The organism is Rhodanobacteraceae bacterium (assembly GCA_016713135.1).
In the GTDB taxonomy this organism is placed as follows: Bacteria; Pseudomonadota; Gammaproteobacteria; order Xanthomonadales; family SZUA-5; genus JADKFD01.
Genome location: JADJPR010000020.1, coordinates 115344 through 230686, shown reverse-complemented (window position 1 = coordinate 230686; position 115343 = coordinate 115344). Strand labels below are relative to the sequence as shown.

Sequence of the window (115343 nt, the reverse complement as noted above, 5' to 3'; positions counted from 1 at the left end):
CATCACCTGGTGCGGTTGGATCACGCCGGTGTAAATGCCGAGCGCAATCAGGCCGAACAGCAGGATCGACAGGCCGATGCGCCAGGACAGCGCTCGCACCACGCGATCGGATTTACCCTGATCGGTGAGCATGTAGTAGCAACCCGCTCCCAGGTTGTAGACGATGAATCCCAGGAACAGCACGATTCCCAGCTTGACCATGGCAATGCGCCTCGACGGGCGTTTGACGACGAAGCGATGAGTCTACGCCGCCCTCCGCTGGCGCACGGTGAACGAGCATGAACCCGGCCGCTGATCCCCGCTCGCCCCTGACTCGCAGGCTGCTTGGGTTCGCGCTGCTCGCGCTGCTGGTGGCCGGCGGTCTCGCTCAGCTCGGACACTGGCAGCTGCAGCGGGCGCGGGAGAAGGAGGCGCTGCTGGCCGGCATCGAGCGCGGCCAGGCCTCGGAGCTGGTCGAGCTGAAGCGCCTGCCGCCGGGGAGTGGATGGCGCTTCCGCGCGGTCGAGGTGAGCGGACGGTTCCTGCCCGAGCACCAGGTGCTGCTCGACAACCAGCTGCAGCAGGGCCGCCCCGGCGTGCGCGCATATGTCCCGTTCCTGCTGGCGACCGAACAGCGGCTGTTGCTGGTCGATCGCGGCTGGCTGGCGCGCCCGGATCGCACCCAGGCATTGCCCCAGGCCGATGCTCCCGCGGGCGATATCGTGCTGAAGGGCGTTTTGCTCGACCCGCCCGGGGCCGGGATGGCACTCGGCGCTGCGCAGGAAACCGGCTGGCCACTGCTGGTCACGCGCATCGACCTCGCAGAGCTGCAGTCCCGCCTCGGCCTGCCGCTGCTAGACTTCGTGCTCGAGGATCTGGACACGCCGCGCGCCGCAAGCATCCGCGCCGGCATGTTGCCGCCCGAGCGCCACCGCGGCTATGCGGTGCAGTGGTTCGGCCTCTCCCTGACCATCCTGATCATCTATGCCGTGCTTGCGCTGCGCGCCTGGCGCGGCCGGACCCGCAAGCCACAGCCATGAACAAACGCCGCCTGCAACTTGTATTGATCATCGTCGCTTTCGCGCTGCCGGCGCTGCTGGCCACGTTGATGCAGACCCGCTGGTTCCACTGGGAGCCGGAAAGCACGCGCAATCGCGGTGATTTGATCAAACCCGTCATCGCGTTGCCGGCGCTGGGCGATGCCAGCGCCGTGGCCGACGGCCATCGCTGGACGGTGCTGGTGCGGGTGCCCGCGCAGTGCGATGCTGGATGCACCCGGCGCATCCAGTTGATCGGCCGCATCCGCGAGGCCCAGGGCAAGGAGATGGATCGCGTGCAGATGCTGGCCTGGCCCGCGCCGGGCGGCGCAGTGGAAGCGCCGTACGCACCGTGGCAACCCGCCGATGCGATCGCCGCCGCGCTGTCGCTGCCGGAGGGCGCGGTGGCGCTGATCGATCCGCTCGGCAACGCGATGATGCGCTATCGCATGGACGCCGATCCGACCGACGTGCGCAAAGACGTCGCCCACCTGCTGCGCTGGAGCAAGGTCGGTACATGAACGCACTGGCCGAATCCCTGGCGGATTTCTGGGCGCTGACCAAGCCGCGCGTGGTCATGCTGATCGTGTTCACTGCGGTGGTCGGGATGTTCCTGGCGACGCCGGAGCTGCCCGGTTGGCGCGTGCTGCTGATCGGCAGTATCGGCATCTGGCTGGCGGCCGCCGGTGCCGCCGCCATCAACCAGATCCTGGATGCGCGCATCGATGCGCAGATGGCGCGCACGATGTACCGCCCGCTGCCGCGCGGGCGCCTGACGGAGAAGCAGGCGCTGGCCTTTGCGCTGGTGCTCGCGGGGATCAGCATGGCGATGCTGTCGCTGTGGGTGAATGTGCTGACCGCGGTGCTGACCTTCGCCTCGCTGATCGGCTACGCGGTGGTCTACACCCTGTTCCTCAAGCGCGCCACGCCACAGAACATCGTGATCGGCGGTGCGGCGGGCGCGGCGCCGCCGGTGCTTGGTTGGACCGCGGTCACCGGCACGCTCGATCCGCACGCCCTGCTGCTGTTCCTGATCATCTTCATCTGGACCCCACCGCACTTCTGGGCGCTCGCGATTTTTCGCCGAGCCGACTACGAGAAAGTGTCGATTCCGATGCTGCCGATCACCCACGGCGTCACGGTCACGCGCTGGCACATCCTTGCCTACACCGTGATCCTGGTGATCGTCACCCTGCTTCCCTACCTCACTGGGATGGCCAGCTTCTTCTACCTCGGCGGCGCGCTGGTGCTGGGTGCGGGCTTCCTCTACTACGCGATCCGCCTGATGGACCCCCCGGACGAGTTGTTCGCGCTGAAGACCTTCAACTACTCGATCCTCTACCTCGCGGCGCTATTTGCCTTCCTGCTGATCGACCACTACCTGCCGCAGCCGCGCTTCGGACCGGTGCCGATGGTGCTGGAGAAGCAGTGAGTAGTGAGTAAGCAGTGGTGAGTAGCACCCGTTTTTTCTGGTCGGCTCCCCGCAAGCACCGCGGGAAACTCCGGGTTTTACTCACCACTCACTACTCACCGCTTCCAAGGCTTCCAGGTGAACACCAGCGGCACGGGATCGTTGCCGCCCTCGCAGCCGGGATGGCAGCGCCCGACGCGACATATCGTCATGTAGCTGCCGCGCAGCGCGCCATGGCGGGCGATGGCTTCTGCGGCGTAGTGCGAGCAACTCGGGTAGAAGCGGCAGCGTTGTCCGAGCAGCGGGCTGATGAACCGCTGGTAGAAGCGCAACAGCAGCAGCAACAGCGTACGCATCGGCGGCTCCGGGAATTCGAGGCGCGCAATCTACGGCATGCACGGCGAGCGAGGTATCGAATGGAGCCGCGCCGGGCCGACTTGGGTGTAGCGTAGCGGGATCGGAAGAGGAACATCACGCCCATGACACCGCTGCCCTGGTACTTCGATGTGATCTCGCCTTTCGCCTACCTGCAGCTAGAGGCGCTGCGGCGCGACCACCCGGAGATTGCGCTGCAGCCGCGGCCGGTGGTGCTCGGCGCGGTGCTCGCGCACCGCGGGCAACTGGGCCCCGCCGAGATTCCCGGGAAGCGCGAGTTCACCTACCGCTACGTGCTCTGGCGCGCGCAGGAACTGGGCGTGCCGCTGCGATTCCCGCCACGGCACCCCTTCAACCCGCTCGCGGCGCTGCGGCTGATCGTGGCGGCGGGATCGGGCGTGGACGCGGTGCAGGCGGTGTTTCGCCACATCTGGCGCGACGGACACGCGGCCGAGGCGATCGAGGATCTGGCGCCCCTGTTGGCGGAACTCGGTGTCGACGCGTCCCGCCTGGGAGAACCAGCGGTCAAGGATGCGCTGCGAGCGAGCACCGAGGCAGCGCTGGCTGCCGGTGTGTTCGGGGTGCCTACGCTGATGGTTGCCGGCGAGCCCTTCTTCGGCCAGGACGCGACGCCCCTCGCCCTCGCGGTGTTGGCCCGGCCGCAAATGTTGCTCGAAGGCGAGTACGCACGGGTTGCCGCCATACCCGTCGGGGTCCAGCGGCGTTGACACACCACCGCTTTGCGCGCTGACGGGCCCGTGGCAGTCTGCAAGGATTCGAGCAAGCGAGTGCTGCCATGAGCTACCCCTGGATCAAGACTTTCCACATCCTGTTCGTGATCGCCTGGATGGCCTCGGTGTTCTACCTGCCGCGCATCCTGGTCAACATCGCCGAGGTCGGGGACAACGCGCTGCTGCGCGAGCGCCTGGTGCTGATGGGCCGCCGCCTGTACGGCTTCGGCCACATGATGTTCGGCATCATGGTGCTGTTCGGCGCCACCCTTTGGCTGCACTTCAAGATCGGCGGCTCGTGGATGCACGTGAAGCTGAGCCTGGTCGCAATCCTGCTGTTTTACTACATCGCGACCGGCCGCTACCTCAAGCGCGCGGCGGCGGGCGGCAAGCTGCCCTCGTCGGTGTTCTTTCGCTGGTACAACGAGATCCCGCTGCTGCTGGCGATCCCGGCGATATACCTCGCGGTGGCGAAAACCCTGGGATGAAGCCGCGGACCCACGCCGATCCTGCTCCCTGGCTGGGCCGCGCGCTCAACCTGGACAGTGAGAGCGTGGATGCCCTGTACGGTCTGGAGCCGGTGTTCGAGCCAGGGCGCGATCCGCGCCAGCGGCCCTTGGATGCGGCTATCGAATTCGAGTGCCCGCACTGCTGGCAGGTGCACCGGAGTCAGGTCGACCTGACCCTGGGCGACCAGCAGTGGATCGAAGACTGCCAGCACTGCTGCAGTGCGATCCTGGTGAGCGCCGCGGTCATCGACGACGGCCGCGGCGTGCAGGTGGAAGCGGGCAGGGCAGACGGCTGAGCGCGGGTCCGGACTTACCCGGACCCGCGCGTCGCGCCCTATTCGAAGCCGTTGGCGAAGATCCCTTCGCTCGGTGTGACGGTCCCCGAAGGCGCCGATGCCGGGCTGTTGCCGATGCCATTGGTCGCGATGACCGTGCAGGTGACCGGCACGCCGTTGGTCAATCCGGAGACCACGATGGGCGAACCCGCGCCCGATTGGCTCTGCGCGCCGCAGGTGGCGGTGTAGCCGGTGATCGCGCTGCCGCCATTGCTGGCCGGTGGCGAGAACGCCACGGTGACCTGGCCGCTGCCCGCGCTCGCGACCACGGCCGTCGGCGCGCCCGGCACGGTGGCCGGGGTCACCGTGTTGGACGGCGCCGATGCTGTGCCGTTGCCGACGCCATTGGTGGCGAACACGGTGCAGGTCACTGGCGTGCCGTTGGCCAGGCCGGTGACCACGATGGGCGAACTCGGGCCGGTGAAGGTGGCGCTGCCGGTGCACTGGGCGGTGTAGCTCGTGATCGGGCTGCCGTTGGCGTTCGGGAAGCTGAAGGCAACACTGACCTGCGCATTGCCGGCGGTGGCGATCACATTGGTCGGTGCCCCGGGAGCGCCGGCCGGCGTGACCGTGTTGGAAGCGGTCGACGGCAAGCTGGGGCCGAAGCCGTTGGTGGCGACCACCGTGCAGCTGACCGGCACCCCGTTGGTCAGGCCGAGGACTACCACCGGCGAAGTGACGCCCATGCCGCTCTGCGCGCCGCAGGTCGCGGTGTAGTTGAGGATCGCGCTGCCCCCGTCATTCTGCGGCGCTGCGAATGCGACGACCACCTGGCCATCGCCACGCGTCGCGACCACGGCAGTGGGCGCATCCGGCACCGTCGGTGCCGGCGTCACCGGGTTCGATGCGGTCGACGGCACGCTGTTGCCAACCGCGTTGGTCGCGATCACCGTGCAGCTCACCTGCACGCCATTGGTCAGGCCGGTCACCGTGATCGGCGAAGCCGGGCCGCTCTGGCTCTGGCCGCCGCAGGTGGCGGTGTAGCTGGTGATCGTGCTGCCACCGTTGTTGACCGGCGGCGTGAAGCTCACGGTCACACGCTGGTGGCCGGCAACCGCCACCGGGCCGGTCGGCGCGTCGGGAACGGTCGCCGGGGCGCAGTTGTTCTGCCACAGGCAGGCCGCCCATTCGGGGTGGTCGATGAAGGGGTTACGGTTGCCCTGGAAGTTCTGCACCAGCGAATTGCGCAGGATTTCGCCTTCGTCTGGCGGATCGGCAAAATGCCACTGCAGCAGGGTGTCGAGGATGCCCATGTAGCCCTGCGCCGCCACCAAGCCGCTCGCGGTGATTTGGATTTGCGAACGATTGTTCGTGACGATCAGGTCGGGCTCTGGCTGGCCATTTGCATGACTGCCGCCCTCGTAGCGAACATCCATATAGAGAATTGCTCGGGCCATATCGCCTTTCCGATGGCCCCACACCTCGTAGGTGCCAGTGTTGCCATCCGGCGACTGGACCCAATTGGAGTTGCCGGGGTAGACGCCTGTGCCGCCGCCGAAGCCGTTGTTGTCGTCCGTGGGGTTTTCGCCACAACCGGCGTTGCAATTGTCAAAGGGCTTGTTACCGCGGTTCTGGTTGTAGTCGGAGGCCGAGGCATAGAGCATGTGGCCGTCCACATAGGGAGAGTACGGATTATTGTTGCCATCGACGCCCTGCAAGTCATTGAAACCGAGCGAGTTTGGCCAAGTGTGTTCGCGGTTGTAGGTCGTTGCTCCAGTATTACCGGAACGGTCGGTGATTTTGGCGTAGCTGCGATTGCGATAAACGTCGAGGATGCGTGCTGAGTTGTTTGGATCCTGCTCCGCGGCTTCGAGGATGTCCCAGACATCGCATTCGGCGGTGCTCGGGCTCGAGAGGTTGCAGTTGTTCGTGCCTATCGAGTAGCGATACGCCACGTGGTCATCTATCAGCGCATGCAGCGTGGTGCGCAGCGTGGCCGCCGTGCTGGCGTCGATGCTGGCGTAGTAGTCGCCCGCGCCTTCAGCAGTGGTGAAGGTCCACACGTAGTTCGAGGTCAGCGGATCGGGCGTGCCGTCCTGATCCAGGACCAGCGCGGCCGTCAGCGTCACGCTGCAGGACTCGAGCGCGTCGAAGTCCGGGGCCGGGTTGATGGTGTAGGTGGTCGGGCCGCCGCTGACCACGCCGGTGTGCGCGCAGGAGACCGCGCAATTGATCGAGTACCAGCTGCCACTGACGCTGACCGGTTCGCTGAAGTTGACGATCAGGTTGGCACCGATCGGCACGCTCGCGGCGCTGTTCGCCGGCGAGGTGCTGGCCACCGTGGGCGGGTTGTCGACTGCCACGGTGAAGGTCCATTGGTAATTGACCGCCATGGGCGTCGGCGTGCCGTCCAGGTCGACCACGCTCGCGGCAGTGATGCTCGCGGTGCACAGTTCTCCCGATGCAAGATTGTCATCCGGATTCAGAGTGCGGCTCGCGCCGCTGCCAGACTCGGTCACGGTGACGCTGCCGCTGGTCGCGCAGTTCAGTGCGAACCAGCCGCCGCCCGTGGTGACCGGCTCGCTGAAGTCGACCGAAAGGTTGCTGGTCGGACTCACGCCGCTGGCGCCGTTCGCCGGTGAATTGCCGGTGACCGTCGGCGCGACATCCGGTGCCACGGTGAAGGTCCATTGGTAGTTGGCCGCCATCGCATCCGGCGTGCCGTCCTCGTCGAGGACCTGGGTGCCGGTGATCGTCGCCGTGCACAGCTCACTCGGCGTCAGCAGGGGCGCGGGATCCAGCGTGCGCGCATTGCCGCTGCCGGACTCGGACACGCTCACCGTGCCGCTGGTGGCGCAGTTGAGCGTGAACCAGCTGGCGTTGGTGGTCACCGCCTCGCTGAACTGCACGCTCAAGTTGGCGCCGGCAGCGATGCCGGTGGCGCCATTCGTGGGGACGGTGGACGCGACGGTGGGCGGGTTGTCCGCGCAGTTTCCGGTGACCTGGATGTCGTCGATGCCGATCATGGCGTCGGAGCCGGTCGCATCGGTCGTGATCCACCGCAACTGCACCTGGGCTTCGTTTTCGAGACCTGCAGCGAGGGTCGCGGAGCCTGCGGTCGTCGCCCCATTATTGGCGTTCGCGACGAACGTGCCGACCACCACTGCGAAATTGCCGCTCTCGCCGACGCGCGACTGGAGGACAACAGGCTGGATGGCGGTGGAAACCGTGTCGATATCGCGAAGCGTGTAACTGACGCCGATGTTGCTGCACCCGGAGGTGTTCACTCGCAACAGCAGGAAGGGAGCATCTGCGGTTCCGCTTCCTTGAAATGCGACGGTGGGATTCCCGGCGATCACCGCGCCCCCGTCCACCTCATATACGCCGCCAGAAGAGGCATTGGATGGATCGCTGTTGTTTGCGTTGACATCCAGAGTGCCAGTCCCAAACGCCAGAACAGTGCTGGGGTCGGTTCCGACGGGACGCGAGAAGCCGTCGCCAAGATGGCCTTCGAGACTGGTGACGCCGCTCCAGTCGTCATTGGTAACGATCAGGCCCGTGTTCGTCCAGTTCTGCTGGAAACTGCCGTTGGCGAGCGGGTGATAGGTTGCATCGGCGCGCACGCCGGACGCGGCCAGCGCCAGTGCGGCGGCCAGGATCAATCGGGAAACGGTCATTTGGGACGCCATCGGCCACGCAACGGGGGCGGGGATTCTAGGTGTTTTCATGTTTCATTCATCTCCGCCAACTGTGACGGAATGATTTGCCCGCCGCCGGACCCAGCACTCGAGGGATCAAGCACATCCCCCGTCCGTGGAGAGAAGGATTCGGTGGCGACAGAGCCACCGTCCAACGCGGAGACGCGCAGGCCGCGGAGAAACACATCGCTTCTCTCTGCGTTCCTTTGCGCCCTTTGCGTCTTTGCGTTGAACGGATCTTTCGGCGCCCGGACGTCAATGCCGCGCGCGCAGGCGGAAGCGTTCGCGGTAGTCGGCCGGGGTCAGAGTGGTGGCGCGCTTGAACAGTTTGCGGAAGCTCGACACATCCGAATAGCCGCAGCGTTCGACCACCTCGTCGAAACTGAGGTGGGTGGTTTCCAGCAGCGCCTTGGCCCGCTCCACGCGCAGGCGCTGGATGTGTTCCAGCGGGCTGACGCCGTAGTGTTCCTTGAAGTGGCGCAGCAGGCTGCGCTCGCTGGTGCCGCAGTGCTCGGCCAGCGCGGCCACGCTGACCTCGCTGTCGATGGCGGTGCGCAGGTATTTCTCGGCCTTCTCGGCGAGCGAGGTGCGTGGTCGTTCCATCAGTGCCAGGCTGATGTAGGGCGCCTGGCTCTGGCGCTCGGCGTCGAAGGCGAGCATGTGGCCGACCTGCTGCGCGAGGTCCTCGCCGGCGACTTCCGCGACCAGCCGCATCACCAGGTTGAGCACCGCGGTGGCGGCGCCAGTGGTGATCACGCCGCCGTCGTCTACGATCATCTGGTCGGTGTCGAGTTGCACCCGCGGAAAGGCTTTGCGGAAGGTCGCGCCGAGCCACCAGCTGGTGGTCGCGCGGCGCCCATCGAGCAAGCCGCTCTTGGCCAGCAACAAGGTGCCGCTGCACGAGCCCGCCACGCGCACGCCGGCCGCATGCAGCCGGCGCAGGTATTCCGCCTCGACATCGAACTCGCCCGCTCGCGCACAGAGCCCGGAAGCATCGTCGGCGAGGATGCCGGGCGCCAGCACCACGTCGAAGTTCATCGACGCCGGCCGGATCCCGTCCAGGACCAGCCCGGTGCTGGTGCGGATCTGGGTCTGCCCGCGCGCGCTGACCACCTCGGTGACGAAACGCGGCGACAGGCTGGGCTTGCGCAGCTGCGCCACCTTCTCGGCGACGCGCAGCGCATCGATCGGGCTGGCAACGCTCGACAGCATGCAGCCGTCGAGCGCCAGGATGCCGAGGCGGAGCAGGGGGGATTCGGTGGCGGGCATTTGGGGCTCCCGATGTCGGAACAGCAAAAGCGGGGCAGGGGTCAGGGGGCAGGGGGACTTGCTTGGGGCGCAGGCGTTGCCTGAGGCGGGGCGGGGCGGGGCTCTGGAACAACAAACCCGGCGCACTGTCCGACTGTGCCCCAGGGCAGGTCCCCCGCCCCCTGCCCCTTCCCCCGCTCTCAAGCCCTCAGCGATCCACCATCACCGCGCCAGTATGCTCTGCCAGCCAGTCGACCAGCTGGGACGGTGCGCGCAGTGCATTGGGCTGGGCGCCGGCGGCTTCGCAGGCGACGAGCTGCACGCGGCCCTTGTGGCCAGGGGGCAGCGCGGTGCCGGACGGCGCCTGCAGCTCCAGGTTGCCGTGGCGGTCGCGGTTGAGCAGCCACACACCCTGCGGCAGGTAGACCTGCTGGCGGCAGCGGCTCAGCACCTCGCTGTCGGCAGCGTCGAGCGGCGACAGTTGCCAGCGCCCGGCGGTCTGGTTCAGCTTGGCCGAGTACTGGCTGCCAGCGATGAACTGCGGGCCGGCATCCTCAATGTCCTGGGCGATCGCCTGCGAGCCAAAGGCGATCAGCGTGGCGGCAATGATCGTACGGACGTTCATGGTGTTGCTCCTTTGCTGTGCAACCGGACGATTGCCCGGGGTGGGTGCAGATTGCACCGCTGACCGATCGGTCGGGAGTGGCGGAAACGAAGCATTTGGGGCGAAATCAGACAGGCTATTGGTGAGTAGTGAGTGGTGAGTGGTGAGTAAGGGCCGCAGGAAGGTGACTCCAACGCAACTCCGGCTTCTACTCACCACTCACCACTCACCACTCACCACTCACCACTCACCACTCACCCCGCCATGCTGACCATCCTTCGCCTCGGCACCCCGCGCCTTCCGTGCGAAGGCCTGCGCATCGGCACCGTGCGGCGACCGCCGCGGGGCGTGCCCAAGAGCGAATTCGCCAGGCAGGACTGGTACGACGTCTGGTACCCGAACCTCGCGCCGAGCGTCGAGACCATGAAGCTGGGACAGGAGGCCGAAACGCCAGCCAAGTGGGCGGCCTTCGAGCGCGCCTTCCGCCGCGAGATGGCGCAGCCGGACGCGGCGCGCACGCTGGACTTGCTTGCGGCGCTGTCCCACCAGGCCAGCTTCTCGCTCGGGTGCTATTGCGAGGACGAAGCGCGCTGCCATCGCTCGCTGCTGCGCGCGCTACTGGCAGAGCGCGGTGCGTTGATCGCCGGCACGTCCTGAATCGGCGTAGCCCGGAGTGCCGCGCAGCGGTTCTCCGGGTACTTGCGGCAAGCACCCGGTGAGCCCGTGGTTCGCGCACACCTGGCTACGCGGCGCGCCTCAGCCCCCCAGCTTGCGCTGCTGCTCGCGCAGTCCGCCCAGTGTCGTCGAAAATTCGGCGATGCGCTGCTTCTCCTGCTCGACCACCGCTGCCGGCGCATTGGCGACGAAGCTGGCGTTGCCGAGCTTGGCCTCGCACTTCCTGATCTCACCCTCCAGCCGGGCGATTTCCTTGGCCAGGCGCTTGAGCTCGGCTTCGACATCGATCAGGCCGAGCAGCGGGATCAGCAGCTTCAGCTCGCCGACGACCGCCGCGGCCGCGGCCGGCGCGTCCTCGCCGGGCGCCAACCAGCGCATGGCTGCCGGATCGATGCGCGCGAGGAAGGCGATCTGCGAGGCGAAGCGTGCGTGGCGCTCACGGTCCTGCGCGTCGCCGCCTTCCAGCACCAGCGGCACCAGCCTTGCCGGGTTGATGTTCATCTCGCTGCGGATGCGGCGGATGCCGGAGAGCACCGCCTTCAGCCACTCGATGTCCGCCGCCGCGGCCTCGTCGCAGGCGAAATCCGTCGCCTGCGGCAGGGCCTGCGTCGCGATCGATCCGCGCTTGCCGAGCATCGGCGCCAGCTGCTGCCAGATCTCCTCGGTGATGAACGGGATGATCGGGTGCAGCAGGCGCAGCACCGCGTCCAGCACCGTCAGCAGGGTGCGCTGGGTCGCGGCCTTCGCGGCCACGTCATCGCCCAGCATCGCCGGCTTGGACAGCTCCAGGTACCAGTCGCAGTACTCGTTCCAGACGAAATCGTAAAGCGCCTGCGCGGCCAGGTCGAATCGGTAGGCCGCGATCTGCGCGTGGTACTCCGCGGTCGCCCGCGAGAGCGCAGTCAGGATCCAGCGGTCGGCGGCCGAGGCCGGCAGCGCGGCCGCACCGACCGCAGGGCCGATGAGCCCGGCGTCCGCTGCACGCTGTTCGATCGCCTGGATATGGGACTCCAGTTTCGCAAGTGGTTCTTCGATCGCCGGGATCGCGTTCTCCGTTTCAACTTTTGCTTTTTCCTGCTGCTGGAGCAGCACGAATCGCGCCGCGTTCCACAGCTTGTTGCAGAAGTTCTTGTAGCCCTCGCAGCGCTTCAGGTCGAAGTTGATGGTGCGCCCGTGGGTGGCCAGCGCCGCGAAAGTGAAGCGCAGCGCGTCGGCGCCCACCGCGGTGATCCCGGCCGGGTACTCCTTGCGGATGCGCTTCTCGACCTTCTCGCGGACCTGTGGGATCAGCAGGCTCGCGGTCGACTTCTTCACCAGGTCTTCCAGTTCGATGCCGTCGATCAGGTCCAGCGGGTCGATGGTGTTGCCCTTGGACTTGCTCATCTTCTGGCCTTCGGCATCGCGCACGATGGCATTGATGTAGACCGTGCGGAAGGGCACCCGATCCTTCAGTTCCACGAAGCGCGGCTCATAGCTGCCATCCGCGCGGCGGCCGACGAAATAGGTCGTCGCCATCACCATCCGCGCGACCCAGAAGAAGATGATGTCGAAGCCGGTGACGAGGACGGAGGAGGGGAGGAAGCGTTGGTCGGTGGGCCAGGAGGCCTGGGGAACAGCAGCGGGGCATGGGGCAGGGGGCAGGGGGCCAGCCCTGTCGCACGAGTTGACCGCAACGTCGTTCGTCACTCCGCGAAGAGGCTCCGGTTGGGCGGCAGGGCAGTCCCCCTGCCCCTTGCCCCCTTCCCCCGCCTCTCCCGGCCACCCCAGCGTCGAAAACGGCCACAGCGCCGACGAGAACCACGTATCCAGCACGTCCTCGTCCTGCCGCAGGGCGCCGACCGGCGGCGTGCTGGCGTGCGCGCGCGCGTCGGCTTCGTCTTCGCCGACGAAGATGTTGCCGGCCTCGTCGAACCAGGCCGGGATGCGGTGGCCCCACCACAGCTGGCGCGAGACGCACCAGTCCTGGATGTTGGTCAGCCATTGCACATAGGTGGTCTTCCAGTTTTCGGGGACGAACTGGATGTGGCCCTCGGTCACCGCGGCCAGCGCCGGGTCGGTGATCGCGCGCTTGCCGCCGGGGCGGCCGTCGGGCAGTTCGTCGCGGGTCAGGTCGAGGAACCACTGGTCGGTCAGCATCGGCTCGATCACCGCCTCGGAGCGCTGGCTGATCGGCAGCGACAGCTTGTGCGGCTTGGTGTCGACCAGCAGGCCCTGTGCTTCCAGGTCGGCCAGCACCTGCTTGCGCGCGGCGAAGCGGTCCATGCCCTGGTAGGCGGCCGGCGCGTTGTCGTTGACCTTGGCGTCCAGGGTGAAGATGTTGATTGGCGCCAGGCCATGCCGCTGGCCCATCTGCCAGTCGTTGAAATCGTGCGCCGGGGTGATCTTGACGCAGCCGGTGCCGAACTCGCGGTCGACGTATTCGTCGGCGATCACCGGGATCAGCCGGTCGGTCAGCGGGAGTTTCAGCGCCTGGCCGATCAGCGCCTGGTACCGCTCATCTTCCGGATGCACCGCGACGGCGACGTCGCCGAGCAGGGTCTCCGGGCGCGTGGTGGCCACCACCACGCCTTCGCCACCATCGGCCGCCGGATAGCGGATCGACCACAGGTGGCCGTCCTTGTCGACGTTCTCCACTTCCAGGTCCGACACCGCGGTGCCGAGCACCGGATCCCAGTGCACCAGGCGCTTGCCGCGGTACAACAGGCCGTCGCGATACCACTGCACGAACACCCGGCGCACCGCGGCGGACAGGCCTTCGTCCATCGTGAAGCGCTCGCGGGTCCAGTCGCAGGAGGCGCCGAGGCGGCGCATCTGGCGCGTGATCGTGGAGCCGGATTCCTCCTTCCACGCCCACACTTTCTCGATGAAGCCCTCGCGCCCGAGGTCGTGCTTGCTCTTGCCCTGCGCCGCGAGCTGGTTCTCGACGATCTTCTGGGTGGCGATGCCGGCGTGGTCGGTGCCGCACTGCCACAGCGTGTCCTTGCCACCCATGCGCTGGTAGCGGATCAAGAGGTCCATGATGGTCTGCTGGAAGGCATGGCCCATGTGCAGCGTGCCGGTGACATTCGGCGGCGGCAGCTGGATGCAGTAGGGCTCGCCCTGGCCGGATGGCGCGAAGTAACCGGAGGCTTCCCACTGCGGATACCAGCGGGCCTCGATGGCCTTGGGGTCGAAGCTCTTGTCCATGACAGTCACACGCGATCGAAAGTGAACGCGGGAGGATACGGCGCCCGACTCGAGCTAGACAGTCGCCTTCAGCACGCGCGCCTGGCCGGCGCTGGCTGCGTCCGCTTTTCCCGCCCGGAAGCGTTGTATCCGCGGCACGACCCAGGAACGACCCGATGATCCCCGCCAGCCGACGATTGCTCGCCTCCCTGATGGGGTCCAGCATTTACCTCACAACCAGCGCCCTGTGCCTTGCCTGCGTGTTCGATGGCGACGTGCTCGACCGCGATGCCTCGCTGGGGGTGATCGGCCTGACCGTGGCACAGCTGCCGATCGCCGTCCTCCAGTACTTCTACGCCCAGAGCCTGCGCGCGGGCCGCACCCCGCGCGAGCGGGTGCGCCACTTCGGCCGCCAGGGCGCCCTGATCCTGATCCTCGTGGCCATGACCGGTGGGCCGTACCTGACCATCCCGGACGCCGCACTCGGGGTGCTGTGGGCGCTTTTCGGTGTGGTGACCAGCCTGTTCGCAGCGGGCGGCGACGTCGAACTGGAAGCGCACAGGGCGTCCGCGCTGGCGGAGGATGCTTTCACCCTGTTCTGGATGGTGGCGCGCCTGGGCGTGGGCATCGGCATCGCTATCGTGTTCGTTGCGGCATACAACAAGGTGCAGGAGATGCCGCCGCTACGCCTGTTCGCGCTGGCGCCGGCGGTCTACTTCGGCCTGCTGGCGGCCAGCGTCTTCAACGCCCACAGCGAGCGCTTCGCGCAGCAGCCCCTGCCCTTGTGCCAGCGGCCGGGAATGCGCTGGCTGGTGAACCTGGGGACCCGCAAGCCGCGCGAACCCGGCCGGCGAAAGCGCGGCCGGATCCGGTTCTGAGCCCTCAGGCCGCCCGCTCGGGCTTGGCCGGGATCAGCAGCGAGGCGACCATGGAGCCCGCCACCAGCACGAACACCGCGCCCAGCGAGACCACGATCGGGATCTTGTAGAAGTCCATGATCAGCATCTTGATGCCGATGAAAGACAGCACGGCGGCCAGGCCATAGTTGAGGAAATGGAAGCGGTCGGCCATGTCGGCGAGCATGAAGTACATCGCGCGCAGGCCGAGGATCGCGAACACATTGCTGGTCAGCACGATGAACGGGTCGCTGGTGATCGCGAAGATCGCCGGGATCGAATCGACCGCGAAGATCACGTCGGTGACGCCGATCATCAGGATCACCAGCAGCAGCGGGGTGGCGTAGCGTACGCCGTCGCGCAGAGTCAGCAGCTTCTCGCCATCGAACTCGGTGGTGATCTTCATGTGCTTGCGCACCCAGCGGATCACCGGGTTCTGTTCCAGGTCCGGCTTCTCGTCCGCGACCAGCGCCATCTTGACGCCGGTGATCAGCAGGAAGGCGCCGAAGACGTAGAAGATCCAGTGGAACTTGGCGATCAGGAAGGCGCCGAGCAGGATCATCAGCGCGCGCAGCACGATGGCGCAGATCACGCCGAAGATCAGCGCGCGCTTCTGGTACTCGAGCGGCACCGCGAAGAAGTTGAAGATCATCAGGAACACGAAGATGTTGTCGACCGCCAGCGATTTCTCGACCAGATAACCGGTCAGGAATTCCAGGCCCTTCGTGTTGGCCAACTCACGCCCGCCGACCGAATCGACATACCACCAGAGCGCCGCATTGAAGGCCAGCGCCAGGCCGATCCAGACCAGCGACCACTGCAGCGCCTCGCGGAAAGAGACCTTGTGCGCGCCCTGCTGGCGCATGACCAGCAGGTCGATGATGAGTGCGACGATCACCAGGACGGTGAAGCCCGCCCACATCCACCAGGTACCGATCGTTTCCATGCAGCCCCGCCCGTGCATTGATGCATCCGCACCCGGACGAGGACCCCCCTCGACCTGCAACGGCGAATGGGCCGGTCAGCAGCCGGCCCATGCGCACGCGGTGCGGTCGAGGTCTTGCTTGCGCATCTGGCGATGCGCCGAGTGGCCGGCGTGCGGTTGCACGCGTGATGACGACCAGTTCGCGAAAAGCTACTCCCCTCTACATCACGAAGTGTGGCGGTCGGGCCGCGCGGATGCAAGCGGGCGTATGTCAAGGGCATGTCGTCATCGCGGCTGCCATTGTGCCTTGTGGCCAAACGAAACGACGAATGCGGGACGCGGCTGCGCTGCTCAGCCGCCAGGCGGCCCAACGATCATATGCCAGATCCACATCATGGCAGCGAAGCTCGCGACCACCAGCACCGCCAGCAGCGGGAACAGCACCACGGTCAGGAACAGGAAGGAGCGCAGTTCGCGCCGCTGGCGGCTCTGCTCGGTGTCGCTGGCGTCGGACATGGGCAACTCCGCGGACCGGGCGATGCGTCGCGGCCGGACGAATCGTGTGGCCGGGATGGTAGACGGCGCGCAATGCACCAGCAACGCACGCTTGCGGCGCCGATGGACGGCGCGGGCACCCGGGGAACTCAGGCGGAGCCGCGCACCTGCGCGATCGCCGCGACGCGCTCCTGCCGCAGCGCCTCACCGAGCGCGGGACCGCTGAGCCCGCGCTCGACCAACGCCGCGGCATTGACCGAACGAGCGGCGGCGAGCGCAGCGAGCAAGGCCTGACCCTGCGGATACGGGCGATCCGACAGCCCCAGGCGGCCGCGGTGGTCGGCCTCGCAGGCGAGCGCGAAGCGGCGCACGCGCTCGGGTTTGCGCAAGCCGTCGAGGCGCTCGATCAGCTTCATCAGGGTGGTCGGCCGCAGTTCGTCCAATCGGTGCATCGCCAGGTGGTGTTCGCACACCAGCAGGCCCAGGTCGCGGTGCTCGGCGGGCACCTTCAGGCGTGTCGCCAGTTCCTGCGCAGGCGCCAGGCCGCGGTGTTCGTGGGCAACATGTCGCGGCCATTCCTCGCGCGGCGTCAGCGCCTTGCCGAGGTCGTGCACCAAGGCTGCCCAGGCGACAAGGTCGTCGCCCGGCGCCACCCGTGGGCACTGGTCGAGGACCATTTCGAGGTGGATCCCGGTGTCGATCTCCGGGTGGAACTCGGCGCGCTGCGGCACGCCGTACAGCGCATCGATCTCCGGGAACAGCCGTGCGAGCGCGCCGCACTCGCGCAGCGTGGCCAGGAAGGCGCTCGGCTGCGCCTCGGTGAGCCCGTGGCGCAGTTCCTGCCAGACGCGCTCGGGCACCAGGTGGTCGATCTCGCCATTGACCACCATCGCGCGCATCAGTTCGCGGGTCTCCGGCGCCAGGCGGAATCCGAGCGGGGTTAAGCGCGCGAGAAAGCGCGCCGCGCGCAGCACCCGCACCGGGTCCTCGACGAAGGCGTCCGAGACATGCCGCAGCAGCCGCCGCTCCAGGTCGCCGCGACCGTCGAAAGGATCAACCAGGCGTCCGTCGGCGTCCTGCGCGATCGCATTGATCGTGAAGTCGCGCCGGCGCAGGTCGTCTTCCAGCGTCACCTCGGCGCCGGTGTGGAAGGTGAAGCCCGCATAGCCGCGCCCGCTCTTGCGCTCGGTGCGTGCCAGCGCGTACTCCTCCTGCGTGACCGGGTGCAGGAACACCGGGAAATCCGCGCCGACCGGGCGGAAACCGGCTGCGACCATGGCCTCCGGCGTGCTGCCGACGACCACATGGTCGCGATCGCCCGCGGCGCGCCCGAGCAGGCGGTCGCGCACCGCGCCGCCGACCAGGTACACCTGCATGCCGTGGGTATGGGGGTCGCTCAAGGCCTTCGTCCGCCGGCTACAATCCAGCCGGGACTCTACGCGAGTGGATGACGGATGCGACTTCGCTGGTGCTGCGCATGCCTGCTGCTGGCGCTGGATGCCAGCGCCGCCGATGGCCGCTTGCGCGGCAGCGGCGGCCTCGTGTCGCTGGAGGGCGCGGCGGGCGGCGGTCTGGTGCCGTGGGCGACGATCGCCGGCCACAGCGAGGGGCGCGAGTGGGACCTGTCGGCCGCCGGCAGCGTCATCGATACCGGCGATTTCGACGTGCGCGCGGCCGCGGTTGCACTCGGCTGGCGCAACCGGCTGGAGCTGTCGTTCGCGCGGATGTCGCTGGGCCTCGATGGCCTGGTCGAACGTGGGCTGTGGCCGGATGCGCGGCTGGATACCGATGTGATCGGCGCGAAGCTCCGTCTCGCGGGCGACCTGGTCTACGGGAATGCGCCGCAGCTGGCTCTGGGCGTGCAATGGAAGCGCTCGCGGGACGCCGACCTGGTCGATCTCGCCTCGGCCGAGGACGACCGCGGGCTGGATGTGTACCTTGCGGCGAGCAAGTTGTGGATCGATGGCATCGGCAGCCGGCGCACGCTTGCCAGCCTGACGCTGCGCTCGACCGAAGCGCACCAGCTGGGCCTGGCCGGCTTCAGCGATGAGCGGAGTTGGACGCTCGAGGGCAGCCTTGCGGTGTTCCTGAGCGCCGATTGGCTGGTCGGCGCCGAGTACCGCGCCAAGCCCGATCGCCTGGAGTTCGCGCGCGAGGACGACTGGCGCGATGTGTTCGTCGCCTGGATTCCGTCGAAACACTTCCAGTTGGCGCTCGCGCACGTCGACCTGGGCTCGGTCGGCGGCCTGCCCGGGCAGCGCGGCTACTACCTCAGCCTGCAGGGATCCGCGCCATGAGGCGCTGGCTGGCGGGTCTGCTCGCATTGCTGCTGGCCGCCTGCGCGAGCATGCCGAAGACTTCGCTCTACGACGCCCTCGGTGGCCAGGACGGCGTCACCACGCTGGTCGACGCGATCATCGTCGAGGTCAAGGCCGATCCGCGCATCGGCGAGCTGTTCGCGCAGACCGAGACCGAGTACTTCCGCGAGCGCCTGATCGAGCAGGTCTGCATGGTCGCCGACGGACCCTGCGAGTACACCGGATTGCCGATGGAAGATGCGCACAGCGGGATGGACATCAGCGAGCGCGAGTTCAACTGGTTCGTCGAGGACGTGGAGCGCGCGATGCAGCGCGCCGGGATCGCGCTGCCGGTGCAGAACCGGCTGCTTGCGCGGCTGGCGCAGATGCGCGCCGAGGTCATCCGCCAGTAGCTAGCCCCAGCCAACGAGACATCGCGTCCAGTGCGGCGTCCAGGCCGTTGGCCAGCCCGAGCGCGCTGGCGCGCCGGCGCAGCCGCGCCCGCTCCGCCGCATCCCGCCACAGCCGCGATGCAGCGTCGGCGAGCGCGGTCACGGTCGCATCGCTGGCAACGACGGCTTCGCGCGCCGCCAGCAGTCGCAGTCGCTTGCCCTGGTCGCCCGCGAGCGGCACGGCGATGCACGGTGCGCCGCAGGACAGCGCCTGGAGCAGCAGGCTGCCGGCCGCGAGCACGGCCATCTCGCAGCCCTGGAGCAAGGCCATCAGCGCGGCATTGTCCAGCGGGCCTAGCGTCAGGGTCGATCCGTCGATCTCTGCCGAACCGGGCGCGTGATCGGCGCGCACGCAGACCGCGCGCAAGCCGCTGCGTATGGCTGCCTGGGTGTAGGCCGCCGGCGATGCCAGGCCATCGACCTGGCCGCCGCCACCGCCCGGGCAGAACACGGCGTATGGACCCGTAGTGACGAAATCGCGCACGGCCGGTGGCAGTCGCGTGGCATCCGCGGTCTCGTGCAGGCTGCCGAAGGCGCGCCAACGCAGTGCCGGGCGCAGTCGCAGCATCAGCTGCTGCAGCAGGTTCGGCAGGCGCCCGTCCGGATCGAATTCGACCGACCAGTGCTCGTCGATGCGCGCGAACGCGCCCGGCCGGAATCCGCGCCGGCGTGCCGACGGCCGCGAACTGAGGTAAACCACACCGGCGCCGACCGCGGTTGCGGCGGCCAGCTGTGCCGGCCGTGCGGTGCTGTCGAACAGCGTCAGTGCCGGGCGCCGGGCGGCGATCAGCGCGGCGACCTCGCGTGTGCATCGAGTGGGCGAAGCGGGCAGCGGCAGGTATTCGATGTCGTGGTCGCGGCAGCCCGCCAGCGAACTGGCAGCCGCAGCGATGGCAATCGGCATGCGCGGCCAGCGGATGCGCGCGCTGCGTGCCAGCAGTCGCGCGCGTTGCAACTCGCCGCTGCCGTCGCCGCCGGACACCGGAACCAGCAGGAGTCCGCCGCTCGCCGGTTCAGCCGGCCTCATCGGCCAGGCGCAGGAAGACGTCGATCACGTCCTGACCCGTGAGTCCCGGCGCCGGTCCGCCGGGGAAGCGTTCGCGCATGCGCTCGCTCTGCCAGCGTACTTTCGGTGCATTGTTGCTCTTGCCGCTGCCGAACACTTCCAGGCCCAGCGGCGAAACGAAGCGGTGCAACTCGAAGAAATAGCGTTCCTGGCCGGAGGTCAGGAAATCGAACACCGGCAGCGCCGACTCGGTGGCGTCCAGCGCACGCCCGGCGCGCTTCTCGCGCTCCTGAACCAGGCGCACGGCGCTGCCGGCGAAGGAGGCGAAAGGCTCGCCGACATTCGCGGTGTCGAGATCCGCCGCGATCAGCATCAGGCGTGCGCGCCTGGCGGTCTGTGCGTCGAATGCCTCCGCGGAGCGTCCCTCGGCCAGCTCGGTCACCAGTTTGGGCGCAAGCGAGCCGCCCGAGGAGGCGACCTCCGCGGTATTGAAAGGATTCGGCGCCGCCGGGCGCGCATCGAAGGTGGACCCGGCGATCATCAGGCCGAGCCGCAGGTAGAACTCGGCGTCGCGATCGCGCGAGAAACCCACCTGGTCGAGCAGGCGAAAGGTCTCCGCGATGCTGGCGCGCTCATTGGCGCCGATGTCGTGCCAGAAATCCGCGGCTTCGCGCTGGCGTAGGTCATGGCAGGTAGAGAACAGCGCCAGCAGCAGCCAGTCGTCGTATTCGAGCGCGTGCCAGCCCAATTGCAGGCGGACTCGCGCAAGCCGTCCGTTGAGCAGCTCGAGCGAGTGCATCTCGTTGTGGTACTCGTGGAGATCGTTGCCCCAGCTGCCGTGGCGCGTCGCCATCCGCGCAAAGCTCACCGCCAGCGCATCCTGCACGCGCTGCAGCAGCGGCTGGTGTTCCGCGCCGAAGGCATCGAGGTAGCCCTGGCCGATCTCGGACATGATCGCGAACAGGTCCGGCCGGCGTACGCGCAGCAAGGATGCCGCGTGCGAAACCGTGCGCACGCGCGACTCGCTGGCGTCCGCCGGAAACTTCCGGTCCAGATCGAGCAGGGCGGTGACCAGTTCCACGGGCATGCGGCAGCGGTCGGCATCGGTGGTGGCGACGTGGTGAGTATACGGGTGCTGGCACGAGGGCACGAGGGCACGAGGGAACGTCAGGACACGAAGCAGCATCAGACTGCGCTTCTGATCGATGGAACAAGGTTGAAGATCGACACGATAACTTGCGTTGCATCGCCGGAATGCGAGCCTTCTCGTGCCCTCCTGCCCTCCTGCCCTCCTGCCCTCCTGCCCTCCTGCCCTCCTGCCCTCCTGCCCTCCTGCCCTCCTGCCCTCCTGCCCTCCTGCCCTCGTTCCCTCGTGCCCTCGTCACAACCACCCACGCTCCGCAAACGACAAGCTGTCCGCATCGCCGACGATCACATGGTCGAGCAGGCGGATCTCCACCAGGGCCAGCGCCTGACGCAAACGCTCGGTGAGTTCGCGGTCGGCGTGGCTGGGCTCGGCGATTCCCGACGGATGATTGTGCGCGACCACCAGGGCCGCGGCGCCCAGTTTGAGCGCGCGCTTGACCACCACGCCGACGTAGACCGCCGCGCCGGTCAGGCTGCCGTGGAACAGGTCCTCGACGCCGATCACCTGGTGGCGCGCATCGAGGAACATCGCGCAGAAGACCTCGTGCTCGGCGTCGCGCAGGCGGGCGCGGAAGGCACGCTGCACGTCCGCGGGTTCGGCGATGGCGGCCCCGCGGCGCAGGGTGGCAGCCTGTGCGCGTCGCCCGAGCTCCGCGCTGGCCTGCAGCACGGCCCAGCGCGCCGCGCCGATGCCAAGCCCCTGCGGCAGGTCGTCGCGGTTGCGATCGAGCACGCCGCGCAAGTCGCCGCAGGCAACCAGCAGCAGCCGTGCCACCTCCACCGCGCTGCGGCCGCGGGTGCCGCTGCCGATCAGCAGGGCCAGCAGCTCAGCGTCGCTCAGGCGCGCCGCGCCGTGCTCCAGCAGCCGCTCGCGCGGGCGCTCCGCCTCCGGCCACTGATGGATCGGGTGGTGCTCGCTCATGCTTCAGGCGCTCCGGGATGGATGCGCCGCAGCATCCGGCCGACCCCGGTCCCGGCCCAATCGGATGGAGCGGATTTTCCGGTAGTCTTTTGACGTCAGTTGCGTGCGAATTTTCCTACCGTGTCCGATCTTTCCTCGATGCGCCTGCTGCTCGGCGTCGGTGCCGGCATCGCCGCCTACAAGTCGGCCGAACTGGTCCGGCGCGCGCGCGAACGCGGGGCCGACGTGCAGGTGGTGATGACCGAGTCAGCGCAGCATTTCGTCGGCGCCGCCACCTTCCAGGCGCTGTCCGGCCGCCCGGTCAGAACCACCTTGTGGGATCCGGCCGCGGAAGCAGCGATGGGCCATATCGAACTGGCGCGCTGGGCGACCCAGATCCTGATCGCGCCGGCCACCGCCGACCTGATCGCAAGGCTGCGAGGCGGTGTTGCGGACGACCTGCTGACCACGCTTTGCCTGGCCAGCGCGGCGCCGCTGGCGCTGGCCCCGGCGATGAATGCGCAAATGTGGGCGCATCCGGCGCTGCAGGAGAATGTGTCCGTGCTCGCGGCCCGCGGTGTGCGCATGCTGGGGCCGGCCAGCGGTAGTCAGGCCTGCGGCGAGGTCGGTGCGGGGCGCATGTGGGAACCCGGCGACATCCTCGACGCGCTGGCACTGCCGGCGAGCCGGTTGCTGGCCGGGCGTCGCGTGGTGGTCAGCGCCGGGCCGACCTTTGAGGACCTCGATCCGGTGCGATTCATCGGCAACCGCAGCTCCGGCAAGATGGGATTTGCCATTGCCGCGGCCGCCGCCGCAGCGGGGGCGGCGGTGCAGCTGATCGCCGGGCCGGTCCAGCTCGGCACCCCGCCGGGCTGCCAGCGCACCGATGTGCGCAGCGCACTGCAGATGCGCGAGGCCGTGCTGGCCCAGGCGGCGGGCGCCGACGCCTACATCGGCGCCGCCGCGGTGGCCGACTACCGCCCGGCGCAGGCCGCAGAGCACAAGATCAAGAAGGGCGCTGACACCGTGTGCCTGGAACTGGTGCGCAATCCGGACATCATCGCCGAGCTGGCCGCCGGGCCGCGCCCGCGCCTGGTGGTCGGTTTCGCCGCCGAGACCCGCGATGTACTGGCCTATGCGCAGGCAAAACTGAAGGCCAAGGGGCTCGACCTGATTGTCGCCAACCGGGTCGGCCCGGATGCCGCCTTCGACCGCGACGACAATGCCCTGACGCTGATCTCGGCGGACGGCGCCAGCGAGCTGGGCCGCGGCAGCAAGCGGGCGCTCGCTGCGCGTCTGGTGGAACTGATCGCCGCGCGCCTGGCAGGTGCGGCGTGAGCCGCCCGCACGTGCTCGATCTGGACGTGCGCATCCTGGATGCGCGCATCGGCTCGGTGTGGCCGCTGCCCGAGTACGCCACGCCGGGTTCCGCCGGTCTCGATTTGCGCGCTTGCATCGATGCGCCGCTCGAGCTTTCGCCGGGCCAGGAGCAGCTGATCTCCAGCGGCCTTGCGATTCACATCGCGGATCCGAACGTCGCCGCGCTGGTGCTGCCGCGCTCGGGCCTGGGTGCGCGTCACGGCATCGTCCTCGGCAACCTGGTCGGGTTGATCGACTCCGACTACCAGGGCCCGTTGATGGTCAGTTGCTGGAACCGCTCGGCCAAGGCATACACGATCCAGCCGGGCGACCGTATTGCGCAGCTGATCCTGGTGCCTGTGCTGCATGCGCGCCTGCAAGTGGTGGACAGCTTCGAAGCGAGCGAGCGTGGCAGCGGCGGCTTTGGACATAGCGGCCGTGCCTAGGCGAGACTAGACGCCTCGCCGCCGACGGCCTTGGGCCAGCGGAGGCTGGATGCCCGTCCGGTGATCTCCGGTCGGGGCCGGTGGAATGATCCGACTGCAGACGGGTACAGGCGTGCAATCTTTACGTGATCTGTTGTCCAGGGGAAAGCCGGGTGCCGGGCAGGGCAAGCGCGGCGGTCCGGGGGCTGGCCCGGGCAAGGGCGGCAATTCGGGAGCCGAGCGCGCAATGGGCGCGGTTCTGTTTGCGTTGCTTCTGGCAGCATCGGCCTTGTTTGCCTTCCAGGCATGGGAGGCGGGGCGCGCCGAGTCGATCCGCGAGAATGCCGCGCGTACGGCAGCCCAGGCGCGCCAGGGTCTGGCCGGCTTCATCAGCGAAGTCCAGCGGGAGCTCGGTGAAGCCCTGCTGCATCCGGAAGTGGCGTTGTACTTCAGGGCCGGTGGGCAGGGCGACTCCCAACGTGCGCTGGCGGCCATTCGCGAGCGCATGCCCGAGGTCCTCGATGGCCGCTTCCTGGTCGGTGATGCGTTGACCGCCATCGGCTCCGACGTAGCCAGCTTCGGGTATGCCAACGCGGAAATGCTCCTTGCTGCCGCGCGCTCCGGTGCGCCGGCGCCCGCGCAGGTCCATGGTTCGGCCGGTGGCAAGCAGGAGCTCGTGCTGGTCAATCCGGTGACCACCGATGGGCAGATCGTCGGCTTCGTGCTGGCCAAGATCGCATACGAGGCGCTGCGCGTCGCATTCAGTGAACTCGCTGCCGGGGGAGTCGAGCTGGCGCTCATTCAAGGTGCGACGGGCAGTGGTCAGGCGCTCGAGGGCTCGCAGGTTGACGTGGTCAGCATGCTGCCGATTCCAGGAGCCATGTTGCGCATTGGTTATCGCGTCCCCGAGCCATTCATTCTCGTCGGGCCGGGGTCGTCGTTTGCGAACGGTCTGGTTGCATTGTTGACGTTTGCGGCCGCATTGGCGCTGCTCTTCGTGCGTCTGAAGCCGGAACTCTCGCAGCGGATGCGCCTAACGTTGCGCAAGCCGCCGCCCGCAGAACCTACGCTTGCCGAACAGGCAGCTGCCAGCCCGCGCGAAGCGGCTTCGCCACCCGCCGCAGCCGAGCCCGCATCGCCGGTGGAAGCGCCGCCCGTTGCCGCCCAGGCCGTGAGTCCTCCTGCCGCGCCGGTGCCGAAGCCTGCGGCCATCGACCGCAGCATATTCCGCGCCTACGACATCCGTGGGGTCGTCGGGCAGACCCTGACGGTCCAAGTGGCGCAGTTGATCGGCCAGGCGGTTGGATCCGAGGTTCGCGCGAAGGGGCTGCAGACGGTCCTTGTCGGTCGCGACGGGCGTCGGAGCGGTCCGGAACTGGCCGAAGCCGTGATCAAGGGGCTGTTGGCAGCCGGCTGCGACGTGATCGACATCGGCGCGGTGCCGACGCCGCTGCTGTATTTCGCCACGCACGATCTGAATGCCGGCTCCGGTGTGATGGTTACCGGCAGCCACAATCCGCCCGAGTACAACGGGTTCAAGATCATGGTCGGCGGAGACACCTTCGCCGAGCAGGACATCCAGCGCTTGTACGCGCGCATCGTCGAGGACCGGATGGAGCGCGGCCGCGGCGCGCTGACCCAGATGGACCTGATCGAAAACTACATCGAGCGGATCTCGGGCGACATCCAGCTGGAGCAGCCGCTGAAAGTAGTCATCGATTGCGGCAATGGCATCGCCGGGGCGATCGCACCGCGCCTGTTCGAAGCGATCGGCTGTGAAGTGGTGCCCTTGTACTGCGATGTGGACGGGAGTTTCCCGAACCACCACCCAGATCCCAGCGACCCGCGAAACCTGCAGGACCTGATCGTCACGGTCAAGCAGATGAAGGCGGATCTCGGTCTGGCTTTTGACGGCGACGGCGATCGTCTCGGCGTGGTCACGCGGAGCGGGCAGGTGATTTACCCGGATCGTCTGCTGATGCTGTTCGCGCGCGACGTCCTGGTGCGTGCGCCGGGCGCGACGATCATCTACGACGTCAAGTGCACTGGCCATCTGTCCGGCGTGATCCTTGGTCACGGTGGCAGTCCGATCATGTGGAAGACCGGGCACTCCCTGATCAAGCGCAAGATGAAGGAGACCGGGGCGGAACTCGCCGGCGAAATGAGCGGTCACTTCTTCTTCCAGGAGCGCTGGTATGGATTCGACGACGGTTTGTACGCAGGCTGCCGCCTGCTCGAGATCGTCGCCGCCGACGGCCGCGATCCGGATGAGATCTTCGAGGAACTGCCGCAAGGCGTCGGCACGCCGGAATTGAAGGTGACGATGGCCGAGGGTGAACACTATCGCTTCATCGAGAAGTTCCGCGACCGCGCTCGGTTCGATGGCGCACGCATCACCACCATCGACGGTGTCCGTGCCGATTGGTCGGACGGCTGGGGGCTGGTGCGCTGTTCCAACACCACGCCCAGCCTGGTCTTGCGATTCGACGCGGCCGACGGCGATTCCCTTGCGCGAATCCAGGGGGTGTTCCGGGCCCAGTTGCTGGCGGTCGACAGCAAACTGTCGTTGCCCTTCTGATTCCCGGTCCCATTGCGCTCGGTTACGGTCTCTCTGCGGAGCGAGCCCTATTTAAATCAGCAACTTGCCGCATTTTTCTGGTTCGACGAGCGCCTTGCGGGCGGCTTGCGGCGTTCAGTCATGGTTGATCATTGGTTCAGAATGCAGTAGCTTTCGTGTGCTGTTACGAGTGTCGGGGCCGTAGAGCCCCTCATGCGCCTTGTGGGCTGGACGGCGGAACGCCGAGGGAAAAAGAATCATGAAACTGGGAATTGCGAAGGTCTCATGCATCGCGCTCGCGATGATGACGGCCGGTCTGGCCCACGCGGCCAAGGGGAATCCTTCAGTCCTGCTGAGCCAGGGTGACCGTCAGGTGCGCTCACTGTCGGGCGTGCCTGTGGCGCCGAAAGGCTCGGTGGCTGGCGTGTCCGTCGCCGGAATCCGGAGCGTCGATGGACTCGACGAAGCGACCAACGATGTGCTCGAGTTCAACATCGGCGCGGGCAACGCGGTGACCGGCATCAGCTGGGACGTAGGCGTCGCGTCGGTAGGCCTGAGCTGGCTCTCGGAAGCCGTCGTACAGTTCTCCAGTTCCACTGGTAGTGCCGATCCGAACGCGATCAACCTGACCGTCGGAATCGGCCAGAATGCCCCCGGCGACATGGAATTCAGCAGCGGTGGCGTGATTGCGTTGTCCAGCATCCCGTTGAACGACATCACCGTCGGCGCGGACGGCATCCTGCGCCTGCAGTTCTTCGAATCTTACGATGACGGCGCGGGCGTGGACGCCAACTGGCGCGACGCCGTCATGCCGGCCGTCATCGCCGGCATTGGCCTCACCTGCACCAATCAGGCTGCCTGCGACGCCGCCGTCGGTGGCACCCCGGTGCTCGACATCGGCACGGTCACCGGCACCGATGCGTGCTTGTCCGTCCCGGCCAACAACAACGGCATTCCGGAGCCGGGCGAGACGCTGACCTTCAACATCCCGTTGAATGCGGCCGGCGGTGCCTTCACCAACGTGGTCGGCACGCTGTCGACTGCGAGTGCGGGTGTCATGATCGTCAACGGCGTGGGCAACTACGGCGCCATCGCCGACGGCGGTTCCGGGACCGCGGCCTATACCGTGCGCCTCGATCAGAGCGTTGCCTGCTTCTCCGCGCTGGACTTCACTCTCAACGTGGCCAGCACCGAAGGCAATTTCAGCTTCCCGGTGACCGATACCGTCGGCTCGGCCGCGATCACTTACGCCGGGCTGCCCGGGACCATTCCGGACAACAACCCGGCCGGCGTGTCCAGCACTGCAACCGTCGCCAACATGGCCGGCCCGATCACCTCGGCGCAGGTGCGCGTGAACGCCACCCACACCTGGGTGGGCGACATCGTCATCACGCTGACCAGCCCGGGCGGCACCACGCTGACCCTGCTTGATCGTCCGGGCGTGCCGGCGGGCACCTTCGGCTGCGCCAATGACAACATCAACGTCACCTTCCAGGACGGCGCGGCTGATCCGGAAGCGGTCTGCGCCGCGTCCGGCGCATGGCCGGTGACCACGGCTGCTCCGGTGAATGCGCTGTCCGGGCTGAACGGCCAGTCCGGCAACGGCAACTGGACGTTGACGATCAGCGACAATGCCGGCGGCGACACCGGCAGCCTGGTCGATTGGGAACTGATCCTGACGCCGGCGCCGACCGGCACCTGCACCGTGTGCCCGCTCGCAGCCGACCTGTCGGTCACGCTGGCCGATGCTCCGGATCCGGTTACCGCAGGCACCAACCTGACCTACACCGCGGTTGTCAGCAACGCGGGTCCGGACGCTGCGCAGAATGTCACCGTGACGCTGCCGGTCCCGGCCAGCACCACCTTCGTCTCCGGCACGGTCTCCTCCGGTGGCAGCTGCGCCGGCAGCCCGGTTGTCTGCACCCTGAGCGGCCCGCTGGCCAATGGTGGTTCGAGCACGATCACGGCGACCTTCGCGGTCTCCGCCTCGGCGGTCAGTGGCAGCACGATCAATGGTTCTGCGACGGTGGCGACGACCACGGTCGACCTGAACCCGGGCAACAACACGGCGTCCGCGACGACTGCGGTCTCCACGCAGGCGGATCTGTCGGTGGCGATCACCGCCTCCGCCACGCAGGTCTTGGTGAACGAGCCGGTCACCTTCACGGCAACGGCCACCAACCTCGGTCCGAGTGACGCGCAGAACGTGGCGGTGTCGATCACGCTCTCGCCTGATTTCCGTTACACCGGCCACACCGCTGCGGGCGCGAGCTGCACCGTGCCGCAGGTGGGCAACTCCGGCGTGATCACCTGCACCTGGGCGGGCGCCACGGCCCCGGCCGCGCAGCGTGTGATGTCGGTGGTCGCTTACAGCAACAACGTCAACCTGAACTCGGTCCGCGCTTCGGTCGCAGCGGGTACGGCCGATCCGGTCGATCCGAACAACTCGGCGGGCGTGACGGTGCAGGTGGGTGAACTCATCGAGGAAATCCCGACGATGGGCCGCACCGCGCTGCTGCTGCTCGGTCTGATGCTGGCGCTGGGCGGCATCGTCGCCATCCGTCGTCAAAGCTGATACCTGAGTCACTGTTGTAGATGAAGGAGGGGCGGCCGCGAGGCCGCCCCTTCTGCTTTATGCGACCACGCTCGGAATCCGCAAAGCGAGCGATCTCCTCCGCGTCGTCGCGCGCTGCCACCAGCCGCTATGATCTGCCCCATGAGCGAACAAACTCCCCCCCTGCCGCTGGTGCGGCTGAAGACCGAGCGCCGATCCAACCATCCCTGGATCTTTCAGAAGATGGTCGAGAAGCCGGATCCGAAACCGCGTCCTGGCAGCGTGGTCGACATTGAAGACCGTACCGGCGAATGGGTGGGCCGCGGCTTTTACAACGGACACTCACGCATTGCCCTGCGGGTCCTCACCGAGCGCCATGACGAAGCCGTCGACGCCGACTTCTTTCGTGCCCGCATCGCGCGAGCGCTGGAATTGCGTCGCGACATTCTGAAGCTCGACGAGGTCACCGATGCCTATCGCGTGGTGCATTCCGAAGGCGACGACCTGAGCGGGCTGATCGTTGATCGCTTCGCGGATACTCTGGTGATCGAGTACTTCTCGGCCGGCATGTGGAAGCAGCGCGACGTGATCCGTCGCGCGCTGGCGGAGCATTTCCCGCAGCATCAGTTCTACTGGTTCGCCGAGGAGCATGTCGCGAAGCAAGAGAGCTTCGACTGCTCGGTGCCGGCGCCGCCGCCACCCACCACGATCCGCGAGCATGGCCTGAGCTTCAAGGTAGCGCCCGGGCTGAAGCACAAGACCGGCTTCTTTGCCGATCAGCGCGACAACCGCAAACGCCTCGGCGAGTTCTCGTCCGGCAAGCGCGTGCTCGACCTGTGCTGCAATTCCGGCGGCTTCGCCGTCTACGCGCGTGCGGCGGGCGCTAGCGAAGTGGTGGCAGTCGACCTCGACGAGGAAGTGCTGGAGATCGCCAAGCAGAACGCGCGCTTGAACAAGGCACCGGTGCGCTTCGTGCACGCCGACATCTTTCCCTGGCTGCGCGATGCGGCGAACAACGGCGAGCGCTTCGACACCGTAATCCTCGATCCGGCCAAGATGACGCGCGATCGCGAGCAGGTGATTCCGGCGTTGAAGAAGTACCTGGACATGAACAAGCTGGCGCTCGGTGTGGTCAAGCCGGGCGGCATCCTGCTGACCTGTTCCTGCACTGGCCTGGTCAGCGAGGAGCAGTTCCTTGACATGATCCGTCGCGCGGCCTTCTACGCGAACCGCACGGTGCAGATCCTCGAAGTGCGTGGCGCCGGCGCCGACCATCCCTGGCTGGCGCATGTGCCGGAATCGCGCTACCTGAAGTCGGTGTTCTGTCGCGTGTACTGAGGGCCAGTCGCTGCGGAATGGCTCAATCAAACGTGGAGACTCCGAGAGCGCGGAACAGCCACGGGGACCCCGGTCGTGATACGGCGTCAGACGCAGTTTGCCAGCCTGTCCGACGTCAGTCCCACAGCAATCTTGCGGCGCGCCAGAGCAGCCCGAACAGCGGCAGGGTCGACAGCAGGAACAGCGCGAAGCGCACCTTGATCACGTTGCTCATCGCCTGCCACAGGCTGTGGACCACACGCAGAAAGACGTAGGCCCATGCCAGGAGCAGGCTGGTCTGCGACGTATCCCCAGCCAGCACCAGCGCCAGCACGAGCGGATAGAAAAGCGTCGGCTGCTCCATCAGGTGGTTGTAGTTGTCGGCCTTCCAGCGCACCCGCGGGGGCAGAGTGGCCATCTGCTCGCCACGTGGCGCGTTGGGGTCCAGGCGCATGCGCGCCTTGAGGATCGCCGGGATTCGCGTGGCGTACATCCACAGCCACATCACCAGGGTCCAGGCGACCAGCGCAACCACGGGGCCGAGCAGCGGATTCGGGGTCATGGTCATCGCTCCTGTTGGTTCATTCGATACTGCGAAAACCGCGGTGCGCCCGGTAGAGCCAGAACCGCCATCAGCGGGCGTCCGTCGCCCGCAGCACATGCACCTCAAGGCTGCTCGGCTGCTGCGGTCCACGGTGCAGTCGGTGGGTGGCGCGCACATAGTCTTCGGCCTTGGCCGCATGGATGCTGGGCACGTAGCGCTGCGGATTGCGATCGATGAACGGGAACCAGCTCGACTGCAGTTGCACCATCACGCGGTGGCCGCGCTTGAAGGTGTGGAACACGTCGTTGATTGCGAAGGAGACCTCCGTGGGCTGGTCCGGCGTGAACGGCAGCGGGGTCTCCCAGGATTCGCGATACCGCCCGCGCATCGGCTCGCCGCGCACCAGCGTCTGCTGCCCGCCGCGGTTGCGGCGACCCGATTCGTGGTCGCTATCGTCCCAGCCCTGCGGCTCGCCGGGCGCCACGTCGATCAGCTTGACCACGACGTCGGCGTCGGTCTGGCTGGTGCTGAACCACAAGTCCGCGTGTAGCGGCCCGGCGAAGCTCAGGTCTTCGGCCAGTGGCTCGGTCTGGTAGACCAGCACATCGGGACGGCGCGCGGCAAAGCGGAGCCACCAAGGCCGCCGATCTGACCGGCTTCCCCAACTTGTCGACTGAATGGTTGGCGTTCACTAGCTACTTCGGCACACGCACCCTGCTCGCGTTCACCCACGGCCGCGGGGTCTTCCGTGTCGCTCTGGCGCTGTCCGCCCCGCCGAAGATCTTCGCCGGCTACTTCGAACCGTGAGTGTGACTCAATACTCCCTGCGTTTCAGGGTGAGAGGTTTGGCGCTCCCGCGAGACTACTGCTAACTTCCTCACTCTCCCTTGGCTCCCGATCTTGATGGACTGCGTTCGTTCCGTGACTGTGCGCCGCCTGGCGCAGTGCATTCCTCTTGTGTGGTTGCTGGCCAGTGGAGTGGCGTCTGCAGACGCGTGGTTCGAGGCGCAGTTTCCGCCGCCGCAGGTGGCCGCAGTCGTGCCGATTCCTGCGGAAATTCTTGCCGATCAATCTCTGATTTTCGTCAGCGAGGAGCACGCCAAGCTGATCGATCAACGCCGGAACCTGGCGGCGCTGGGTCCGGATCTGATGGGGGAGCAGGTCAACCTGCAAACCGGCGCCTTGTCGTTTGTGCATACGGATATCGATCTGCCGGGCAACAGTGGATTGCCGGTGCGTTTGCTTCGGCGTTTCACGGTCGAGCCGAAACGCGGGAATGACAATCTCCGTTTGGCGGCGTTTGCGGATTGGGAGATGGATGTGCCCTATTTGTCGGGCACGTTCGCTGCGTCCACAGGTTGGGTCGTGTCGGCTCCCGGTGGGCACACGATGCAGCGCTGTGCAGTGCCGCTGGCGATACAAGCGGTGCCGCCGCAGGTTCCCCCGAGCGATTATCACGGCGATCCGACCGCCAGTTTTCAGGCGCATGAGTACTGGCATGGCTTTCAATTGCATGCACCGGACGACGGTGGCGAGTTGCTGTGGGTCGATCCGGCGAGCACGCAGCCCAAGCCGAGCACTGGCGGTCCGTATTACTGGGCGACAAACGGCCGCTGGTTCTTCAGTTGCGCGGGGAATGGCGAGCAGTTTGTTGGCCACGCGCCGGATGGCCTGCGTTATTACTTTACGCACTTGGTATCGCGGCCCACCACGCCGGTGATCGCGGATCGCTCACCCGCCGAGCTGGCTCGGGTTGAGGTACGGTTGATGCTCACCCGTGTCGAGGACCGCTTCGACAATGCAGTGACCTATACTTGGGTCGGCGACCGGTTACAGAGCATCAGCGCCACCGATGGCCGCGCCATCACGCTGAGTTACAACAACAATGGCCATGTACAAAGTGCGAGCGACGGCGTTTCGAGCTGGATCTACGACTACACTGGCAGCGGCAGCGGGCCGACCTCAAACCACTCGCTTGGCAGTGTCGCACTGCCGGATGGCAGTCGTTGGGACCTGCAATTGGCGGCTCTCGCCAGTGCGCGCCTGTTGTATGAACGCGGCGATGAGAGCCCGGCCAATTGCTACGGGCGTGGCGAGCCCATCAGCGGCAGCTACAGCGGCAGTTTGACGCACCCCAGCGGGGCCACCGCGAGTTTTACCGTGGCCCCGCAGATGCATGGGCGTACGCAGGTGCCGCGAGTCTGTATCAACGAGGGGCCGGCCGGGCCGACCTCCGATGACTACTCGTGGTACACGCTCAGCTACGATGTCCTGAGCTTGCAGCAGAAGACCCTTACGGGCGCGGGCCTGGGCAGCCTGCAATGGACCTATCGCTACCACCCGAGCTTCTGTTTCGTGGTGGATTGCGGAGCCGCGCCGGACTATTCGCAAACGACAATCCAGGGCCCCGACGGCGAGGTGCTGCGCTATCGCTTCGGCACCCGCTTTCAAGGCAACGAGGGCAAGTTGCTGCAGGTCGAGCAGGCCAGCGGCCTGTTGGGAGACACGCTGCAGGGCGTGCTCCGGACAGAGACATCCAGCTATCGGCTGAGCGAGGGCGGACAGGCGTATCCCACACCGATCGGACTATCGCCGCAATATCGCGGCGATGCCTTTCCTGCCGAGCGCTATCTGCCGCTGGAGAGCAAGGTGATCGCCCAGGATGGCGCGACCTTCAGCTGGCAGGCCACGACCTTCGATGCCTACGCGTTTCCACTGAGCGTGATTCGCAGTTCCAGTCTCGGCCACGGCAAGACCGAACTGACCAGCTATGCGCACCACACCGGGCACTGGCTGCTGGGGCAAGTTCTGCAGATCGACGTCAACGGCAGCGAAGTCGCCCGTGCGGTCTACGACCCGGTGACCGCGCAAATGCGCGAGGTTTATCACTTTGGTCAACGGCAGCAGACCCTCACCTACCATCCCGAGGGCATGGCGCATACCCTCACCGATGCTGTCGATCAGACCCTGATCCTCAGCAACTGGCAGCGCGGTATTCCGCAGCAGATCGATTATCCCGATGGCAGCACGGCGACCGCCGTCGTCGACAGTCGCGGCCGGATCACCTCACGCACCGACGAGGAGGGACACGTGCATGTTTACGGCTACGATCCGCTGGGTCGACTCACTTCGATCAGCTACCCGAGCGCCGACACAGTAGCGTGGTCGCCCACAGAAATCGCCTACACGCGCCATACCAGCGCCGACTACGGCCTAAGCGGATTGCACTGGCGACGCACCGAAAGCACCGGCAGCCGTGTGCATACCACGTACTACGACGCTCGCTGGCATCCCCTGCTCGAGCGCCGGGTGACGCTGACTGCCTACCCGGTTGGGTCGGTCAGCGACTACCTGCTCGTACTGCAAGGTGTGCGAACGCTCTATGACGTGCTGGGCCGCGTCACCGAAACCCACACCGATTCGGAGCTGGGAGAGCTGACCACCCAAACGGACTACCTCAGCCCGTTCCGGATGCGCTTCACCGATGCGGACCACTATGTCACCACGACCACCTATCAGGCCTTCGACCGCCCTGAGACCGATGCCCCGCTGCAGATCGACAGCCCCGAGGGGGTGACCACCACCTGGGCGAGAAACCTCTACGGCAACCCAATCAGCCTAACCCGTAGCGGCACCTGGCTGAACCCCGACATCCAGCAGAACGAAAGCCTCAGTCAAACGCGCCGATTCGTGTACGACGCCCAGCAACGCCTGTGCAAAATCATCGAGCCGGATGCAGGCGTCAGCATTTTCCAGTACGACGCCAAAGGCCGTCTGAACTGGCACGCGCTGGGACAGAACAGCCTGGACTCGACCAGCGACTGCCAGCAGGGGAATGTCCCGGTCGGTGAGCGTACCACCCAGCACTATGACGCGCGGGATCGCACGTTAGCGATCGACTACCCAAGCCCGACCGACGATGTGGGCTTCACTTGGGCCGCAGACGGAACTCAACTCACCGCCACCGTCGGACAACTATCCGGCACCGCACCGGTGTCTTGGGCAAGTCAGCACAACCAATGGACCTACAGCTACAACCACCGTCATCTGCTGGAGAGCGAAGCCCTCGCGGTCGATGGTAAGAGTTTCGCGATCGACTGGACCTACAACCCGCATGGCGACATCAGCCATCTGCGCTATCCCGGCGGCCTGAGCGTGGCTTACACCCCTAATGCCTACGGCGAAGCCCGCCAAGTAGGCAGTTACGCCAGCAACATCCACTACCACCCGAGCGGCCACCTGGCCGGGTTGAGCTACGGCCACGGCGGCACTCGCAGCGTGCTGCTCAACGCCCGCCAACTGCCCGAGCGCATCACCGACCAGCACAACAGTGGTGTCCACCTCGACCACCAACTGATCTACGACGCCCGTGGCAACCTCAGTCAACAGATCGACGGCGTGGTCGGCGCATCAGAAAGCCGCCAGATGGGATATGACGGTCTGAACCGCCTGACGGCCGTGCATGCCACCCCGAGCAGCGGCAGCAGCACTGAAAGCTATGCCTACGACCCGCTCGATCGCCTGCGGCGCACTGTGCAGCGCGGCGTGGACCGCCGCTACGACATCGAATCCGGCACTGGTCGCCTGAGCCGCATCCGCACCATTGGCAGCCCTCATGACATCAGCTTCGGCTGGAACACCAAAGGCGAGCTGAGCAGTCGCACGCGTTGGCGCACCAGCCCGGGAGATGGCGCACCCGATCGCATATTCAGCAACGGCTTTGAAGAGACCCTGATCTCCAGCACCGAAACCTTTGTATTCGACCACGCGCACCGCCTGAACAGCCCGCTACCCAGCATCCAACACCGCTACGACGCCCACGGCCACCGCGTCAGCACCACCGAGGCGATGTGGGGCACCCGCTGGCAGGTCTACAGCCGCGCCGGACAACTACTGAGCACCGAAGACAGCGGCAACCAGACCCGCATCGACTACTTCCATCTCAACGGCCAACTGATCGCCGAACGCCGACTCCCAATGAGCGGCGGCGGCGAAACCCTCAGCTACCTGCACACTGACCATCGCAGCAGCCCGAGCGTCAAAACAAGCAGCACCGGCATCGTCATCCAGCGCAGCATCGCCGATGCCTACGGTGCCCCGCAGGACGGCATCTACCGCGAAGGCCCCGGCTTCACCGGCCACGATACCGACCCCGACCCCCAACTCATCTACATGCAACAGCGCTATTATGACCCGGTGGCAATGCGCTTCATCAGCCCAGACCCCGTCCCCGCCAATGCGCTGAGCTTTAATCGATACTGGTATGCCAATAACAACCCGATAACGAATGTCGATCCTGACGGACGGGATGCCGGCAGTTTTTATACAAATGCCAGGTACCAGATGGCGCAACCGAAACTGTCTCCGACTGAGGCAAAAGTTGCGATTGCCGTACAAGTTGCAGTCTTTGCCCTTCCGCTCGCGATCGATGCAGCTGTAACGGCGTGGTTGGGGAATGCAGCGACGGCGAACACGATCGCTGCCACCGCATTGGAAGCAGGTGCGGGCGAGGCATTGGGAACCACGTCGCTCGTTGTTGCGACCACGGTTGGTGCAAAGGCAGTTGGGGAAACGTTTGAAATAATTGACGGTGTTCGTCGCGCCAAAGCAGCGGATTTAGTCGGGAACGCTACAATTCCCGGGACGGTCGCGGGAGGGGGCGCGCAGGATATTCCTGTAGCCGCGCTACTCTCTCCTAATAAGTCATCTATCGACGTTTCGACTCCCGTTGCAATGGATCGGTATATGCGAGTTCAGGAGGCTACGCAAAATGGTGTCGTCCTCCCGCCAATTCAAGTTCAACCGGGAAGTCGGGGTACGCCAATCAAAGACGTGGATTTCGATCTTGATCCGCAGTGAAAGGGAGCGTCAGCAGGGGGTTTCTGTGAAAAGTAGTGATATCCTGGTGTTGCACGATCTTATTGTCTGGGCGCGCTGGATGGTGGAATCGAACATGTCAAACAAGGAAATTGGACGCTTCCTAGATTTGGCAGACTATGTTGGCGGTTTGCTCAATGAAGACGTGAGGGATAGAGCGAGGATCGTCGGTGTGCTGGAAGAAATATCGGCGAAGTTCGGATGTTCAGCGCCGATGAATCATTTGTCAGAGTAGGCGCGCGCAAGCCGGGGTGACTAGGACGGGGCGGCCAGCCCTCGTCGGTCAAACTCACGAAGCTCAGGACAACCCGGACTAACACCGAGGCCTGCATCCGCGGGCCTCGCTGCATTTGAGCCGGTGCGGTCTGCTTAGCGCGCTGGCTGAGCGAGCAGCGAGTCGAGCACCTCGCTGACGACGCGTTGGCGCGCCTTGGGAAGTGCGCTGATGCGCTCGAGTTGCAGTTGCAGCTTGGGCACGGGCCCGCGCTTGCCGGTGCCCGTCTTCACCGTGACCGGCGATCCGATGAGTTCTTCCACGCTGACAGCAAGCTGCTCGGCCAGGGTCGGCAGCGCGCCGGCGAGCAGACGCAGCCGCCCGGCCTCGTAGTGCGCGAGGGTCTGCTGGGCGACGCCGAGATGTTCGGCAAGCTGGGTCTGCGTGAGGCCGCGCGCCTTGCGCAGCGCGGCGATGCGCTGGCCCAGTTCGACGTAGAAGCGGCGCTCGGCGGCGGAGACGGCCATGTCGGTGGCACGGAATGGCGATGGAGCCACGATAGGGTTCCTTTGCGGAGTGACGGGGCTTGATACTCTCTTGCAGAATACTCCGTGAGCGAGTTATTTTCTTCGCAAACCCCTTGACAGGTTTTTCGGCCTGGAGCCCCTCGATGCCCACCTCCGCGAAGTCACGCGTGCCATCTTCGGCCCCTGCCGATCCCGCACTTTCCGCGCCGTTGCTGGCTTCCGGGGTCGCCGAGGTGGTGTCCGAAGACGACATCCGCTTCTCCCGTGCCGGCCGCGCGTACCGGGTGCGCGGTCTGGCGCGCAACCTGTCGGCGGAGTCGCTGAAGGTGACGCTGCGGGTGTCTTCTGGTGATCGGCTGTACCTGGACACGCTGGACCTCTATCAGGCCCGTGGCCGGCACAGCTTCGCCAAGGGTGCTGCGGTTGAGCTGGGCGTGGCGGAGGAAGCGATCGCGGGCGACCTGTCGGCGCTGGTGCTGGCGCTGGAGCCCTTGCAGGAGGCGGCGATCCGCGGTGCGCTGGCGCCGGAGGCTGCGCCTGCGCCGACCTTGTCGCCAGCCGATGAAGCGGCCGGGCTTGCGCTGTTGTCCGATCCGGCGCTTTGTTCGCGGATCGTGCGCGATGTGGAAGCCGTCGGCGTGGTCGGCGAAGGCGACAACGCGCTGGTGGCCTACCTTGCGATGGTGTCGCGGCTGCTGGACAAGCCGCTGGCGGTGCTGATCCAGTCGACCTCGGCGGCCGGCAAGTCGACGCTGATGGAGGCGTTGCTGGGTCTGATGCCGGCCTCGCAGCGGGTGCATTACTCGGCGATGACCGGGCAATCGCTGTTCTACCTCGGCGAAGGGGATCTGAAGCACAAGATCCTGGCGATTGCCGAGGAGGAAGGCGTGCGCCAGGCGGCGTATGCGCTGAAGCTGCTGCAGTCGCAAGGCGAACTGACCATCGCGAGCACTAGCAAGGATCCGACCACCGGGCGGCTGGTGACGGCGGAGTACCGGGTGCAGGGGCCGGTGATGCTGTGCCTGACGAGCACGGCGATCGACATCGACGAGGAGTTGTTGAATCGCTGCGTGGTGCTGACCATCGACGAGACGCCGGCGCAGACGGCGGCGATCCAGCAGCGCCAGCGGCAGGCGCGCACGCTGGCGGGGCTGCAGGCGAAGGTGCGCGGCGATGCGGTGATATCGGCGCACCGGGCGGCACAGACGCTGCTCCGACCATTGGCGGTGGTGAACCCGTATGCGGAGCAACTGTCGTTTGCCTCGGACCGGGTGCGGCTGCGACGCGATCACGCGAAGTACCTGGCGTTGATCGATGCGATCGCGCTGCTGCACCAGCACCAGCGGCCGGTGAAGCGCGTGGCCGGCGGCGTCGAGTACATCGAAGTCCAGCCGGCAGATATCGAGCTCGCCAACCGGCTGGCGCATGCGGTGTTGGGGCGCAGCCTCGATGAGTTGCCACCGCAGACGCGGCGGGTGCTGACGGCGCTGGATGGCTGGGTGGCGGCGCAGTCGCAAGCACAGAGCCTCGCGCGCGGAGCGCTGCAGTTCACGCGCCGGCAGGTACGCACGCTGCTGGGGCTGTCGGACACGCAGTTGCGGGTGCACCTGGATCGTCTCGTGACGCTCGATTACGTGCTGCAGCACGGCGGCCGGCCGGGCCAGCGGATGAGCTACAGCCTGCTGTTCGATGGCGATGCGGGCAGCGATGCGCCGCAACTGATGGGCCTGAGCGAGGACTTCGAGCGCGCGGATGCCAAAACCTCGCGGGGTCAAAGCGCAACCTCGCGGGGTGAACTCCCAACCTCGCGGGGTCCGGAGCCCCACCTCGCGGGGGGATCGCGGCCCGTTCGCGGTGGGGTTGCGGGGGGCTTGCGGGGTGGCCAAAAACCGCTGCGAGCCAGCACTGACGCGGCTTTCTGCGGTTCGGCATCGGTTCCACCGCAAAAACCGCATCGCGGGAACGGTGCGGCGCCATGATCGCGGTCCGCCAGCCGGGCCAGAGCACCGCGCGCTCGCGGCTGCTGGACACGCCGCGCACGCCGGACAGCGTGGCGGCCTGGCTGCTGCGGCATCTCGATGCGCTGGAAGTGCGCCAGATCAGCCGCCAGAGCCTGACCGTGCGTCGCTCCCATCTGGCGCACTTCAACGCCTGGTGCGTGGAGCACGGCCTCGAGCGGCCGCGGGACGTCACGCACGCGCACGTGGAAGCCTTCCAGGGCCATCTGTACCGCTATCGTCGGCGGGACGGCCAGCCGCTGGCGGCGAGCGGCCAGGTCAACATCGTGGCGGCGGTGAACGCGTTCTTCAGTTGGCTGGTCAAGCATCGCCACCTGCCCTCGAACCCGGCGGCCGACGTCGAGTTGCCGCGGGTGCCGAAAGGTCTGCGCGATCCGCTGACGCTCGCCGAGGTCGAGGCGGTGCTGGCCTTGCCGGACATCGGTTACGCGCAGGGCCTGCGCGACCGGGCGATGCTGGAACTCTTGTACGGCACCGGCATCCGGCGCATGGAACTGGCGGCCCTGAACGTCAACGACATCGAGCGCGAGCGCGGCACGCTGCATGTGCGCCGCGGCAAGGGCGGCAAGGGCCGGTTCGTGCCGATCGGCGAGCGTGCGCTGGCGTGGGTGACCAAGTACGAGCAGGACGCACGGCCGATGCTCATCGGCGTGGTGCACGATCCGGCGCTGTTCCTGAACATCGACGGCAAACGCCTGTCGATGAACGCGCTGAGCTGGCGGGTGCGCAGTTATCTCGACAAGGCCGGCGTGCACAAGGCCGGCGCCTGCCACCTGTTCCGGCACACCATGGCCACCGCGATGCTGGACAACGGCGCCGACGTACGCCACGTGCAGGAAATGCTCGGCCACGCCGACATCGGCACCACGCAGCACTACACCAAGGTGTCGATCAGCAAGCTGAAAGCGGTGCATGCGGCGACCCACCCGGCGGCGCGGTTGTTGCGGGAAGGCTCGGCGGAGGATGGCGAGTAGACCGGGCCATGCAAGCGAGAACAGAGATCCATCCTGGTTCATTGGGAGGACAACGCGTGTCCGTGATCGGCAGCGACAGCGCACAGAGGTCGGGGGCTGTCCACGCGTTGTCCACGGCCTGCGCGCAGCGCAGCCCGGTGAAGGGGATGCTTCAACACATCCCCGTAACCGGGGTAGCGGTGGGCAACGGGTGGGCAGGCCGGCGCGGCGGCGATCGCAGCGGCTGTGCTTCGACTGCGGCCCCGCGGGCGCGGCTGAACTGCGTTGCAGCCGACGCCGAACAGGCCCTTCGGCCAGCCCGAGGGAAAGCCAAAGCGCGCTCCGACCGCGGCTCGATCGCCGACGGCCGCGCCGACCCCAGCAGCCCCCATCCCCGTGTCGCCGCGGACGTCCGCGCTTCGCAGGAAGCCCACGGCGGCGGCTCACGGGGCTATCGGCGGCCCTCAGACATAGCGCGTTGTTAGCCGCAGGCGTCCTGCCTGTTCGGCGCGGCGCGCGGCATCCATGCCGCGCTCACAGCGCCGCGCCCGTCCAACCCGCGCTATGTCAACGGGCCGCCAGCGCATCCATGCGCTTGCTGATGCGCGCCGCTCCTGCGGCGCAGTTGGCCAGCGTCCTGCGGCAACAGCCTGCGCGCCATCCATGGCTTGCTGCTCGGCTTCGTGCGGGCTCGCCAGTTGCGCGCGGGCGGGCTGCACGGCTTCGGCCAGCGCCGGTGCCGCGCGCCCGGCAATACCGAGGCCGCCGGCAAGACGTACCGCAAAGCTCGCTCACCGGAAGTCCTTCGTAAGTTGCTCGCTGTTGTCGTCGCAGCGTAGCACCGTGCTCGCCGCGTCAATGCCGAGCCCGCTGCGCGGGTCGCTGCGCGAGCATTGACACGACTGCGCGCGGTGCTGGCGAGGGGACGCCAACAGCGATCAAGCCGATCGCCGGGCATGCCTGGAGAATCGCCATGAAACCCACCCCGCGCCGCGTCACGCTACAGTTGCCGCAAGAGTTCATCGATCTGTGCAAGGCCGACGGTGTCGAACCCGAGTTCGTGCTGCGCGGCTTTATCGCTGACCTGTGTGGCCTCGGTAGCCCGGGCACGGAGCCGCGCACGGACGGTTACCAGACCAACGGTTCGGACGAACGCATGTACGCCCGGCAGTACTACCGGCGCGTGGGCTATCCGTGGTGGAACGCGCCACCGGAGTGAACGGCGCACAGCGCCAGGCGCCTGGCGGCGCCTGGCCCCGCGCTGGCCGGCCTGCGCGCACTGCGCGCGGGAGTCGCCCGCGCTCCGCAAGACCACCCCGGCCCGCGCGCCGCCACCGGCCGCACGACGCGGGACGCGCCGCACGACCGGCGGCCCGATCGGAGCGCCGGCCAGAAAGTGCTTGACGAAGGGGCCGCCTGCGAGCGAAAAACCGCCTCAAGGGCAAAACGCGGTTCGAGGGAGGTGCATCAAGGGTCGAAAGCGGCGAAAACCCGCAGCCCATCAAGGGGTTGGCGCATCGGTGAGGCGAGTGCACGTCGGCTCACAATGAATATGCCAATAACAATCCGATGACTAATGTCGACCCAGACGGGCGCATGAGTGAAATGGCGGCCGACCGTTGGGCCGATACGGTTGGGGCAAATCCTGAGGTTTATGCGCCGGCTGCTCCTTATGCAGCGGCGGCTGCGTTATTGATTGGTGGCGGACCGGTTTTGGCGGCGTTGGGATCGGAGGCCTTGGCGGCAATCCGGGTCGGCGCCGGAGTTGCACAGAATGCGAGAAGAGTCGAAGAGATCCATAAACGTCTCGATCCTATTGCACAGCGACAGCGAACGACTGCGCGATTAGAAGTTAAGGAAGGCAAGGCCGTGGTTGCTGGAGGAAAGCGCGACCTTACGCCTGCGCAACGCGATTCCCTCACTAAGAACGAAATCGCAGCTAGGGACCCCAAGCTTCATGCGGAACGAACGGCATTGAAAGAAGCAAAAGAACAGGGGTTATCTCCTTCGCGGATGAACGCGACTCGTGATTTTTGTGCGGAATGCAGGCGGGAGATCGAGAACAGCGGTGGCAAAATCACGGGGTCGCGATCGGCCGAATGGGATTAGTATGCGAAAGTTCGTCGAAGAAGAAGTGCGCACCAGGCTGCAAGGGATGGCGCCGCTTGCGCGAGGCACCGTTGCGCTTTGTGCAGCCTTGCGGCTATTGCCCGCCATCCGGTTCGGTGATCCTGTTCGAGCGGGGAGCATTCCGCGAGTTGTGGCGGAACTTTCATCTCGATTAGTGACGGCGATTACTTCCACCGAGGTTGATACAGGGGAGCTACGAACTGTTTCGGATTTGGCCGGGCGGCTGGTAGGTGAATTGCCTACTGCGGACAGTGCACTATGCGATGAAGATGCCTATCTTGATGACGCTTGCATTTGCTTTATATACGCGGCTCAATCGATGGTGAGTCCAGAATCAGATGATGCGCTCAATGCTCTAACTACTGCCTATAACGCTGTAGATCAGTGGGCGATCCGAGAAATCGGAGGTAACGTGATTGACGAAGGCGCTATTTTATCAAGCCCCGTTGTGCAATCCGAGTTGGATCGCCAATCGCAAGACATCAGCCTGCTTGAAGCAGGTGCCAGTACAGAGCGGCGGCAGCTGGTCATTAGCCGTGCACGGGAACATCTTGCCATTCCGGTGCAAGTGAAGCGCGTTCAATAAATAGAGTGTGTTAGGCGAGGATTCGGACGCTTAGAAAACACCGAGGCCCGGTCTGATTGGCGCAAGAATCAGCGCTCATCCCACGAGGGCTCAACGCAAGGGTGGTCTCCGGCACTCAATGGGCGGAAAATGTATTGTGGCGTCCACGGGAATGTGGGAGTTGAGATCAAGAGCTCATTCAATGGACTTGTCGGACCACATTCACAGTATTCTTTCGCAAATGGGTGATCAGAATACATATCTGCCATCCATCGAGGGCGTTGAGGAAGTGCATCTAGACGTTTACGTAGCCAAAATGGTGTTGGGCGACGGATATAAACGCCTCGACATCGAGCTTTCGGCAGACGATATTCAACGCCTCTTTGTCCTTGGCGCCGGTGTCCGCGTATCGATCGTGGATTGAGAAGAGAGAGGACATGCACAAGAGCGCGCGCACGCTTTTTAATGGCGATGTGGGCATCGCTCTTGACAGGGGCTATTAACGCGGCAATCAAATATATTACTCGTCGAGCATAGTGAACCGACGCATTCGGGCGCAACTTCCCGCGCTACTCCGGCCGATAGTGCTTGCGCGTGAACTCGCGCGCGAAGGCCAGCAGGTCCGGCATGTTGGCGACGGCGGACACCAGCCAGCCCTGTTCCTTGCGCGCACGCTGGATCCAGCGATAGGCGTTGGCGTAGTAGCTGGAGTTTTGCTTCTGGCGGTCCCAGTTGGCCGGGATGTTCAGCGCCAGGGTGCCGCCGCCGCCGGCATGGGCGAGTGCCTGCGAGCACACCTCGATTCCGGGCGTGCCCTTCTCGTCCGCGGTGTCGAACATGGTCGAGGCGCCGTCGTCCGAGACCACCAGGATGTGCGTCGGGCGCTTGAGCTTGACCCGCCCGGCGTGGGTCTCGCGCAGCGTCGGCAGCGGGAACTGGGTGCCGCCGCCGTAGTAGCCGGTGAGGATCTTCAGGCACTCGTCGGCGGAGCGTACGAAGCCCGGGGTGCTCATCACCTGCTGGCGGCTGGCCCACAGGGTCACCTGCACCGCCGCGCCGGCGCGCAGCGCCGACAGGCAGATCACCGCACCGGCGAGTGCCGGCCAGGACAGTAGCGTGGTCGGGTTGGGCATCGAGCCGGAGCTGTCGACATACAGGTCCAGGTCCAGCGGACGACGTTGCGGCTCGCTGCCAGGTTGTACCCCGTAACGACGCTGCACGGTGGTCAGGCCAGGAATCGGCCGCGGACTCAGCGTCAGGCTCTCGCGCCAGTCGATAAGTTCCAGCGGATCGCCCGCTTCCCACGGGTCCAGGCCCTCCGGCAGCGGGTCCGCACTCTGGCTGGCCGGCAGGCTGGGGAAGGGCACCAGGTAAGGCCGCGCGCGCTCCGCGTAGTAGCGCATCGCCGCCTGCTGGCGATCCAGCTTGAGCCCGGCCAGGCGCAGCAACTCTCCATACTGGTAGGGATCGCGTGCCTGACCCTGGCCGCCCTGGCCCTGGGTGGGCTTGCCCGGGGCGGGCGACTTGCCATCTTCCCCGTCCTCGGCTTCGGGCGCCTCGCCCAGGTCGTCGTCCAGCGCGGGATGATGGATCGGACCGCTCTCCTCAGGATCCATCCCGGTCAGGCCCTCGGGCTGGCCGCCCTGACCGGCATCCTTGGTGTCCATCAGCTGCTGCAGTTTCTCGCCGGCCTGCGCGTCTTCGATCAGGTAGGGCAGGACCAGCAAGGCGAAGCGCCCGGCGCCATCCAGCCAGTGCCGCGCATGGTGGCGCACCAGCCGCGCGGCGAGGCGGGCGTCGAGGTCGATCGCCTCGTCGGTGATCGCGGTGTCGGCCTTGTACGCGGCCGGCATCACGACGTCGTCGGTGCCCGATGTGGCATCGGTGGCCGGCTTTGCCTGCGCGCCCTTGCGCGGTTTCGCCTCCATTGGCGCCGGGACTGCGCCGGGCGCGGCCGGCACCAACTCGCGCCCGCACAGGCTGCCGCGCTCCATTCCCCACAGCAGTTCGTAGATCCGCAGGTACAGCGTCCACAGCTTGCTCGCCTTGCCCTGCTGACTGCCGCGCACCACTGCCTGCATCAGTTCAGGCAGGCGCAGCCCGGCGCTGCGTGTCAGGCGGTCGTTGATCAGCAGGTCCGTGTACAGGTTGGCGATCATCGGCGCGTGCTGGGTCATCGACGGCAGCGCCGGGAACATGCGTGCGAGCGAGCGGGTGTGCTCGCTGATCGAGGCCGGCGCGTAGACGTGATGGCCGATCTCGTGCGCCAGCACTTCCACCGCGTAATCCTCGATGCCGAGCTTGCGCACGCCTTCGAGGTCGATCACCACGGTCTGGTCGACCAGCCGGATCATCGCGAAACTGCCGGTCAGGCCCTGCGCCGCGGCTGCCTTGCTGCTGTCCAGCAGCAGCGGCGCCTTGAGCCGGGTGTACGGGCTCCACGCCGCCAGTGCGTCGGGCCAGGCCGCCGCCCAGCGCTCGGCCAGCGTGGGCTGTGCGGCCTGCTTCACGGCGCGGGCAGCGCCAGCAGGGTGGCGGCGTGCGACCAGGCGTGGGTGAGCAACAGCAGGTCGCGAGTGGCCACGGTGCTGGTGATCGCCCCCTGGTCGGCGAAGGACTGGCGCAGGCCGGGGCCGGTCAGTTGCACGCCCTCGATACGCCAGCCGGGCGGCAAAGTGGTCGCCGCCGGCAACGCGCCCTCGCCATGCGGCTGCAGGCTGTGGCCATAGGCATCGGCATACAGCGCGAAGCGTTGGCCGCCCGCGTGCAGGATCACCTCGCCGCCATCGAGCGCCGCCAGCGGCGGTTCGGCGAAGCGTCCGCCGAAGCCGACGAAGGCGCCGACTTTCGCCACCACGCGCGCACCGCGCACCGGCGGCTGGTCCGGGCGATACCAGCGGTCCGCGCGCAACTGGTCGAGCATCGCGTCCTGCCAGTCGCCGATGGGCACGCCGAAGGCGATCGCCAGCAGCTCGCGCTCCAGCTTTCGCGCGCGTTCCAGCGCGCTGTCGCGGTAGTGCGCCAGGCCGTGGCGCCAGGCGGCCACCTGGCCGGCGCGCAGCAGTTCCTCGGGCGAGCGCGCGCGCGGTGCCAGCGCGGCCAGGGTGGCCAGCCAATCTCCGCCGCCACCGTGCGCGCTCCAATGGACGAGGGCATTGGCCACCGCGGTCAGCAGCGCCGCCGGCTGCAGCGCCAGCAGCGCCGGCGCCTGGCGCGCCAGCACGCTCCACGCGTGCACGATGGCGCTGGCGCGTCCGCCGGGTCCGATCCAGCGCTGCCCGAGCAGCGACAGCGTGGCGTCGTAGAGCGCGTCCACCGTGGCCGGCAGCGCCGAGGGCTGCGCCTTCGCCACGGCCGCGCAGATCTGGTCGACCGGCCCGGCGAGCAGCTCGGAAAACGCGGCCGGGTCCAGCCCCGGCCAGCGCTGCTGCGCCAGCACGAAGCGCCGGTTGAACTCGGCGCGACCGCCGCGCAGGACCTCGCCGAGTGCGCTGCCGACGGCCATCATTGCGTCAGCCAGCGCAGGTAGTTGGTGTAGCGCTGGTGCAAGGATTTCAGCAGCAGCAGATCGTCATGCAGCGGCCCGTAAATCTTGCCGCCCTTGCCGATGTGCGCGATCTGCCGCTCGATGCGCGCCAGCCGCTTGCGCACCTCCGCTTCCTCCACCCCGTCCAGACCGCTCTGCAGCTCCGCGGCAAGTTCCGCGGTGACGTCCTTGCTGTCCAGTTCCAGCCGGTCGTACTCCTTGCAGCTGGTGTCGAACAGATGGCGCAGCCAGCCGATGCGGTCGCTGCGGAAGCCGGTGTGCGCCGGCGCCTGGAAGAAGGGCGAGTCCAGGTCCGGCTTGAGCTTGTCGTTGAGCACGAAGGGCAGCACCTGGCGCAAATCCTCCAGCGACACCTCGGCCGAGCCGCGGAACCAGGCCAGCGCCTTGGCGTAACTGATCAGGGTCATCAGGTTGCGCACCGACAGGCCGTTCCTGGTGTGGCAGCCGAGGTCCTTCAATCGGTCGCGACCATCGTCCTGCGCGGTCAGCCAGGTCCAGTCGGTGCCGGCCAGCCGCGCGGTGTCCTTGCTCTTGTACTCGAACTGCTCGCCGGCCACGTCCATGTATTCGAACTGGCTGGCGAAGAACTCCAGGCGCCGGCGTACCGGTGCGGGCATCGGCACGCCGCGCACCTCCTTCGCCATGCGCCGCATCTCCTCCTCGCTGAAGATGATCTCGCGCGGGACGAATTCCTCCGGGCGCGCGTCTTCCTCGATGCGCGTCAAGAGCTCGCCGAGGAAGCGGGGATTGAAGGCGAGCGCCTGGACGATGACGTCGATGCGGTCGCGCAAGGCCTCGATCACCTGGTAGGTGCCGCCGCCCTGGTCGTCGTTGGCGGTCAGGTACCAGGCCGCCGGCGGGCATTCGTAGATCTGGTCGAACTGCTCGGCGTAGTTGTCGCCCATCAGCGTCAGCAGCGCCGACTGGGTGCGCGTCGGGATGCGGTTGTATTCGTCGATGATCTTGACCCGCATCGACAGCCAGGAGCGCCAGGCCACGCGCACCTTGGCCACGCTGTCGGCGTTGATCAAATCCGATGGCAGCGGCTGGCCGAGCAGGTCCGACACGGTCATCTGCGGCTGCCCGCGCTGCATGCCGCGGCGCACCTCGCGCACGGGGTAGCCGGCGATCACGCCCATCAGCACCGCGCTGGCGGTCTTGCCGCGCCCGGGGCCGCCGATGAACAGGCATTTGCGCTGGGTGGCGAAGGTCAGCAGCGGCAGCAGCACGAAACTGGAATAGCTCTGCGCGCTGGGCAGTGTCAGGCGCGCCTTGCGGTCCCCCAGCAGGAACTCCTGCGGCGGGCCGTCCAGGTACTCGATGTCGTAGTGCGGCGAAATGATCGCGGTGTTGACGATCCAGAAGTAGGCCTGGCGCAGTTTCTCGTCCAGCGGCAGCGCCGCGGCGGCCTCGCCGCCCGCCACCACATCCGCCGGCCCGCGGTAGAGGTCCGCCACGTCGAAGCGCTTGGGCGCCTGGGTGGGCTTGGGGTTGGTCGGCGCCGCCGACAGGCGCTGGAACAGCTTGAGCATGGGCGCGTACCCGATGGGACTGCGGAGCAATATGCCACGCAGGGGCGGCCCGCGGCGGGCCGCGTGGTGGCCCTTCCGGCCGCCGCGCCGGTATCTGCAGTCGCGCGTCAGCTGCCTTCGAAACCATCCGCAAAGACCGGATCGAAGGGCTCGCAGCCGACATCTGCGCGGCCTTGCTTCAGCGCGTAGCGCCCGTCGGTCGAGACCGACTGCGAGGCGCGCGCGAGCGTGGCGACAAGGCCGTAGCGCCCGTCTTCGCTTGTGGCCTGGGGGCGGATCTCAGCGTCCAGGCGATAGCGGCCGACCTCGTCAGCATCGGCCGCGGGTGCGCCCGCGATGCAGGCGATGATCGCCAGCGCCCGCATCCAGGGCGCTCGTGCCCGTAGCGCCGCCAACATGCGCTCAGTGGCGGCCATGGCGCAGTGCCTCCAGGTCGGCACGCAACGCACGCAGTTCCTCGCGCAGCGCGTGCGAGTCGCCCTCCAGTCGTTCGATGGCCTGCTGCTGCAGCGAGGCCTGCGCGGCGAGTTGCTGCGCCGCGCCCGCGAGCAATGCGCTCAGGCGTTCGTACTTGACGCCCTCGACTTGTCCCTGCGCGTTGCGTGTCACCAGGCGTTCGTCGATGCGCGCCACCTCTTCGGCGACAAAACCCACATCGGCCATCCCGCCTTCCTTCCACACATAGCTGACCGGGCGCAGGCGCAGCACGGCATCCAGGCCCAGCGGCAGGTCCTGGATGTCGCGTTTGTAGCGAGCGCTGGACGAGCAGGTGGACAACTGGCTGGAAGCGTTGCGGCAGACCGCCGTGGACCCGGCGGCGCCCAGGGTGTTCAGGGTCAGCGTGCCGTCCGCGCCCAGGGTCATGCGCGTGACATTGCCGTTGGTGCGGAACTGCAGGGTGTTGGCCGGCGAGTAGACGATGGCGCCGTCCGACAGCCCGCCGCCCGGTTCGCCGAAAGCGATGCCGCGCTCCTCGGCATCCGGGGTCAGCACGCGGATGAAGGCATCGGTATCGCTCTCGAAGCTGGCCACGGTATTGGCCGACGGCGACGCCGGCTGGGCGATGCCCGAGTCCCCGGCGACCGCGTTGAAATAGCCGCGCGGGCGGCGGGTGTCGGTTTCCCCGGCGATGACATCCTGAAACACCACGCCGCCACGGCTGCGCGCGAGGAACTGGTTGCTGCCGGCCGAAACAATGGTCTCGATGCCGCCAGCGGTGCCGCGGTCAGCCCACAGGAAGGTGCCGCTGTCGCCGAAGGTGCCCACCGCCGGGATCGCCCCACAACTCGCGCCGGAGCCCGAGCCCGCGCGCACGATCGCGCCGGCTCCGGCGGCGAAGCTGAACGCGCCACCGGCGCAGTTGCCGACCCCGCCGGGGACCGTCGCAGCCGAACCGCTGGCGATGTTGTTGGTGCCGCCGCCGACGACCGGCTGGAAGCCACTGGCGATGTTGCTGACGCCGCCCGCCACCGTCGCCTGGTTGCCCTCGGCGGTGTTGCCATTGCCGCCGGCGATGGTGGCGGCATTGCCGCTGGCGAGATTGCCGAATCCACCCCCGATCGTCGCGGCAAAGCCGCTGGCCTGGTTGGTGGAACCGCCGCCGACCGTGGCGAAGTGCGCGAACTCACCCCCGGCGGCGTTGCCGGCGCCGCCGCCGATCGTGGCGTAGCTCCCCGAAGCCACCTGCGGGCCCTCGCCGGGTACATTGGGGTCCGGGTCGCCCATGGGCGTGCCGCCGCCGCTGATGGTGACGCCGCGCCGGCCGGCGACGATGCTGTTGGCGTGCGATCCGCCGAGCACGTTGTGGGTGATCGGCAGGCCGCCGGTGAAGATGTTGGCCGGGTCCAGGCGCAGGCTGCGGGCATTGGCAGCGCGCAGCACCAGCGGCTGCAGGTCGATGGTGCCGAGGAAGTTGAAGTTCGGGTTGGTCAGGGTGTCGCCGGTGGCGGACCAGCACTGGCCGATGGTGGGTGCCGCCACCGCCTTGGTGCGTTGCGCGATGCGGCTGAATCCGGTGCTGCCCGGGCCGCGCACCGACAGTTCCACCCAGGCCTCCGGCGGGCTGCCGTCCGGCAACTCGAACGCAACCTCAAAGCGGCCCTCGCGCACCTCGACGGCGGGAAACTCGAGCGCCTGCGCCAGCGCCGCGCCGGCTTTCTCGGCCGGGAACACGCGCAGCTGCAGGTCGTAGCGACCTTGCGCGGCTTGTGCGCCGTCGGTCAGCCATCCGTCGTAGCGGAAGGTGTCAGCCGCCGCAGCGGCCGGTGCGAGCAGCAGGAGGGTGGCAAGGCGACGCATGGGCGGCTCCGGGATGGATGGTCCCCGGCAATACCCGGTCTGGCGCGAACCTCCGCCAAGGCTCAGGCCCGCAGGATCTTCTCCATCGCGCGGCCCTTGGCCAATTCGTCCACCAGCTTGTCCAGCCAGCGGATCTGCTGCATCAACGGGTCCGCGATAGCCTCGACGCGCACGCCGCAGACCACGCCCTGGATCAGGGACGCGTTCGGATTCATCGCTGGCGCCTGCGCGAAGAAGGTGCGGAAGTCCTTGCCCGCGTCGATCTGCTCGCGCAAAGCCTCGGCGCTGTAGCCGGTGAGCCAGCAGATCACCTGGTCCACCTCAGCCTGGGTACGGCCCTTTTTCACCGCCTTCTGCACGTACAGCGGATAGACGCTGGCGAAGCGCATGGCGTAGATGCGGTGCGATGGCGACAAGGGCGGGCTCGCAGTGGGCGCTGGTGGAGTCTGCCTCAGGCGGGCGGGGACGCCGGCGCTTTCGGGAACAATTTTCGAGACGAAGGACGCAACAGGTGAATCAGCGCCCGCCCGGTGGCTCGCGGAACTCCGGCATCGGCCAGCGCTGGGTGTAGACCGGCGGGCGCCCAGGGTCGAGGTAGGCGGTGGCAACGATCTCGCCGCTCCGGTCATCGGCGCTCAGCACCAGTTGGCGCCCCATGCGCGGGTCGGGTTGCTCGAATACCAACGCGCCGCCGGCGGGGAACATCGGGGTGTTGGTCGCATTCATCTGCTCGCGGGACATCTCGCTGCTGTCGTCGGCGGGCGGCCATTCGGCCACGCCGATATCGGAGAACAGGAAGGAGACCAACTCGCTCGGACGGTCGCTGGTGCGCAGCGCGGGAAAGGCCGAGGCGCGCAGATGGCGCGGCCCGGTGAGGTGGCGCGCCACCCGCTCCAGCTGCAACAGCACCGGGTCTTCCCGCGCTGGATCAGGCGCCGAGCATCCGTCCAGCGCCAGCAGACCCGGCACACAGATCAGGGCAAACAGGAGTCGCCGCAGCGCGCGCATCGGCCAGCTCCGGAGGCGGACAGGCCACTATGCTAACGCCGCAAGCGCAGCGCCTGCACCCCGCGGTGCCCCGAGTGCCCGCGACCAGCGCGCGCCGTCTACCGGTCATGCAACAGCGCGCGCTCCAACCGCGACAGGCGCTCGCGCAGCTCGCGGTTCTCGTGCTCCAGCGTGGCCAGGCGCTCGTCCTGGGTGCCGCTGCGCTGTTCCAGCTTGGTGTTGAGGCCCTGGATCGCGGCGAGCGCCACGCCGTCGGCATCCACCGTGCTGATCGCGCGCTCGCTGCCGCCCAGGCCGAAAGCCGCATGGAAGTCCTCGGCGATCGGGCCCAGGTGGCGGCCCTCGGCGGGCGATGCGGTGTACTCCCAGCGCGAGAGCGGCAAGGCGAGCACGCCAGCCAGGATGGCGCTGCTGTCCACGGCCTCGAAGGCGCGCTTCAGTTGGCGACTGGATGCGTTGGTCCAGGTTCCGCCGGTAGACAGGTAGGCGCCGGTCGAGGTGGCGATGAAGCGGCCGGCGGGTATCGCGGGGACGCCCGACTGGCCAAGCCAGATGCCGCCCCCGGCGCGCACCAGAAACTGGTTCGGGCCGGTCGAGACCAGGTCCTGGTACTGGTTGTCGGCCCAGACGAAGGTGCCGTTGTCGCCCTCGGCGTTCGCGGCGACCGGGACGCCATTGCAGGCGAGTCCGGGAGCGCCGGAATTGGTGCCCGGGCGGACCTTCGCCTGGGTTCCGCCGGCCCAGGAGGCCACTCCTCCGGCGCAGTTGAATGCACCGCCGCCGACCACGGCGGCATAGGCAGTTGCCGAGTTGATGTCCCCGCCCGCGACCACCGCCGCGGAGCTGCTGGACGTGTTCTGGGATCCGGATCCGACGAATGCCCCCGCGCCGGGTGCGCGGTTGTTCGACCCGCCGCCGATCACCGCGCCCGAGCCGGTCGCCTGGTTGCCGAAGCCGCCGCCCACGACCGCCCACTGACCGGTGCTCACCAGGTTGTTCTGGCCGCCGCCGATGAAGCCATGGGCGAACTGGACCTGGTTGCTGTCGCCGCCGACCACTACCCCGGCGGTCGCACTGACCACATTGCTGCCGCCGCCGCCGACGGTGGCGCGTGAGGCGGTGGCGCTGTTGTCGATGCCGCCGGCGATGGTGGATTCCGAGCCGCTGGCGAGGTGCGAGAAGCCACCGCCGACGGCGCTGAAGGCACCACTCGCCACATTCACGTGGCCCCCGGCGACCGTCGCGAAGGCACGGTCTGCAACCGTGCCCCCGCCATCGCCGGCGCGATTGTTCATGCCGCCGCCAACGGTGCCGTAGAGATCGGTCACCAGGTTCGGGGCGTCGTTGTTGACGTCCGGGTCCGAGTTGGGCAGCACGCCGCCACCGGCGATGGTGGCCCCGCGCACGCCCGCTGTCACGCCATTGGCGCTGCTGCCGGCGATCATGTTGGCGGTGTTGGGCACCCCATTCAGGAGGACTGGCGACGGCTCCAGGCGCAGGCTGCGGGCATTGTGGGTGCGCAGGACCAGGGGCTGCGCATCGATGGTGCCGACGAACTGGGTCGCAGCATCAGTGCCGGCGTTGCCCAGCCGCGCCCAGGCATCGGCCGATCCGGGCGCGCCGGCCGGTCCGGCCGGTCCGGTCGGTCCTTGCGGTCCTTGCGGCCCTGCAGCACCGGTGGCGCCTGGCGCGCCCGCCGGTCCTGGCGGGCCGGCCGGTCCGCTGACGCAGGTGGCGCTGCCGTCCGCTGCCACCGCCGCGATGGCCGAGCCGGCAGGGCACGTACCTGCGATGCGTCGTTGCACCGAGCCCGGGTCGATGTCGGCAGCGCCCACGCTGCCATCGGCGATCTTCGCGCTGTCGACACTGTTGTCCGCGATGGTGGCGGCGAAGGCGGCGCTATCGGCCAGCTGCGCGTAGGGGGTGGCGCCGACCTTGGTGCGCGGGCCGAGCAGGGTGTAAGTGCCGCTGGAAGCGCCCGGGCGCACGCGTACTTCCAGGTAGCGATCCGGCCCGGTAAAGGCCAGTGGGCCAAAGTCCAGGGGCGTGGCGAACACCCCGTCCACCACCGGCACATCCTGCGCAGCCTGGATCAGTCCGATCTGCGCGCCGCCCATCAGGCTGTCGTACAGCGCGAACTCGAAGTCGTAGCTGCCCTGCGCCGGCTGGCTGCCGTCCTCAAGCAGACCCTGGTAGGTGAATTCGCTGTCCACTGCCCAGGCGGGCAAGGCCAGTGCAAGGAACAGGGCGGCAGCAAGAGCGCTGGTACGGCCATTCGCGAACATGGGGTCTCCGCTTATTCGAAGCCATCGGCATGCAGGGTGTCGGCCACGGGTGGCCGCGGTGTCTGGAATCCGCCGGTCAAGCGCAACCCGCCGCCAGTCAAGGTGCCGACGCCGGGTTCGCCGAGGGTGGCCGAGATCGCTGATCCGGCACCCAACGCGCGCCCGCCTGGTGCGATGACCTGCTTGCGCATGGCGTAGGGGCCGCCACTGGGCTGCGCCCAGGCCAGGCCGCCAAGGCTCAGTGCCCAGAGGCACAGCAGGACTCGATGGCGTTGCGACATGCGCCTTCCTCGCGGATCTCCAAGCTCGGGGAAACGCCCCCGCGAGAAGAAGTGCACAGAGCCGCGCCGCGCTCGCGCGTTGCCTTGAGCGCGACCGACGACGCTCAGCGGAACAGCTTCGCCGGCAGCCCCAACCGGCCGGCGGTCTCGCGCATGTGGGCGTGGGCGATGGCCACCGCCAGCGCATCGGCGGCGTCGGCCTGCAGTTGGCCCTGCAGGGTCAGCAGGATGCCGACCATGTACTGCACCTGGGTCTTGTCGGCGCCGCCGGCGCCCACCACCGCGTTCTTGATGTGGCGCGGCGCGTATTCGCTGACCGGCAGGCCGGCGTTGACGCAGGCGCAGATCGCCGCGCCGCGCGCCTGGCCGAGCTTCAGCGCGGACTGCGGGTTCTTCGACAGGAACACGGTCTCCACCGCCGCCTCGTCAGGTTTGAACTCCGCGATCACCGCGGTCACGCCGTCGAAGATGTCCTTCAGGCGCAAGGGGAAGTTCTCGTCGAAGGTCTGGACGATGCCGTGGTGGACGTGCTTCAGCTGCCCGCGAGTGCTCGTGATCAAGCCAATGCCCGTGCGGCGTGAGCCGGGATCGATGCCGAGGATTCGGGTGCTCATGCTGCCGCGATCCGGGCGCAGGCTGCAGGCCTGGCGCAGGGCGGCGGGGTCCAACGGCGAAACCAGGTGCGCGCGTTCATGGCGCCCAGTAGGCCACGATTGAGCGCGTCTGGGAATCGCCGCGCACCCTGCGACCGTCGGCGTGGGGTTCGATCAAGCCCAGCGCGCCGGCATCGATTAGGATCAGCGCCGGTCGCCGCCCGCGTTCCTGGCCGCGGCCCGAATTTCGAGGCGTCAACGGATGTCCGACGAGCAGTCTTCCAGTATCGAAAGCCGCGCGATGGCGCGCTTCACCAGCGCCTTCACGCACGCCTTCAGGAGCCGCCTGAATGCCGTCCTCGGCAGTCTGGAACTGCTTAGTCAGACCCAGCTGGATGCCAACCAGGGCCGTTTCGTCGACACCGCCGTGGATGAAGGTCGCGCCCTCCTGCAACTGGTCAATGACACCCTGGACCTGGCCCGTCTGGACGCCGGAGAGTTGCGCCTGACCACAGCACCCATCGACCGGTGGCCATCGCCGAGGGCGCCCTCGGGACCGTGGCGGCGCGATTGCATGCGCGCGGCGTGGCGGTCGCCAGCATCATCGATCCACAGACGCCGGTGGCGCTACGCGGAGACGGTTTCCGCCTGCGCCAGGTCCTGGTCAATTTGCTCGACAACGCCGGCAAGGCCACCGAGCGCGGCAGCGTGGTGCTCAGCGTGCGCCCGGCGCCCGGCGATACGCGCGGCGAGCGCCTGTGGTTCGAAGTGCGGGACAGCGGCCGTGGCGTGCCCGAGTCCATGCGCGATAACCTGTTCGCGCCGATCCTGCCGCAAGCCGCTCCGGGCGACCTGCGCATGTCCAGCCTGGGAATCGGGCTTGCCTTGTGTCGCCGGCTGGTCGAGCGCATGGGCGGGAGCATCCGCTACTCCCCGCGGCGCGGCGGCGGCAGCGTGTTCAGTTTCGACCTGCGCCTGCAGCGCGACAGCGAATTCGAAAGGCTCTGCGACCTGGTGGGCGAGGCGCGCGGGCGGCGGGTTTTGCTGGTGGATGGCAATGCGGCGCGTCGCGCCAGCTTCGGCGAGCAGTTGCAGAGCTGGGGCCTGGGTGTGCGCGTGGTCCCCGACGGTGGTGCAGGGGCGGACTTGCTCCAGCGCGGGGGCGAGTTCGACCTGCTGCTGGTCCACCAGGATGCGCCGATGGCGGCGGCGGTGCTGCGCGAGGCGGCGCGTGCGCGCTCGGCAGCGGTGCTGGTGCCGATCGGCATGCAGCCGCGGCTGGATCTGGCACCCGGCGCCGACGCGCTGCTCTGGCTGTCCTCGCCGATGCGTCGACGGACCATCATCGACGCCACGCTGGGCAAAGTGGTGCCCTCCATCGAGCGCCCGGAGGTGTCACTTGAGCCGGCCGCCGGCGAGCGCGCACGGGTACTCATCCTGGAAGACAGCGACGCCAACCAGATGGTCATGCTCGCGCGCCTGCAGCGCCTGGGATGCCAGTGCGATGCGGTGAGCATGGGGTCGGATGCGGTGCGCCTGGTCAGCCAGCGGCGCTACGGCCTGGTGCTTGCCGATCTCTCGCTGCCCGACATGAGCGGCCTGGAGGTGGCTGCAGCCATCCGCCAGATCGGCGGAGACGCCGGGCGCGTGCCGATCGTGGCGGTCACTGGCGACACGCATCCGCGCGATCGCGAGCGTTGCCTGGCCGCCGGCATGAACGACTACCTCAGCAAGCCGGTGGATCAGCAGGATCTGGTGCGGGTCATCGAACGCTTCGTGCCGCGTTCGCCGGAGGCCGGGCCGGTGTGGCAGCCGCAGGCGATCGAGCGCATGACCGTGGACTTGGGGCCCGAACTCGCCATCGATGTGCTGGCCGCGTTCGAGCGCGAGTTGGGCCAGCGGCTGGCGCGGATGGGTCCGGAGCTGCCGCTGGAAAAGGTCGGCCGGGAAGCGCACGCGATGAAGTCGGCTGCGGCCACCTTCGGCGCAGACCGCCTGTCGGAGGCGGCGCGCGAACTGGAGCAGGTGTGCGGACAGGGGCTTGCGGGCGATGGGCGCGCCCGCGCTGCCGCCGTCGTCGAGATGGGCCGCGCCGTGCAGGCTGCGGTCCAGCGTTGGCTGGAGCAGGCCCGGGGAGTCCGCGCATGAATGACCGTCTGCGATCGCTGCTGTCGCCAGCGACTGTCCTCATCGTCGAGGACAGCGACAGCCTGCGCGCGCTCTACCGGGCGTACCTGCGCGACCAGCCCTGGCAGACCTCGAGCGTGGGCAGCGCCGCCGATGCCATCGCGGCCATTTCCGAAGCGGCGCCTACCCTGGTCCTGCTCGATCTGCAGTTGCCGGACGCCAACGACCTGGAACTGCTCACGGCCTTGAGCGCACAGGCGCCGGACATCGTGGTGGTGGTAGCGACCGGACACGGCAGCGTGGATCTTGCGGTGGAGGCGATCCGCCTGGGGGCGATCGACTTCCTGGAAAAGCCGGTCAGCAAGGACCGACTGACCCAGACGCTGCGCAATGCCCTCGAACGCCTGATGCTGCAGCGGCAGGTCGACACTTTGATGGGCGCGGGCATCCGTGAGCGCTTCCATGGATTCATCGGCAAGAGCCTGGCCATGCAGGCGGTCTACCGCACCATTGCCGCCGCGGCGCCGAGCAAGGCCACGGTTTTCATTACCGGCGAGAGCGGCACCGGCAAGGAGGTGACTGCTCGCGCCATCCACGCGGAAAGTCCCCGCCGGGAGGGGCCCTTCGTCGCCTTGAATTGCGCCGCAATCCCGCGCGACCTCATCGAGAGCGAGCTTTTCGGCCACCAGAAGGGCGCCTTCACCGGTGCGCAGCAAGCGCGCGAGGGCGCAGCCGAGCAGGCGCATGGCGGCACCTTGTTCCTCGACGAAATTGGCGAGATGAATCTGGATTTGCAGAGCAAGCTGTTGCGTTTCCTGCAAACCGGTGTGGTCAAGCGCCTGGGCGCGAACCAGGAACGCCAGGTGGACGTCCGCTTCCTGTGCGCAACCAACCGGGATCCGTGGATGGAGGTCCAGGCCGGGCGTTTCCGCGAGGACCTGTACTTCCGCCTGCATGTGATCCCGCTGCATCTGCCGCCCCTGCGCGAGCGCGAGGATGATGTCCTCCTGCTTGCTGAAGAACTGCTGCAACGATTTGCACGCGAGGAAAGCAAACGCTTCAATGGATTCAGCCAGGACGCTCGCGGCGCGATGCTGCGCCATCCTTGGCTCGGCAATGTGCGCGAACTGGAGAATGTGATCCGGCATGCGGTGGTGCTCAATGCGAGTGGCGAGTTGGGGCCCGCGCAACTGCGCCTGGAAGCGCGCCAGTCGCCACGCCTCCCCCCCGCCGCCCAAGCCGTGCCAGCGCCTGGCAGCCCGGTGGCGCCCGCGGTGGCCCCGCAAGGCACCATCGAGCCGTTGGCCTCGATCGAGCGGCGCACCATCGAGCATGCGATCGCCGTGTGCAAAGGCAACATTCCGGAGGCCGCGCGCCGTCTGGAGGTGGCGCCGTCCACGATCTACCGCAAACTCGCGCAGTGGGGTGCCGGTTGAACTTGCCTACTCTGGCGCCACCACCAGCGTCAGAACGTCCTCGTAAACGCCGGCGGCACGCCTTTCCACATCGCCCAGTCGCACCTCCAGGTCCGCCCGGCCAGCGTCCGAATCGCCGTCGAGCAGCCAACGCCATTCCTTGCCGGACACGATCTGCCCGTCCACCAGCAGCGTGTAAGGAATGGCGTAACCGGGCCGGTCGCGCAGGCGCAGCTCGCCCCAGCGGCGGCTGATGCCGAGTTGTGCCCTGGCGTTGCCGCGGACACGGATTTCCGCGCGGCGCCCGGCACCGGAGCTGACCTCTCCGAAGTCCAGCAGCGCCTGGGCGCCCGCCAGCGGGAGTTGCATGCCGGCGGCCACCAACTCCACCTCCAGCACCGCCGGGACCGTCGCGCTGAGCCGTGTCTCGACTTCGACCAGGGGCTGCGGCAAAAGGTCATCCGCCGGGTAGAGGCGCCAGCGCAGACGCAGGCCGTGTTCGCCCGCGCGCAACGCTTGTCCTTGCGCAGACCATGCCACGACCGGCGCCAGGCGAAGTTCGGTGCGGTCGGTGGCGAGCCGCAGCAGCGGTTGCCCGGCACCTGGGGAAGTGCCGACCTGGGCCCCGTTGGGTGCGCTCAGGATCTCGACGCGCGACCGCGGATCGCTCGCTTCCACATCAACGCCGAGGGCCAGCGTGGGGCAGCCGTCGATCCCGTCCACCCGCAGGTCGATGCTCTCCTGGAGCATCCGGCCCTCGGCCAGGTCGACCGCCAGCCAGGCCGGGATCCGGTGACTGACGGGTACCTGCAGGGTAGCGCTGCATTCGGCCCGGGCAGCGCCGGCACCGGCGAAAATCAGGAGCAGCAGGGTGCGAACGATCATGGCGCAAGGTCTCCGAGTTCGACCAAGCCGCGCGCATCGGCGGGAATGACCAGCGTCTGCCGGCGCGTCGGGCGTGTGTGCAGGATCAAGGTCCAGGTGCCCGGGCGCAGCCCATGCGCGCGCAATTGGCCGCCGCGGCCGGCGAAGACCGGGAGCGCATCGCCGCCGTCCGCCGGAACCAACTCGCCGGCGATCAGTTCGAGCGGCTGCCCGGACGCATCCAGCAGACGGGCACTCAGGCTCAGGGTGGTGGCGCCGCCGGCGGGAATCAGCACGCCGCCTTTGTAGCCCGGCAGCACGACCGGGAACAGCGGGCCAGGGTCATGGCCGGTGGCCAGTTCCGGCAACGACAGTACCAGCGAACGCGCCTCGTACGGCCGCAGGTTCGGCACGACCGCCGGTCCGGGGCCGCGGCTGCTGGCGATGTAATCCTCGTCGACCGGATTGACGTACACCGTGCCCGCGGCTTCGGGGTCGGCCGGCACCACAATGCCGAACGCGCTGACCACGCGCTCGCTGATGCCGAAGTGGCCGTCCGCATAGACCAGGGCGCTGCGGACTGTCAGGCGCGTGTCGCGAACGCTCGGCCCCAGCGCTGGCATCGCCTGGGCCAGCGACAGATCCGCTCCGAAGCGCTCGTGGCGGAAGCTCCCGCTGGCATCGGCGGTGTCCCCGAAGTCGCTGGAGCTGCGCCCTGCGGCGGCACTGTAGCCGCCGCGCAGGCCGCCCCGGTTGAGTTGCCAGCGAGCGGATTGCAGCGAGTCCTGGCTGTCCGCGTCCCATTGCACGGACTGCGCGGCACGATCGAACAACAGCGACAGACTGGCGGTGTAGCGGGTCTCATGCGGCAAGCCAGGCGAACGCAGGTGCTCCGCACCGACGCGAAAGCTGAAATGTCGCCCCAGGCGGCCGCCCAGTTGTGCACTCACCAGGACATCCGTCTGCGCCCGATCGTCGCGGCCGGCGCGCAGGCCGAAGGCCACGCTGTAACGGTCGGAGAGGCTGCGCGCGGCACGCAGAAACCCTTGGGCACGGCGACCGCCCGCGGGTGCGTCGAGCAAGTCCAGGTAACCGGCCTGACGCAGCGTCAGCGCTCCCTCCAGCCGCCAGCCTGGGTGCGCGGCCATCGGGTCGCTGCCACGCCGGAAGCGAAACGCAGCCATGCAGCCGGGCGACAAGCCAGCCGAGCAATCCAGTTGGGTTCCAACCAACCAGCGGCCGAGCGCCTGGGTCACCCCGATCTCGGCGACATGGCGCCGTAACTCGGGCATCCCGGCGTAGGCATAGCTGACCGTCGTGCGCGGACTGAGCCCGCTGGCGTACTCGGCAGCGATGGTCCACGGGCGAGCGCTGTCCTCACCCAGGCCCAGGCCGATCGCCGGCTGGCCGAGCGCAATACCGAAGCGTGTGCGGCCCTGGTCCAGCAGCGACAGGTCGACAAAGGCTTCCAGTTGGCGCGTCTGGACGCGACCGGCGGCGTCCGTGATCCGAAGCTCGGCCGCATTGGCGCCGAAGGCGAGGGGGAAGTCGCGCACCGAGTAACGCCCGGCCGGTAGCTGGAAACGCTGCACGGGGCGCTGGTTCACCAGGACTCCACCGTCGCCGGCGCGTTCAGTTCCAGCGGGGTGTCCAGGTCCGGCGTGTAGCTCTGCGCCGGCGCCAGCTCGAAGGCGGTGGCGACCGACAAACCGCGCAGTCCAGGGATCGGAATGGCGCCGGCTTGAGTGTCCGGCAAGTCCCCCAGGCGCCAGCGACGGATTCCCTGGGTCTGGTCGACCACCAGTGAGCGCAGACCGGGGGCGCAACCGCCGCTGGCACACACACCGTCAAACTCTACGGTGGCTCCGCGCCAGCGCATGGCACCGTCCAGGCCCAGCGCATCGCTGCGCAGGTCTTGCGCGCCGCCGGTCTGCCAGCGTGAGGACGCGCTCAGGTTGAGGAAGCCGGACAGGCGCGCTTCGCCGGCCGTCGGCGGACGGGCCGGCGGCGTCGTGCGCACGGGAAGCGCTTGTTCGCGGCGCAGTTTGGCGGGCACTTCCGCCATCAGCTTGAGCGTAGACGCGTCGTAGCTCAGCCGGAGGCCACACTCGCCTGCGCGCTCGACGGGGTCTTCAGCTGGCGCGCCGAGGCAGGTTGCAGTCGCATCGTCCAGAAGTTCCTGCAGGCGCGATCGAAGCTGCGAGAGGTCCACTCCGATCAGTTGCTCGCCAGCGATCCTGATCGAGACCGTGTCGCGACTGTAGCCATCCACCAGCAGTTCCGCTTCCAGACTGCGCTCGGTCGCTGCCTTGTTGCCGAAGACCTGGCGAAACAGGTCCTCCTTGGACTGCGACCAGGCGCCCGTGGATGCCACGAGGGCCAGCAAACCCGGGATCAGGGGGCTTCGGATGGACATTCGCGAGCGTGCCGCTGCTCAGTCCTCTGCGGCCGGTTGCTTCAGTGCCACCGTGAGCGCGCCCGCGTCCAGCGTGGGCGACCAGGGCATCACCAGTTCCCGCCGCACGCCTGCAAGCACGTTCTTGCCGTGCACGGCCTCGCGCTGCTCTTCGGAATACGCCACCGGCTTGCCCCCCGCGCTCACCTCGATCATCGAAGCCTGCAGCACTGCGTGGGCGTTGCCGCGGTTGTCCACCCGGATGACCGCGACTTTCTGACCGTCGCGGACGTCGCTGGCGATCTCCGCGGTCAGCACAGCCGCCGGATCCGCCGGCCGCACGTAGAGCGCGGCGAGATACTTGACCATCAGCCGCAGGCCGCTGCGCTCGCCCTCATTGCCGAGGGTGATCGGCAACTGCTCGGCCATCAGGCGATAAGCCGTCTCGATGGTTGGCAGTTCGGTGCCGGTCCATTGCACGCGCACGCTCTGGGTCTCCCCGGGCTGCAGCACGATCTGGTCCGGGAACACCGCAAACGCCTCTGCTGCCGGCGTCAGTACATCCTCGCCGGAGGCGGCCATCGAGCGGGCGTGGACGCTGAGTTCAATGGCGACCGGCTGCGCGCCAGGGTTCTCGACCTTGAAGGTCTGCACCGCCAAACGACCGGGGCCGAACTCCGCCTCGATCGGCGTGAGCTTGAACGCGTGCACCGGCGCGATCACGAACATGAACATGGCCATCAACAGCCGCGACCACTTGTACATCTGAGTCTCCTGCAGGCCGGCGCGCCGGCCATTGCCATTTTGCGCTTCTGCCAAGCACCGGGCGCAGTGCGCGCCCGGTGCCGGTAGTCGATCTGATCAGAAAGGCGGCGATCAGGCGCCGGCGATGGTGACGGTGACGGTATCGCGGTATTCGCCGGCCGGCAGTTCGTCCTGCCCTTCGACATTCACGGTCAGCTCGTGCTGCACATTCCACTGCGGGTCCGGACGGGCGATCGAGGCATCGCTGGCCAGGCTGTGATCGCTGATCGAGTCGTAGTTGACGCGGTAGGGACTGGCAGCGCCCAGCGGGCCGACCATCTTGCCGCCTTCGCTGGAGGTGAAGCTGACCGAGTAGCCGTCGGCATCGTTGCAGGTTTCCGGGTCACCTGACCCACCGCGCGGTTGCTTTCGCCGGCGACGAGGTCGAGGTTGGTGCCGTAGTCGACCACGCCGATTTCGCAGATCGAGCCGACGGTGCCGCGGATGATGATCTGGCCGGAGGTGGGGCCGACCGCAGCGTTGGCTGCGCCGGCGGCGAGCAGGGAGGCGGCGAGGGCGGCGAGGGAGAGGTTCTTGAGGTTCATGGCAAAGCTCCTTGGGTTGGGATGGGTGGCACCGGCGAGTGCCGGCGGCGGTTTCCATGCTGCAGGGAGCGTGCCAACCTCACTTTCATGGATAAAGTATTGTTTTATATGGACTAAATGGATTTTGCAGGATTCGATTCCGCCGGCCGTGGCAGGCGACGAATCGCAGAATGCGAATGCAGATTTGCAGAATGCGAATCACGCAGGCTGCCCATGACGGCCCGCCGCTTCGTCTTCGTGGTCGCGGTGGCTGGCGCAAGTCCGGACCGGGCGTCGCGCTGGCGGCGCTGCTGATCCGCGCGCAGCGCCGCGGGGCGCGGACCGATATGATGGCCCGTCCAGACTCTGCGAGACCTTCCATGACCGAAGTCGCCGGCCAGCGTTTCCGCCTCTACACCACGCAAGATCTGGAAGCGGTGATCGCGCGGATGGCGCGACAGACCCTCGCGCTGCTGGATCCGGCCCAGCGCCCGGTGGTCGTCGGCGTGCTGCGCCGCGGCGCGCCGCTGGCGGACCGGCTGGTGGCGGCCATCGCGGCACTGAACCCGGGATTCGCGGTGGACCGGCTGGACCTGCTGGTCAAGCGCTATTCGGACGATCTCAAGCTGCTGCACCCGGAGACCCGGCTGGACAAGCCCACCGACGCGCCGACCATCAAGGACCGCCAGGTACTGGTGATCGACGACGTGCTCTACCAGGGCTATTCCTTCTTCCGTGTGTTCGAGTTCCTGCGCGAGGAGGGCGCGCGCACGATCCGCTCGGCCGCGCTGGCGGACCGCTGCTGCGCCCAGGTGCCGATCAGCGCGGATGTCGTCGGCGTGCGCCTGCAGATCGCGCCCGGCGACGTGGTCGAGTGCAGCGTGCCGCCCTACGAGGGCGAATTCGCCATCGACGTGCTGCGGCCGGATTGAGCGCATGCGCCGCGATTCCCTGACGCGCTGGGCGCTGGTCGCCGCCATCCTCGTCGCCGGCGGCTGTCGCACGCCGGCCGAGGTGCGGCCCTCGGCGGACGACTCCCCCTACCGCCTGCGCATCCTGCACATCAACGATCACCACAGCCGGCTGGACCCCGATCCCGGCCAGCAGCTGCGGCTGGACGGCGCGCCCACCGATGTCAGCCTGGGCGGATTCCCGCGGCAGGTCACCGCCTTCCGCGAACTCGCCGCGGAGGCGCCCAACGTGTTGCGCCTGCATTCGGGCGACGCGATGAGCGGCGATCTCTACCACACCCTGTTCAATGGCGAGGCCGATGCCGATCTGATGAACCAGGTGTGCTTCGATGCCTTCGTCCCCGGCAACCACGAGTTCGACCGCGGCGACGACGGGCTCAAGGCCTTCCTCGACTATCTCAGCAAGCGCCTGTGGACCTGCGACACGCCCGCCGTCGTGGCCAATGTGCTGCCCACGGTGGGCGACTCGCCGCTGCGCCAGTTCGCGGAGGCCGGCTACCTGCGCCCGCAAGTCGTGGTCGAGCGCGGCGGGCGGCGCATCGGCATTGTCGGCCTGGTTGCAGCGAAGGAAACCCGTGCCTCGTCGAACCCGCTCGCCAGCACCGCCTTCGAAGACGAGGCGGCGAGCGCGCAGCGTCAGATCGATGCGCTGCGCGGCGAGGGCGTCGACATCGTGGTGGTGCTGAGCCACATCGGCTACGCGCCGGACCGCGCGCTGGCGGGCCAGTTGTCGGGCGTCGACCTGATCGTCGGCGGGCACTCGCATTCGCCGCTGGGCGAGGGGCTGAAGGCGCTGGGCATCAACAGCGACGGCCCGTATCCCACCGAGGCGCGCAACCGCGACGGCGAGCGCGTGTGCATCGTCCAGGCCTGGCAGTACGGCTGGGCGCTCGGCGCGCTGGACGCCGATTTCGACCGCGACGGGCGCGTGCTGGCCTGTGGCGGGCGGCCCTACCTGATGCTTGGCGATGACTGGCGTCGCGGCGGCCAGCCGGTGGATGCGACCACCCGCGCGCGCATCGAGGCCGAAGTGGAACGCATTCCGGAGCTACGGCGTTTCGCGCCGGATCCGGCGGCCGGCGAGGTGCTGGCCTGGTACGCGCAGCGCAAGCAGGCCCAGTCCAGCCGCGTGATCGCGCAGGCGCCCAAGGGCCTGTGCCTGCGGCGCGCGCCGGCCCCGTTCGACCGCGGCCGCGACGGTCGCCCCGGCTGCGCCGAGGCCACCGATGCGCAGGGCGGCGAGGTGCAGGCGCTGGTCGCCAGCGCGATGCTCGAGGCGGCGAAGGATTACGGCGGCGCCGACATCTCGCTGCAGAACGGCGGCGGCACCCGCAGCAGCATCGCAGCGGGCGACTTCACGGTCGGCGATGCCTTCAACATCCTGCCCTTCCGCAACACCCTGGTGATCCTCGATCTCAGCGGCGCCGAACTGCTGGCCGCGCTGAACGCCGCCGCCGATTTCATGGCCGAGGCGCCCGAGACGCGCACCGGCACTTACCCCTACGCCGCCGGCCTGCGCTGGAAGATCGACCTGTCAGCGTCGGCCGGGCAGCGCGTGCAGGGGCTGGAGCGCTGGCAGGACGGGCAGGCAACGCCACTGCTGCCGGACGCGCGCTACCGCGTCGCCGTCAGCGACTACCTCGCCAGCGGTCGCGATGGTTACGCGCCGCTCGGCCAGGCCCCCGCCGAGCGCCGCGCCGACACCGCGCGCGACATGGCCCAGGCGCTGGTCGATTACGTCAGCGCCCGGGGCACCATCGTGGCCCCGGCGAAGGCCGATCGCAGCACCCAGGGGTTCGTTCGCTGAACCAGCCGGTTAAACGCGGAGACGCGGAGAGCGCGGAGAGAAGCGAAGAGCGTTTCGGGCGTAGGCGGTGGCGCGCAGCGGCGCGCCGGCGGTCGCTGCGCTCCGGACATGCCGGTCAAACGCGGAGACGCGGAGGACGCGGAGAGAAGCAAAGGCGTATCGAGCGTGGGCCGGGGTCGCGCGCAGCGGCTCCCCGGCGCCTCCGACATGCCGGTCGAATGCGGAGGCGCGGAGGGCGCGGAGTAGAGCAAGGAGCAGCAGCTCCCAGGCCCTTCTTCCGCTTCTCTCCGCGTCCTCCGCGTCTCCGCGTTGAACGGGGCTACACCGCCTGCGCCAGCAGCGTGGCGTTGCCGCCCACGGCCGAGGTGTTGATGGTCAGCGTGCGCTCCGTGGTGAAGCGGTGCAGGTAGTGCGGGCCGCCGGCCTTCGGGCCGGTGCCGGACAGGCCTTCGCCGCCGAAGGGCTGCACGCCGACGACCGCGCCGATCATGTTGCGGTTGACGTAGCAGTTGCCGGCGCGGATGCGCTGCTGGATGTGCTCGATGGTGGCGTCGATGCGGCTGTGGATGCCCAGCGTCAGGCCGTAGCCGGTGGCGTTGATCTCGTCGATCACCTTGTCGAGGTCCTTCGACTTGTAGCGGATCACGTGCAGCACCGGGCCGAAGATCTCGCGCGGCAGGCGCTTGAGCGAATCGATCTCGTAGGCGCAGGGCGCGAAGAAGCAGCCGTGGGCGTGCGCGTCGGTGAGCGCCAGCGACTTGATCAGCTTGCCGTCGGTGCGCATGCGCGCGGCGTGGTCGGTGAGGATCTTGCGCGCGTCCTCGTCGATCACCGGGCCGATGTCGGTGGCGTACAGGCCGGGATCGCCCAGCGCGAGTTCGTCCATCGCGCCGGCCAGCAGGTGCACGGTGCGCTCGGCCACGTCCTCCTGCACGAACAGGATGCGGGTGGCGGAGCAGCGCTGGCCGGCGGAGCCGAAGGCGCCGCTCATCGCGTCCTTGACCAGCTGCTCGGGCAGCGCGGAGGAATCGGCGATCAGCGCGTTCTGGCCGCCGGTCTCGGCGATCAGGGTGGCGATCGGCGCATCGCGGCCGGCGAGCGCGCGGTTGATGATGCGCGCGGTCTCGGTGGAGCCGGTGAAGCACACGCCGGCGATGCGCGGATCGGAGGTCAGGCGCGCGCCGACGGTGGCGCCGTCGCCCGGCAGCAGTTGCAGCACATCGGCCGGGATCCCGGCCTCGTGCAACAGCTGGGTCGCGCGGAAAGCCACCAGGTTGGTCTGCTCGGCGGGCTTGGCCAGCACCGTGTTGCCGGTCACCAACGCGGCCGCGACCTGGCCGATGAAGATCGCCAGCGGGAAATTCCACGGGCTTATGCAGGCGAACACGCCGCGCCCATGCAGATGCAACTGGTTGGACTCGCCGGTAGGGCCGGGGAGGGTCTTCGGGGCGAAGTCGCGGCGCGCCTGCTGCGCGTAGTAGCGGCAGAAATCGACCGCCTCGCGCACCTCGGCGATACCGTCGTGGATGGTCTTGCCGGCCTCGCGGGTGCACAGCGCGATCAACTCGCCGCGGTTCGCTTCGAGCAGATCACCCGCGCGTTCGAGCATCTGCGCGCGGCGCTCCACCGGGGTGGCATCCCACGCGGCGCGCGCGGCCACGGCATTCTCCAGCGCCTTCTCGACCAGCGCGGCATCGGCCGGCACCCAGTGGCCGATCAGGCGCCGGCGGTCGGCTGGATCGCGGATCTCGATCGCCGCCGCGGCGCTCGATGAGCCCGGCACCAGCGGGGTGGCGCGCAGCGTGCCGAAGCGCACGCCCTCGGTCTCGGCAATCAGCGCACGCAGCTCGCGCTCCTGCGCCAGGTTGCAGCCGCGCGAGTTCTGGCGGTCCGCGCCGTACAGATTCAGCGGCAGCGGAATGCGCGGGTGCGCCTTGGGTTCGGTTGCGGCGACGATGTCGCCCGGATTGTGGATCAAATCGTCGACCGGGACATTCGCATCGACGATCCGGTTGACGAAAGAGCTGTTCGCGCCGTTCTCGAGCAGCCGGCGCACGAGATAGGGCAGCAGGTCCTCATGGCTGCCCACCGGCGCGTAGATGCGGCAGGCCGCGTTCAGGCGCTCGGCCGGGATCACCTCGCCGTAGAGGTCGCCGCCCATGCCGTGCAGGCGCTGATACTCGAAGGGACGGCCCTGCGCCAGATGGTGGATGGCGGCGATGGTGTGCGCGTTGTGGGTGGCGAACTGCGGGTAGAACACCTCACCGTGCGCCAGGATGCGGCGCGCGCAGGCGAGGTAGGAGAGATCGGTGTTCGGCTTGCGCGTGTACACCGGGTAGCCGCTGTGGCCGTCGATCTGCGCGCGCTTGATCTCGCTGTCCCAGTAGGCGCCCTTGACCAGGCGCACGTTGAGCCGGCGGCCCACCTTGCGCGCCACCTCGGCCAGCCAGTCGATCTGCCCGACCGCGCGCTTCTGGTAGGACTGCAGCGCCAGGCCAAAGCCGTGCCAGCCTTCCAGCGAGGGATCTGCATGCACCTTGGCGATGATCTCCAGCGACAGCTCCAGGCGGTCGGCCTCCTCGGCATCGATGGTCATCGGGATACCCTGCGCCCTGGCCAGCTGCGCCAGTTCCAGCACGCGCGGCGTCAGTTCGGCCAGCACCCGCGCGCGCTTGCCGCGCTCGTAGCGCGGGTGCAGCGCGGAGAGCTTCACCGAGATGCTCGGCGCCGCGACGATGTCCGGGTACGGACCGCCCTTGCCGATGGCCAGGATCGCCGCGCGGTAGCTCGCCATGTAGCGCTCGGCGTCGGCCGCGGTGAGCGCCGATTCGCCGAGCATGTCGAAGGAATGGCGGTAGCCGCGCTGGTCCTTCTCGCGCGAGCGCTCCAGCGCCTCCTCGATGGTGCGGCCCATGACGAACTGGTGGCCCATGATGCGCATGGCCTGGCGCACCGCGAGGCGGATCACCGGCTCGCCGGAGCGCCCGATCAGGCGCTTGAAGGCGCCGAAGAAGTTGCGCTTGGTGTCCTCGGCGATCTTCACCAGCTTGCCGGTCAGCATCAGGCCCCAGGTGCCGGCGTTGACCAGCAGGCTGTCGCTCTTGCCGGCATGCGCGTTCCAGTCGGCATCGCCGAGCTTGTCGGAGATCAGCTTGTCGGCGGTGTCCGCGTCCGGAATGCGCAGCAGCGCTTCGGCCACGCACATCAGCATCACGCCTTCCTCGCTGGAGAGGTCGTACTCGCGCATGAAGGATTCGACCGCGCTCTGCTCCGCCTTGCGCGCACGCACGCGCTTGACCAGGTCGGCCGCGGTGTCGTGGATGCGCGCTTTCAGGTCGGCATCCATCTCGGCGATGCGCAGCAAATCGGCCACCGCCTCGGCCTCTTCGCGCGTGTAGTGCTCGGCCAGGCGCAGAAGGCTCGGATCGGCATCGGACGGGGCATCGCGCAACAGGGCGAGATCGGCGGTCATGGCGGACTGCTCGGCGGAAAGGACGGGGAGCGGCAGTCTACGGCCTTGCCGTGTGTCCCGGCGGGCGTCTGGATCAAGCGGCGCGGCGGTTGTTTACGGCTGGTTGTGGGTTCTGGGTTGTGGGTTGTGGGCGGCAAGAGCGCCGCGAGCCCGTGGGAGCGGCGTCAGCCGCGAGCTTCTGCCTGGGCCGCCGGAATGGATCGCCGAAGGAATAGGCTCCCAATGGTCTGTCGAGGTGCGGGCCTTGCTGCCCACAACCCACAACCCACAACCCAGAACCCAGAACCCGCTCCTCAGGCCAGATACCCCCCATCCACCGGCAGCGCGACGCCGGTCACGTACGCGGAGGCCGGGCTCAGCAGGTAGAGCGCGGCGGGGGCGATCTCGCCGGGCTGGGCCATGCGCTGCTGCGGGATCAGCGACATCATCATCTTCATGATCGCCGGCGAGGTGGTCAGCGCGCTGGCGAACTTGGTGTCGGTGAGGCCCGGGAGCACCGCGTTGACGCGGACCTGGTGCTGCGCGAGTTCCTTGGCCCAGGCCTGGGTCATCGAGATGATCGCGGCCTTGGAGAAGGAGTAGACGCCCTGTCCAAACGCCGGGCGCTCGCCGTTGACGCTGGCGATGTTGACGATTGCGCCGCCGTTCTTCATCCGCCTGGCCGCCTGCTGGGTGGTGTACCAGTAGCCGCGGATGTTGACGTCGACGGTCTTGTGGAAGGCGTCCAGGCCCATGTCCAGCATCGGCCCGAAGTAGGGATTGCCGATGCGGTTTGCGAGGTCGGGCCCGAGTCTGCATGCTTGGCGCCGAGCAATCCACGAGGCGCGGCGATGGCAGGGCGACGGGTACTGATCACCGGAGCGGGCAGCGGGCTGGGACGGGAACTGGCGAAGGTCTACGCCGGGCGCGGGGACCGCGTGGCGTGCGTCGACCTGTACGCCGACCGTGCCGACGAAACCTGCAAGCTGCTGCCGGGCGGCGGGCACCTGGCGCTGGTGGCCGACGTCGGATCGGACGCCGCGATGGCGGCGCTCAAGGCGCAGGTGCAGGGCGCCTGGGGCGGGCTCGACGTGCTGGTCAACAATGCCGGCATCGCCTGCGGCGGCGAGTGCGCGCACGCCAGCGCGGCCGAGTGGCAGCGCACCGTCAACATCAACCTGATGGGCGTGGTCCGCGGCGTGCGCGAGTTCGTGCCGATGATGGAGGCGCAGAAGAGTGGCCGGGTGATCAACGTCGCCTCCTTTGCCGGCCTCGCCGGTGCGCCGGGCCTCGGCGCCTATGGCGTGTCCAAGGCGGCGGTGGTGGCGCTGTCGGAAGGCATGCGCGGCGAGTTGCTCCCAAAGGGCATCTTCGTGAGCGTGCTCTGCCCCAGCTTCTTCAAGACGCGCTTGCTGGAGTCCTTCCAGGGACCGCCGGACACGCCGCTCAAGCACATCGCCAGCAAGCTGATGGAGCAGAGTCCGATCGACGCCGCCGCAGTGGCGCGCTACACCGTCGACGAGAGCGAGCGCGGCCGTTTCCTGCTGCTGCCGCACAAGGACACCCGCATCCGCTGGTGGCTCAAGCGCTGGATGCCCGGGGTGTACTTCCGCCAGGTGATGAAGTACGTGGCGGCGAATGCGCGCCGCAGCCGCGCGGGCGGCTGATCCGGCGGCACTTGCCGCTTGCCGCTGTCGCCTTGCTGCGCTACTTTCCGCGCCCATGGCCGAGACCAAGACCGAACCCGCTGCACCTGGCGCCATCGCCGATTTCGAGAAGTCGCTGGACGAACTCGAATCCCTGGTGTCGCGCATGGAGAAGGGCGACCTGACCCTGGAAGATTCGGTGCGCGCCTTCGAGCGCGGGATGCAGCTCTACCAGAACTGCCAGAAGGCACTCGACGAAGCCGAATTGCGCGTGGACCTGTTGCTCAAGGGCAACGATCCGGCCGGGCGCGTGCGCTTCGATCCCGAAACGCCCTGAACCGGCTGCGGGCCTGATCATGCTGGCGCGTGCTTTCCTGGAACAATCCGCCGCGCGCGCCGAACGGGCGCTCGAGGCCGCGTTGCCGCCAGCCACGCAACTGCCCGACCGGCTTCACCAGGCGATGCGCTACAGCGTGCTCGGCGGCGGAAAGCGCCTGCGCCCGACCCTGGTCTATGCAACCGGACAGGCCCTGAGCGCGGCCACGGAGTTGCTCGATGCACCCGCGGCGGCGGTGGAGATCATCCACGCCTACTCGCTGATCCACGACGATCTGCCGGCGATGGACGACGACGAGTTGCGGCGCGGCAAGCCGACTTGCCACATCGCGTTCGGTGAGGCGGAAGCGATCCTCGCCGGCGACGCGCTGCAGGCGCTCGCCTTCGACGTGCTCGCGCGCGCGAATCGCGCTGGCAGCCGGCGGCGCAGCTGGCGATGGTGCGCCTGCTGGCTTCGGCCTGCGGCTCGCTCGGGATGGCCGGTGGGCAGGCGATCGACCTCGCGGCCGTCGGCCAGCAGCTGACGCTGGAGCAACTCGAGCGCATGCATCGCTACAAGACCGGCGCGCTGATCCGCGCATCGGTGCTGCTGGGCGCGTTGGCCGCCGGCTGCGCCGAGGGCAGCGCGGCCTTCGCGGCGTTGGATCGCTATGGCCAGGAGATCGGTTTTGCCTTCCAGGTGCAGGACGATGTGCTCGATGTGCTCGGCGAGACCGCGGTGATCGGCAAGCCGCAGGGCTCGGACAGCGCCCGCGGCAAGCCCACCTACCCGGCCTTGGTCGGCATCGACGAATCCCGCCGCCTGGCGCGCCTGCACATGCAACTGGCGATCGACGCTCTGGACGGCTTCGATGCGCGCGCCGATCTGCTGCGGGATCTCGCGCGCTACGTGGTCGAACGCGAGAGCTGAGGCTGCCGCGCGCACCCGCGCCCAGCTGAGCTGCAATCCAGCCAGTGCAGGCTGGTCCAGGCGGGTGAGAATCACATGGCCGCGGATGCGTCAATGGGGTGTCCCGAATCCCGTTACGGAGTCGCCATGCCCGATGTCCTGCGATCCGCTCTGCCGCTGCTGGTGGCCCTGGCCGGCTTGCCCGCCAACGCTGCGAGCCTGTTCCAGGATGGCCTGGAGGACGCGACCGAGGCGCCGGTTGCATGGCTCTCCGACGAGTTCGACGAACCGGCCTCGCTGGCGGACTTCAGCCGCGTCTGGCGGCGCGAGCACTGGCCCTTCGACCAGTTGCAGGTCCAGGTCATCGGCCAGGTGCCGGGGCGACTGACGATGCAGCCGCATTCCTCCGGCTGGTACGAGGACTACCGCGGCGAACTCAGCTACAAGGAACTCTCGGGCGACCTGGTCGCGACCACCCTGGTCTACCCGCGCAACCGCGCCGGCACCGGCGCGCCGGGCAGCACGCAGGGTGGCGCTCTTGGCAGCGAGTACTCGCTCGCGGGCCTGATGCTGCGCGCGCCGCGCCGCGAGGTGGAGGCGGCCAATGCCAACTGGGTGCGGGGGCGCGAGGCTTATGTGTTCCTGTCGATGGGCGCGGCGCACGATCCGGGCGTCTACCAGTTCGAGGACAAGAGCACGCGGCCGGCGCCGGCCCCGGGCGGCAACAGCATCTCGACCCTGCTGGTGACGAATGCGCCAGCGGGTGCGAACGCTGCCTACCTGCGGCTGGTGCGCATCGATGCGCATGTGCTGCTGCTGGTCCAGCCGGTCGGCGGCGTGGGCAGCGGCTGGCAGGTGCTGCGCCGCTTCAACCGCAGCGATTTCCCCGAGCGGCTGCAGCTGGGATTCGTCACCTACACCGACTGGGCCACGATGCAGGGCTGCAGCTACGAGTTCCACAACAGCAACATCCTGGCGCAATCCTGCGGCCCCAACCCGCAGCCGGCCGATCCCGACCTCAACGCCAGCTTCGAATTCCTGCGCGTGGACCGGCCACAAGTGCCGGCCCCCTTCGCGGGCGCCGATTTCAGCAACCCGGCGGCGGTCAGCGACGCACAGATCCTCGCGCTGTTCGGCTTCGCCCCGTGACGCGGGGCGCTTTGCCGACCGGTCAAACGCGGAGACGCAGAGGGCGCGGAGAGAAGCGGGAGAATTTGCCTACCTGGAAGCTGGCGCGACCCGACTGGACAGGCGCCAAATCCGGGGCGGCCATTTCCTGACGCAAGAAGACGCAAGGGACGCAAGGGACGCAAGGGACGCAAAGGACGCAAAGGACGCAAAGGACTCAAAGGACTCAAAGGACGCAAAGGACGCAAAGGACGCAAAGGACGCAAAGCAAAGATAAGGGCCCGATGGTTCCCGGCCCGCTCTACTTTGCGTCCTTTCTTCACCCCTTTGCGTCCTTTGCGTCCAAGAATCTTCTGCCCGGGTCGTGCACCCCAATCACCGCAATCGCTCTTCTCTGCGCCCTCCGCGTCTCCGCGTTTGACCGGTCGGAGGGCCCTGCTCACTCGAAGCCGTTGCCGAAGAGTGGGTCGGCGCTGCCCTGCGAGAGGCGCGCCACGGCGGCGTGCAAACGGCCGAAGTACAGCCCGGTGGCCTTGTTCATGGGCTGCGGCAACTGGCCGATGGTCTGCAGCGTGAGGGTGCTCAGGTCCAATGCCATCTGGTGCATCTGCGGGTCGCCGAGGGCATCGGCGGAGCGCGCCAGGGTAGCGGCGAGGCTGGCCTTGCCTGAGTCGTAGAGGCAGCGGTCCTCGCAGTTCTGCGGTGCGGGCGCGGGTGCCCAGCCGGGCTCAAGTTGGGTCAGCGCGCCGCCCACACGGGCGCCGCTGAAAGTGAAGCGCAGTTCGTTCGGCCAGACGCCGCCGGCGCCCCCGTTGCCGCCCGGCGCCACACTGGCGGCGGCCATCAGGGTGCGCGCCCAGGCGTCGATCGCGCCCGATGGACTGATCGCTGGCTGCCCGAGCGGTGCGTCGTTGCTGTCGATGCGCAGCCGCTGCAACTGGTTGAAGTCGTACACCGAGGCCATCCACAACTGTGTGGTGTAGTAGCTTCCGGGACCGGTGATGATGGAAAAATCGCCGCTGCCCGAAGGCTCGGTGAAGCCCAGGCTCTGCCCGCCCGATTGCAGCAGCGCGAAGTTCTGGGTCAGCGCACGCGCGGTGTTGCCGCTCCAGTCACTGAGGTAACTGGCGTCGGCGGTGAGACCGACCAGGCGGAACATCTGGTAGGCCTGCACCGCAACGCGGTCGTTGAGCCCGGCCCAGGGGTCGGCGATCGGCGTGGTGGCGCTGCACATCGGGCCGGGTGGCGTGCTGCCGCGCGCCGGGCACAGGTAGCCGCGTCGCACGCGCGCGCCCTGGACCAGGCGTGCGATCACGCTGTCGTCGCCGGTCAGCCAGTAGTACTGCGCCAGGCCTTCGATGTACTGGTGCGAGCCGTTGTTGTTGGCGCGGTAGCCGCCGTAGCCGGTGGGCACCTGGCCGCAATGGAAGAAGTCGTCGTCCGGGGCGCAGCGCTGCAGCTGGGTATGCAGCATGCGCAGCGCCGCGGGCACCGCGAGGCTGCGCAGCGCGGCCGGGTCGCTGTGGCGCCAGGCGTGCACCCAGGCGCTCATGCTGGTGTTGTGGTAATCGGTCCAGCTGGCGCACCAGTAGGGATCGTCCCAGTCCTGGGCTGGCGTCGGATCGTCGCCGCAATCGATCTCGTCGGCGCCGATCGGATTGCCCCATTCGCGCGGGTACAGGCCGAAGGTCTGCAGCCCTTCGAGGCCGCGATCGCGCCGGAGCGCCTGGGTGCGCGCGACCACGTCGTCCAGCGCCGACTCGTAGCCGGCCAGTTCCGGCGCCAACGGTCCCGCCGGAAACTCCTCGGTCGCCTGCGAGGCGGCGATCCATTCCGGCGCCGCGAGCACCCACAGCGGCTGGTCCAGGTCGCGGCGCAACTGCGCCAGCGCCGCGTCGACGCCGGTGGCCAGCGGCCAGGCGCCGAGCCGGTAGACGGCATAGGTGCCCTGGCGCGCGCCCAGCCAGACGCCATCGTCCGCGAGGTCCGCGGCGAGCGTGCCATCCGCCAGCAGGCGCAGCGCCTGCGGCTCGAAGTCGGCCATCTGCGCCAATGCGATGCCCACCCGCCCCTGGGCGCCGGACACCAGCAGCGCGCCGGCGTCGGCCCGCGTCCCCTGTTGTGCGGCCATTCCCGGCAGCGCGAGCGTGTATTGCTGCGGCAACAGGCGCTGGCCGCGGCGCAACTGGCGCAGCTCGGCCGTGCTGCCGGGCGCGGCGGCGGCCGTCGCCGCTGGCTGGCCTGGCTGCGCCAGCAGCGCCAGCGTGCGTGTGCCGGTCAGGGTGGGCGCGAGGTTGACCCGCCAGCGCTGCAGTTCGCGCGCGTTCGGCGTGCCGTTGCAGGCGAGGGTACCCAGGCCACAGCGATCGCCTTCCCAGTCGATCCACTCGCGCACGCTGACGGCCGACGAGCCCGCGGCAAAGGCCAGCCGCCGGCCGCCGCTGATCAGTCCGCCGGCCACCGCGGGATGCGGGAAACTGCCCTCCACCCGCAGAGTCGCGCCGAGCGCATCCGCGTGCTCGACGACGACGCTGCGGATGCTGGCGAAGCCGGCGCCGGCCTGGCCGTCGATGGTCGCGCCCAGGCTGCTGCCATCGACCAGTAGATTGCCCACCGGCGCCTCGATGCGGTCGAACACCCGCGCCGGGCTGCCGCCGAGGACAAACCGGGCCACGCCGGTATCGATCTGCCATTGGGCGCCGACCTGTGTCAGCGTCAGCGCTTGCGGCGGTGCCGGATTGGCCGCGCTGCCATCGGTGCGCAAGGTGAAGCGCGCGCTGCCGGCCGGCGGCACGTCGGCGAGGAAGCGCACTTGCAGCCACTGGATCGGTGCGCTCGCGTCCTCGCGCGCCGCATGCCAGCGCGCCAGCACGCGGAAACCGGCGGGCACCGGCACGCCCTGCGCGTCCACCACGGCGAGTCCCTGCAGGGTGCGCAGGTCGAGTGAGCGCGGCAGCGGCACCCCGCCGATGGCCAGTTCGTCCACCCGCGCGCCTGCTGCCGGATTGCGCAGTTCCAGCACGATGTCTGCCGGCACTGGTGGCGGCCAGGCGGCGTGTGCGGAGGTCGCGACCAGCAGCAGCGCAGCAAGGCCAGCGCGAAGGGCATTCCCAGGGTGTGCGTTCATGCGCTTGCGTCCGTTCATTCGAAACCGTCCGCGAACAGCGGCGGCGCGGGCAACAGGGCGTCGAACCACTGTTCGAAATCCAGATTGGCGTAGTCCTGCAGGTTGTTGCTGCGCGCCAGTTCGAAGTTCACCGCAGCCGCCAGCTCCGGCGAGCCCGCCGCGGCCCAGCCCTGCCAGACCTCGCGTGCGCTCTCCAGCATTTCGGGCTTCAGGATGTAACCACTGCCGTCGCCATCGGCGAAGGCGGCGAGGCCGGGCAGCAGGTCAGCCAGGGTGCGCAGCCGCGCTTGCAGGCGGGCGCCGTCGGTCACGGTCAGGGCCATGATCTCGGCGCCATGGGTGCGCGCCAAATCGGCGTAGTAGCGGCCGGCCGGCGTGCTGTCAAAGCGTTGCACTGAACGTCGGAGCACATCGCTGCTGTTCGGCGTGTTGCCCGCGCCGCGAAACACCGCTTCGCCTCGGCAGAACGCGGCCAGCTGGTCGCCGCCGGTATTGCACAGGCACCAGCCGAACAGGGCGCCCGCCATCTTGTCGATCCACAGTGGCATGTTCGGGCCTTCGGGCTCGATCGCCGCGCGCCGCCGCGCCACCTGGAGCACGCCGGCATCGGCATAGGCAATGCGCACTTCGCTGCCGGCGCTGAGCACCACCGCCGATTCGGGGTAAAAGCCGAGCGCATGGGTGCGCCAACTGGTGCTGATGTTGCCCTTCTCGGCGAAATAGAGCTGGCTGGTAGCGGTGGTGAGACCGCGCACATAGGCCAGCCGCGGTGCGCGCGACCAGTGGTAGGTGGGCGCCAGCGACACTTTCAGGATCGGCTCGGCGCCGAACTCGGTGGGCTCGCTGCCGAGGCTGCTCCAGGCGCCGTTGAGATAGTTGGCGTAGGCCAGCCGGTGCTGACCATCGACGGTCTCGCTGTAAGCCATGCCGAGCCGGCCGTCGTCGACCACCGCAATGTCATGCGCGCTGGCACCCTGCACCCAGCCAGGCTGTTCCGGTGGCGTGCGGTCGATCACGGAGACCGGCGCCGTGTCGTCGAAGTTGCCGGCCAAGGTCACGACGCGCAGTTTCTGTCCCAGCGTGTCGAACCACGACAGGAACGCAACGTGTGCCGGCGTGGCCGATGCGATCCGCGGGCGCGACTGTTCGGTCACTGGCCCGGCGACTGGCCCGCGCCGCCAGCTGCCGTCGCTGCGCGTGCCGGCCACATAGACGCCTTCGTTCTGCCAGTAGCACACGCGCAGCGTCCCACCGGGGCCGAAGTCGAAGCTCGGGTGGCTGGCCGGGGCCTCGCCATCGGATACCTGTTGCAGTGTCCAACTTGCACTCGCGCCCGCAGCCTTGCGCGCATGCAGGATGTTGCCGCTGATCTGATCGGCGAGCACCAGGTGGTAGGCGCCGTCGTCGGCCACCCGCAGCTGCGACTCCAGCACGCGCAGGCCGGCGGGCAAGGGATGTTCGACGAACCCGCCGGGCGACAGGGTCCACAACGCGCCGCTGCCGTCGGCCGCGTTGCGCCGGCCGTAGGCGACCGGTGCACCGTCGGCGTCCTCCGCGAACGACATCGCCGCAGGAATGCCGGCAAGTTCCACGCCTGCTTGCGTCGGGATCCTGGAGGTGTGCCAGGGTCCGGCCTCGTGCATCAGCGTCAGGTCGCGGTGCGGGCTGAAGTCCGGGCCCACGGCATAGAGCTTGCCGAAGCGGTCGTGCACGGTGTCCTGCAGCTTGGCGAGCGACAGGATCGGAACCCCCTGCCAGGGTACGCCGCGTGGCGGATCGGCGCGGCGCAGTCCGTACTGCAGGTCCAGGTCGCGGAAACTCAGCGCACGGCGGCCGTCCGGACCGAGCGACAGCGCGCGGCCGCTGGTGCCCTGGGGACTGAGCGGCGGCAGGTCGACCACGCAGCCGCCGGCGGGACAAGACCAGGCATTGGCGCCGGCAGGCAGGCGCCGATGCTCCACCGTGTGCACCGCGGGCGCACCGACGATCGTTGGTGGGTTGGCCACCACGACTGCGGCCTCGACGCTGCCATCCGGCGCCGCCGCCAGGTACTGCCACTGCACGCGCCGCCCGCTCGTGGTGTCGAAAACGGCGACATCCAGGGTCTGCACGCCAGGCCCGTTGATCAGCGCGTGGCGGACGCGCTGGTTGGCACCTGCCGATTCGATCCAGATCAGGTGGGCGACGGCACTGGCGAACGGCATGCTCGGCGCCGCAAACACGGGCCGGTCAATCGCGCTGGCGGCAGCGCCGACATCGGTCACAACGAAGCTGCCATCGGGGTTGCGCAGCCGCACTTGAAGCACGCCACCACTGCCCGACTGGTAGTTGCGCAGCCAGGCGATGCGCGGCTCGTCATTGATGCCCAGGGTGAAGGTCGGAAACGCCACGCTGGCGGTGTCCAGCACCGTGCGGGAGGCGCCGCTGGCATCGCGCCGCAGGTAGACCAGCACATTGTCGGCATTGCCCGGCCCATGCGGCTCGATCAGCACCGCGTGCTGCCCCCCCTGGCTATCGACCAGAAAGCGCAACTCGCGCGAACCATCGGTCAGGACATCGCCGGTCATCGGCACGCTGCCGAGCTGCTCGCGGCGCCAGACCCAGCCATCGTAGGCGCGTACCCACAGCGGCGCCGGGCGCGGCTGCAGACTGTCCAGCCCGGAGGTGTCGATGTAGGCCACTTGCGGCTGGTCGTTGGCCGGGTTGATCGCCAGGCTGGCGTAGACGTCGCTGGTACCCAACGCTTCCACCAACTGATAGGTCGGCTGCACCGGCTGGGTGGGTGGACTGACGGCGGCAGCCAGGCCAGGCAGCAGGACCAGGCCGCAGAAGCTGAGTCTCATCGAGTGGCTCCACCTGAAGGGGGTGCCGGTGAGACGCAGGCTGCCTAGGGCGATTCTCGCGTGGCATCGGCGGATGTGCCGACGATCACAAAACCCGCCCAGTGGGCCGGGTGCGCGAGCTCGGCGGCGCCGCGCCAGCGGGCCCACCAGCCTGGACGCTGTTCGATCATCCGGCGCTGCGCCGATTGCAGCGCCAGGTCCGGCGCCTGCGACTGCGCCAGGGCGGAGTAGAAGGCCCGCATCAGTGCCTGGGTGGGGCGATCGGCGACGCGCCAGCGGGTGCCCACCACCGTCGGCACGCCGGCGTACTGGAAGGCGCGCGCCAGGCCGAGCAGGCCCTCGCCGCCGAGCGCAGCGCCCGCGGCGGTCTCACACGCGGACAAGGTGACCAGGCGACTGGCCAGCAGTGGTCCGCGCATCAGGTCGATGGCGCGCAGCCGGCCGTCGTCGCCGGCATCCGGGCTGAGCTGCAGCCAGGCCGCCAGTGGATCGCGCGGATCGAGCACCGCGTGGCTGGCGAAGTGAGTGCGGCGCGACTCGCGCAGCGCGGACAGCGCAACGGCGACGGTGGCGTCGGCGTCGAGGTGCAGGCGCGCGCCGGGCGCGAACAGCGCGCTGACCTCGCGTGCTTCGTCGCGCGCGCCGGGCAGGTCGGCCAGCGCGCTGTCGCGCCGTCCGTCGCCCGCGGCGCCCGCCGGGGCGGCGGCCAGTGCGCTCAACTCCCAGCGGGTGGCGGGCGCGGGCAGGCGCTGCGCCGCCAGCCAGGCGCTCGCCGAGGCGAGCATGGTGGTGGCGAAATCCTGCGCCAGCCAGCGCGCTTGCCCGTCCGGCTCGACGCGGCTGGCCAGCGCGGCGAAGGGCAGGTCCTGCAGTGGACCGTCGGCCACGATCAGCAGCCGCCGGGCGTCGCCGATCAGATCTCCGAGTGGCGCGAGCAGGCGCGCATGCAGGTCGCGCGCCCGCCGCAGCAAGGCCGCCTGCGACTCTGCCGGGGCATCCGGGCGCGCCAGCAGCAGGCGCAGCGCGTCGACATCGGCGGTGAGCTGTTCGCGGCCCACCGCCAGGCGCCGCAACTGCGGTTCGCGGTCGCCGGCGCGCAGCACCAGCACGTGGCTCTCGTCGGTGTCGAGCAGGAAACTCAGCAGCACGCTGGACTGCGGCAGCGCCGCGGCGACCGCGTCCACCCGCGCGGTCTGTGCCAGCGCCGCCAGGCGCGGCGCGCGCGCGGCAAGCTCCGCCTGGTAGGCAGCCAGGGCCGCCTGCGGCAACGCCGCCGGGGTGCCCGCTGCGGCCTGGCGGAGCGCACGCAGATAGCTCTCGGCGAGTGCCTCGGCGCGCTCGCGCAGGGCGGCGGGCCAGCCGGCGGCGAGCAGCGCCTGGCGCTCGCCGAGCACGGCGAGGAACTCGCGCGCACGCCAGCGTTCGATCTGCTCCCAGGCCTCGCCGCCGCGCTGCAGTTGCAGCAGCCACAGCGCCGGTTCGCGGTAATACACCTCGAAGCGCGCGGTCCAGCGGGCGCGCGCTTCCTCATCGCCGCCGAGGTAGTCGCGCTGGCGCTCCAGGCATTGCTGGGCGCGGCGATAGCTCGCCAGCGCCGCCTCGGTCTGCGCGTCGGCGCGCAGCAGGCGTGCCCGTTCGAGGTGCGCCTCGGCTTCGATCGAGGTCTCGGGCGCGATCGCCTGGACCAGCGGCAGGGCCTCGTCCAGGGCCGCGGCTGCGGCCACGGGCGCGCCGAGCTGGCGTTCGGCCGCCGCGAGCATCAGCAGCGACTGCGCCAGCGGGAGCGGCCGCTGGCGTGCACGGTAGCCTGGCAGGATGGCGACGAGCTCGCTGCGCGCGCTGGCCGCATGGCCCGCCTCCAATGCCAGTTGTGCGCGCAACTGGCGCGCGTCCAGGAACAGGGTCTCCGGGCGCTGCGGATCCTCGTGCGCCAGCACCGCATCGATCTGTTCCCGCGCCGCGTCCGCGCGCTGCTGCCAGCGCAGGGTGTAGGCCAGCTCCATCCGGATCGACAGGGTCTCGAAGCTGTCGCGCGACAGCGCCAGCGCCTGTGCCAGGGCGGCGCGCTTGAGCGCCTCTGCGCGGGTCTCCTCGCCGCGCTTGCTCAGCACCTCGGCCAGTTGCGAGCGCGCCATGGCCAGCTCCGCGGTGCCGGGCGCGGCGGCCTCGAATAGCGCCAGCGCGCGCTCGGCGTGCGCCTGGGCAGCACCCAGGCGCCGCCGCTGGAAGGCGCCGAGCCCGGCGTTGAAGTGCAGCCGCGCCAGCGCCGTGCTCGCCGGCGCGGCGCGCTCCGCGGTGGCGATGGCGCTGGCGAACATACGCTCGGCGACCGCGAATTCGCCGCGCGACAGCGCCACCGCCGCGATCCGTCCCTGTGCCTGCGCGCGCGCCAGGCTGGCCGGCGCGAGCGCCGCCAGCAGCGACTCGGCGCGCGCGAAATCGGCCAGCGCGGCGGCGTTGTCGCCGCGCCGGTAGGCGATTGATCCGCGCAGCTCCAGCACCTGCGCCACCAACGCGTGGCGGGTCTCGCCACCGGCGCGCGCCAGGGCCGCGTCCACGGCGCTCGCCGCCGCCGCGTAGTCGCGCAGCTGGAAGTGCGCCCGCCCGCTGGCCAGTGCGCCCTGCGCGGCGCGAATGCCGTCGAGCTTGCGCGCGACCACGTCCGCCTCCAGCGCCAGTGCCAGGGCCAGGCCGCGCGCGCGGTCGGGGTCGGCCTCCAGCCGGCGCAGCATGTGCACGCGGATGCGATCGGCCTGCGCCGGGCGTCGCTGCGCCAGCGCGGCGGTGAGCGCATGCGCCGCCGCGAAGTCGCCCGTCCTGGCCGCCGCTTCCGCCTGGCGCAACTGCGACCAGTCTTCGGCCCAGGCGGCGCCTGCTTCTTGGGCACTCGCGGCGATCTCCCCAGTCCCAGCCGGGCGCCGGCAGCAGCAGCGAGAGGCACGCCCGCGCGCTCGATGCGCACCCCAGGGCGCCCGCGGCGCCGCGGTCCTGCTCCAGCGCCAGCCACTCGAAGGGATCGTCCACGGCCACCGGCTTGCCATCCGGCCCGGTCCAGGCGAGCAAGCGGTCACCTGCCTGTGGGCGATCGGCCTGCGCCTGCCATCCGTTGCCCACTGCCGCGAGTTCCAGCGCGGCGGCGCCGGTCGCCCACAGGCTGGCGAGCAGCAGCAGCCATCGGCCGACCCGGATCAAGGGCGCACCTCGAAACGATAGGGGCCGAGGCCCGCGCCCTCGGACCATTCGACGCGCCAGTAGTAATGCCCGGGCACCAGTTGCTCGCGCCGCGGGGTCGAGCACCAACAACGCCTGCGCCAGCTCGGCGCGCTCCCAGAGCACGCTGGCCTCGGCGTCGTACAGGCGCACGCGGTAACGGTCGACACCGGGCTGCGCGGGCCAGCGCAGTTGCGTGGGCGGCGCGGACAGCACGGCCGCATCCGCCGGGGCCGGGAGGTCCGCTGGCTGCGCGCCGCGCGTCGCATCGGGCGCCGGCGGTGGCAGCCAGAGCGCGGCGCCGACCACCAGCATCAGGCCGGCGGCGAGCGCCTGCAGCCACGGCGCGAACTGGCGCCGCACCGGACGCGCCGGCAGCGGCAGCACGCCCGGCGCGACCGCCACGGCTGCGGCGGCGGCCGCCCGCAGGTCCATCGCCAGCTGCAGTTGCAGTGCGGCGTCGGCGTCGTTGGCCACCAGCGCCAGCAGGTCCGCGCGGCGTTCCGCCGGCAGTTTCCCGTCCAGCAGTGCCGCCAGCTCGTCAGGATCCAGGCGCGCCCCGCCGGAGTGTCGCCAGGCCAGCTGCAGTTGCTCGTCGTTCATGGCCAGCCTCCTTCGCGCAGGAGTTCGCGCAGTTCATCCATCCCGCGGTAGATCAGGTTGCGCGCGGTCGCATCGGAGACCCGCAGCAGCTGCGCGACCTCGGCGAAACCGAAGCCCTGCAGGTGCAGCTGCACCGGCTGGCGCCGGCGCTCGGGCAGGGACTGAACCGCCGCGCGCAGCGCCGCGGCGAACTGCTCGCCCGCCACCGCGCCGGCAGGGCCGGCGTCCTCCTGTGCTTCCTGTGCCAGCGTGTCCAGGGTCTGACCATCCCGATCCGGGCGCGCCTTGCGCCGCCGCAACAGGTCGACGATGACGTTCATCGCCGCGCGGTACAGGTAGGACGCAGGGTGGTCGATGGCATTCTCACGCTGGAACGCCTGCCATACGCGGATGCGCACTTCCTGCTCGACTTCCTCCGGTTCGATGCCTGCCTCGCGCGGACAGCGGCTGCGTACGATGGCGCGCAGCCGCGGGCCGAACTCGGTCAGCCAGCGCTCGACAGCGACTCGATCGAAGGGCGGGCCGGTCATGCCGCCAGCATAACGGGCGACGCCGGGCCCGCGGGCCGAACTTTCCCCGCGCGCTGCGGTCGAAGCGGCATGCCCGCTAGAATGCAGTGATGTACCTCGATTTCTACGGCCTCTCCGAGGCGCCCTTCTCGATCACTCCGGATCCGCGCTTCGTCTACCTCAGCGAGCGCCACCGGGATGGGCTCGCGCACCTGCTGTATGGCGTCGGCCAGGGCGGGTCGGGCGGCTTCGTCCAGCTCACGGGCGAGATCGGCACCGGCAAGACCACGCTGTGCCGCCTGCTGCTGGAGCAGTTGCCGGAGAAGACCCGGGTCGCGCTGTTGCTGAATCCGCTGCTGAACCCGATCGAGCTGTTGCAGACGATCTGCGAGGAACTGCATGTCGACATCAGCGACGCGCGCGACAGCATCAAGGATCTGACCGATCGCCTGAATGCCTTCCTGCTGCAGGCGCATGCTGACGGCGAGCGCGTGGTCGTGATCATCGACGAGGCGCAGAACCTCTCGGTCGAATCACTGGAGCAGGTGCGCCTGCTGACCAACCTGGAAACCGCGACGCAGAAGCTGATGCAGATCATCCTGCTCGGGCAGCCGGAGCTGCGCGATCTGCTCGACCGTCCGGACCTGCGTCAACTGGCGCAGCGGATCACGGCGCGTTACCACCTGACGCCGCTGGATGCCGACGAAACCGAGACCTACGTCCGCCACCGCCTGCATGTGGCCGGCAGCGAACGCCTGCCGTTCACCCGTCTGGCGCTGCGCACGCTGCACAAGCGCTCGGGTGGGGTGCCGCGATTGATCAACGTGATTGCCGACCGCGCGCTGGTGGCCGGCTATGCGCGCTCACTCGACAGCATCAACGAGCGGGTGGTCGACGAAGCCGCCGACGAAGCGCTGCTCGGCGGATCGCGCCGCCAGCGCAAGCTGTGGCTCAGCGTGGCGGCGGTGCTCGTGCTGGTGGCGCTGTCCCTGGCTGCCTGGCGCTGGCCGCGCGCGCCGGAACCGGCGGCGCAGGCGATCGCGGCGGCCGCACCGGCGATGCCCGCCGAGGCGCCGGATGCCGCCCTGCGCCGGCTGCTGGCGCAGCCCGAGATGGACGAGACTGCGGCCTGGTCGCGTCTGGCGGCGCTGTGGGCTTGGCCGGCCACGCCCGAGCAGCTGGCGAAGCTGGGCGAGTGCGAGGGCCGGATCGTGGCCGACGTCAATTGCCTGCGCGCTTCCGGACCGCTCGGACGTCTGGGCGCGCTCAGGCGCCCGGTGATCCTGCGTCTGCGCAGCGAACGCGGTTTCGTCTCGGCGCTGCTGCTCGGCATCGACGACCAGCGCGCGCAGATCGAGATTCACGGCGAATCGCTCACCTTGCCCCGCGCCTTGATCGAACTACACTGGCTGGGCGACTATCGCGCCCTGTGGCGGGCCCCGGCGCAGGTGCCGGGCACACTGCGCAAAGGCGATCGCGGCCTCGGTGTCACCTGGCTGCGTGAACGACTGGCGCTCGCCGAGGTCGAGGAAGGCCTGGAAGGACCCGTATTGCAGGGAGACGAGTTCGATGGCGAACTCGAACGCCGGTTGCGGCGCCTGCAGATCCGGCTTGGATTGATTGCGGACGGCATTGCCGGCCCCGAGACGCAGATGGCTTTGGCCAGTTACGATGTCGCAGGCCCGCGACTTGCGCGCCTCGAACTACCCCGAGGTTGATGCATGTCACTGATCCTGGATGCGCTGAAGAAGTCGGAAGCCGAGCGTCGCCGCGGCCTTCCGCCGACGCTGCACATGCCTTATGCCACCCCGCGGCGGGCGCGGCGCGCGCCATGGGCTGCCGGCGCGGGCGCCGTGTTGCTCGCTGCCGGACTGGCCGGAGGCTGGATGTGGATGGGCCGTGGGCGCGATGCGGGCGATGTTGATGCGGGCGCGCTGCCGCCGTTGGCTGGAGTGCCCACCGCGGCGCCCGGAGACCCGTCGACGGCTCCAACCTTGCCCGCTTCCGCCGAGCCGATGCTCGCCGCCGCTGATGCGGCCGTACCCGAGGCGCCCGCAGACTTCGCCGGGACCCCGACGAACTCGCTTGGCGGCGTATCCGGCAGGGATGGCGGGGTCAGCGTCAGCGGTGGTGGATTGCCCGTTCCGCAACGGGCAGCCTTGTTCACGCCAAGCGCGGTTCCGATAGCTCCGCCAACGACGGTTGCCGCCGATCCGGTGACGCCAACCGTGACCCCGCCCGAACCGCCGGCACCGCCGGTTTCAGCTCCAGTAGTCGCGGAAGCGGGAGATCAGGCCGCCGGAGAAAAGCCGCAGACGGTGGATCCGGCGCCACCGGCCGCGGCAGGAACGGACGCCAGCCCGATGGAGATCACGGCGCCCGAGGTGGCGATGGTCGATCCTCAGGTGCTTGCGCCCGCGAAGCCGGAAGAGAAATTGCCGGACATCTACCAGTTGCCTTACGCCACGCGCAAGGAACTGCCGAAGCTCAACCTCACCATGCATGTGTACAGCCCGATCGCGGAGGAGCGCTTCATCGTCCTCAATGGCAAGCGCTACACGGTGCAATCGCCTGCGCCGGGCCCGGAACTGAGCCTGCTGGACATCGTTGCCGACGGCGCCGTGCTGGAGTTCCGCGGGCAGCGTTTCCTGCTGCCGCGCCAGACCTTCTGAGCCATGTTCGTCCGCGTCGACGAGAAGCGCCGGCGGCGCTGGCGCTGGGCGACGCCATTGCTGGTGCTGGTGTGCCTGACGATCGCCGTCTGGCAGGCCCTGCTGGCTGCGCCCGAGCGCTACGCGCTGCTGCAGAGCTGGGGCACGGTGCCGGCCGAGTTGCGCCTGGATTTCAGCGCACTTTTCGGCGGGCCGGGCCTGCGCCTGTTCAGCGCGCTGTTCGTGCACGCGGACTGGACCCATCTGTTCGGCAACCTGCTGTTCCTCGGCCTGTTCGGCGCCGGCGTCGAGCGCACCCTGGGCTCGTGGCGGATGCTGGTGCTGTTCCTGGTCGCCGGCGCCGCCGCAAACCTGTTCGCCGCGCTGATGGCGCCGCTCACCAATGCGCCAATCATCGGTTCCAGCGGCGCGGTGTCGGCACTGATCGGCGCCTACGTGTTGCTGTTTCCCACCTCCCACCTCGGCGTCATCTTGCCGCTCGGCCTGTATTTCCAGCTGGTGCGCGTGCCGGCGATCCACTTGATCGGCATCTGGCTGTTGTTCCAGGTGCTCGAAACCCTGGGTTCGCGCTCCGGCGCGATCGCCTGGTGGGCGCATGTGTTCGGTTTCGCCAACGGCCTGTTCCTGGCCTTGACCCTGCGCCCGTGGTTGTATCGGCGCGATGCGCGGATGGTGTGAGGAGAGCAGCGAAAAGTGAAAAGTAAAATGTGAAAGGAAGAGCGGAATGCGGCAATCTTGCTTCCCTTTCACTTTTCACTTTTCACCTTTTACTGTCTCCCTCGCTGCCTATGCCTGCGCGCAAGCTTTACAAGATCGTCTTCCACAACCAGGGCAAGGTGTACGAGCTTTACGCCCGCACCGTGACCAGCAGCGACCTGTGGGGTTTCACCTGCGTGTCGGGGCTGGAGTTCGGCACGCGCGAGGGCGTGCTGGTGGATCCGACGGAGGAACGTCTGCGCGAGGAGTTCGCCGACACTTGCGTGCTCCATTTGCCGATGCAGAGCATCGTGCGCATCGAGGAAGTCGCCCAGCGCGGCGCGGCCGCGATCCGCGACGGCGCCAGCGGCGAGAAGATCGTGCCTCTGCCGATGCCGCCGGTGAAGCGGTGAGTGCTGAAGCGGTGAGTGGTGAGTAGTGAGTAGCACCCGGTGTTTCTCGCTTTTCCTCGCCAGGACAGTCGACTGCAGAAAATTGTCCGTCGAACCGCGAGGAAACTCCGGCCTTTACTCACTACTCACTACTCACCACTCACCACTCACCACTTGCAGCTTCACCGGGCCCCCCAGCGCGCCAGCGCGCGCAGGATGTTCAGCGCTTCGCTCAGGACGAAGTCGCGCTTGGGGTCGCTGGCGGGGACGACGGCGGTGGTTGCCTCCGATTCGGGCTCGGCGTTGTCGCCGTTGCCGTTGCCGAGGTGGCCGGGCAGGTCGGCTTCGGAGACGCGCTCGGTGTCGCCGAGCGGGCGCAGTTCGGCAGCCTGCAGCAGGACGTCGGGCTCGATGCCCTCGGCCTGGATCGAGCGGCCGCTCGGAGTGTAGTAAAGCGCGGTGGTCAGCTTGATCGCCTCTCCGCTGGCGAGCGGCAGGACCGATTGCACTGAACCCTTGCCGAAGGTGCGCTGGCCCAGGATCAGCGCCCGACGGCGGTCCTGCAGCGCGCCGGCGACGATCTCACTGGCCGAGGCCGAACCCCCGTCGACCAGCACCACCAGCGGCGCGCCCTTGAGCACGTCGCCGGGCTGGGCCTCGAATTCGGCGCTGGACAGCGCCACGCGGCCCTTGGTGCTGACGATCACTCCAGTGTCGAGGAACAAATCGCTGACGTCGACCGCAGCGTCCAGCAGTCCGCCCGGATTGCTGCGCAGGTCCAGCACCAGCCCATCCAGCGGCTTGCCGGGTTCGATCAGCGCGGCGATGCGCTTGGCGAGCTCCTCTGCGGTGTTGGTCTGGAAAGCGGCGATGCGCACGTAGCCGAAGCCCGGCGCAAGCAGGCGCCCGCGCACCGCCGTGACATCGATCACCTCGCGCACCAGGGTCAGGTCGAAGGCCGGCTGGCCGGCGCGTATCACGGTGATCTTGACCTCGGTTCCCGCCTCGCCGCGCATGCGGTCGATCGCCACGTCCGCGTTCTCGCTCTCGACCGGGATTCCGTCGATGCGGCTGATCACATCGCCCGGCTGGATCCCGGCGCGCGCGGCCGGAGTGTCGTCGATCGGCGCGATCACGGTGAGCACGCCGGCGCGCACCTGGACTTCGATACCGAGCCCGCCGTAACGGCCGCTGGTGTCGTCGGTCAGCGCCTGCAGGTCGTCCTTGCGCAAGTAGGCGCTGTGCGGGTCCAGGTCCAGCAGCAGCCCGCGGATGGCCGATTTCATCAACTGCTCGGCACTGACCGGCTCCACATAGGAGCGCTGCACCTCGCGGAACACCGCGGTGAACACCCGGATGTCCTCGACACTGACCTCGTCGTCGGCGGCCGTTTCCGCCACCTTGTCCGCGGCGGGAGGCGCGGATTCGGCCTGCGGCGGCGCCGCGGCAGCCGGCGGCTCAGCCGCAGCAACCAGCCCCGGGCAGAGCAGGGCAAGGGCAAGGACCAGCAGCTTGCGTGGCGGCATCATGGGCGGTGTCGGTCGGGCGTGCGGATGGCGGGAGTATCGGCGAAAAGGTCACGGACCGCGGAGTCGTGAGTTTCGGGCGGAGGTTGTGGGTTGTGAGTTCTGGGTTGTGGGCGGCAGAGCCCGCACGTGGCCAGCCTGTTGGAGATCCCGGGGCGTTGAAGCAGCAGAGCCTCGGCTTGCCGGCACTTGCCGCCCACAACCCACAACCCACAACCGGCCTGATTCACCGGCCCCACCACCCGGCCGGATCCAGCGCCTGGCCGCGGTGGCGGAGTTCGAAATACAAGCCGGTGGCGCTGGCGCCGCCGGAGTCGCCGGCCAGGGCGATGGCGGCGTTGGCTTCGACCCATTCGCCCTCGGCCGCGAGCAGCGACTCGCAGCGGCCGTACAGGCTCATGTAGCCGTCGCCATGGTCGAGGATCAGGAGCAGGCCGTAGCCGCGCAGCCAGTCGGCGAAGGCGACGCGCCCGCGGGCGACGGCGCGGATCTGGGCGCCGCGCGCGGCTTCGATGCGCACCCCAGCGCTGGCGCGGCCGAGGTGCTCCTGGCCGAAACCCACCAGCACCTTGCCCGACAGTGGTCGCGGCAGCCGGCCCTTGAGCTCGGCGAAGGGTCGATCTTCCGGCAGCAGCGCGGGTACGTCGCCGATCACGTCGCGCAACTGGGCCAGCAGGCCTTCGATGTCGCTGCGGTCGCTGTCGAGCGCCTCCACCTGGGCTTCGGCCTGCGCCAGCGCGGTCTTCAGCTGCGCCAGCACATTCGCCTTGCGCCGGCGCTCCTCCTGCAGCGCCGCCAGGTTCTCCGCTTCGGCCGCGCGCACGGTGTCCAGTTCGGCGCGCGCGGTCTCGGTCTCCAGCTTGAGCGCATCCAGTGACTTGAGCAGGTCGCGCACCAGGCCGATGCGCGACAGGCGTACCTGCTGCAATTGCGCCTGGTAGGCCAGCAGGCGCCCGGTGTCGGCCAACTGGTCCTGTGCCAGTACCAGTTTCAGGGTGTCCAGCCGCCCCAGCGCGTAGGTCGAGCGCAGCAGGGCCGCGAGCGATTCCTTCTGCGCCGACAGCTGGGTCTCCTGGCTGGCGCGCTCGGCGATCAGCTCGGTCAGCTTCGCTTCCAGCGCGGCGGCCTCATCGGCCAACTGGCGCAGCGTACGGTTGCGCTCGGCGATCTGGTTCTCGACCTTGCGCAGTTCCGTGAGCGAGCGATTCACCGCCGTCTCGCGCTCGCCACGAGTGCGCTCGGCGGCTGCCAGGTCCTCGCGCACCTTGGCCAGGCGCGCAACCAGGTTGGCCTCGTCCGCGTCGGCTGACGTCGGCGTGCTCGCTGCCACGGGGGCGGCTGTCTCCTGCGCCAGGACCGACAGACCGACCGACAGCAGGATCGCGAGCAGCGCCGAGCGCATGGTTCAGGCGCCCTCGCGCAGTTCGACCAGCGGGCGCCCGGTCATCTCGACCGGTTGCGGCAGGCCCATCAGGGCGAGCACGGTCGGGGCGATGTCGCGCAGGGCGCCGCATTCGCGCAGCGCGGCCGGGCGGCCGACATAGACCAGCGGCACCGGATTGGTCGAATGCTGGGTGTTCGCTTGGCCGCTGGCCTCATCCCACATGTCTTCCAGGTTGCCGTGGTCGGCGGTGATCAGCATTTCGCCACCGGCTGCCAGCACCGCCGTCTCCAGCGCGCCGAGCGCCGCGTCCACCGCCTCGACCGCCTTGATCGCGGCGCCGAGGTCCCCGGTGTGGCCGACCATGTCCGGGTTGGCCAGGTTGCAGACGATGAAATCGAAGCGCCGGCTGGCGATCGCGGCGACCAGCTTCGCGGTGACCTCGGGGCAGCTCATCTCCGGCTGCAGATCGTAGGTGGCGACCTTCGGCGAGGGCACCAGGATGCGTTCCTCGCCCGGATAGGGTGCCTCGCGGCCGCCGGAGAAGAAGAAGGTGACGTGCGCGTATTTCTCGGTCTCGGCGATGCGTAACTGGGCCATCCCGGCATCGGCCAGCACCTCGGGCAGGGTGTGGGCCATGCTTTGCGGCGGGAAGGCAACGGTGGTCGCCAGGTCCGCCGCGTATTCGGTCAGGCTGACGAACTGCGCCAGGCGCGGCCGGCGCGGCGCGGCGAAGCCGGCGAAGTCCGCGCGCACGAAGGCGGCGGTCAGCTGGCGCGCGCGGTCGGCGCGGAAGTTCATGAACACCACGACGTCGCCGTCCTCGATCCGGCAGCCGCCGCCGATGGTGCACGGCTGGACGAATTCGTCGTTCTCGCCGCGGGCATAGGCGGCGGCCAGCGCGCTGGCGGCGTCGGCGTAATCGAAGGCCGCATCGGCATCGACCATCGCGCGCCAGGCGCGCTCGACCCGGTCCCAGCGCTGGTCGCGATCCATGCCGAAATAGCGCCCGCCGACACTGGCGATGCGCGCGTCGGGCAGGCCGGCGCAGGTGGCGGCGAGCCGGTCGATCGACGGCGCCGCGCTGCGCGGCGGGGTGTCGCGGCCGTCGAGGAAGGCATGCACGGCGATGCGTGCGCCGTGCCCGGCCGCCATCCCCAGCAGCGCCAGGATCTGGTCCTCGTGACTGTGCACGCCGCCGGGAGACAGAAGTCCGAGCACATGCAAGGTGCGCCCACTGGCAGCCGCCGCCCGCGCAGCGCCAGCGAGCGCCGGATTGCTGGCGAAGCTGCCGTCGGCGATGGCCGCATCCACCCGCGTCAGGTCCTGGTAGACGATCCGCCCGGCGCCGAGATTCATGTGCCCGACTTCGGAATTGCCCATTTGCCCGTCCGGCAGGCCCACTGCCAGGCCATCCGTGCGCAGTTGCGTGCCCGGCCATTGCGCGCGGATACGCCGCCAGTTCGGGCACTTGGCCTGGCTGATCGCATTGTCCTCCGCCGGCGGCGCATCGCCCCAGCCGTCGAGGATCAGCAGCAGGATGGGCTTCGGTCGCATCGGGCCTCTCGGGTGGATTGGGGAGGCAATGGTAGCGTCGTTGCCCGGGAAGCGGGGGGAGGTGAAGCGGGGGAGGGTACCTGTTGGGCGGTGATTCTGTGGCGGGTCGCGGTGCGCTGGACAATATGCATCTCTGTTTTTCCGGAGCCAGCAGTCGGTCCCCTGCCCCCCGCCCCGCTTCACCTCCCCCGCTCTTCTTTCCCCGCCGTCGCCAACTTTTCCACCCGTGTACGCCCGCTCACGTTGCCCCTGGTCCGGCCGGGCGGGTAAACTCCGCCGGTTTTCCGACATGCAAGGCCTTCCAGTTCACGTGAACGTGCCGGTCAGCGAACAGGAGCTGGGCGGGGCGGTGGAGATCGTCGCGCGGCCCAACCGGTCCGCCGATCCCGCCACGCTGGTTGCTGTGTTCGCCGGGCTGTCGGTTGCGGTGTTGCTGGTCTCGCTGATCGGCTACATGCAGGGCAATGTGCTGGCGCCTCTGTTCGCGCTGCTCGATGTGCTACTGGTGGGGGTATCCTTGGCGCTGGTCTGGCGCCGCGGTGCTGATCACGACCGGATCCGCCTGGCGGCCGATGAAGTGGCGATCGAGCACCAACGGGGCCAGACGGTGCGGCGCGCGGTGTACCAGACCGGCTGGGTTCGGGTATGGGCCGAGCATGACGAGCGCCGCGGCCGCCACTGCGTGTACCTGGGTTCGCACGGCCGTCGCACCGAGGTAGGTAGCTTCCTGATCGACGCCGAGCGCGCCCGTCTGGAGAGCTTGATCAAGATGCGGCTGGGCCAGGCACGCCTGGTACCCGGCCTCGGGACAATCGAAAACGCGGCAAGAGGACACACGGCATGAAGCGGCAACTTGGGCAAATCGCCTGTACCGGACTGGCGCTGCTCGTTTCGACGAGCCTGATGGCCAATCCGGAACCCTGGCAGCTCAACATGACTCCAGGCGTCACCTCGACCAGCCAGGATGTCTACCACCTGCACATGCTGATCCTGTGGATCTGCGTGGCGATCGGCGTCGTGGTGTTCGGCGCGATGTTCTACGCCATGTTCAAGTTCCGCAAATCCCAGGGTGCGGTGGCGGCGAAGTTCAGCCACAACACCACGGCCGAGATCATCTGGACCGTGATCCCGGTACTGATCCTGCTCGGCATGGCCTGGCCGGCGACCAAGACCCTGGTCAAGATGGACGACACCGGCAACGCCGAGCTGACCGTCAAGATCACCGGCTACCAGTGGAAATGGCGCTACGAGTACCTCGGCGAGGACGTCAAGTTCATGTCCTCGCTGGCGCGCGCCGCCGACGAGGCGCGCCAGGTGGGTTCGGGCATCGATCCGAACTCGGTTGAGAACTACCTGCTGGACGTCGATCGCCCGCTGGTGATCCCGACCGGCACCAAGGTGCGCTTCGTGATCACTGCCGACGACGTGATCCACGCCTGGTGGGTGCCGTCGCTGGGTTGGAAGCAGGATGCGATCCCGGGCTTCATCAACGAGGCCTGGACCCAGGTGGATGAGCCCGGCGTGTACCGCGGCCAGTGCGCCGAGCTGTGCGGCAAGGACCACGGCTTCATGCCGATCGTGGTCGTCGCCAAGCCGCGCGCCGAGTTCGATGCCTGGCTGGCCGAGCAGAAGGCCGCCAACGCGCCGGCCGGTACCGTGGCGCAGAGCGCCCCGGTCACGCCGCCGGCCATCTGATCGCACTCGTCCACGTCCCCATTTCGCTACACCGGAGAATCCAGCCATGGCCCACCACGGCGATCAGACCCACGACACCCACGCGGGTCATGACGATCATGACCACAAGCCCAGCGGCTTCTTCGATCGCTGGTTCTGCGGCACCAACCACAAGGACATCGGTACCTTGTACCTGGTGTTCTCGCTGGTGATGTTCTTCATCGGCGGCGCGATGGCCCTGGTCATCCGCGCCGAGCTGTTCCAGCCCGGCATGCAACTGGTCGAGCCGGACTTCTTCAACTCGATGACCACGATGCACGCGCTGGTGATGATCTTCGGCGCGGTGATGCCGGCCTTCGTCGGCCTGGCCAACTGGATGGTTCCGATGATGATCGGCGCGCCCGACATGGCGCTGCCGCGCATGAACAACTGGTCCTTCTGGATCATGCCGTTCGCGTTCATGCTGCTGCTGTCCACCCTGTTCATGGAAGGCGGCGGCCCGGCGGGCGGCTGGACCCTGTATCCGCCGCTGTCGCTGCAGGGCGGCAACAACGTGGCCTTCGTGATCTTCGCGGTGCACATGATGGGCATCAGCTCGATCATGGGCGCGATCAACATCATCGCCACCATCCTCAACATGCGCGCGCCGGGCATGGACCTGCTGAAGATGCCGGTGTTCGTGTGGACCTGGCTGATCACCGCCTTCCTGCTGATCGCGGTGATGCCGGTGCTGGCGGGCTCGGTCACCATGCTGCTGACCGACAAGTACTTCGGCACCAGCTTCTTCAATGCGGCCGGCGGCGGCGACCCGGTGATGTTCCAGCACATCTTCTGGTTCTTCGGCCACCCCGAGGTCTACATCATGATCCTGCCGGCCTTCGGCGTGGCTTCGGAGATCATCCCGACCTTCGCGCGCAAGCCGCTGTTCGGCTACCAGGCGATGGTCTACGCCACCGCCTCGATCGCCTTCCTGTCCTTCATCGTGTGGGCGCACCACATGTTCACCGTCGGCATGCCGCTTGGCGGGAAGATCTTCTTCATGTACGCGACGATGCTGATCGCGATCCCGACCGGCGTGAAGGTGTTCAACTGGGTGGCGACCATGTGGCGCGGCTCGATGACCTTCGAGACGCCGATGCTGTTCGCGATCGGCTTCGTGATCCTGTTCACCATCGGCGGCTTCTCCGGCCTGATGCTGGCCATCGTGCCGGCGGACTTCCAGTACCACGACACCTACTTCGTGGTCGCGCACTTCCACTACGTGCTGGTCACCGGCGCGATCTTCTCGATCATCGCCGCGGTCTACTACTGGCTGCCGAAGTGGACCGGCCGGATGTACAACGAGACGCTCGGCAAGGCCCACTTCTGGCTGTCGACGATCACCGTCAACATCCTGTTCTTCCCGCAGCACTTCCTGGGCCTGGCCGGCATGCCGCGCCGCATCCCGGACTACAACGTGGCCTTCGCCGACTTCAACATGATCTCGTCGATCGGCGGTTTCGCCTTCGGCCTGACCCAGCTGCTGTTTGCCTGGATCGTCATCGACACCTGCCTGCTCAAGCGCGGCCAGAAGGCCAGCGGTGGCGTGTGGGAAGGCGCCAAGGGCCTGGAATGGACGCTGCCGTCGCCGGCGCCGTACCACTCGTTCGCCACGCCGCCGAAGATCGACGACAAGATGCTGGCCCATGGTGATGTGAGCCACTGATGAGCCAGGGTTCCATGCATCGCGACCGCCGTCCGGCCGTGCGCCGGACGGTGTTCGTGCTCGGTACCATCGCCGTGCTGCTGTACGGCCTGTTCTTCGCGCGCGCCCGTTTGCTGTCATGAGCGCGGCGCCACGGGATCATCGCGGACTGGTCAAGCGCATCCTCTGGGCTTGCGGCGGGTCGTTCCTGTTCTGCTTCGCGCTGATCCCGCTGTATTCGATTTATTGCGAGATCACCGGCGTCAACGGCAAGACCGGCGTGGCCAGCGTGCCGGACGCCGCCGCGGTCGATCTCTCGCGCACCGTCGAGGTCCAGTTCGACGCGTCGGTGAAAGCTGGTTTGCCCTGGGCGTTCAAGCCCAAGGCGAGCAGCATCCGGGTCCACCCCGGGCAGGTGACCGAGGTGCTGTTCGAGGCGACCAACCTCGGCGGCGACGACCTGGTCGGCCAGGCCGTGCCCAGCGTGGCGCCCAACCGTGCGTCCATCTACTTCAACAAGACCGAGTGCTTCTGCTTCACCGAGCAGACCCTGAAGGCGGGTGAGACGCGCGACATGCCGGTGCGCTTCGTGGTGGACCCGGCGCTGCCGGGCAATGTCACCGTGATGACGCTTTCCTACACTTTCTATCTCAATGACATCGCCACCGGACGTCTGGCGCAGCATGCCGCGCTGCCCAATAATCCGGGCTCATGAATTTCACGGGCGTCCGCGCCCTTCGTGACACGTACTGACGGGGATTCCTCATGGCCGCACAAAGCTCCGGCGCCTATTACGTACCTCATGGCAGCAAGTGGCCGATCATCGGATCGGTCGCGCTGTTCCTGCTGCTCGGCGGCTCGGCGTCGCTGGTCAACGGGGACTCCAGCTTCGGCATGGCCAAGTTCGCCATCGGCTTCGCCCTGCTCATGGTGATGCTGTTCGGCTGGTTCGGCACGGTGATCAAGGAGAGCATCAGCGGGATGTACAACGCCCAGGTGGACGTTTCCTTCCGCATGGGCATGGTGTGGTTCATCTTCTCCGAGGTGATGTTCTTCGCCGCCTTCTTCGGCGCGCTGTTCTACGTCCGCATGTTCTCGGTGCCGTGGCTGGGCGGCGAGGGCGATGGCTTCTCCACCAATGCGTTGCTGCATCCGGGCTTTGAGGCGGTGTGGCCGACCAACGGCCCCGGCGCTGTCGGCGGAGCCTTCGAGACCATCCCGGCCTGGGGCCTGCCGCTGCTCAACACGCTGATCCTGCTGACCTCCGGCTTCACCATCACGATGGCCCATTGGGCGTTGAAGGTGGGCCAGCGCAAGGCACTCGTCTGGTGGATGTGGGCGACGGTGGCGCTGGGCTGCCTGTTCCTCTACTTCCAGGCGGTCGAGTACATCCACGCCTACCACGAACTCGGCCTGACCCTGGGATCGGGCGTCTACGGCAGCACCTTCTTCATGCTGACCGGCTTCCACGGCATGCACGTGACGCTCGGCACGATCATGCTGATCATCATCACGCTGCGCTGCATGTCCGGCCACTTCACCAAGGACAATCACTTCGCTTTCGAGGCGGTGGCCTGGTACTGGCACTTCGTCGACGTGGTCTGGCTCGGCCTGTTCGTGTTCGTCTACGTGCTCTGAGCCGGGGCGTCATCCGGATCACCGAAGAAGCCGCCGCGAGGCGGCTTTTTCGTGTCCGGCCTTGGCGCGAGACATCCCGTGTGACCTCGTCGCGCGTCCGGACCGGAAGATCCAGTCCGCAAAGGACGCAAAGGACGCAAAGGACAGCAACGACACAGGCACAAGGGCACCCAGTCATCGAATCGGAAGAGCGCGCTGCCGCCGCAGCTTCCGCTGCCCTCGCTCTCTTTGCGTCCTTTGCGTTCTTTGCGGATAAAAAAGCAGCGCGGAACAGCGCGACAGTCCGGCCGCGGAAGCGCTCACCGATCGCCGCGACTCAGCGTTCCGCGTCGGCCTCGGCCGCCGCCTCGTCCGCGGCGTCGAACACGCTCTGTGCGTCGGTGTAGTACTGCTCGGCCGAGCGGCCGGTGCGTAGCGCGGCGAACGGTGGTTTCAGCTTGCCGGCGAAACTCGGCTCGCTGCTGAACTGGTCGTCGCCGGCGCCGGGCAGCAGTCCCAGGGACAGGATCGCCGCGCCCACCAGCGCGGCGGGCAGCACCAGCCGCCCCGCACTGCCGCGCGAGATCAGCCGCAGATGGCCGAATACCACCGCCGCCGCCAGCAGTGCGCCACTGAGGCTGGAGTAGGCAGACAACAGTTGGTCGCTCGCCATCGCAAACGCGGCGTAGCCGCCAATGGTATCCAGCAGGCTGCCGGCGATCACTCCGAATCCAGCGATGGCCAGGTGCCCGAAATAGTGGAAGCGATGCGCGACCACGCGGTTGACCAGGCTCCAGGCCAGCGCCCACAGCGCCAGCACGATCAGTGCCGGGGCCGCCGAGCCGAGCAGCACGCCGGCGCGCAGGGACTGGCTGCTGCCGATGATCTGTTCGACCAGCACCGCCACCAGGCTGCCACCGAAGGCAGCGGCGGCGAAGCGAATGCGGTCCAGCCCCAGCCAGCGGGAGCCGGCGAGCGGATCGGGCAGGGTGGCCGGCAGTGCTTCATCCGCCGGCCGGAAGCGCAAGTGCGTATGACCCAGGCGGATCTCGGCGGCGCCGGTCAGCGGGATGCGCTCCACCCGCTCGCGCGCACCCCCGGTGAAGCTGCCATTGAGGCTGGCAGCATCCACCCATTCGAGGGTGTCCTCGCCGCGGATCTCGGCGTGATGCGGACAGACGTAGGGATCGTCGATGACCAGATCGCTGTCGAGCGCGCGCCCGATGCGGAAGGGCAGCGCCTCGATCCGCGTGCGCGACTGCACATGCCCGCTGCGATCGACGACCTCAAGGACTCCGCGGAAGCTCATGGCCGCTCCCAGCGGATGCCGTCGACGAAGCGACGCGCGAAGCGCATCCCCTGTTCGCGGTCGACTCCGGTCAGGATCAGGGTCGATTGCAGCGAGCGCAGGTTGTCGTCCAGGGTGACTTGCCGTTGCACCAGGTCGTAAAGGCCCTCGAACTCGCGGTAGCGCCGCACGCACAGCACCAGCTTGCGTTTGATCCCGGACTCGTCGAGGAAATCGCTGTGGCACTGGAAATCGGTGACCGTGCTGCGGTCGCCGCCAAGCTCGCCGTAGAAGCTGGCGAAGCTGTGCTCCATCTGGGTCCAGAAGCGCAGCAGCCCGATCCTGCGGGCACTGCGCAGCTCATGTTCGTAGCGGATGGCGCCGGTGGTCAGGTCGCCCGACAGGAACACGTCGTCCTCGCTCTGGCAGCTGAGTTCGGTGTGGTCAAACAGGCGCTCCTGATCCTGCTCGGTCTGGCTCCAGCAGCTGACGAAGCGCGCGATCGCCGCGGGCACCTGGTATCCGCCGAGCGAGACCGTGGCGAATGGCGCCTGCATCAGCTCGCCGAGATAGCGCGCCTGGTTCCCGCGCAGCTGCGCCCCGATCCGGTCCATCAGTTCGCCACGTGTGGCGGCTTCGTCGCGCAGCAGCAGGTCGATGACATGCCGCGCGGGCACCAGGAAGCTGACCTGGTTGCCGGCGGTTGCGACATTCACGCCAATCACATTGCCGTTGCGGTCGATGGCAGGCCCGCCGCTCATGCCCGGGTTGATCGATGCGGTCAGGTGGATGCGCTCGTACAGCGACTTCTCCAGCAGGCCGTTGTAGGTGCCCTCGACGATGGTGAGCCCCAGGTCGTAGGGGAAGCCGAGCGAAAAGATGCGCTCACCCATCTTCGGCAGGTTGCTCTCGACAGCGAGGAACTTGCGTCCGGCAAGATCGCGCGACTGCATGACGGCGAGATCGTGCACCACATCGACATCGAGCAGTTCCAGTGCGCCGCTGCTGCCGTCGCTGCCGTGCCACTCGGCGCGGTGGTCGTCCGGGTGGTGAACGAAGTCCGCGACCACGTGGAAATTGGTCACCAGGCGCCCGTCGTCACTGACCATGAAGCCCGAGCCGATGGATCGCTTGGCCCCGCCGCGCGCATCGATGATGCGCACCTGGACGACGCTGTCCTGGTGCCGGGTATAGACGTCCTCGGTGGTCCATTCCTCGGCAGCTGCCAATGGAATGCACAGCATCAGGCCGAGCCACAGGCGAAACAGGAACATGGACGTTGCGAACCGGCGGGGACGGAGCGTGCCGCAGCAGGTGCGCAAGCGACACCCGATCGAGTATGCCAGACCCGCTGGCCGCCGCCAGACCGATGTCCACCGCGCGCGGCTGCCATTGTTCGCAAGGCGGTCGATTGCGTCCGCAGGCGGAAAGTCGCATCGTCCCCCTGGGGGCGGGGAAGGAGCTGAAGCATCGGCATCCTGAGACAGCGCGGCAGGTTGGATACCGGGGCGGCGTGGGCCGCAGACGGGCGCGCATGGCTGCACGCCCGTGCGCTGGCCTGGCGCGCGCTGGTCGCACTCCTGTTGCTCCAGGCCGCCGCACTGCACGCCGAGGAATGGTCCGGCCAGCCCAGCCTTGCGCGCTTCGTGCCGGCGGATACCGAGGCCCAGCCCTACAGCTTTGCGGTGCTCGCGCTCCCCGGCGGCGAGGTCTTCATCGGCAACGCAGATGGCCTGCTGCGCTATTACGGCAAGCGCTGGCAGCGCATCGACGTGCCTGGCGCCGGCACCGTGCGCTCGCTCGCATTGGGCAAGGACGGGCGCATCTATGTCGGCGGCTACCAGAATTTCGGCGTGCTCGAGCGTGCTGCCGATGGTCGTTACGGATTTGTCAGCCTCGAGCGCAAGTTCTTTCCGGACGCCGCCGAGGGGGCGCCGCTCGGCGAGATCTGGGACACCATCGCGGTCGATGACGGAGTCTGGTTCGCCACCGGCCTGAAACTGTTCTTCGTCGGTTACGACGGCAGCCAGCGCACGCTCGACCTGCCCTCGCACCTGCTGGCGATGTTCCAGCCGGGCGGACGCCCGGTGGTGGCCTTGCGCGACCGGCAACTGTTCACGCTCGACACCGGCGAACTGGTGCCGTGGCTGCGCGCAGCAGGCCGCGTGCGCGGGCTGGTGCGCCAGGGGCCAGAGCAGTACTGGTTGCTGACCGACAACGGCCAGCTTTATCACATCGATGGCAAGGTCGCGGCGCGCCGCCGCCATCCGGCGGAAGCCTCGCTGTATTCCAGCAATCCCTATGTGATGACGCCGATTCCCGATGGCGGCTACGCGGTCGGCACCTTGAGTGGCGACATCGTGCGCTTCAATGCGGATTTCACCGCCTTTCATACCTGGCCGACCGGGACGGCACCGGTGATCGCGCTGGGAGTCGACCGTGAAAACCATCTGTGGGCCGCGACCGAGGCCGACATCGTGCGCCTTTCGCTGTCCGCCGCCTGGTCCCTGATCGACCGCAGCCACGGCTTGCGCGGGCCGGTGACGCATGCCGCCGAGCACGACGGGCGCCTTTATGTCGCCACCTCGGTGGGCCTGCACGGCGCCATGCGCGAGGCCTCGGGGGGTACCCGCCTGGAGGTCGTCGGGCTCGCGCAAACCGAGGTGAACCATCTGCTGTCGACCCCGGCCGGCATGCTGGTTGCCGCACGCGAGGGGGTGTACCTCTGGCGCGACAAGGTGTTGCGCGCAGTCACCAGCGAGACCTTGGCGTGGCGCCTGGTGCCGTCCAAAGTGGTCCCGGACCGGATCTATGTGGTCGAGGACGCCGGGATGCGCGTGCTTGATCGCCAGGGCGACGCCTTCATTCCCGGCCAGCGTTTCAGCGACCCCTCCTTCCGCTTCGACGAGATCGCGGAGGAACCCGACGGATCGCTGTGGATCGATCGTCTGCTGGCGGACCCGGTGCGCCTGGCAATGCAGGCGGATGGGCGTACGCTGGGCGAGCCGGAGCCATTCGACCTCGGCGGCCGGCGCAAGCCGGATGAAAGTGCGGCAGTGCTCAAGCTCGATGGCAAGGTCATGGTGGCGGCCGAGGCGATGCTGCTTGCCTGGGACGGGCGGGCACTCGTGCCGCAGCCCGATCATGCATTGGTCAAGGCCGGTCTTGCCCCAACGGCGGACCTGCGGGTGCGCACCTGTGGCGATGGCAGTGTGTTCGCCTTCAACGGTCGCCGGTTGCTGCGCCGTGACGCGAACCCGGCGCAACCCTTCGTCGAGCTCAAGCCGATGGATGGCGGGACCCGCGGGATCATCGATCTTTCTTGCGGGGGCATCGACGGACGCGCCTGGATCGGCACCTGGAGTGGCGTGGTGCGTTTCGACCCGCGTGCCCCGCGCGCCGAGCCTGCGCGCGCAGGGCCCACGATGGAGCGCGTCAGCCTGGAACTGGCCGACGGCAGTACGCGAATGCTGCCACTGCAGCCCGCCGCCAGCGAACTCCCGCTTTTCCGCCAGTTGCGATTCGAATACGCCAGCCCGACGATCTCCGGAACCCTGCGCTACCAGTCGCGCCTGGAAGGCCAGGAATCGCAGTGGGTCGAGAGCGGCGCCGAGGGCCGCCGAGAGTTCAGCGCGCTGCCACCCGGGGACTACGAGTTTCAGGCGCGCGTGCTCGATGAGGCGGGTGTCGCCGGGCCGGTCCTGAGCTACCCGGTCCGGGTTGCCGCGGCCTGGTACCAGACGCCGTGGGCGCTGCTGGGTGCGGTGGCGCTACTGGTCATCGTGTTCATGCTGCTGTTGCGTTGGCGCTCGCGCACCCTGGAACGGCGCAACGAAGAACTGGAGGCTCAGGTCTCCGAGCGCACCGAGGCACTCGCGCAGCGCACCAATGAGCTGGAACTGGCCAACCGCCGGCTGTCCGAGCTGGCCGATGTCGACGGCCTGACCGGCGTGGCCAACCGGCGCAAGCTCGAATTCGAGATGGATGGCGCCTGGGCTGCGTCCAGGGCCGCCGATGCGCACCTGGCGTTGCTGCTGATCGACGTCGATCACTTCAAGCAGTTCAACGATACCTATGGCCACCTGGTTGGCGACGAGCGCCTGCGCGCCATTGCCGAGCGGCTGTCGGGCTGGGTGGGGCCGGGTGAACTCCTGGCGCGTTACGGCGGCGAGGAATTCGTGCTGCTGATGCCCGGCTCGTCGGTGGACGTCGCGCGCGAACGCGCCGAGGCGATCCGCCGCGACGCCCGCCATGTCGGCCGCGACGGCGAGCGCAGCAGCGTGTCGATCGGCGTCGCCGAACGGCTGAAGCACAAACCCGGCGACACGGCCCAGTTGTTCGAGTTCGCCGACCTCGCCTTGTACCGCGCCAAGAACGCGGGGCGCGACCGGGTCGAGGTCTATACGGACTAGGCGCGGCGCAGGGCGCGGCGTTGGCTCGCGCTCCGCGACAAAGCACGCGCCGCTTGTGGGTTGTGGGCAGCGTAACTCGCTCGCCGCACGCCTGTGGGAGCCGACTCTGTCGCCGATCTTTCCCGCTGCCGCCAGCAAAAGATCGCCGCTGAAGCTGCTCCCGCAGGCTGGCCAACCGCCGGCGGTGCATCGCTGCGTGATACACCGCCGTACGAAAAATCAATCCCTTGCGGCACGTTCGGCAAGAATCGACCCTGTCGGGGATCGTGACCGCCGCTGCTCAGAAATCCACGAACTGGTCCCAGAACAGGCAGTCGTCCTGGTGGTGGTCGACCAGCGTCGGTTGGCCTGCCGGATTCAGCTCCAGGGCCAGGTCAGCAGTGGCGGTGCGCTGTGGCCAGGGGGTGTCGCCGGGGTTGTCCGGGTGGCCGTCGCGGGCGAAGCTGAGCAATCGCCGCTGCCATTGGTCGAGCAGGGCGGCCTCGGCCGCGGTGTAGCTGGCGCGGTTGCCGAAGACGAAGGGGATGTCGCCGCCGTGGTAGGCGCCGAGCACGGCTTGGGCGCCGTCGTACACATGGGTGTAGACGTAGCGCCACGTGGGCCTGCCAGCGGCGGCGTGTTTCAGCGTGACCGCGCGCGCCGGGCAGATGAAGCTGAGGTCGGTCTGCACCGCGACGAAGGCGCGCCAGGGCGACGGATAGTCCGCCACCGGATAGCGCGCCAGCACCTGCGGCCAGGCCTGCGGGAAGGCTTGCTGCAGCCGGCTCTGGTAATCGGCAGCGGTCATCGAGCGGAATTCGGCGGGCAGCAGGGTGGTCAGTTCGTCGGCGGTGACGCCGGAGATCAACGGCACCGGGCGCGCGCGGCCGCTGGCGATCGAGATGCCCGGTGCCTCGTTCAGCACATGGCCGTCGCGCACCAGGCCGAAGGTCTCGCCGCCTTCGCGGCCGAAGCCCAGCGATGGCTGGGTCAGTTGCAGGATGGTTGCCACCGGCAGCGCGCGCAGGCAGGCGCGGCGGTCCGCGGCATTCGCGCAGCCGCTGGCCTGCAACAGCCGGTCGCCCTGCGCGTAGGCCGGTTCGCGTCCGCCGACCAGGCGGTCGAGTTCCGCGAGCACCGGCGGGCAGGCGCTCGACATCGGCACCGCGCGGTGGAACAGGCCGTCGGCGAGCGGGCTGCCGAGCAGGGCGCAGACGCTGGTGGCGCCGGCGGACTGGCCGACCAGGGTCACGCGGCCGGGATCGCCGCCGAAGGCTGCGATGTTGTCGCGCACCCATTGCAGCGCGGCGACCTGGTCGAGGATGCCGTAGTTGCCGGCAGCCGGGTGGTCGCCGGCTTCGCCGAAGAAATCGCGCAGCGAGATGAAGCCCAGCGGGCCGATGCGGTATTGCAGAGTCACCACCAGCATGCCCTGCGCCGCGAGCTTCGCCCCATCATAGAAGCGCTCGCCGGATGGCGACATCGCGCTGGCGGAGCCCTGCACGAAGCCGCCGCCGTGGATCCAGACGAACACCGGCAACGGCGCCCCCGTTGGCTGCTGCGGCGACCAGACATTCAGTGTCAGGTAGTCCTCGCCCTGCACGCCGGTCTGGGTGCCGCCTTCCGGCGATTCCGGTTGCGGGCAGGCGAAGCCGAAATCGGTGGTTGCCAGCGCCCGCGTGCGCGCCGGCGCCGGCTGCGGCGCGCGCCAGCGCAGGTTCCCGATAGGCGCCGCGGCGAAGGGAATCGCCAGGTGCCGCTGCAGGCCCTGGTCAATGATCGTGCCGCGCACCAGTCCCTCGCGCGTGGCCACCACGCCTGCCGGCGGCGCATGGCCGGCGAGCAGCAGCAGCGGGCGCTCGCCGCGGACGAAGCTGCCCCCAGCGCCGAATGGATAGCGCAGATCGAGCGCGACGCGGTTGTGCCCGCTGTCGTTGCGCGGCGTGACCAGGCGCACGCGCGCGCTGCCGCCATCGGCGCGTTCCAGCGGGCGCGCGGCGCAACTGCGGCAGTAGCCGCGGGCGAAGCCGAAAACCGTCGTCAGATCAGTGCTGGGGGCGGGCGTGCCGGCGTAGGCCCAGCGCGGGCGGCCGTCGGCGTCGTACAGGTAGATGGTCTGGAAGGCGTTCGCCGCCGCCTCGCTGCCGAAGAAATAGCTGACCACGCCCCAGCCGGTGTCTGCCTCGCCGGCGTACCAGCTGCCGGACAGTGCACGCTCGGGCAGGGCGTCCATCGGCAGCAGCGGCTCCAGGCACCAGCGCAGCGCTTCGCCGTCGATGGCGAAACGGAACTCGAAAGTGCGCTGCGCGCCGGGGCGCGGCTGACCGTCGCCGCACTGGCCGGGTGCGGCCGGTTCCATCACCGCGCCCGCATGCCGCGCGACCAGCGATGCCGGCAGCGCCGCCCCGGTGCCCGCGCGGAACTCGAGCAGGTCCAGGCGCACCGCATCGCCGTCGCGCACGCCGTCGATCGCATACCAGTAGGGCTGCCCGTCGCCGGCATAGGTGAAGAAGGTGCCGACATAGCGATCGCCAACCCGCAGCAAATCCAGCCCGTGGCCATCGCGGTTGCGGTCGTACCAGGCACCTGCATCAGGGGGCGCGGCGAACGCGGACGCGGCGCATGCCAGCACCACGGTGCAGGCCAGGAATCGGATCATGCGCATCGGGCGAGAGTCAGGATGCCGGTTCAAACGCATGCCGCCGCCTGCAGTTGACGCGGCGCTCAGCGCGGGCCGCCCAACTGCCGCTCCAGCCATCCCACGATCGAATTGAATACGTGTTTGCGCATCGCCGGGCTGTTGTTGATGCCGTGCTTGCCGCCGGGGTAGGTCATCAGGTCGAAGCGCGTGCCGCGCTGCTGCAAATCGGCCATCAGCTGGGTGGAATGGGTGAACAGCACGTTGTCGTCGGCCATCCCGTGGATCAGGTACAGCGGGCTCTTGAGGCCGGCCGCGTGGGTCAGCACCGAGCTCTGGTTGTAGGCAGCGGCGAAGCGCTTCGGATCGTCCATGTAGCGCTCGGTGTAATGGGTGTCGTACAGGCGCCAGTCGGTCACCGGCGCGACCGAGACCCCGGCGGCGATCTCGGGCGAATGCTTGGCCAGCAGCATCAGGGTCATGTAGCCGCCATAGCTCCAGCCGAACACGCCGATGCGCTTGCCATCGACGAAGGGCTGCTGCGCCAGCCAGCGCACCCCGACCATCTGGTCCGCCACCTCGGGACCGCCCATCTGGCGCAGGATCGGGGATTCGAAGGCCACCCCTCGGCGCGCGCTGCCGCGGTTATCCAGGGTGAACACGATGAAGCCGCGCTGCGCCAGGACCTGATCGACCAGGCCCCAGCGTTCGTCCCAGCGGCGCTGCACGTATTGCACATGCGGGCCACCGTAGACCCGCACCAGCACCGGGTACTGTTTCGATTCGTCGAACCCGGCCGGCTTGATCAGGCGATAGTGCAAAGCCTGCCCATCGGCCGCTTCCAGGGTGCCGAACTCGGGCTTGCGGTGCGCTTGCGCATACGGGTGGTAGGGGTGCTTCTCGTCCACCTTGTTGGCTTCGAGCAACGCCAGTTCCTTGCCGGCGGCATCGTTCAGGCGCACCTGCGGCGGGGTGTTCTCGTCGGAAAAGGTGTCGACGAATACCCGCGCATCGTCGCTGAACACCGCCTCATGCCAGCCGCTGTAGAGCGTCACGCGGGTGGCCGATCCAGGGGAATCGGTGTCCAGCGAAATCATGTAGACGTGTTTCTCGCGCGGATCCTCCGGGTTGCCGCTGAACCAAACGCGGCGCTTCCGCGCGTCCACCGCGAGCAACTCGTCGACCATCCACGGCCCGCGCGTCAACGGGCGGATCAGGCTGCCGTCAATGGCGCGCAATTCCAGGTGCGCATGGCCGCTTTGCTCGCTCATCCAGATGAAGCTCTTCCCATCCGGCAACACGCGCAGCGCGTTGTGGAGATTGATCCAGCTCTCGCTCTCCTCGCTCAGGATCACGCTGGCCTGGCCATCGCCGGCGCTGGCCAGCAGCAGGTCCAGGGTGCGCTGGTCGCGGCTCTGGCGCTGCACCAGCAGGCCCTTGCCGTCCGGCATCCAGTCGACGCGTGCGAGGTAGACATCGCGCCCGGCGCCGAGGTCGATCTCCACGTCCTGGCCGTCTGCGAGCGCGCGCACGTACAGGCGCACATCCGCGTTCGCCTTGCCCGCCGCCGGGTAGCGCTGCTCGATGACCTCGGCGCGGTCGGCGTAGACCTCGAAGCGGCGCTCGATGGCGACCGGCGCCTCGTCGACCCGTGCAAAGGCCACCGCGCTGTCGTCGGGCGCCCACCAGTAGCCGGTATGCCGGTCCATCTCTTCCTGGGCGACGAATTCGGCCATGCCGTAGCTCACCAGCGCTTCGGCGGAAGGACTCAGCGCGATCTCCTCGCCGCTGGCGATCTCGATGGCATGCAGCGCGCGCTCGCGGACGAAGCTGACGTACTTGCCGCGCGGCGAGAACTTCGCGTCGGTGGCGAAGCCGTCCTCGGCGCGCGTGAGTTGCTTGACCGCATCCTCCGGCTTGGCGCCGACCCGGTAGACCATCAGCGAGCCGCCGATCGGGAACAGCAGTTGCTTGCCGTCCGCCGACCACTCGTACTCCACGATGCCTGAGGTCCCGGCGATTCGCTGACGCTCGCGGCGCGCCTTCTCCTCGTCGGACAGTTCTTCGCTGCCGCCGCCGAACAGCGCCGAATCCACCAGCATCCGCGTCTGCTTGCTCGGCACGTGGTACTCCCACAGGTCGAACACCGACTGGTTGTCCTCCTTGCCGCGCAGGAAGGTCACGCGCTGGCCGTCGGGCGAGAGCTTGAGCAGGCGCGGCGCGGGTCCGGACAAGGCGGGATCCTCGAAAAGGCGGTCGATGGTGAGGGTTTCGGAGGCGTACACGGGCATGGCAAGCGCGGCAAGGAACAGGGCGGCGAGGGTGCGCACGGGCGGATGCTCCGGCGGTGGGGAATGCGGGATTCTATCGGTCGCGCGGGTGCCGGCGGCGTAGACTTGGGCGAACCGCCGGGAGAATCACGATGTGGCATCGAATGCTGTTGCTCGCCATCGCCCTTGGGCTCGTCGCCTGCAGCTCAGAGCCGCCGCCCCCGCCGCCCCCGGCGCAAGCCGATGCCCCCACCCCAGGCGTTCTCGACGACCAGATCAAAGCCATCGACAAGGCCAAAGCCGCCGCGGACCAGGAACTGGAGCGTCAGCGCAAGATGGATGAGCAACTGGATGGCGGCTGAGCGTCTGCGCGCTGCGATGCTGGCGCTGGCACTGGCCAGCCCGCTTGCGGCGCAGACACTCGAGCGCGGCAACGGTCCGGAGCCGGATACGCTGGATCCGCAGCGTGCGCAGGGTCTGTCCGCGCAGCAGGTCCTGCGCGACCTGTACGAAGGCCTGATGCGCGACGACGCCGAGGGCCATCTGGTGCCCGGCGCCGCCGAGTCCTTCCAGCGCAGCGACGACGGGCGCAGTTACACCTTCACCCTGCGCCCTGACGGGCGCTACGCCGACGGCGCGTCGGTGACCGCGACGGACTTCGTGCGCGCCTTCGAGCGCGCGCTGGACCCGGCCACCGCGGCGCCCTCGGCGGCGATGCTGCTGCCGATCGACGGCGCGCCCGAACGCCTGCGCGGCGAGGTGGGTTCGCTTGGTGTCCGCGCGCTCGACACGCACCGGCTGGAAATCCGGCTATCGGCGCCGCGCAGCGACTTCCTGCGTCGCCTCGCACTGCCGGTGGCCATGCCGGTGCGTCTGGCAGATGTCGCTGCGCACGGCGCGCAGTTCACGCGTCCCGGCCGACTGGTCGGCAATGGCGCCTATATGCTCGCCGAATGGACGCCGCAGGCCTCGCTGCGGCTGGTGCGCAATCCCCACTACCGGCGCGCCGCCGAGGTTGCGATCGACTCGGTGCGCTACCACGTCACCGAGGACGCCAGCCAGGAACTCAAGCGCTTCCAGGCCGGCGAGTTGCACCTGACCGAAACCCTGCCACCGGGGCAGCTCGAACGCCTGCGTGCCGCGCACGCCGATGAGCTGGTCGTGGCGCCCGCCTACGCCAGCTTCTGGCTGGGCTACAACCTGCGCCACCCGAAGCTGCGCGATGTGCGCGTGCGCGAGGCGCTGTCGCTGGCCCTGGACCGCGACATTCTGGTGCGCCACATCACTGGCAACGGCGAGGCGCCGGCCTTTGCGCTGATCCCGCCGGATTCAGGCCAGGTCGCCACGCTGGCCGCCGCGACGCTCGGCAAATCCGAACGCGAGACGCGCGCCCGCGAACTTTACGCGGCGGCCGGCTTCGGACTGGACCATCCGCTGCGGATCGAGCTGCGCTACAACACCAGCCTGGCCAACCGGCGCCTCGGCCTGGCCGTCGCCGCGATGTGGCAGGAGGTGCTGGGTGTCGACACCCGTTTGCGCAACGAGGAATGGAAGGTCTTCGTGCAGACCCGTCGCGCCGGCGCGATCACCGAGGTCTTCCGCGGCGGCTGGTTCGCCGACTACGCCGACCCGCTGAACTTCCTCGAACCCTTCCTCGGCGACAGCGCACTCAATGCCACGGGATTTCGCGATCCAGCCTTCGACTCGCTGGTCGCGCGCGCCGCGGCCGAAGACGGCGCGCAGCGTGCCGACGCGCTGCGCGCGGCCGAGCAACGCCTGCTCGATGCCCACGCCGTCATCCCGATCTACCACTACAGCAGCAAGCACCTCGTCAGCCGCCAGGTCTGCGGCTACCGCGCCCATCCGCTCGACCACCATCCGAGCGAGTTCCTGCGCTGGTGCGGGGCCTAGGCGAAGTCGGACAAGAAGCGATGGACGCAGAGAACGCAGAGGAAAAGCAGAGAGAACGCCGAGGGGGAGCAGGCTTGGACTGGGCCATTGTGGCGACGACTCGGAAAGTGCGAGGCATGGAGCGCACTATCCGGACATTTGCCGATCTGCGGAGTTCCGGGTCGACCGCACTCACGCGCGCCCTGGAATCTCATCCGAAGACCATCCGCTCCCCTCCGCGTTCTCTCTGCTTTTCCTCGGCGTTCTCTGCGTCCATCGCTTCTGGCCACGGTTTCCCGACGAATCCCGGGCATGCCGGACAGGTGAACTGGTGAGCCTCGTGCGCCACCTGCCTTGCGCCTCGCCACCACGCTGGCGACGCTGCTGGCGCTGACGGTGATCTGCCTGGCGCTGTTGCGGGCGGTGCCGGGCGGGCCCTTCGACCAGGAAAAGCTGGCGCCGCCCGAGGTGCAGGCGGCGCTCGCCGCGCGCTACCGGCTGGAGCAGCCGTTCTGGACCCAAGTGGGCGACTACCTCGGCAACGCGCTGCGCGGCGACCTCGGGCCCTCGTTCCAGTACGCCGATTACAGCGTGCACGAACTGCTGGCTGGCGCCGTGCCGATCACGCTGGCGCTCGGAGCGCTGGCGGCCGTGCTGTCGCTGGCGCTGGCGGTGCCGCTGGCCTGCGCACTGGCGACCCGCCCGCACGGTTTGCGCGTCGCATCGGCCGCTTCGCTGCTGGCCCTGGCCGTGCCCAAGTTCGTGCTCGCGCCGCTGCTGGTCCTGGCCTTCGCGCTGACGCTGGGCTGGCTCCCGTCCGCCGGCTTCGCCTGGGATGCGCCGCGCACCTGGGTGTTGCCGGTGCTGAGCCTGGCGCTGCCGCAGTTCGCCGTGCTCCTGCGCGTGCTCGCGGAGAACCTCAGGGCCGCGCTCGACAGCCCGCCCGCCATCGCCGCGCTGGCGCGCGGGTACAGCCGCACACGGGTGGTGTGGCGCCATGCGCTGCCGCTCGCAGCGGCGCAAGGGGTCGGGTTCCTCGGGCCGGTGCTGGTGGCGCTGCTGACCGGTTCTGCCATCGTCGAGATGGTGTTCGGCATTCCCGGCCTCGGGCGTTACCTGGTCAGCGCCGCGTTGAATCGCGACTACACCCTGCTGCTGGGCGCCGTGCTGGCCGTGGCGGTGATCGTGGCCGCGGTGAACCTGTTGGTCGACCTGCTGCAATGGGGAATGGACCCGCGCGCGCGGTCTGATTGACCTGGCTCTTGCCGGGATGGGTTTCGCTCGCCGGCTCCTGTGGTTGCGGCCGGCGTACTCGATTCGCTATCGCTGGGCGCACCACACGCGCTAGCATTCACATTGGTAAAGAACCCATGAACGGCGCCCGCCATCATCAGCGGATAGCCGAACGCAACAATCCCGAGGAGTGGCTGCATGAAACCCAAATTGCACCTGGGCGCCGTTCTGGCGGCCGCGTTGGCCACGCTGGTCGGCGGGGCGGGAGCCGTCGCGCAGGAGGCCGTATCGGCCAAGAAGTCGGTGACCGCGCCGGCGCCAAAGTCGACCGTGGCGGGCTACGAACTGATCGAATACGTGCAGGAATCGCTGCCCCCGGAGCGTGCGCCCATCGGCGGCGCGCGCGGTGGCGCAGAACTGCGCAGCGCGCTCGGCGCGCCCAGCGGCCCCTCCGAGATCGAGCCCAATGGCACCTTCGGCACGGCCACCCCGCTCGCCAGCAACACGGTGGTGGTCGGCGGCAACGTCTACCCGGCTGCCGACGTCGATTTCTACTCCTTCAGCGCAGCCGTCGGTGACCGCATCTATGCCGCCACGCAGACGCTGTTCGACGCGTCCGCCAGCGGCGACACCGTGATCGAGTTGATCGCCACCGACGGCACCACCGTGCTGGAGACCGACAACAACGACGGCACCTTCACCGCGTCTTCCTCGTCGATCGCTGGATTCGCGATCACGACCGCAGGCACCCATTTCCTGCGCGTTCGCCACAACGTGGGCACGGGCACGGTGCGCCCCTACGCCCTGCATTTCCGCAACCAGACGACAGCGGCCACGGCGGAAGTGGAGCCGAACAACGACACCGCCACCGCGACGCCGATCCCGGCGTCCGGCCATGTTTCCGGCACCATCACGGCGGTGTCTCCGGGCGAAGCGGATTTCTACAGCATCGCGTTGAATGCTGGCGACAGCGTCTACCTCAGCCTCGACCTGAACCCCGAGCGCGATGCGACGGTGTGGAACGGGCGCGTGGGCTTTGCACAGTTCGGCAATCCGCCGGCCAACCAGATCCTGCTGGCCAATGATGCCAACGCCGGTGCCAATCCAGCGGACCCGAATTCCGAGGCCTTCTTCTTCACGGTCAAGGACGCCGGCACTTATTTCGTCTACGTCGATTCGATCGTCGCCGCCGGCCTCGGTGCAAACGCCACCTACAGCCTCAACGTCAGCGTGCTGCCGCGCGTGACTACGGGCACCTGCACGACCTACACCTCGACCGATGTACCGCAGACCATCCCGACCGGTCCCGGCTCGGTCAGCTCGACCATCACCATCCCCGGCACTCCGCGGATTGCGGACCTGGACGTGGCGATCAACCTGAACCACACCTTCATGCAGGACCTCGATGCCCACCTGATCTCCCCGGCGGGCAACGACAATGGCTTGTTCACTGACGTTGGCGCGGGCACCATCGGTGGCGCGCAGACGTTGATGGACCTCGTCCTCGATGACGAAGCGGCGTTGCCTTTCGCATTCGCCCTCAGTAGTGCCTTCCGCGTTCAGCCAGAACTTGCCTACCGCCTGTCCTGGTTCGATGGCGAAAACGCCGGCGGCACCTGGACGCTGCAGTTGCGCGATGACGCCAGCGGTGACGGCGGCACCCTGAACAGCTGGAGCATCACCGTGTGCGAACCGCCGCCGCCGCAGGCCTGCCCGGCCGGCACCGTGCAAACGACGGTCTATGCGCAGGACTTCGAAGCGGGCGACGGTGGTTTCACCCACAGTGGCGCCCAGGATGAATGGGAGCGCGGCCTGCCGAGCTTCGCTCCGATCACGACCTGCAACAGCGGCGCGAACTGCTGGAAGACGGATCTCGACAACACCTACAACGCGTCGAGTACGCAGGACCTGCTGTCGCCGAACATCAACCTGGCAGGCCTGCAACCGCCGGTCTACGTGAACTGGGCGCAGCGTTACCACATCGAGTCGGCCACCTTCGACCACTACAACGTGACCGCGCGCGAAGTCGGTGGCGCCAACCCGGTCAACCTGTTCGAGTGGCTGGACGCGACGATGAACAACATCGTCGGCAATCCCACCGTCACGATCAGCGAGTCCTCGGGCTGGTCGCAGCTCTCCCGCCGCGTCGATTCGCTGGCCGGCACCAATGCGGAACTGCTGTTCCACGTTGATTCCGACACCACGGTGCAGCTGGCGGGCGTCGCCATCGACGACGTCAGCGTGACCGCCTGCCGCGTGCTCTCGGCTGACCTCTCCATCACCAAGACCGACGGCGTGGCCTCGGCGGTCCCGGGCACCACGACGCCGTACACGATCACCGCCAGCAACGCAGGCCCGGATCCGGTGCCGGCAGCCACCATCGCCGATACCTTCCCGGCGACCTGCGTGTCCCCGACCTGGACCTGCGTGGGCGCTGGTGGCGGCACCTGCACGGCGGCGGGATCGGGCAACATCAACGACAGCGCAAACCTCCCGGCGGGCGGCAGCGTGACCTACACCGCGCAGTGCCCGATCGCATCCACCGCGACCGGCTCGCTGGCAAACACCGCAACGGTCAGCGGCGGCGCGATCGCCGATCCGGACCCTGCCAACAACAGCGCGACCGACACCGACACGCTCACGCCGCAGGCCAACCTCGCCATCACCAAGACCAACGGCGTGACCCAGGTGAATGCGGGTGGCAGTACCACGTACACCATCGTCGCCAGCAACGCTGGCCCGAGCGCAGCCCCCGGCTCGACGGTGGCAGACACCGCGCCGGCGGCCTGCACCGCGTTCACCTGGACCTGCGTGGGGTCGCCAGGCGCGACCTGTCCGGCCAACGGCAGCGGCAGCATCAACGCCATTGTCGGACTCCCGGTCGGCGGCACGGCGACCTTCACGGTGAACTGCACGATTTCCGGCGGTGCGGCCGGCAATCTGGTGAACACGGCTACGGTCGCCACCGGCGGTGGCGTCACCGACCCGACGCCGGGCAACAACAGCGCGACCGACACCGACACGATTGTCGCCAACCAGGCGGATGTGGCGATCACCAAGACCGACGGCCAGGCCAGCGATATTCCGGGCACATCGATCAGCTACACCATCGTGGCCAGCAATGCCGGTCCGGCGGCCGCGTCGAGCGTGGCGATTGCCGACACCTTTGCAGCCACCTTGACCGGCGTGAGCTGGACCTGCGTGGGCGCCGGAGGTGGCACCTGCGCGGCCAACGGTACCGGCAATATCGCCGACACCGCGAACCTGCCGAATGGCGCATCGGTCACCTACACGGTGAACGCCACGATTGCGGGCAACGCGACGGGCACGCTGTCGAACACGGCAACGGCGACCGTCGGTGGCGGCATCACCGATCCGAACGCTGCGAACAACTCGGCGACCGACACCACGACGCTCACCCCGCAGGCCGATTTGTCGATCAGCTTGACCGACTCGCCGGATCCGGTGGTCGCTGGTACCCAGTTGACCTATGTGGCAACGCTGACCAACAACGGCCCGTCCGACGCGCCCAACGCGTCGATCTCGCTGCCGCTGCCGGCCGGCACCAGCTTCGTCTCGGCCACCGCGGACAATGCGGGCACCTGCAACGCCGCCAGCCCGGTGGTGTGCAGCTGGACCGGCCCGATCGTGTCCGGCGCCACGCGCAGCACCACCATCGTGGTGGCCGTCGCCCCGGCGCAGACCGCGGCACTGTCGGCTACCGCGACGGTGTCGCTGACCCCGGCCGGCAGCGATCCGAACGCCGCCAACGACACCGCCACTGCGACCACCGGCGTGCAGGTGCAGGCGGATCTGTCGATCACCCTGGCCGACGCGCCGGACCCGGTGACTGCCGGTACCCAGCTGACCTACACCGCAGTCGTGACCAACGCCGGCCCGTCGGATGCGACGGCGGTGGTGGTCAACCTGCCCACGCCGACCGGCACCAGCTTGGTCTCCGGCACGGTGAGCGGCGGCGGCAGCTGCGCCGCCGGGATCAGCTGCACGATCAGCGGCAGCATGGCGCCGGGCAGCTCGCGCACGCTGACCATCACGGTGCTGGTGGCGCCGGCGGTGCTCGACAGCACGGTGATCGACGCGACCGCGACGGTGTCGGCGGGCTCGCCGGATCCGAATGGTGCGAACAACAGCGCCAGCACCACGACGACCGTAGTCGCGGTGGCTGATCTGGTCATCGGCCTGACCTCGTCGGCGGCGCAGGTGCTGATCAACGTGCCGGTGACCTTCACCGCGACCAGCATCAACAACGGCCCGTCGGATGCGCAGGACGTGTCGGTGACGATCACGCTGACGCCGGACTTCCGCTACAGCAGCCACACGGCGGCTGGCGCCAGCTGCACCACGCCGCAGGTCGGCAACACCGGTGCGATCGTGTGCACCTGGGCGGGCGCGACCGCTCCAGGCGTGACGCGCACCCTGACCGTGGTGGCCTTCAGCAACAACGAAGGCAACACCGCCGTGAACGCGAGCACTGCGTCACCGACGACCGACCCGGTGGATGACAACAACCTGGGATCCTCAGCGTGGTGGTCGGCTTCCCGTTCAACGAGATCCCGACGTTGAGCCAGTACGGGCTGGTGCTGCTGGGCCTGCTGGTCGGTCTGATGGGATTCGTGGCGGTGCGCCGCCAGGTCTGATGAATGGCCTGCCGATCGCGCCTGCGGGCGCGGCCGGACTGAAGCAGGACACGAAGGGGCGGCCGCGAGGCCGCCCCTTCGTGCTTTCCGACCCGCGTAGCACGGGGTACGCGCGCAACGCGTTCCCCGGGTGCTTGCCGCCTGCTCCCGGCGGTGAATCGCTGCGCGATACACCGACCTACGCAAGATCGATACGGGCGGCCGCGAGGCCGCCCCTTTCGACCCGCGTAGCCCGGGGTACGCGCGCAGCGAGTTCCCCGGGTGCTTGCCGCCTGCTCCCGGCGGTGAATCGCTGCGCGATACACCGCCCAACGCCAGATCGGTACCGCGCCGCGCCTTCGCAGCTACTCCGCGCCCACCTTGAACTTGCCGATCTCGATCGTCTGGCTGCCGCTCTCCAGCCGGCGCGTGGTAGCTACACGCTCGCTGTGGCGGGTGCCGAAGCGGGTCTGGAACTCCAGCTGGATCGTGACCGGGCCGGTCAGGCTCTGGCGGCGGTCGCCGAAGTAGTTGGCCATCACCACGTAGGTGCCGGGCAGCGGCTTGCGGATGGTGTAGACCTCCGGGCCGTAGCCGCCGGTGAAGTCGCGGCTCATGTGGCCGCCGGTCTTCGTCCGCGGCTGGCTGTAGACCGCCTTGTCGCCGCTCGGGTCGACCACCCACAGGTCGATGTCGGTGTTGTCCGCATCCCAGGTCAGCACCACGCGCAGGCCCACGG

At 68.4% G+C, this 115343-nt stretch carries 91 protein-coding genes and 3 pseudogenes (2 of these 94 cut by a window edge); 49 read left to right on the top strand and 45 right to left on the bottom strand.

Translation table 11 applies throughout. From position 1 onward, the window contains the following. Positions 1-201, bottom strand: partial view of a twin transmembrane helix small protein gene (locus IPK27_15880; GenBank protein MBK8069041.1) — the 5' portion only. Its footprint begins 15 nt before the window's first position; the window shows 201 of its 216 coding nt (coding positions 1-201); its start codon is at positions 199-201; the stop codon falls past the left edge of the window. A 77-nt stretch (positions 202-278) separates the two neighbouring features. Here IPK27_15880 and IPK27_15875 point away from each other — a divergent pair, with 77 nt between their 5' ends. From IPK27_15875 to IPK27_15865, 3 genes are read left to right on the top strand one after another with little or no spacing between them, the layout of a single operon-like run. After that, positions 279-1019, top strand: coding sequence for an SURF1 family protein (locus IPK27_15875; protein ID MBK8069040.1), 741 nt, complete (start codon positions 279-281; stop codon positions 1017-1019). Then, positions 1016-1537: a hypothetical protein gene (locus IPK27_15870; GenBank protein ID MBK8069039.1), complete on the top strand. Its 522-nt coding sequence runs from the start codon at positions 1016-1018 to the stop codon at positions 1535-1537. Before IPK27_15875 ends, IPK27_15870 begins: the two co-directional genes overlap by 4 nt. Continuing rightward, positions 1534-2448 carry a protoheme IX farnesyltransferase gene (locus IPK27_15865; protein ID MBK8069038.1) on the top strand — a complete coding sequence of 305 codons (915 nt, stop codon included), beginning with the start codon at positions 1534-1536 and terminating at the stop codon, positions 2446-2448. The genes IPK27_15870 and IPK27_15865 overlap by 4 nt, the downstream gene beginning before the upstream one ends. A 95-nt stretch (positions 2449-2543) precedes the next feature. On the opposite strand, the gene yidD is transcribed toward IPK27_15865, so the two are convergent. Next, on the bottom strand, positions 2544-2783 hold the full coding sequence (gene yidD / locus IPK27_15860; protein MBK8069037.1) for a membrane protein insertion efficiency factor YidD: 240 nt from the start codon (positions 2781-2783) through the stop codon (positions 2544-2546). A 123-nt stretch (positions 2784-2906) separates the two neighbouring features. Here yidD and IPK27_15855 point away from each other — a divergent pair, with 123 nt between their 5' ends. The 3 genes from IPK27_15855 (at position 2907) to IPK27_15845 (ending at position 4338) form a co-directional block, all read left to right on the top strand. Next, positions 2907-3530, top strand: a complete 624-nt coding sequence (locus tag IPK27_15855) for a 2-hydroxychromene-2-carboxylate isomerase (protein ID MBK8069036.1) — start codon at positions 2907-2909, stop codon at positions 3528-3530. A gap of 68 nt (positions 3531-3598) precedes the next feature. Further along, entirely contained in the window at positions 3599-4021 is a 423-nt protein-coding gene (locus IPK27_15850) for a CopD family protein (protein MBK8069035.1), read from the top strand. After that, positions 4018-4338, top strand: coding sequence for a CPXCG motif-containing cysteine-rich protein (locus tag IPK27_15845; GenBank protein ID MBK8069034.1), 321 nt, complete (start codon positions 4018-4020; stop codon positions 4336-4338). Before IPK27_15850 ends, IPK27_15845 begins: the two co-directional genes overlap by 4 nt. 38 nt (positions 4339-4376) lie before the next feature. Here IPK27_15845 and IPK27_15840 read toward each other — a convergent pair whose 3' ends face one another. The 3 genes from IPK27_15840 to IPK27_15830 all read right to left on the bottom strand — a co-directional run bounded on the left by IPK27_15840 (position 4377) and on the right by IPK27_15830 (position 9888). Continuing rightward, positions 4377-7994: an Ig-like domain-containing protein gene (locus tag IPK27_15840; protein MBK8069033.1), complete on the bottom strand. Its 3618-nt coding sequence runs from the start codon at positions 7992-7994 to the stop codon at positions 4377-4379. A gap of 276 nt (positions 7995-8270) precedes the next feature. After that, complete coding sequence (locus IPK27_15835; protein ID MBK8069032.1) at positions 8271-9284, bottom strand: helix-turn-helix domain-containing protein; 1014 nt, start codon at positions 9282-9284, stop codon at positions 8271-8273. 187 nt (positions 9285-9471) lie between these two features. Next, positions 9472-9888: a hypothetical protein gene (locus IPK27_15830; GenBank protein MBK8069031.1), complete on the bottom strand. Its 417-nt coding sequence runs from the start codon at positions 9886-9888 to the stop codon at positions 9472-9474. 243 nt (positions 9889-10131) lie between these two features. Here IPK27_15830 and IPK27_15825 point away from each other — a divergent pair, with 243 nt between their 5' ends. Beyond that, entirely contained in the window at positions 10132-10524 is a 393-nt protein-coding gene (locus IPK27_15825; GenBank protein ID MBK8069030.1) for a DUF488 family protein, read from the top strand. Between the two features lie 99 nt (positions 10525-10623). Here the strand turns inward: IPK27_15825 and IPK27_15820 are convergent, their stop codons facing one another. Beyond that, positions 10624-11727 (bottom strand): class I tRNA ligase family protein, encoded by a 1104-nt coding sequence (locus tag IPK27_15820; protein MBK8069029.1) that lies wholly within the window; start codon positions 11725-11727, stop codon positions 10624-10626. 564 nt (positions 11728-12291) lie between these two features. After that, positions 12292-13728 (bottom strand): annotated as a pseudogene (locus IPK27_15815) (valine--tRNA ligase). A gap of 191 nt (positions 13729-13919) precedes the next feature. Between IPK27_15815 and IPK27_15810 the strand changes: the two are divergent. Beyond that, positions 13920-14585, top strand: a complete 666-nt coding sequence (locus IPK27_15810) for a hypothetical protein (GenBank protein ID MBK8069028.1) — start codon at positions 13920-13922, stop codon at positions 14583-14585. Positions 14586-14589: 4 nt separating this feature from the next. On the opposite strand, the gene IPK27_15805 is transcribed toward IPK27_15810, so the two are convergent. From IPK27_15805 to IPK27_15795, 3 genes are all read right to left on the bottom strand, one after another. Next, entirely contained in the window at positions 14590-15549 is a 960-nt protein-coding gene (locus IPK27_15805) for a TerC family protein (GenBank protein ID MBK8069027.1), read from the bottom strand. A gap of 330 nt (positions 15550-15879) precedes the next feature. Then, on the bottom strand, positions 15880-16044 hold the full coding sequence (locus IPK27_15800) for a periplasmic nitrate reductase, NapE protein (protein ID MBK8069026.1): 165 nt from the start codon (positions 16042-16044) through the stop codon (positions 15880-15882). A gap of 128 nt (positions 16045-16172) precedes the next feature. Beyond that, positions 16173-17399 carry a multifunctional CCA addition/repair protein gene (locus IPK27_15795; GenBank protein MBK8069025.1) on the bottom strand — a complete coding sequence of 409 codons (1227 nt, stop codon included), beginning with the start codon at positions 17397-17399 and terminating at the stop codon, positions 16173-16175. 78 nt (positions 17400-17477) lie between these two features. On the opposite strand from IPK27_15795, the gene IPK27_15790 reads away from it, so the two are divergent. Then, a complete protein-coding gene (locus tag IPK27_15790; GenBank protein ID MBK8069024.1) occupies positions 17478-18320 on the top strand; it encodes a DUF3034 family protein in 843 nt (280 codons plus the stop codon). Beyond that, positions 18317-18733: a group 1 truncated hemoglobin gene (locus tag IPK27_15785; protein MBK8069023.1), complete on the top strand. Its 417-nt coding sequence runs from the start codon at positions 18317-18319 to the stop codon at positions 18731-18733. Before IPK27_15790 ends, IPK27_15785 begins: the two co-directional genes overlap by 4 nt. On the opposite strand, the gene IPK27_15780 is transcribed toward IPK27_15785, so the two are convergent. The 3 genes from IPK27_15780 to radC form a co-directional block, all read right to left on the bottom strand. Further along, positions 18720-19799, bottom strand: coding sequence for a hypothetical protein (locus IPK27_15780; protein MBK8069022.1), 1080 nt, complete (start codon positions 19797-19799; stop codon positions 18720-18722). The genes IPK27_15785 and IPK27_15780 overlap by 14 nt on opposite strands. Continuing rightward, positions 19786-20928: a hypothetical protein gene (locus tag IPK27_15775; GenBank protein MBK8069021.1), complete on the bottom strand. Its 1143-nt coding sequence runs from the start codon at positions 20926-20928 to the stop codon at positions 19786-19788. The genes IPK27_15780 and IPK27_15775 overlap by 14 nt, the downstream gene beginning before the upstream one ends. A gap of 231 nt (positions 20929-21159) precedes the next feature. Continuing rightward, a complete protein-coding gene (radC, locus tag IPK27_15770; GenBank protein ID MBK8069020.1) occupies positions 21160-21846 on the bottom strand; it encodes a DNA repair protein RadC in 687 nt (228 codons plus the stop codon). A gap of 138 nt (positions 21847-21984) precedes the next feature. Here radC and coaBC point away from each other — a divergent pair, with 138 nt between their 5' ends. From coaBC to IPK27_15745, 5 genes are all read left to right on the top strand, one after another. Further along, positions 21985-23163 (top strand): bifunctional phosphopantothenoylcysteine decarboxylase/phosphopantothenate--cysteine ligase CoaBC, encoded by a 1179-nt coding sequence (coaBC, locus tag IPK27_15765; GenBank protein ID MBK8069019.1) that lies wholly within the window; start codon positions 21985-21987, stop codon positions 23161-23163. A gap of 11 nt (positions 23164-23174) precedes the next feature. Further along, entirely contained in the window at positions 23175-23630 is a 456-nt protein-coding gene (dut, locus tag IPK27_15760) for a dUTP diphosphatase (GenBank protein ID MBK8069018.1), read from the top strand. 226 nt (positions 23631-23856) lie between these two features. Next, entirely contained in the window at positions 23857-26187 is a 2331-nt protein-coding gene (locus IPK27_15755; GenBank protein ID MBK8069017.1) for a phosphomannomutase/phosphoglucomutase, read from the top strand. 238 nt (positions 26188-26425) lie between these two features. Further along, a complete protein-coding gene (locus IPK27_15750; GenBank protein ID MBK8069016.1) occupies positions 26426-28741 on the top strand; it encodes a proprotein convertase P-domain-containing protein in 2316 nt (771 codons plus the stop codon). A gap of 141 nt (positions 28742-28882) precedes the next feature. Continuing rightward, positions 28883-30058, top strand: coding sequence for a class I SAM-dependent rRNA methyltransferase (locus tag IPK27_15745; protein ID MBK8069015.1), 1176 nt, complete (start codon positions 28883-28885; stop codon positions 30056-30058). Between the two features lie 115 nt (positions 30059-30173). On the opposite strand, the gene IPK27_15740 is transcribed toward IPK27_15745, so the two are convergent. Both IPK27_15740 and IPK27_15735 read right to left on the bottom strand, forming a co-directional pair. Beyond that, entirely contained in the window at positions 30174-30599 is a 426-nt protein-coding gene (locus tag IPK27_15740; protein ID MBK8069014.1) for an MAPEG family protein, read from the bottom strand. A 70-nt stretch (positions 30600-30669) separates the two neighbouring features. Next, entirely contained in the window at positions 30670-31260 is a 591-nt protein-coding gene (locus IPK27_15735; GenBank protein ID MBK8069013.1) for a CocE/NonD family hydrolase, read from the bottom strand. Between IPK27_15735 and IPK27_15730 the strand changes: the two genes are divergently transcribed. The 3 genes from IPK27_15730 (at position 31248) to IPK27_15720 (ending at position 36693) form a co-directional block, all read left to right on the top strand. Then, on the top strand, positions 31248-31388 hold the full coding sequence (locus IPK27_15730; protein ID MBK8069012.1) for a hypothetical protein: 141 nt from the start codon (positions 31248-31250) through the stop codon (positions 31386-31388). The two genes, IPK27_15735 and IPK27_15730, sit on opposite strands and share 13 nt — an antisense overlap. A gap of 96 nt (positions 31389-31484) precedes the next feature. Continuing rightward, entirely contained in the window at positions 31485-36440 is a 4956-nt protein-coding gene (locus IPK27_15725) for an RHS repeat-associated core domain-containing protein (GenBank protein MBK8069011.1), read from the top strand. Continuing rightward, complete coding sequence (locus tag IPK27_15720) at positions 36427-36693, top strand: hypothetical protein (protein ID MBK8069010.1); 267 nt, start codon at positions 36427-36429, stop codon at positions 36691-36693. The genes IPK27_15725 and IPK27_15720 overlap by 14 nt, the downstream gene beginning before the upstream one ends. Before the next feature lie 134 nt (positions 36694-36827). On the opposite strand, the gene IPK27_15715 is transcribed toward IPK27_15720, so the two are convergent. Further along, a complete protein-coding gene (locus IPK27_15715; GenBank protein ID MBK8069009.1) occupies positions 36828-37199 on the bottom strand; it encodes a helix-turn-helix domain-containing protein in 372 nt (123 codons plus the stop codon). Positions 37200-37408: 209 nt separating this feature from the next. Between IPK27_15715 and IPK27_15710 the strand changes: the two genes are divergently transcribed. From IPK27_15710 to IPK27_15680, 7 genes are all read left to right on the top strand, one after another. Next, the gene (locus IPK27_15710) at positions 37409-39178 is read left to right on the top strand and encodes a hypothetical protein (protein ID MBK8069008.1); all 1770 of its coding nucleotides are present in this window, start codon (positions 37409-37411) and stop codon (positions 39176-39178) included. Continuing rightward, positions 39175-40191, top strand: a complete 1017-nt coding sequence (gene xerC / locus IPK27_15705) for a site-specific tyrosine recombinase XerC (protein ID MBK8069007.1) — start codon at positions 39175-39177, stop codon at positions 40189-40191. Before IPK27_15710 ends, xerC begins: the two co-directional genes overlap by 4 nt. Positions 40192-40838: 647 nt before the next feature. Next, positions 40839-41009 (top strand): hypothetical protein, encoded by a 171-nt coding sequence (locus IPK27_15700; GenBank protein MBK8069006.1) that lies wholly within the window; start codon positions 40839-40841, stop codon positions 41007-41009. 134 nt (positions 41010-41143) lie between these two features. After that, entirely contained in the window at positions 41144-41389 is a 246-nt protein-coding gene (locus tag IPK27_15695) for a hypothetical protein (GenBank protein MBK8069005.1), read from the top strand. 377 nt (positions 41390-41766) lie between these two features. After that, entirely contained in the window at positions 41767-42279 is a 513-nt protein-coding gene (locus tag IPK27_15690; protein ID MBK8069004.1) for a hypothetical protein, read from the top strand. A gap of 1 nt (position 42280) precedes the next feature. Beyond that, positions 42281-42886: a hypothetical protein gene (locus tag IPK27_15685; GenBank protein ID MBK8069003.1), complete on the top strand. Its 606-nt coding sequence runs from the start codon at positions 42281-42283 to the stop codon at positions 42884-42886. A gap of 181 nt (positions 42887-43067) precedes the next feature. Further along, complete coding sequence (locus tag IPK27_15680; GenBank protein ID MBK8069002.1) at positions 43068-43289, top strand: hypothetical protein; 222 nt, start codon at positions 43068-43070, stop codon at positions 43287-43289. Between the two features lie 145 nt (positions 43290-43434). On the opposite strand, the gene IPK27_15675 is transcribed toward IPK27_15680, so the two are convergent. The 10 genes from IPK27_15675 to ruvC all read right to left on the bottom strand — a co-directional run bounded on the left by IPK27_15675 (position 43435) and on the right by ruvC (position 54430). Beyond that, positions 43435-45375: a VWA domain-containing protein gene (locus tag IPK27_15675; GenBank protein MBK8069001.1), complete on the bottom strand. Its 1941-nt coding sequence runs from the start codon at positions 45373-45375 to the stop codon at positions 43435-43437. Further along, entirely contained in the window at positions 45372-46370 is a 999-nt protein-coding gene (locus IPK27_15670) for a hypothetical protein (protein MBK8069000.1), read from the bottom strand. The genes IPK27_15675 and IPK27_15670 overlap by 4 nt, the downstream gene beginning before the upstream one ends. Continuing rightward, a complete protein-coding gene (locus IPK27_15665; GenBank protein MBK8068999.1) occupies positions 46370-47944 on the bottom strand; it encodes an AAA family ATPase in 1575 nt (524 codons plus the stop codon). The genes IPK27_15670 and IPK27_15665 overlap by 1 nt, the downstream gene beginning before the upstream one ends. A 107-nt stretch (positions 47945-48051) precedes the next feature. Further along, on the bottom strand, positions 48052-48360 hold the full coding sequence (locus tag IPK27_15660; protein ID MBK8068998.1) for a hypothetical protein: 309 nt from the start codon (positions 48358-48360) through the stop codon (positions 48052-48054). Then, on the bottom strand, positions 48347-50242 hold the full coding sequence (locus tag IPK27_15655) for a tail fiber domain-containing protein (GenBank protein ID MBK8068997.1): 1896 nt from the start codon (positions 50240-50242) through the stop codon (positions 48347-48349). The genes IPK27_15660 and IPK27_15655 overlap by 14 nt, the downstream gene beginning before the upstream one ends. A gap of 62 nt (positions 50243-50304) precedes the next feature. Then, positions 50305-50631: a DUF2200 domain-containing protein gene (locus IPK27_15650; GenBank protein MBK8068996.1), complete on the bottom strand. Its 327-nt coding sequence runs from the start codon at positions 50629-50631 to the stop codon at positions 50305-50307. A gap of 127 nt (positions 50632-50758) precedes the next feature. Beyond that, entirely contained in the window at positions 50759-51250 is a 492-nt protein-coding gene (locus tag IPK27_15645) for a hypothetical protein (protein ID MBK8068995.1), read from the bottom strand. A 98-nt stretch (positions 51251-51348) separates the two neighbouring features. Continuing rightward, on the bottom strand, positions 51349-53535 hold the full coding sequence (locus IPK27_15640; GenBank protein ID MBK8068994.1) for a hypothetical protein: 2187 nt from the start codon (positions 53533-53535) through the stop codon (positions 51349-51351). Between the two features lie 11 nt (positions 53536-53546). After that, positions 53547-53816 (bottom strand): hypothetical protein, encoded by a 270-nt coding sequence (locus IPK27_15635; GenBank protein MBK8068993.1) that lies wholly within the window; start codon positions 53814-53816, stop codon positions 53547-53549. Positions 53817-53920: 104 nt separating this feature from the next. Next, complete coding sequence (gene ruvC / locus IPK27_15630) at positions 53921-54430, bottom strand: crossover junction endodeoxyribonuclease RuvC (GenBank protein ID MBK8068992.1); 510 nt, start codon at positions 54428-54430, stop codon at positions 53921-53923. A gap of 241 nt (positions 54431-54671) precedes the next feature. Here ruvC and IPK27_15625 point away from each other — a divergent pair. The 3 genes and pseudogenes from IPK27_15625 (at position 54672) to IPK27_15615 (ending at position 57972) form a co-directional block, all read left to right on the top strand. Then, positions 54672-54905, top strand: a pseudogene (locus IPK27_15625) (hypothetical protein). A gap of 32 nt (positions 54906-54937) precedes the next feature. Next, on the top strand, positions 54938-56557 hold the full coding sequence (locus tag IPK27_15620; protein MBK8068991.1) for a response regulator: 1620 nt from the start codon (positions 54938-54940) through the stop codon (positions 56555-56557). Next, positions 56554-57972: a sigma-54-dependent Fis family transcriptional regulator gene (locus IPK27_15615; GenBank protein ID MBK8068990.1), complete on the top strand. Its 1419-nt coding sequence runs from the start codon at positions 56554-56556 to the stop codon at positions 57970-57972. Before IPK27_15620 ends, IPK27_15615 begins: the two co-directional genes overlap by 4 nt. A gap of 6 nt (positions 57973-57978) precedes the next feature. Here IPK27_15615 and IPK27_15610 read toward each other — a convergent pair whose 3' ends face one another. The 5 genes from IPK27_15610 to IPK27_15590 form a co-directional block, all read right to left on the bottom strand. Then, complete coding sequence (locus IPK27_15610) at positions 57979-58836, bottom strand: hypothetical protein (GenBank protein ID MBK8068989.1); 858 nt, start codon at positions 58834-58836, stop codon at positions 57979-57981. Beyond that, on the bottom strand, positions 58833-60422 hold the full coding sequence (locus tag IPK27_15605; GenBank protein ID MBK8068988.1) for a hypothetical protein: 1590 nt from the start codon (positions 60420-60422) through the stop codon (positions 58833-58835). Before IPK27_15605 ends, IPK27_15610 begins: the two co-directional genes overlap by 4 nt. Beyond that, positions 60419-61231 (bottom strand): hypothetical protein, encoded by an 813-nt coding sequence (locus tag IPK27_15600; protein MBK8068987.1) that lies wholly within the window; start codon positions 61229-61231, stop codon positions 60419-60421. The genes IPK27_15605 and IPK27_15600 overlap by 4 nt, the downstream gene beginning before the upstream one ends. A gap of 18 nt (positions 61232-61249) precedes the next feature. Continuing rightward, on the bottom strand, positions 61250-61975 hold the full coding sequence (locus IPK27_15595) for a molecular chaperone (protein ID MBK8068986.1): 726 nt from the start codon (positions 61973-61975) through the stop codon (positions 61250-61252). Positions 61976-62086: 111 nt separating this feature from the next. Next, positions 62087-62293: a hypothetical protein gene (locus IPK27_15590; GenBank protein MBK8068985.1), complete on the bottom strand. Its 207-nt coding sequence runs from the start codon at positions 62291-62293 to the stop codon at positions 62087-62089. A 625-nt stretch (positions 62294-62918) separates the two neighbouring features. On the opposite strand from IPK27_15590, the gene IPK27_15585 reads away from it, so the two are divergent. Continuing rightward, positions 62919-63470, top strand: coding sequence for a phosphoribosyltransferase (locus IPK27_15585; GenBank protein ID MBK8068984.1), 552 nt, complete (start codon positions 62919-62921; stop codon positions 63468-63470). A gap of 4 nt (positions 63471-63474) precedes the next feature. Beyond that, entirely contained in the window at positions 63475-65316 is a 1842-nt protein-coding gene (locus tag IPK27_15580; protein ID MBK8068983.1) for a 5'-nucleotidase C-terminal domain-containing protein, read from the top strand. Between the two features lie 319 nt (positions 65317-65635). On the opposite strand, the gene putA is transcribed toward IPK27_15580, so the two are convergent. Together putA and IPK27_15570 are read right to left on the bottom strand one after the other, a co-directional pair. Beyond that, complete coding sequence (gene putA / locus IPK27_15575; GenBank protein MBK8068982.1) at positions 65636-68788, bottom strand: bifunctional proline dehydrogenase/L-glutamate gamma-semialdehyde dehydrogenase PutA; 3153 nt, start codon at positions 68786-68788, stop codon at positions 65636-65638. 293 nt (positions 68789-69081) lie between these two features. Beyond that, positions 69082-69531 carry an SDR family oxidoreductase gene (locus tag IPK27_15570; protein ID MBK8068981.1) on the bottom strand — a complete coding sequence of 150 codons (450 nt, stop codon included), beginning with the start codon at positions 69529-69531 and terminating at the stop codon, positions 69082-69084. Positions 69532-69618: 87 nt separating this feature from the next. Here IPK27_15570 and IPK27_15565 point away from each other — a divergent pair, with 87 nt between their 5' ends. From IPK27_15565 to IPK27_15550, 4 genes and pseudogenes are all read left to right on the top strand, one after another. Beyond that, positions 69619-70434 carry an SDR family NAD(P)-dependent oxidoreductase gene (locus IPK27_15565; GenBank protein MBK8068980.1) on the top strand — a complete coding sequence of 272 codons (816 nt, stop codon included), beginning with the start codon at positions 69619-69621 and terminating at the stop codon, positions 70432-70434. 55 nt (positions 70435-70489) lie between these two features. After that, positions 70490-70750, top strand: coding sequence for an exodeoxyribonuclease VII small subunit (locus IPK27_15560; protein ID MBK8068979.1), 261 nt, complete (start codon positions 70490-70492; stop codon positions 70748-70750). 19 nt (positions 70751-70769) lie between these two features. Then, positions 70770-71659 (top strand): annotated as a pseudogene (gene ispA / locus IPK27_15555) ((2E,6E)-farnesyl diphosphate synthase). A 126-nt stretch (positions 71660-71785) separates the two neighbouring features. After that, a complete protein-coding gene (locus IPK27_15550) occupies positions 71786-72787 on the top strand; it encodes a hypothetical protein (protein ID MBK8068978.1) in 1002 nt (333 codons plus the stop codon). 418 nt (positions 72788-73205) lie between these two features. Here the strand turns inward: IPK27_15550 and IPK27_15545 are convergent, their stop codons facing one another. The 4 genes from IPK27_15545 to IPK27_15530 form a co-directional block, all read right to left on the bottom strand. Continuing rightward, on the bottom strand, positions 73206-75893 hold the full coding sequence (locus tag IPK27_15545) for a hypothetical protein (protein ID MBK8068977.1): 2688 nt from the start codon (positions 75891-75893) through the stop codon (positions 73206-73208). A gap of 14 nt (positions 75894-75907) precedes the next feature. Further along, positions 75908-78736, bottom strand: coding sequence for a hypothetical protein (locus IPK27_15540; protein MBK8068976.1), 2829 nt, complete (start codon positions 78734-78736; stop codon positions 75908-75910). Between the two features lie 44 nt (positions 78737-78780). Continuing rightward, entirely contained in the window at positions 78781-81579 is a 2799-nt protein-coding gene (locus tag IPK27_15535; protein ID MBK8068975.1) for a CHAT domain-containing protein, read from the bottom strand. Between the two features lie 966 nt (positions 81580-82545). Beyond that, positions 82546-83079, bottom strand: coding sequence for a sigma-70 family RNA polymerase sigma factor (locus tag IPK27_15530; protein MBK8068974.1), 534 nt, complete (start codon positions 83077-83079; stop codon positions 82546-82548). An 89-nt stretch (positions 83080-83168) separates the two neighbouring features. Here IPK27_15530 and IPK27_15525 point away from each other — a divergent pair, with 89 nt between their 5' ends. The 4 genes from IPK27_15525 to IPK27_15510 all read left to right on the top strand — a co-directional run bounded on the left by IPK27_15525 (position 83169) and on the right by IPK27_15510 (position 86839). Further along, entirely contained in the window at positions 83169-84776 is a 1608-nt protein-coding gene (locus tag IPK27_15525) for an AAA family ATPase (GenBank protein ID MBK8068973.1), read from the top strand. A gap of 3 nt (positions 84777-84779) precedes the next feature. Next, entirely contained in the window at positions 84780-85730 is a 951-nt protein-coding gene (locus IPK27_15520) for a general secretion pathway protein GspB (protein ID MBK8068972.1), read from the top strand. Between the two features lie 3 nt (positions 85731-85733). Beyond that, positions 85734-86408 carry a rhomboid family intramembrane serine protease gene (locus tag IPK27_15515; GenBank protein MBK8068971.1) on the top strand — a complete coding sequence of 225 codons (675 nt, stop codon included), beginning with the start codon at positions 85734-85736 and terminating at the stop codon, positions 86406-86408. A 110-nt stretch (positions 86409-86518) separates the two neighbouring features. Next, entirely contained in the window at positions 86519-86839 is a 321-nt protein-coding gene (locus IPK27_15510) for a DUF1820 family protein (protein ID MBK8068970.1), read from the top strand. A 161-nt stretch (positions 86840-87000) separates the two neighbouring features. On the opposite strand, the gene IPK27_15505 is transcribed toward IPK27_15510, so the two are convergent. The 3 genes from IPK27_15505 to IPK27_15495 form a co-directional block, all read right to left on the bottom strand. Beyond that, positions 87001-88347 (bottom strand): S41 family peptidase, encoded by a 1347-nt coding sequence (locus IPK27_15505; protein ID MBK8068969.1) that lies wholly within the window; start codon positions 88345-88347, stop codon positions 87001-87003. A 223-nt stretch (positions 88348-88570) separates the two neighbouring features. Further along, entirely contained in the window at positions 88571-89746 is a 1176-nt protein-coding gene (locus tag IPK27_15500) for a peptidoglycan DD-metalloendopeptidase family protein (protein MBK8068968.1), read from the bottom strand. 3 nt (positions 89747-89749) lie between these two features. Next, positions 89750-91282: a 2,3-bisphosphoglycerate-independent phosphoglycerate mutase gene (locus tag IPK27_15495; protein MBK8068967.1), complete on the bottom strand. Its 1533-nt coding sequence runs from the start codon at positions 91280-91282 to the stop codon at positions 89750-89752. A 310-nt stretch (positions 91283-91592) separates the two neighbouring features. Between IPK27_15495 and IPK27_15490 the strand changes: the two genes are divergently transcribed. The 5 genes from IPK27_15490 to IPK27_15470 all read left to right on the top strand — a co-directional run bounded on the left by IPK27_15490 (position 91593) and on the right by IPK27_15470 (position 96278). Continuing rightward, positions 91593-92126, top strand: a complete 534-nt coding sequence (locus IPK27_15490) for a DUF2244 domain-containing protein (protein MBK8068966.1) — start codon at positions 91593-91595, stop codon at positions 92124-92126. Beyond that, positions 92123-92977 (top strand): cytochrome c oxidase subunit II, encoded by an 855-nt coding sequence (gene coxB, locus IPK27_15485; protein ID MBK8068965.1) that lies wholly within the window; start codon positions 92123-92125, stop codon positions 92975-92977. The genes IPK27_15490 and coxB overlap by 4 nt, the downstream gene beginning before the upstream one ends. A 46-nt stretch (positions 92978-93023) precedes the next feature. Continuing rightward, a complete protein-coding gene (gene ctaD / locus IPK27_15480; protein ID MBK8068964.1) occupies positions 93024-94661 on the top strand; it encodes a cytochrome c oxidase subunit I in 1638 nt (545 codons plus the stop codon). 118 nt (positions 94662-94779) lie between these two features. After that, positions 94780-95355, top strand: coding sequence for a cytochrome c oxidase assembly protein (locus IPK27_15475; protein MBK8068963.1), 576 nt, complete (start codon positions 94780-94782; stop codon positions 95353-95355). A 50-nt stretch (positions 95356-95405) separates the two neighbouring features. Further along, positions 95406-96278, top strand: a complete 873-nt coding sequence (locus tag IPK27_15470) for a cytochrome c oxidase subunit 3 (protein ID MBK8068962.1) — start codon at positions 95406-95408, stop codon at positions 96276-96278. A gap of 316 nt (positions 96279-96594) precedes the next feature. Here the strand turns inward: IPK27_15470 and IPK27_15465 are convergent, their stop codons facing one another. After that, positions 96595-97566: an FHA domain-containing protein gene (locus IPK27_15465; GenBank protein MBK8068961.1), complete on the bottom strand. Its 972-nt coding sequence runs from the start codon at positions 97564-97566 to the stop codon at positions 96595-96597. Beyond that, complete coding sequence (locus tag IPK27_15460) at positions 97563-98819, bottom strand: trypsin-like peptidase domain-containing protein (GenBank protein MBK8068960.1); 1257 nt, start codon at positions 98817-98819, stop codon at positions 97563-97565. The genes IPK27_15465 and IPK27_15460 overlap by 4 nt, the downstream gene beginning before the upstream one ends. 222 nt (positions 98820-99041) lie before the next feature. Between IPK27_15460 and IPK27_15455 the strand changes: the two genes are divergently transcribed. Next, positions 99042-101957, top strand: a complete 2916-nt coding sequence (locus tag IPK27_15455; protein ID MBK8068959.1) for a diguanylate cyclase — start codon at positions 99042-99044, stop codon at positions 101955-101957. 280 nt (positions 101958-102237) lie between these two features. Here IPK27_15455 and IPK27_15450 read toward each other — a convergent pair whose 3' ends face one another. Both IPK27_15450 and IPK27_15445 read right to left on the bottom strand, forming a co-directional pair. Continuing rightward, complete coding sequence (locus tag IPK27_15450; protein MBK8068958.1) at positions 102238-104601, bottom strand: carboxylesterase family protein; 2364 nt, start codon at positions 104599-104601, stop codon at positions 102238-102240. Between the two features lie 59 nt (positions 104602-104660). Continuing rightward, complete coding sequence (locus IPK27_15445) at positions 104661-106865, bottom strand: S9 family peptidase (GenBank protein ID MBK8068957.1); 2205 nt, start codon at positions 106863-106865, stop codon at positions 104661-104663. Between the two features lie 143 nt (positions 106866-107008). Here IPK27_15445 and IPK27_15440 point away from each other — a divergent pair, with 143 nt between their 5' ends. The 5 genes from IPK27_15440 to IPK27_15420 all read left to right on the top strand — a co-directional run bounded on the left by IPK27_15440 (position 107009) and on the right by IPK27_15420 (position 114625). Beyond that, complete coding sequence (locus IPK27_15440) at positions 107009-107206, top strand: hypothetical protein (GenBank protein MBK8068956.1); 198 nt, start codon at positions 107009-107011, stop codon at positions 107204-107206. Continuing rightward, complete coding sequence (locus tag IPK27_15435; protein ID MBK8068955.1) at positions 107196-108755, top strand: peptide ABC transporter substrate-binding protein; 1560 nt, start codon at positions 107196-107198, stop codon at positions 108753-108755. Before IPK27_15440 ends, IPK27_15435 begins: the two co-directional genes overlap by 11 nt. Before the next feature lie 333 nt (positions 108756-109088). Beyond that, on the top strand, positions 109089-109988 hold the full coding sequence (locus tag IPK27_15430) for an ABC transporter permease (GenBank protein ID MBK8068954.1): 900 nt from the start codon (positions 109089-109091) through the stop codon (positions 109986-109988). 177 nt (positions 109989-110165) lie between these two features. After that, positions 110166-114551, top strand: coding sequence for a DUF11 domain-containing protein (locus IPK27_15425; protein ID MBK8068953.1), 4386 nt, complete (start codon positions 110166-110168; stop codon positions 114549-114551). Continuing rightward, the gene (locus IPK27_15420) at positions 114512-114625 is read left to right on the top strand and encodes an IPTL-CTERM sorting domain-containing protein (GenBank protein ID MBK8068952.1); all 114 of its coding nucleotides are present in this window, start codon (positions 114512-114514) and stop codon (positions 114623-114625) included. Before IPK27_15425 ends, IPK27_15420 begins: the two co-directional genes overlap by 40 nt. Before the next feature lie 344 nt (positions 114626-114969). On the opposite strand, the gene IPK27_15415 is transcribed toward IPK27_15420, so the two are convergent. Continuing rightward, positions 114970-115343, bottom strand: partial view of a DUF2135 domain-containing protein gene (locus IPK27_15415; protein ID MBK8068951.1) — the 3' end only. Its footprint extends 2902 nt past the window's final position; 374 of the gene's 3276 nt are visible here — the last part of the coding sequence; the start codon falls outside the window, past its right edge; its stop codon occupies positions 114970-114972.

Bases quoted from the DNA above. Each gene is read 5' to 3' on its own strand.
- IPK27_15875 (MBK8069040.1), top strand. From the start codon at position 279: ATGAACCCGGCCGCTGATCCCCGCTCGCCCCTGACTCGCAGGCTGCTT.
- IPK27_15870 (MBK8069039.1), top strand. From the start codon at position 1,016: ATGAACAAACGCCGCCTGCAACTTGTATTGATCATCGTCGCTTTCGCG.
- IPK27_15865 (MBK8069038.1), top strand. From the start codon at position 1,534: ATGAACGCACTGGCCGAATCCCTGGCGGATTTCTGGGCGCTGACCAAG.
- yidD (MBK8069037.1), bottom strand. From the start codon at position 2,783: ATGCGTACGCTGTTGCTGCTGCTGTTGCGCTTCTACCAGCGGTTCATC.
- IPK27_15855 (MBK8069036.1), top strand. From the start codon at position 2,907: ATGACACCGCTGCCCTGGTACTTCGATGTGATCTCGCCTTTCGCCTAC.
- IPK27_15850 (MBK8069035.1), top strand. From the start codon at position 3,599: ATGAGCTACCCCTGGATCAAGACTTTCCACATCCTGTTCGTGATCGCC.
- IPK27_15845 (MBK8069034.1), top strand. From the start codon at position 4,018: ATGAAGCCGCGGACCCACGCCGATCCTGCTCCCTGGCTGGGCCGCGCG.
- IPK27_15840 (MBK8069033.1), bottom strand. From the start codon at position 7,994: ATGACCGTTTCCCGATTGATCCTGGCCGCCGCACTGGCGCTGGCCGCG.
- IPK27_15835 (MBK8069032.1), bottom strand. From the start codon at position 9,284: ATGCCCGCCACCGAATCCCCCCTGCTCCGCCTCGGCATCCTGGCGCTC.
- IPK27_15830 (MBK8069031.1), bottom strand. From the start codon at position 9,888: ATGAACGTCCGTACGATCATTGCCGCCACGCTGATCGCCTTTGGCTCG.
- IPK27_15825 (MBK8069030.1), top strand. From the start codon at position 10,132: ATGCTGACCATCCTTCGCCTCGGCACCCCGCGCCTTCCGTGCGAAGGC.
- IPK27_15810 (MBK8069028.1), top strand. From the start codon at position 13,920: ATGGGGTCCAGCATTTACCTCACAACCAGCGCCCTGTGCCTTGCCTGC.
- IPK27_15805 (MBK8069027.1), bottom strand. From the start codon at position 15,549: ATGGAAACGATCGGTACCTGGTGGATGTGGGCGGGCTTCACCGTCCTG.
- IPK27_15800 (MBK8069026.1), bottom strand. From the start codon at position 16,044: ATGTCCGACGCCAGCGACACCGAGCAGAGCCGCCAGCGGCGCGAACTG.
- IPK27_15795 (MBK8069025.1), bottom strand. From the start codon at position 17,399: ATGCAGGTGTACCTGGTCGGCGGCGCGGTGCGCGACCGCCTGCTCGGG.
- IPK27_15790 (MBK8069024.1), top strand. From the start codon at position 17,478: ATGCGACTTCGCTGGTGCTGCGCATGCCTGCTGCTGGCGCTGGATGCC.
- IPK27_15785 (MBK8069023.1), top strand. From the start codon at position 18,317: ATGAGGCGCTGGCTGGCGGGTCTGCTCGCATTGCTGCTGGCCGCCTGC.
- IPK27_15780 (MBK8069022.1), bottom strand. From the start codon at position 19,799: ATGAGGCCGGCTGAACCGGCGAGCGGCGGACTCCTGCTGGTTCCGGTG.
- radC (MBK8069020.1), bottom strand. From the start codon at position 21,846: ATGAGCGAGCACCACCCGATCCATCAGTGGCCGGAGGCGGAGCGCCCG.
- coaBC (MBK8069019.1), top strand. From the start codon at position 21,985: ATGCGCCTGCTGCTCGGCGTCGGTGCCGGCATCGCCGCCTACAAGTCG.
- IPK27_15755 (MBK8069017.1), top strand. From the start codon at position 23,857: ATGGGCGCGGTTCTGTTTGCGTTGCTTCTGGCAGCATCGGCCTTGTTT.
- IPK27_15750 (MBK8069016.1), top strand. From the start codon at position 26,426: ATGAAACTGGGAATTGCGAAGGTCTCATGCATCGCGCTCGCGATGATG.
- IPK27_15745 (MBK8069015.1), top strand. From the start codon at position 28,883: ATGAGCGAACAAACTCCCCCCCTGCCGCTGGTGCGGCTGAAGACCGAG.
- IPK27_15740 (MBK8069014.1), bottom strand. From the start codon at position 30,599: ATGACCCCGAATCCGCTGCTCGGCCCCGTGGTTGCGCTGGTCGCCTGG.
- IPK27_15725 (MBK8069011.1), top strand. From the start codon at position 31,485: ATGGACTGCGTTCGTTCCGTGACTGTGCGCCGCCTGGCGCAGTGCATT.
- IPK27_15715 (MBK8069009.1), bottom strand. From the start codon at position 37,199: ATGGCCGTCTCCGCCGCCGAGCGCCGCTTCTACGTCGAACTGGGCCAG.
- xerC (MBK8069007.1), top strand. From the start codon at position 39,175: ATGATCGCGGTCCGCCAGCCGGGCCAGAGCACCGCGCGCTCGCGGCTG.
- IPK27_15695 (MBK8069005.1), top strand. From the start codon at position 41,144: ATGAAACCCACCCCGCGCCGCGTCACGCTACAGTTGCCGCAAGAGTTC.
- IPK27_15690 (MBK8069004.1), top strand. From the start codon at position 41,767: ATGAGTGAAATGGCGGCCGACCGTTGGGCCGATACGGTTGGGGCAAAT.
- IPK27_15685 (MBK8069003.1), top strand. From the start codon at position 42,281: ATGCGAAAGTTCGTCGAAGAAGAAGTGCGCACCAGGCTGCAAGGGATG.
- IPK27_15680 (MBK8069002.1), top strand. From the start codon at position 43,068: ATGGACTTGTCGGACCACATTCACAGTATTCTTTCGCAAATGGGTGAT.
- IPK27_15670 (MBK8069000.1), bottom strand. From the start codon at position 46,370: ATGGCCGTCGGCAGCGCACTCGGCGAGGTCCTGCGCGGCGGTCGCGCC.
- IPK27_15665 (MBK8068999.1), bottom strand. From the start codon at position 47,944: ATGCTCAAGCTGTTCCAGCGCCTGTCGGCGGCGCCGACCAACCCCAAG.
- IPK27_15660 (MBK8068998.1), bottom strand. From the start codon at position 48,360: ATGGCCGCCACTGAGCGCATGTTGGCGGCGCTACGGGCACGAGCGCCC.
- IPK27_15655 (MBK8068997.1), bottom strand. From the start codon at position 50,242: ATGCGTCGCCTTGCCACCCTCCTGCTGCTCGCACCGGCCGCTGCGGCG.
- IPK27_15650 (MBK8068996.1), bottom strand. From the start codon at position 50,631: ATGCGCTTCGCCAGCGTCTATCCGCTGTACGTGCAGAAGGCGGTGAAA.
- IPK27_15645 (MBK8068995.1), bottom strand. From the start codon at position 51,250: ATGCGCGCGCTGCGGCGACTCCTGTTTGCCCTGATCTGTGTGCCGGGT.
- IPK27_15640 (MBK8068994.1), bottom strand. From the start codon at position 53,535: ATGTTCGCGAATGGCCGTACCAGCGCTCTTGCTGCCGCCCTGTTCCTT.
- IPK27_15635 (MBK8068993.1), bottom strand. From the start codon at position 53,816: ATGTCGCAACGCCATCGAGTCCTGCTGTGCCTCTGGGCACTGAGCCTT.
- ruvC (MBK8068992.1), bottom strand. From the start codon at position 54,430: ATGAGCACCCGAATCCTCGGCATCGATCCCGGCTCACGCCGCACGGGC.
- IPK27_15615 (MBK8068990.1), top strand. From the start codon at position 56,554: ATGAATGACCGTCTGCGATCGCTGCTGTCGCCAGCGACTGTCCTCATC.
- IPK27_15610 (MBK8068989.1), bottom strand. From the start codon at position 58,836: ATGATCGTTCGCACCCTGCTGCTCCTGATTTTCGCCGGTGCCGGCGCT.
- IPK27_15600 (MBK8068987.1), bottom strand. From the start codon at position 61,231: ATGTCCATCCGAAGCCCCCTGATCCCGGGTTTGCTGGCCCTCGTGGCA.
- IPK27_15595 (MBK8068986.1), bottom strand. From the start codon at position 61,975: ATGTACAAGTGGTCGCGGCTGTTGATGGCCATGTTCATGTTCGTGATC.
- IPK27_15590 (MBK8068985.1), bottom strand. From the start codon at position 62,293: ATGGTCGGCCCGCTGGGCGCTGCCAGTCCCTACCGCGTCAACTACGAC.
- IPK27_15585 (MBK8068984.1), top strand. From the start codon at position 62,919: ATGACCGAAGTCGCCGGCCAGCGTTTCCGCCTCTACACCACGCAAGAT.
- IPK27_15580 (MBK8068983.1), top strand. From the start codon at position 63,475: ATGCGCCGCGATTCCCTGACGCGCTGGGCGCTGGTCGCCGCCATCCTC.
- putA (MBK8068982.1), bottom strand. From the start codon at position 68,788: ATGACCGCCGATCTCGCCCTGTTGCGCGATGCCCCGTCCGATGCCGAT.
- IPK27_15570 (MBK8068981.1), bottom strand. From the start codon at position 69,531: ATGCTGGACATGGGCCTGGACGCCTTCCACAAGACCGTCGACGTCAAC.
- IPK27_15565 (MBK8068980.1), top strand. From the start codon at position 69,619: ATGGCAGGGCGACGGGTACTGATCACCGGAGCGGGCAGCGGGCTGGGA.
- IPK27_15560 (MBK8068979.1), top strand. From the start codon at position 70,490: ATGGCCGAGACCAAGACCGAACCCGCTGCACCTGGCGCCATCGCCGAT.
- IPK27_15550 (MBK8068978.1), top strand. From the start codon at position 71,786: ATGCCCGATGTCCTGCGATCCGCTCTGCCGCTGCTGGTGGCCCTGGCC.
- IPK27_15545 (MBK8068977.1), bottom strand. From the start codon at position 75,893: ATGAACGCACACCCTGGGAATGCCCTTCGCGCTGGCCTTGCTGCGCTG.
- IPK27_15540 (MBK8068976.1), bottom strand. From the start codon at position 78,736: ATGAGACTCAGCTTCTGCGGCCTGGTCCTGCTGCCTGGCCTGGCTGCC.
- IPK27_15530 (MBK8068974.1), bottom strand. From the start codon at position 83,079: ATGACCGGCCCGCCCTTCGATCGAGTCGCTGTCGAGCGCTGGCTGACC.
- IPK27_15525 (MBK8068973.1), top strand. From the start codon at position 83,169: ATGTACCTCGATTTCTACGGCCTCTCCGAGGCGCCCTTCTCGATCACT.
- IPK27_15520 (MBK8068972.1), top strand. From the start codon at position 84,780: ATGTCACTGATCCTGGATGCGCTGAAGAAGTCGGAAGCCGAGCGTCGC.
- IPK27_15515 (MBK8068971.1), top strand. From the start codon at position 85,734: ATGTTCGTCCGCGTCGACGAGAAGCGCCGGCGGCGCTGGCGCTGGGCG.
- IPK27_15510 (MBK8068970.1), top strand. From the start codon at position 86,519: ATGCCTGCGCGCAAGCTTTACAAGATCGTCTTCCACAACCAGGGCAAG.
- IPK27_15505 (MBK8068969.1), bottom strand. From the start codon at position 88,347: ATGATGCCGCCACGCAAGCTGCTGGTCCTTGCCCTTGCCCTGCTCTGC.
- IPK27_15500 (MBK8068968.1), bottom strand. From the start codon at position 89,746: ATGCGCTCGGCGCTGCTCGCGATCCTGCTGTCGGTCGGTCTGTCGGTC.
- IPK27_15495 (MBK8068967.1), bottom strand. From the start codon at position 91,282: ATGCGACCGAAGCCCATCCTGCTGCTGATCCTCGACGGCTGGGGCGAT.
- coxB (MBK8068965.1), top strand. From the start codon at position 92,123: ATGAAGCGGCAACTTGGGCAAATCGCCTGTACCGGACTGGCGCTGCTC.
- ctaD (MBK8068964.1), top strand. From the start codon at position 93,024: ATGGCCCACCACGGCGATCAGACCCACGACACCCACGCGGGTCATGAC.
- IPK27_15475 (MBK8068963.1), top strand. From the start codon at position 94,780: ATGAGCGCGGCGCCACGGGATCATCGCGGACTGGTCAAGCGCATCCTC.
- IPK27_15470 (MBK8068962.1), top strand. From the start codon at position 95,406: ATGGCCGCACAAAGCTCCGGCGCCTATTACGTACCTCATGGCAGCAAG.
- IPK27_15465 (MBK8068961.1), bottom strand. From the start codon at position 97,566: ATGAGCTTCCGCGGAGTCCTTGAGGTCGTCGATCGCAGCGGGCATGTG.
- IPK27_15460 (MBK8068960.1), bottom strand. From the start codon at position 98,819: ATGTTCCTGTTTCGCCTGTGGCTCGGCCTGATGCTGTGCATTCCATTG.
- IPK27_15450 (MBK8068958.1), bottom strand. From the start codon at position 104,601: ATGCGCATGATCCGATTCCTGGCCTGCACCGTGGTGCTGGCATGCGCC.
- IPK27_15445 (MBK8068957.1), bottom strand. From the start codon at position 106,865: ATGCCCGTGTACGCCTCCGAAACCCTCACCATCGACCGCCTTTTCGAG.
- IPK27_15440 (MBK8068956.1), top strand. From the start codon at position 107,009: ATGCTGTTGCTCGCCATCGCCCTTGGGCTCGTCGCCTGCAGCTCAGAG.
- IPK27_15435 (MBK8068955.1), top strand. From the start codon at position 107,196: ATGGCGGCTGAGCGTCTGCGCGCTGCGATGCTGGCGCTGGCACTGGCC.
- IPK27_15425 (MBK8068953.1), top strand. From the start codon at position 110,166: ATGAAACCCAAATTGCACCTGGGCGCCGTTCTGGCGGCCGCGTTGGCC.